104 protein-coding genes and 1 other RNA gene (1 of these 105 running past the window's edge) are annotated in these 115343 nt (G+C 52.8%); 50 read left to right on the top strand and 55 right to left on the bottom strand.

Features of this window, described 5'->3' with window-relative positions; all coding sequences use genetic code 11:
- Positions 1-414, bottom strand: the 5' end (the start) of a protein-coding gene (gene aroC / locus RIC05_RS19710) for a chorismate synthase (protein ID WP_350047110.1). The gene continues 690 nt to the left of window position 1, outside the view; 414 of the gene's 1104 nt are visible here — the first part of the coding sequence; the start codon lies at positions 412-414; the stop codon falls past the left edge of the window.
- Positions 415-512: 98 nt separating this feature from the next.
- Positions 513-1343 (bottom strand): enoyl-ACP reductase FabI, encoded by an 831-nt coding sequence (gene fabI / locus RIC05_RS19705; protein ID WP_350043892.1) that lies wholly within the window; start codon positions 1341-1343, stop codon positions 513-515.
- A 202-nt stretch (positions 1344-1545) separates the two neighbouring features.
- On the opposite strand from fabI, the gene RIC05_RS19700 reads away from it, so the two are divergent.
- A complete protein-coding gene (locus RIC05_RS19700; RefSeq protein WP_350047109.1) occupies positions 1546-2904 on the top strand; it encodes a YihY family inner membrane protein in 1359 nt (452 codons plus the stop codon).
- Between the two features lie 36 nt (positions 2905-2940).
- On the opposite strand, the gene RIC05_RS19695 is transcribed toward RIC05_RS19700, so the two are convergent.
- The 3 genes from RIC05_RS19695 to RIC05_RS19685 form a co-directional block, all read right to left on the bottom strand.
- The gene (locus tag RIC05_RS19695) at positions 2941-4281 is read right to left on the bottom strand and encodes a mechanosensitive ion channel family protein (protein WP_350047108.1); all 1341 of its coding nucleotides are present in this window, start codon (positions 4279-4281) and stop codon (positions 2941-2943) included.
- A gap of 204 nt (positions 4282-4485) precedes the next feature.
- Positions 4486-5412 carry a DnaJ C-terminal domain-containing protein gene (locus RIC05_RS19690; RefSeq protein WP_350047107.1) on the bottom strand — a complete coding sequence of 309 codons (927 nt, stop codon included), beginning with the start codon at positions 5410-5412 and terminating at the stop codon, positions 4486-4488.
- A gap of 195 nt (positions 5413-5607) precedes the next feature.
- Positions 5608-6084: an RT0821/Lpp0805 family surface protein gene (locus RIC05_RS19685; protein ID WP_350043888.1), complete on the bottom strand. Its 477-nt coding sequence runs from the start codon at positions 6082-6084 to the stop codon at positions 5608-5610.
- A 146-nt stretch (positions 6085-6230) separates the two neighbouring features.
- Between RIC05_RS19685 and pdxH the strand changes: the two genes are divergently transcribed.
- A complete protein-coding gene (gene pdxH / locus RIC05_RS19680) occupies positions 6231-6851 on the top strand; it encodes a pyridoxamine 5'-phosphate oxidase (protein ID WP_350047106.1) in 621 nt (206 codons plus the stop codon).
- An 83-nt stretch (positions 6852-6934) separates the two neighbouring features.
- On the opposite strand, the gene RIC05_RS19675 is transcribed toward pdxH, so the two are convergent.
- Complete coding sequence (locus RIC05_RS19675; protein WP_350043930.1) at positions 6935-7243, bottom strand: ArsR/SmtB family transcription factor; 309 nt, start codon at positions 7241-7243, stop codon at positions 6935-6937.
- 340 nt (positions 7244-7583) lie between these two features.
- Here RIC05_RS19675 and RIC05_RS19670 point away from each other — a divergent pair, with 340 nt between their 5' ends.
- Entirely contained in the window at positions 7584-8441 is an 858-nt protein-coding gene (locus RIC05_RS19670; RefSeq protein ID WP_350047105.1) for a universal stress protein, read from the top strand.
- 205 nt (positions 8442-8646) lie between these two features.
- Positions 8647-8832 carry a hypothetical protein gene (locus RIC05_RS19665; RefSeq protein ID WP_350047104.1) on the top strand — a complete coding sequence of 62 codons (186 nt, stop codon included), beginning with the start codon at positions 8647-8649 and terminating at the stop codon, positions 8830-8832.
- Positions 8833-8896: 64 nt separating this feature from the next.
- Here RIC05_RS19665 and RIC05_RS19660 read toward each other — a convergent pair whose 3' ends face one another.
- Positions 8897-9604 carry an SOS response-associated peptidase gene (locus RIC05_RS19660; protein ID WP_350047103.1) on the bottom strand — a complete coding sequence of 236 codons (708 nt, stop codon included), beginning with the start codon at positions 9602-9604 and terminating at the stop codon, positions 8897-8899.
- A 200-nt stretch (positions 9605-9804) separates the two neighbouring features.
- Between RIC05_RS19660 and RIC05_RS19655 the strand changes: the two genes are divergently transcribed.
- Positions 9805-10548 carry an SDR family NAD(P)-dependent oxidoreductase gene (locus RIC05_RS19655; protein WP_350043883.1) on the top strand — a complete coding sequence of 248 codons (744 nt, stop codon included), beginning with the start codon at positions 9805-9807 and terminating at the stop codon, positions 10546-10548.
- An 84-nt stretch (positions 10549-10632) separates the two neighbouring features.
- Here the strand turns inward: RIC05_RS19655 and RIC05_RS19650 are convergent, their stop codons facing one another.
- The 7 genes from RIC05_RS19650 to RIC05_RS19620 form a co-directional block, all read right to left on the bottom strand.
- Entirely contained in the window at positions 10633-11136 is a 504-nt protein-coding gene (locus RIC05_RS19650) for a GNAT family N-acetyltransferase (protein ID WP_350043882.1), read from the bottom strand.
- Between the two features lie 72 nt (positions 11137-11208).
- Positions 11209-11748 carry a hypothetical protein gene (locus tag RIC05_RS19645; protein WP_350047102.1) on the bottom strand — a complete coding sequence of 180 codons (540 nt, stop codon included), beginning with the start codon at positions 11746-11748 and terminating at the stop codon, positions 11209-11211.
- Between the two features lie 234 nt (positions 11749-11982).
- Positions 11983-13200 (bottom strand): 5-aminolevulinate synthase, encoded by a 1218-nt coding sequence (gene hemA, locus RIC05_RS19640; RefSeq protein WP_350043880.1) that lies wholly within the window; start codon positions 13198-13200, stop codon positions 11983-11985.
- Between the two features lie 605 nt (positions 13201-13805).
- Positions 13806-15209, bottom strand: coding sequence for an aspartate aminotransferase family protein (locus RIC05_RS19635; protein WP_350047101.1), 1404 nt, complete (start codon positions 15207-15209; stop codon positions 13806-13808).
- Between the two features lie 224 nt (positions 15210-15433).
- The gene (locus RIC05_RS19630; protein WP_350047100.1) at positions 15434-16276 is read right to left on the bottom strand and encodes a universal stress protein; all 843 of its coding nucleotides are present in this window, start codon (positions 16274-16276) and stop codon (positions 15434-15436) included.
- 159 nt (positions 16277-16435) lie between these two features.
- A complete protein-coding gene (locus tag RIC05_RS19625; protein WP_350047099.1) occupies positions 16436-17014 on the bottom strand; it encodes a hypothetical protein in 579 nt (192 codons plus the stop codon).
- Between the two features lie 190 nt (positions 17015-17204).
- Entirely contained in the window at positions 17205-18074 is an 870-nt protein-coding gene (locus RIC05_RS19620; RefSeq protein ID WP_350047098.1) for a LysR family transcriptional regulator, read from the bottom strand.
- A 113-nt stretch (positions 18075-18187) separates the two neighbouring features.
- Here RIC05_RS19620 and RIC05_RS19615 point away from each other — a divergent pair, with 113 nt between their 5' ends.
- Together RIC05_RS19615 and RIC05_RS19610 are read left to right on the top strand one after the other, a co-directional pair.
- Positions 18188-18559 carry a VOC family protein gene (locus RIC05_RS19615; protein WP_350043875.1) on the top strand — a complete coding sequence of 124 codons (372 nt, stop codon included), beginning with the start codon at positions 18188-18190 and terminating at the stop codon, positions 18557-18559.
- 70 nt (positions 18560-18629) lie between these two features.
- On the top strand, positions 18630-19334 hold the full coding sequence (locus RIC05_RS19610) for a glutathione S-transferase family protein (protein WP_350047097.1): 705 nt from the start codon (positions 18630-18632) through the stop codon (positions 19332-19334).
- Positions 19335-19437: 103 nt separating this feature from the next.
- Here RIC05_RS19610 and RIC05_RS19605 read toward each other — a convergent pair whose 3' ends face one another.
- Positions 19438-20127 carry an orotate phosphoribosyltransferase gene (locus tag RIC05_RS19605; RefSeq protein WP_350043873.1) on the bottom strand — a complete coding sequence of 230 codons (690 nt, stop codon included), beginning with the start codon at positions 20125-20127 and terminating at the stop codon, positions 19438-19440.
- Positions 20128-20384: 257 nt separating this feature from the next.
- Here RIC05_RS19605 and RIC05_RS19600 point away from each other — a divergent pair, with 257 nt between their 5' ends.
- From RIC05_RS19600 to RIC05_RS19590, 3 genes are all read left to right on the top strand, one after another.
- Positions 20385-20672 carry a helix-turn-helix domain-containing protein gene (locus RIC05_RS19600; RefSeq protein WP_350043872.1) on the top strand — a complete coding sequence of 96 codons (288 nt, stop codon included), beginning with the start codon at positions 20385-20387 and terminating at the stop codon, positions 20670-20672.
- Between the two features lie 78 nt (positions 20673-20750).
- Positions 20751-22457, top strand: coding sequence for a SulP family inorganic anion transporter (locus tag RIC05_RS19595; protein ID WP_350047096.1), 1707 nt, complete (start codon positions 20751-20753; stop codon positions 22455-22457).
- 163 nt (positions 22458-22620) lie between these two features.
- Positions 22621-23406, top strand: coding sequence for an enoyl-CoA hydratase/isomerase family protein (locus RIC05_RS19590; protein WP_350047095.1), 786 nt, complete (start codon positions 22621-22623; stop codon positions 23404-23406).
- 33 nt (positions 23407-23439) lie between these two features.
- On the opposite strand, the gene RIC05_RS19585 is transcribed toward RIC05_RS19590, so the two are convergent.
- The 7 genes from RIC05_RS19585 to RIC05_RS19555 all read right to left on the bottom strand — a co-directional run bounded on the left by RIC05_RS19585 (position 23440) and on the right by RIC05_RS19555 (position 32445).
- On the bottom strand, positions 23440-23961 hold the full coding sequence (locus RIC05_RS19585; RefSeq protein WP_350047094.1) for a DinB family protein: 522 nt from the start codon (positions 23959-23961) through the stop codon (positions 23440-23442).
- 31 nt (positions 23962-23992) lie between these two features.
- Entirely contained in the window at positions 23993-25270 is a 1278-nt protein-coding gene (locus RIC05_RS19580; RefSeq protein ID WP_350047093.1) for a multidrug effflux MFS transporter, read from the bottom strand.
- Positions 25271-25629: 359 nt separating this feature from the next.
- Entirely contained in the window at positions 25630-27039 is a 1410-nt protein-coding gene (locus RIC05_RS19575) for a TRAP transporter large permease (protein ID WP_350047092.1), read from the bottom strand.
- A gap of 20 nt (positions 27040-27059) precedes the next feature.
- On the bottom strand, positions 27060-27581 hold the full coding sequence (locus RIC05_RS19570; RefSeq protein WP_350043866.1) for a TRAP transporter small permease: 522 nt from the start codon (positions 27579-27581) through the stop codon (positions 27060-27062).
- Between the two features lie 103 nt (positions 27582-27684).
- Positions 27685-28674, bottom strand: a complete 990-nt coding sequence (locus RIC05_RS19565) for a TRAP transporter substrate-binding protein (RefSeq protein ID WP_350047091.1) — start codon at positions 28672-28674, stop codon at positions 27685-27687.
- A 314-nt stretch (positions 28675-28988) separates the two neighbouring features.
- Positions 28989-30338 carry a sigma-54-dependent transcriptional regulator gene (locus tag RIC05_RS19560; protein ID WP_350047090.1) on the bottom strand — a complete coding sequence of 450 codons (1350 nt, stop codon included), beginning with the start codon at positions 30336-30338 and terminating at the stop codon, positions 28989-28991.
- Between the two features lie 28 nt (positions 30339-30366).
- Positions 30367-32445: a sensor histidine kinase gene (locus RIC05_RS19555; RefSeq protein WP_350047089.1), complete on the bottom strand. Its 2079-nt coding sequence runs from the start codon at positions 32443-32445 to the stop codon at positions 30367-30369.
- A 219-nt stretch (positions 32446-32664) separates the two neighbouring features.
- Here RIC05_RS19555 and RIC05_RS19550 point away from each other — a divergent pair, with 219 nt between their 5' ends.
- Both RIC05_RS19550 and RIC05_RS19545 read left to right on the top strand, forming a co-directional pair.
- Positions 32665-33672 (top strand): mitochondrial fission ELM1 family protein, encoded by a 1008-nt coding sequence (locus tag RIC05_RS19550; protein ID WP_350047088.1) that lies wholly within the window; start codon positions 32665-32667, stop codon positions 33670-33672.
- 65 nt (positions 33673-33737) lie between these two features.
- Complete coding sequence (locus RIC05_RS19545; protein WP_350047087.1) at positions 33738-34688, top strand: EamA family transporter; 951 nt, start codon at positions 33738-33740, stop codon at positions 34686-34688.
- Here the strand turns inward: RIC05_RS19545 and hemN are convergent.
- From hemN to RIC05_RS19525, 4 genes are all read right to left on the bottom strand, one after another.
- Positions 34685-36040, bottom strand: a complete 1356-nt coding sequence (gene hemN / locus RIC05_RS19540; protein ID WP_350047086.1) for an oxygen-independent coproporphyrinogen III oxidase — start codon at positions 36038-36040, stop codon at positions 34685-34687. The two genes, RIC05_RS19545 and hemN, sit on opposite strands and share 4 nt — an antisense overlap.
- A 70-nt stretch (positions 36041-36110) precedes the next feature.
- On the bottom strand, positions 36111-36467 hold the full coding sequence (locus tag RIC05_RS19535) for a DUF3088 domain-containing protein (RefSeq protein WP_350047085.1): 357 nt from the start codon (positions 36465-36467) through the stop codon (positions 36111-36113).
- Between the two features lie 36 nt (positions 36468-36503).
- Positions 36504-36932: an HIT domain-containing protein gene (locus tag RIC05_RS19530; RefSeq protein ID WP_350047084.1), complete on the bottom strand. Its 429-nt coding sequence runs from the start codon at positions 36930-36932 to the stop codon at positions 36504-36506.
- Positions 36933-37098: 166 nt separating this feature from the next.
- The gene (locus tag RIC05_RS19525; protein ID WP_350047083.1) at positions 37099-37788 is read right to left on the bottom strand and encodes an FMN-dependent NADH-azoreductase; all 690 of its coding nucleotides are present in this window, start codon (positions 37786-37788) and stop codon (positions 37099-37101) included.
- 123 nt (positions 37789-37911) lie between these two features.
- On the opposite strand from RIC05_RS19525, the gene gcvA reads away from it, so the two are divergent.
- Positions 37912-38808: a transcriptional regulator GcvA gene (gcvA, locus tag RIC05_RS19520; RefSeq protein ID WP_350047082.1), complete on the top strand. Its 897-nt coding sequence runs from the start codon at positions 37912-37914 to the stop codon at positions 38806-38808.
- Here gcvA and RIC05_RS19515 read toward each other — a convergent pair.
- Positions 38768-39808, bottom strand: a complete 1041-nt coding sequence (locus tag RIC05_RS19515; RefSeq protein ID WP_350047081.1) for an NAD-dependent epimerase/dehydratase family protein — start codon at positions 39806-39808, stop codon at positions 38768-38770. The genes gcvA and RIC05_RS19515 overlap by 41 nt on opposite strands.
- Before the next feature lie 95 nt (positions 39809-39903).
- On the opposite strand from RIC05_RS19515, the gene RIC05_RS19510 reads away from it, so the two are divergent.
- Complete coding sequence (locus RIC05_RS19510) at positions 39904-40821, top strand: LysR family transcriptional regulator (RefSeq protein ID WP_350047080.1); 918 nt, start codon at positions 39904-39906, stop codon at positions 40819-40821.
- Between the two features lie 110 nt (positions 40822-40931).
- The gene (otnI, locus tag RIC05_RS19505; RefSeq protein ID WP_350043853.1) at positions 40932-41723 is read left to right on the top strand and encodes a 2-oxo-tetronate isomerase; all 792 of its coding nucleotides are present in this window, start codon (positions 40932-40934) and stop codon (positions 41721-41723) included.
- Positions 41724-41765: 42 nt separating this feature from the next.
- On the opposite strand, the gene RIC05_RS19500 is transcribed toward otnI, so the two are convergent.
- Positions 41766-43028 carry a glycerate kinase type-2 family protein gene (locus tag RIC05_RS19500; RefSeq protein WP_350047079.1) on the bottom strand — a complete coding sequence of 421 codons (1263 nt, stop codon included), beginning with the start codon at positions 43026-43028 and terminating at the stop codon, positions 41766-41768.
- A gap of 56 nt (positions 43029-43084) precedes the next feature.
- Positions 43085-43834, bottom strand: a complete 750-nt coding sequence (locus tag RIC05_RS19495; protein ID WP_350043851.1) for a FadR/GntR family transcriptional regulator — start codon at positions 43832-43834, stop codon at positions 43085-43087.
- Between the two features lie 245 nt (positions 43835-44079).
- Here RIC05_RS19495 and RIC05_RS19490 point away from each other — a divergent pair, with 245 nt between their 5' ends.
- The 3 genes from RIC05_RS19490 to RIC05_RS19480 all read left to right on the top strand — a co-directional run bounded on the left by RIC05_RS19490 (position 44080) and on the right by RIC05_RS19480 (position 46397).
- Positions 44080-44880 carry an N-formylglutamate amidohydrolase gene (locus tag RIC05_RS19490; RefSeq protein WP_350047078.1) on the top strand — a complete coding sequence of 267 codons (801 nt, stop codon included), beginning with the start codon at positions 44080-44082 and terminating at the stop codon, positions 44878-44880.
- A 1-nt stretch (position 44881) separates the two neighbouring features.
- The gene (locus RIC05_RS19485) at positions 44882-46051 is read left to right on the top strand and encodes a carboxylate-amine ligase (protein WP_350047077.1); all 1170 of its coding nucleotides are present in this window, start codon (positions 44882-44884) and stop codon (positions 46049-46051) included.
- A 100-nt stretch (positions 46052-46151) separates the two neighbouring features.
- Complete coding sequence (locus RIC05_RS19480; protein ID WP_022733469.1) at positions 46152-46397, top strand: DUF2312 domain-containing protein; 246 nt, start codon at positions 46152-46154, stop codon at positions 46395-46397.
- A 68-nt stretch (positions 46398-46465) separates the two neighbouring features.
- On the opposite strand, the gene RIC05_RS19475 is transcribed toward RIC05_RS19480, so the two are convergent.
- The 4 genes from RIC05_RS19475 to RIC05_RS19460 form a co-directional block, all read right to left on the bottom strand.
- Positions 46466-46864, bottom strand: a complete 399-nt coding sequence (locus tag RIC05_RS19475; RefSeq protein WP_350047076.1) for a GtrA family protein — start codon at positions 46862-46864, stop codon at positions 46466-46468.
- The gene (locus RIC05_RS19470; RefSeq protein ID WP_350047075.1) at positions 46861-47859 is read right to left on the bottom strand and encodes a glycosyltransferase; all 999 of its coding nucleotides are present in this window, start codon (positions 47857-47859) and stop codon (positions 46861-46863) included. Before RIC05_RS19470 ends, RIC05_RS19475 begins: the two co-directional genes overlap by 4 nt.
- A gap of 1 nt (position 47860) precedes the next feature.
- The gene (locus tag RIC05_RS19465) at positions 47861-49285 is read right to left on the bottom strand and encodes a hypothetical protein (RefSeq protein WP_350047074.1); all 1425 of its coding nucleotides are present in this window, start codon (positions 49283-49285) and stop codon (positions 47861-47863) included.
- A gap of 219 nt (positions 49286-49504) precedes the next feature.
- Positions 49505-52987: an indolepyruvate ferredoxin oxidoreductase family protein gene (locus tag RIC05_RS19460; RefSeq protein ID WP_350047073.1), complete on the bottom strand. Its 3483-nt coding sequence runs from the start codon at positions 52985-52987 to the stop codon at positions 49505-49507.
- 406 nt (positions 52988-53393) lie between these two features.
- Between RIC05_RS19460 and RIC05_RS19455 the strand changes: the two genes are divergently transcribed.
- The 5 genes from RIC05_RS19455 (at position 53394) to RIC05_RS19435 (ending at position 59365) form a co-directional block, all read left to right on the top strand.
- Positions 53394-53840 carry a VOC family protein gene (locus RIC05_RS19455; RefSeq protein ID WP_350047072.1) on the top strand — a complete coding sequence of 149 codons (447 nt, stop codon included), beginning with the start codon at positions 53394-53396 and terminating at the stop codon, positions 53838-53840.
- Between the two features lie 216 nt (positions 53841-54056).
- Entirely contained in the window at positions 54057-54710 is a 654-nt protein-coding gene (locus RIC05_RS19450) for a Crp/Fnr family transcriptional regulator (protein WP_350047071.1), read from the top strand.
- A gap of 235 nt (positions 54711-54945) precedes the next feature.
- Complete coding sequence (locus RIC05_RS19445) at positions 54946-55830, top strand: MBL fold metallo-hydrolase (RefSeq protein WP_350047070.1); 885 nt, start codon at positions 54946-54948, stop codon at positions 55828-55830.
- Between the two features lie 23 nt (positions 55831-55853).
- Positions 55854-57527 (top strand): bifunctional protein tyrosine phosphatase family protein/NAD(P)/FAD-dependent oxidoreductase, encoded by a 1674-nt coding sequence (locus tag RIC05_RS19440; RefSeq protein ID WP_350047069.1) that lies wholly within the window; start codon positions 55854-55856, stop codon positions 57525-57527.
- A gap of 59 nt (positions 57528-57586) precedes the next feature.
- Entirely contained in the window at positions 57587-59365 is a 1779-nt protein-coding gene (locus tag RIC05_RS19435) for a SulP family inorganic anion transporter (protein WP_350047068.1), read from the top strand.
- Positions 59366-59438: 73 nt separating this feature from the next.
- Here RIC05_RS19435 and RIC05_RS19430 read toward each other — a convergent pair whose 3' ends face one another.
- The 12 genes from RIC05_RS19430 to tkt form a co-directional block, all read right to left on the bottom strand.
- Positions 59439-60614: a benzoate/H(+) symporter BenE family transporter gene (locus RIC05_RS19430; protein ID WP_350047067.1), complete on the bottom strand. Its 1176-nt coding sequence runs from the start codon at positions 60612-60614 to the stop codon at positions 59439-59441.
- Between the two features lie 159 nt (positions 60615-60773).
- Positions 60774-61730: a hypothetical protein gene (locus RIC05_RS19425; RefSeq protein ID WP_350047066.1), complete on the bottom strand. Its 957-nt coding sequence runs from the start codon at positions 61728-61730 to the stop codon at positions 60774-60776.
- Between the two features lie 140 nt (positions 61731-61870).
- A complete protein-coding gene (locus tag RIC05_RS19420) occupies positions 61871-63034 on the bottom strand; it encodes a peptidoglycan -binding protein (RefSeq protein ID WP_350043836.1) in 1164 nt (387 codons plus the stop codon).
- Positions 63035-63038: 4 nt separating this feature from the next.
- Positions 63039-64223, bottom strand: a complete 1185-nt coding sequence (locus tag RIC05_RS19415; protein ID WP_350047065.1) for a flagellar motor protein MotA — start codon at positions 64221-64223, stop codon at positions 63039-63041.
- A 12-nt stretch (positions 64224-64235) separates the two neighbouring features.
- Positions 64236-65480: an OmpA family protein gene (locus RIC05_RS19410; protein ID WP_350047064.1), complete on the bottom strand. Its 1245-nt coding sequence runs from the start codon at positions 65478-65480 to the stop codon at positions 64236-64238.
- 266 nt (positions 65481-65746) lie between these two features.
- Entirely contained in the window at positions 65747-66556 is an 810-nt protein-coding gene (locus RIC05_RS19405; RefSeq protein ID WP_350043833.1) for an inositol monophosphatase family protein, read from the bottom strand.
- Positions 66557-66612: 56 nt separating this feature from the next.
- Positions 66613-67179: an elongation factor P gene (gene efp, locus RIC05_RS19400; protein WP_350043832.1), complete on the bottom strand. Its 567-nt coding sequence runs from the start codon at positions 67177-67179 to the stop codon at positions 66613-66615.
- 205 nt (positions 67180-67384) lie between these two features.
- Positions 67385-68026 carry a thiamine phosphate synthase gene (gene thiE, locus RIC05_RS19395; RefSeq protein ID WP_350047063.1) on the bottom strand — a complete coding sequence of 214 codons (642 nt, stop codon included), beginning with the start codon at positions 68024-68026 and terminating at the stop codon, positions 67385-67387.
- 85 nt (positions 68027-68111) lie between these two features.
- Positions 68112-68564: a hypothetical protein gene (locus tag RIC05_RS19390; RefSeq protein ID WP_350047062.1), complete on the bottom strand. Its 453-nt coding sequence runs from the start codon at positions 68562-68564 to the stop codon at positions 68112-68114.
- 25 nt (positions 68565-68589) lie between these two features.
- Positions 68590-69312, bottom strand: a complete 723-nt coding sequence (locus RIC05_RS19385; RefSeq protein ID WP_350047061.1) for a polyamine aminopropyltransferase — start codon at positions 69310-69312, stop codon at positions 68590-68592.
- Positions 69313-69437: 125 nt separating this feature from the next.
- On the bottom strand, positions 69438-70445 hold the full coding sequence (gene gap / locus RIC05_RS19380) for a type I glyceraldehyde-3-phosphate dehydrogenase (protein ID WP_350047060.1): 1008 nt from the start codon (positions 70443-70445) through the stop codon (positions 69438-69440).
- 112 nt (positions 70446-70557) lie between these two features.
- A complete protein-coding gene (gene tkt, locus RIC05_RS19375; RefSeq protein WP_350047059.1) occupies positions 70558-72540 on the bottom strand; it encodes a transketolase in 1983 nt (660 codons plus the stop codon).
- 410 nt (positions 72541-72950) lie between these two features.
- On the opposite strand from tkt, the gene RIC05_RS19370 reads away from it, so the two are divergent.
- The 4 genes from RIC05_RS19370 to RIC05_RS19355 all read left to right on the top strand — a co-directional run bounded on the left by RIC05_RS19370 (position 72951) and on the right by RIC05_RS19355 (position 74853).
- Positions 72951-73217, top strand: coding sequence for a hypothetical protein (locus tag RIC05_RS19370; protein ID WP_350043826.1), 267 nt, complete (start codon positions 72951-72953; stop codon positions 73215-73217).
- A gap of 3 nt (positions 73218-73220) precedes the next feature.
- Positions 73221-73559: a cell division protein ZapA gene (locus RIC05_RS19365; protein ID WP_350047058.1), complete on the top strand. Its 339-nt coding sequence runs from the start codon at positions 73221-73223 to the stop codon at positions 73557-73559.
- Between the two features lie 171 nt (positions 73560-73730).
- Positions 73731-73891: non-coding RNA, 6S RNA (ssrS, locus tag RIC05_RS19360), on the top strand.
- A gap of 146 nt (positions 73892-74037) precedes the next feature.
- A complete protein-coding gene (locus RIC05_RS19355) occupies positions 74038-74853 on the top strand; it encodes a TIGR00282 family metallophosphoesterase (protein WP_350043824.1) in 816 nt (271 codons plus the stop codon).
- An 81-nt stretch (positions 74854-74934) separates the two neighbouring features.
- Here the strand turns inward: RIC05_RS19355 and RIC05_RS19350 are convergent, their stop codons facing one another.
- Positions 74935-77157 (bottom strand): methyl-accepting chemotaxis protein, encoded by a 2223-nt coding sequence (locus tag RIC05_RS19350; RefSeq protein WP_350047057.1) that lies wholly within the window; start codon positions 77155-77157, stop codon positions 74935-74937.
- Positions 77158-77528: 371 nt separating this feature from the next.
- Positions 77529-79703, bottom strand: coding sequence for a HAMP domain-containing methyl-accepting chemotaxis protein (locus RIC05_RS19345; protein ID WP_350043822.1), 2175 nt, complete (start codon positions 79701-79703; stop codon positions 77529-77531).
- A 488-nt stretch (positions 79704-80191) separates the two neighbouring features.
- Between RIC05_RS19345 and RIC05_RS19340 the strand changes: the two genes are divergently transcribed.
- From RIC05_RS19340 to RIC05_RS19270, 15 genes are all read left to right on the top strand, one after another.
- Positions 80192-80938: a YebC/PmpR family DNA-binding transcriptional regulator gene (locus RIC05_RS19340; protein WP_350043821.1), complete on the top strand. Its 747-nt coding sequence runs from the start codon at positions 80192-80194 to the stop codon at positions 80936-80938.
- A gap of 87 nt (positions 80939-81025) precedes the next feature.
- On the top strand, positions 81026-81556 hold the full coding sequence (gene ruvC / locus RIC05_RS19335; protein ID WP_350043820.1) for a crossover junction endodeoxyribonuclease RuvC: 531 nt from the start codon (positions 81026-81028) through the stop codon (positions 81554-81556).
- Positions 81553-82248, top strand: a complete 696-nt coding sequence (gene ruvA / locus RIC05_RS19330) for a Holliday junction branch migration protein RuvA (RefSeq protein WP_350047056.1) — start codon at positions 81553-81555, stop codon at positions 82246-82248. The genes ruvC and ruvA overlap by 4 nt, the downstream gene beginning before the upstream one ends.
- A complete protein-coding gene (gene ruvB, locus RIC05_RS19325) occupies positions 82245-83318 on the top strand; it encodes a Holliday junction branch migration DNA helicase RuvB (protein ID WP_350043818.1) in 1074 nt (357 codons plus the stop codon). Before ruvA ends, ruvB begins: the two co-directional genes overlap by 4 nt.
- Entirely contained in the window at positions 83318-83779 is a 462-nt protein-coding gene (locus RIC05_RS19320) for a YbgC/FadM family acyl-CoA thioesterase (RefSeq protein WP_350043817.1), read from the top strand. Before ruvB ends, RIC05_RS19320 begins: the two co-directional genes overlap by 1 nt.
- Positions 83780-83786: 7 nt before the next feature.
- Positions 83787-84518 carry a protein TolQ gene (tolQ, locus tag RIC05_RS19315; protein WP_350047055.1) on the top strand — a complete coding sequence of 244 codons (732 nt, stop codon included), beginning with the start codon at positions 83787-83789 and terminating at the stop codon, positions 84516-84518.
- Between the two features lie 2 nt (positions 84519-84520).
- Positions 84521-84976 carry a protein TolR gene (gene tolR / locus RIC05_RS19310; RefSeq protein WP_350043815.1) on the top strand — a complete coding sequence of 152 codons (456 nt, stop codon included), beginning with the start codon at positions 84521-84523 and terminating at the stop codon, positions 84974-84976.
- A gap of 6 nt (positions 84977-84982) precedes the next feature.
- A complete protein-coding gene (gene tolA, locus RIC05_RS19305) occupies positions 84983-85918 on the top strand; it encodes a cell envelope integrity protein TolA (RefSeq protein ID WP_350047054.1) in 936 nt (311 codons plus the stop codon).
- 41 nt (positions 85919-85959) lie between these two features.
- On the top strand, positions 85960-87330 hold the full coding sequence (gene tolB, locus RIC05_RS19300; protein WP_350047053.1) for a Tol-Pal system beta propeller repeat protein TolB: 1371 nt from the start codon (positions 85960-85962) through the stop codon (positions 87328-87330).
- A gap of 130 nt (positions 87331-87460) precedes the next feature.
- Positions 87461-87955 carry a peptidoglycan-associated lipoprotein Pal gene (pal, locus tag RIC05_RS19295; protein WP_350043812.1) on the top strand — a complete coding sequence of 165 codons (495 nt, stop codon included), beginning with the start codon at positions 87461-87463 and terminating at the stop codon, positions 87953-87955.
- A 152-nt stretch (positions 87956-88107) separates the two neighbouring features.
- The gene (ybgF, locus tag RIC05_RS19290) at positions 88108-89247 is read left to right on the top strand and encodes a tol-pal system protein YbgF (RefSeq protein ID WP_350047052.1); all 1140 of its coding nucleotides are present in this window, start codon (positions 88108-88110) and stop codon (positions 89245-89247) included.
- Positions 89248-89268: 21 nt separating this feature from the next.
- Positions 89269-90723: a tRNA lysidine(34) synthetase TilS gene (gene tilS, locus RIC05_RS19285; RefSeq protein ID WP_350047051.1), complete on the top strand. Its 1455-nt coding sequence runs from the start codon at positions 89269-89271 to the stop codon at positions 90721-90723.
- Between the two features lie 85 nt (positions 90724-90808).
- Positions 90809-92749, top strand: a complete 1941-nt coding sequence (gene ftsH, locus RIC05_RS19280; RefSeq protein ID WP_350047050.1) for an ATP-dependent zinc metalloprotease FtsH — start codon at positions 90809-90811, stop codon at positions 92747-92749.
- A 13-nt stretch (positions 92750-92762) separates the two neighbouring features.
- Entirely contained in the window at positions 92763-93878 is a 1116-nt protein-coding gene (gene folP / locus RIC05_RS19275) for a dihydropteroate synthase (protein WP_350043808.1), read from the top strand.
- 534 nt (positions 93879-94412) lie between these two features.
- A complete protein-coding gene (locus tag RIC05_RS19270) occupies positions 94413-95201 on the top strand; it encodes a response regulator transcription factor (RefSeq protein ID WP_350047049.1) in 789 nt (262 codons plus the stop codon).
- Positions 95202-95278: 77 nt separating this feature from the next.
- On the opposite strand, the gene RIC05_RS19265 is transcribed toward RIC05_RS19270, so the two are convergent.
- Entirely contained in the window at positions 95279-97273 is a 1995-nt protein-coding gene (locus RIC05_RS19265; RefSeq protein ID WP_350047048.1) for a sensor histidine kinase, read from the bottom strand.
- Between the two features lie 2 nt (positions 97274-97275).
- Positions 97276-99315: a sensor histidine kinase gene (locus RIC05_RS19260; protein WP_350047047.1), complete on the bottom strand. Its 2040-nt coding sequence runs from the start codon at positions 99313-99315 to the stop codon at positions 97276-97278.
- A 247-nt stretch (positions 99316-99562) separates the two neighbouring features.
- On the opposite strand from RIC05_RS19260, the gene glmM reads away from it, so the two are divergent.
- The 4 genes from glmM to RIC05_RS19240 all read left to right on the top strand — a co-directional run bounded on the left by glmM (position 99563) and on the right by RIC05_RS19240 (position 102737).
- Positions 99563-100912 carry a phosphoglucosamine mutase gene (gene glmM, locus RIC05_RS19255; protein ID WP_350047046.1) on the top strand — a complete coding sequence of 450 codons (1350 nt, stop codon included), beginning with the start codon at positions 99563-99565 and terminating at the stop codon, positions 100910-100912.
- Positions 100913-100977: 65 nt separating this feature from the next.
- Positions 100978-101775, top strand: a complete 798-nt coding sequence (gene thiD / locus RIC05_RS19250) for a bifunctional hydroxymethylpyrimidine kinase/phosphomethylpyrimidine kinase (RefSeq protein WP_350047045.1) — start codon at positions 100978-100980, stop codon at positions 101773-101775.
- A gap of 50 nt (positions 101776-101825) precedes the next feature.
- Positions 101826-102368 (top strand): DinB family protein, encoded by a 543-nt coding sequence (locus RIC05_RS19245; RefSeq protein WP_350047044.1) that lies wholly within the window; start codon positions 101826-101828, stop codon positions 102366-102368.
- Positions 102369-102377: 9 nt separating this feature from the next.
- Positions 102378-102737 (top strand): hypothetical protein, encoded by a 360-nt coding sequence (locus tag RIC05_RS19240; protein ID WP_350047043.1) that lies wholly within the window; start codon positions 102378-102380, stop codon positions 102735-102737.
- Between the two features lie 9 nt (positions 102738-102746).
- On the opposite strand, the gene RIC05_RS19235 is transcribed toward RIC05_RS19240, so the two are convergent.
- Entirely contained in the window at positions 102747-103622 is an 876-nt protein-coding gene (locus RIC05_RS19235) for an AEC family transporter (protein WP_350043800.1), read from the bottom strand.
- A 190-nt stretch (positions 103623-103812) separates the two neighbouring features.
- On the opposite strand from RIC05_RS19235, the gene RIC05_RS19230 reads away from it, so the two are divergent.
- Positions 103813-104454: a D-glycero-alpha-D-manno-heptose-1,7-bisphosphate 7-phosphatase gene (locus RIC05_RS19230; protein ID WP_350047042.1), complete on the top strand. Its 642-nt coding sequence runs from the start codon at positions 103813-103815 to the stop codon at positions 104452-104454.
- A gap of 14 nt (positions 104455-104468) precedes the next feature.
- Here RIC05_RS19230 and RIC05_RS19225 read toward each other — a convergent pair whose 3' ends face one another.
- Entirely contained in the window at positions 104469-106538 is a 2070-nt protein-coding gene (locus tag RIC05_RS19225; RefSeq protein WP_350043798.1) for an O-linked N-acetylglucosamine transferase, SPINDLY family protein, read from the bottom strand.
- A gap of 506 nt (positions 106539-107044) precedes the next feature.
- Between RIC05_RS19225 and ilvD the strand changes: the two genes are divergently transcribed.
- On the top strand, positions 107045-108898 hold the full coding sequence (gene ilvD / locus RIC05_RS19220) for a dihydroxy-acid dehydratase (protein ID WP_350047041.1): 1854 nt from the start codon (positions 107045-107047) through the stop codon (positions 108896-108898).
- A gap of 78 nt (positions 108899-108976) precedes the next feature.
- Here ilvD and ald read toward each other — a convergent pair whose 3' ends face one another.
- The gene (gene ald, locus RIC05_RS19215) at positions 108977-110092 is read right to left on the bottom strand and encodes an alanine dehydrogenase (RefSeq protein ID WP_350047040.1); all 1116 of its coding nucleotides are present in this window, start codon (positions 110090-110092) and stop codon (positions 108977-108979) included.
- 203 nt (positions 110093-110295) lie between these two features.
- Between ald and RIC05_RS19210 the strand changes: the two genes are divergently transcribed.
- Positions 110296-110754, top strand: a complete 459-nt coding sequence (locus tag RIC05_RS19210) for an Lrp/AsnC family transcriptional regulator (RefSeq protein WP_350043795.1) — start codon at positions 110296-110298, stop codon at positions 110752-110754.
- 352 nt (positions 110755-111106) lie between these two features.
- Positions 111107-111823, top strand: a complete 717-nt coding sequence (locus RIC05_RS19205; protein WP_350043794.1) for a TetR/AcrR family transcriptional regulator — start codon at positions 111107-111109, stop codon at positions 111821-111823.
- Between the two features lie 89 nt (positions 111824-111912).
- Here RIC05_RS19205 and RIC05_RS19200 read toward each other — a convergent pair whose 3' ends face one another.
- Genes RIC05_RS19200 through RIC05_RS19190 form a run of 3 tightly spaced genes read right to left on the bottom strand, consistent with a single transcriptional unit; the run spans position 111913 to position 114856 of the window.
- Positions 111913-112752, bottom strand: a complete 840-nt coding sequence (locus tag RIC05_RS19200) for an ABC transporter permease subunit (RefSeq protein ID WP_350043793.1) — start codon at positions 112750-112752, stop codon at positions 111913-111915.
- Positions 112749-113693: an ABC transporter permease subunit gene (locus RIC05_RS19195; RefSeq protein WP_350043792.1), complete on the bottom strand. Its 945-nt coding sequence runs from the start codon at positions 113691-113693 to the stop codon at positions 112749-112751. Before RIC05_RS19195 ends, RIC05_RS19200 begins: the two co-directional genes overlap by 4 nt.
- A complete protein-coding gene (locus tag RIC05_RS19190) occupies positions 113690-114856 on the bottom strand; it encodes an ABC transporter ATP-binding protein (protein WP_350047215.1) in 1167 nt (388 codons plus the stop codon). The genes RIC05_RS19195 and RIC05_RS19190 overlap by 4 nt, the downstream gene beginning before the upstream one ends.
- Positions 114857-115343: the final 487 nt, after the last annotated feature.

Here is a 115343-nt window from a genome sequence, read left to right as displayed (position 1 = left end):
ACCGGCTGCAACCCGCATCGCGGTTTCACGTGCGGATGAACGACCGCCACCGCGATAATCACGAGTGCCGTATTTTTCCCAATAGGTGTAATCGGCATGGCCTGGGCGGAACTGATTTTTAATTTCGCCGTAATCCTTTGACCGCTGATCGACATTTTCAATCAGAAGACCGATGGGAGTGCCGGTGGTTTTGCCTTCGAACACGCCCGAAAGAATTTTGACCTGATCAGGTTCGCGGCGCTGGGTGGTAAAGCGTGACTGACCGGGTTTGCGTTTTTCAAGAAAGCCCTGAATATCGGCTTCAGACAAATCCAGCAGCGGGGGAACCCCGTCAACGACACAGCCGATTGCCGGGCCGTGGCTTTCACCAAAGGTGGTGAAGCGAAAAAGCGTTCCAAAACTGTTGCCAGCCATAACCGATAATCCAGCGTTCGAAGTGTAAAGAGACAAAGTGAAAAGAGACAAAACGGGCCGCCCGTCAGGGCAGCCCGCAAAATCATATCATGCCCAGATCAGGATTTCTGAACATTGATGTCAGGTGCGTCTGCCTGTTTCATGCCAACGGTGTGATAACCGCAATCGACATGATGGGTTTCCCCGGTAACGCCGGTGGACAGGTCAGACAGGAAATACAGGCCCGAACCGCCAACATCATCAAGGGTGACGTTGCGGCGCATTGGCGAGTTGAATTCATTCCATTTCAGGATATAGCGGAAATCGCCAATACCCGAAGCAGCAAGCGTTTTCATCGGACCGGCCGAAATGGCATTCACCCGGATGCGGTCCGGGCCAAGGTCATTGGCAAGGTATTTCACACTGGCTTCAAGGGCTGCTTTGGCAACACCCATCACGTTGTAATGCGGCATGACTTTTTCTGCCCCGTAATAGGACAGGGTCAAAAGCGAACCCCCATCGGTCATCAGCTTTTCCGCGCGCTGTGCAACAGCGGTAAAGGAATAGACCGAGATGTTCATCGACATCGTGAAGTTTTCAAGCGAGGTGTCGACATAGCGACCGCGCAATTCGTTTTTGTCGGAAAAACCGATGGCGTGGACAACAAAGTCCAGCTTGCCCCATTTTTCCTTGAGCGCGTCAAAAACGGAATCGATGCTTGCTGCATTGGTGACGTCACATGGCAGGACGATATCACTGCCAACAGACTCGGCCAATGGGCGGACCCGTTTTTCAAGTGCTTCACCCTGATAGGTAAAGGCAACTTCCGCACCTGCAGCAGCAGCAGCGCGTGCAATACCCCAAGCAATCGACTTGTCGTTGGCGACGCCCATAATCAGGCCACGCTTACCGGCCATCAGGCCCGAAATGTTTTCGGTGGACAGGCTCATATTCCCTCTCGTTCCCACGATCTCTCTCTGGCAGGTAGAGGCATTCACTTAAAGCCGCGACCGGCACAGGAGCTATTAGTCATTGGGCGCATCCTACACAAAGCAAGGCCAACGTCAATCTGGCCTGTTATAACGTGTGCGGGCACGCTATCCTGTTGATCAATTACAGTATAACCGGAAAATGCGCGGGGATAAGCGTTTAATGGTCGAATTTCACAAATTGATCGCGGATCGGACAGCATTCTGGCGCTATGCACTTATGCGTTTTGTTCATGACAAATCCATACAACGTGCGGCTGGACTGTCTTATACGACGCTTTTGGCAATGGTTCCGTTCCTTGCGGTTGCCTTGACGGTGCTGTCGGCATTTCCGGTATTTGATCAGTTCAAAGATCAGATCATGGGTGTTGTTCTGAATAACTTTTTGCCTGAGACCGGCGAACAAGTCACAGAATACCTTGGTGATTTCCTGCAAAACACCGGTCAGATGACGGCGATTGGCACCATTGTTCTCGGCCTGACGGCGGTTATGTTGCTTGGCGCGATTGAAGGGGCGATGAATGACGTCTTTCGCGTTACAAGCCCGCGCAAATTGCTATCCCGGCTTGTGGTGTTCTGGACGCTTCTGACGGTCGGGCCGATGTTGCTGGGGCTTAGCCTGTCGCTGGCATCCTATATCTTTGCCATGCGTCATATGGTCGGTGGGGATGCACTGGGGGAACATATCGGGCAGTTAACGTTCCTTGCGCCGTTCTTGTTATCGGCAGCAGCCTTTTCATTGTTATTCATGGGCATGCCCAACCGATCGGTTGAAATTATTGATGGTTTGGCTGGTGGTCTGGTCGCCGCGATCCTGTTCGAATCCCTGAAAAAGGGATTTGGCTTCTATGTCACAAGCTTCCCGACCTATCAGACGATTTATGGTGCAGTGGCCGTTGTTCCGATCTTCCTGTTGTGGATGTATCTGACCTGGATCGTGATTTTACTTGGCGCACAGGTTGCCGCAGCAAGGTCTGAATGGCGGGCTGCACGTGCTGCGGGACTGATCCCTGATCCACGGGGTGCGGTTCCGGGGCACATGGAACGGATTATCGCGGTTCTTCGGGTTCTGGAATATCTGCAAAACGGTTTCCATGAAGCGGCAAAACCGCCAACCTATCGCCGCATGCTGCGTGATTTGAAACTGGGCGGGCGTGATTTGAACTGGGCCTTGGCCGCCTTGCGCCGGGAAAAGCTGATCGACCGTTCTGAAAGCCATCGCTGGTTGCTGTCGGGCAATCTGTCACGGCTAACCTTGAACGATCTGATGGCGCGGTTGGGGCTGTTTCTGGACTATGATCGGCTTTTGGTTGTTCCGGCGGATGGCGGGTGGCCGGTGCGTATGCGCGACTGCCTGATCGAGCTTGAGAAAACCCGCCATGTCGTTCTGGATATTATCGTTGGCGAATTGCTTGATACGCCAAAACAGGCTGACAAGGTTCCTGAACAGATCAAGGAAGACCCCGATACGCCCAGACCAACCGAGATTGATCAAAACGACATGGCGCAAACCGTCGAATAGGGGCGGGGGCGTGTGTAGTTAACACCACACACTTGCCTATTCGGAAGCAGGTTGCTGGGGTGTGTCCATCTGAACCCGCAAGGTGGCATCGCCACTGCGCAGATGCAGATCGCGTTGCGGGAATGGGATTTCGATATTGTGTTCCTTGAAGGCATCCCAGACATTCAGCAAAATCTCGCTGATGATATTGCCACGTCCATTTTGCGGATCATCAATCCAGAACCTGATTTCAAGATCGACAGAATTGTCGCCAAATCCACGCAGCAATGTGTTGGGGCCGGGGTTTTCGAGCACGCGCGAACATTTCCCCGCCGCCTCGTTACACAGGGTAATGGCGAAATGCGGATCGCAGCTATAGGCAATGCCAACCGGAATTTTCAGACGCAGCTTAACGTCTGAATGGCTCCAGTTTTCAACCTGGGTGGTGATCAGATCTTCATTCGGGATCAGGAATTCTGTCCCGTCACGGGTACGCACCGCGGTGTAGCGTGCGCCAAGCGACTGAATCCAGCCAAACGTATCGCCAATGGCAATGACATCGCCCGGCTTGATCGACCGATCTAAAAGCAGGATCACCCCGCTGATCAGGTTGGCGGCAATGCGCTGCAGACCAAGGCCAAGGCCGACACCAACCGCACCGCCAAAGACCGCAAGGGCGGTCAAATCGACACCAATGGTCGAGAGTGCAAACAGAACCGCAACGGATAGAAGAACAAATTTAAGCAGCTTGGACATCAACACCTGAACCGACGGGGTCAGGCGGTGGGTCTTTTTAATGCGTTGTTCAAACAGGCGCGAGGCAAAGGATGCGACCCAAAGCAATATGGCAAGTGATAGGACGGCTTTCAGGACGCCATAGACCGACACACGGAAATCACCGACCTGCATCGCAAGCCCGTCCAGAATTGCAATGGTGGGCTCAAGCCAGCCGACAATGTTAAGGGCGGCCAACCCCCATGCCAGGGTGGCGATGCTGCGCGACCAAACCGGATCGTTGACCACAGCCGAGGCCAGGCGAATGACGATCCAGGCATTCATCAAGCTTGCGACAAGGCGGACAATGTTATGGCGGTAACCGGCCTGAATGGCGATGGCTTCAATCAACCAGATCAGAACGACAAACAGCAGCGGGAAAGCCAGATCCGGCAAAACATTGGCAAAGCGCCTGAACCCGGCATAGGGCAAAAGCGGTTTCCAGTTTTGCAGACGGGAAAGTAGTGCAGCCAATTTTGAACGGAGTAAATAGGCCGGGATGGTTGCAACAATACAGGCCGCTATCTGGATCAGGATCGGGATCAACAACACATTGGCCGAAAGCCAGTTGATCGCTTGTTCAAGCCATTGCAGATATTGATCCGGATTTGTGAACTGTTCCATCTGGTCCCTGATTGGCTGTTGTGTTTTGCGCGAACAAAACCCTTTGAAACCATATGGTAACACGGATCTGCATTTACAGGCAGTCAGGCGTATCACGGCTGGTTCGGGGGCGTCAGACCCGTGGTTTTTCTAAGGTCGTTCGGGGCAGGGTGGTTCAAACGGGCAAGAAAAAAGCTGGCAGATGCCAGCTTTTAAAATGTCGGATTAACGCGTTTTGTAAGGATGATTTTCGGACCAGGTTTTGATGAATTCGATCAGGTCATCATCGCGTTCTTCGGGAAGCTTGACCGTCAGATGGACATATTGATCACCGCGTTTATCCCCCCGATCATAGGGGGCGCCTTTGCCGCGCAGGCGCAGCTTGGTGCCGCTATTGGCGTTCGCGGGCAGCTTCATATTGACCTTGCCTGCGACAATCGGGACTTCGATGGAGCCACCCAGAATGGCTTCTGACAGGGTGATCGCAAGATCACAATGAATGTCATTGCCTTCGCGGCGGAATGTTTTGTCGGGATGAACATGCAGCTTGATCAGCGCATCGCCCGCCTCACCACCATTCATGCCGGCCATGCCCTGATTCTTCAAGCGCAGCGTTTGTTCATCTTCGCTGCCCGGTGGAATTCGGACTTCAAGGCTTTTGCCGCTGGCAAGGTTGATGCGTTTGGTCGCACCCAGCATGGCTTCGCTAAAATCAAGGCTGAGTTCATAGGAGATGTTCGGGCCTTTGACCTTTTGCGGGCGTCGTTCGCCGCCAAAGCCCTCGAAACCGCCACCACCGCCCCGGCCGCGACCACCTTTGCCGAAAATTTCGTCAAAGATATCTTCTGCATTGGCTCCGGAAAAACCAAATGGATCGTTTGCGCCACCTGAACGGGCACCACCACCACCGCGGCCAAACGGGCCGGTTTCGCGACCATCGGCATCAAGCATGCCATTGTCGAATTTCTTGCGGCGCTCGGCATCGCCCAGAAGGTGATAGGCGCTTGAAACCTTTTTAAACCGTTCTTCGATTTTTGCATCGCCGGGGTTTACGTCGGGATGGAGCTCACGCGCCAGTTTACGATAGGCTTTCTTGATTTCGTCCTGACTGGCGGTTTTGGCAACGCCAAGTATCTTATAGGGATCCTGCATGTACTGACCGGTTGTAAAAACTAAAAGCACGTCGGTTCATTATTAGATCATGAGCAGTCAAATATGAACCTTATTTGCACGGGGTGAACCATGTGATGGTCGATTGGGTGGTCTGTCAGAACAAGAAAAAGGCGGCGCAGTCTCATGGAACGCGCCGCCTGTCTCATTTTGTGCGACACAGGCCGCAAAATTTGATCAGTTCACAACTTGCCAACTGCCATCAGGTTTACGGCACGCGGTGCCATAAGCGGTTTCTTCCTGCCCACCGATGGTGACGGTTTGCTGGTACTCGCGGCAATATTCCTGCGTTTTAGGCGCCTGATAAGTCCGCGTCGGGGTTACCGTGCCCTGAACGCCCGTATCGGGGTTCTGCCAGGTAGAGGTTTGCCCCGTCGGGGTTGCTTCAAGCGTTTTCTGTGTGCTTTGGGCCATGATGGCACGGTCGGCATTGTCAAGCGAACGGCCGACTTCACTGCCGATAAAGGCACCGGCCAGCGTACCAAGGGCGACACCGACAAGCTGCCCGCTGCCCTTACCAAATTGTGCACCGGCAACAGCACCGCCAACAGCACCAAGCAAGGTACCTGCAGTCTGTTTTTGGCCCTGATCCTGGGCGCAACCGGCAATAAAGGCGGTCATCATGACCGGAATTACGATATGACGGAATTTCATGTTTATTTTGCCCATCTTGTCTTTACAGTCCCAACCGATATGCTTTGCGTATATATATGACCTGAACGTAGCGACTGCCACCGATGTTCCGAATTAGTTGATCTGCATGGCAACGAATTCAATCAGCCAAAGGAAATCTTTCCCTAATGGACGAAAAAAATACGCCAAAAATTGGGCACGAACCCCACGACGCCCCGTTTGAGATGTTTGATAGTTGGTTTAGTGAAGCCAAATCAGCAGAAAAGGCCTATCCGGATGCCATGACTTTGGCGACGGCGGATGCGCAAGGGCGCCCGTCGGCACGCATTGTTTTGCTTAAGGAATTCGATCCGCGCGGCTTTGTTTTCTATACCAATTATGAAAGCCGAAAGGGCAGTCAGCTTGCTGAAAACAGTTTTGCGGCATTGTGTTTTCATTGGAAGACACTTGAAAAATGCGTGCGGATTGAAGGCAAGGTTTCCAAGGTTGATGCGCAAGAATCCGATGAATATTTCGCATCGCGTCCACGCGGCAGTCAGCTTGGTGCCTGGGCATCCATTCAGTCCCGCCCGATGAGCGGCCGGTTTGATCTTGAAAAACGGGTAGCGGAATTTACTGCCAAGTTCGGCCTTGGCAAAGTCCCGCGCCCGGATCATTGGGGTGGTTTCCGCCTGATCCCGCATCGGATCGAGTTTTGGGCCGAAGGAAAATTCCGCCTGCATGACCGCAAGCTTTTCACCCGCGATGATCAGGATGCCGGTTGGAACATTGAAAAGCTGTTTCCTTAAGAGCTGCTCGGCCCGTCAGAAACATCAAAACGCACAAGGTCATGTGACTTTGTGCGTTTTTCTTTGGGCCATTGAAAGGTGCCTTAGGCGTCTTGTTCTGGCGGGCAGAATGTTTCCTGCAGGACAGCAATGATTTTCATGATATCGCGATTGGCCAGCGAATAAAAAATCGTCTGGGCATCCCGGCGGGTTTTAACCAGACCTTCGCGGCGAAGACGTGCCAAATGCTGGGACAGGGCCGATTGTTTGATGCCCAGTTCGTTTTCAAGCGTCCCAACGGATTTCTCTGTATCCCCAAGGGAACACAGGATCATCAGACGCCATTCATTGCCCAGTGTTTTAAGAAATTCCGCTGCTTCGCGTGCATTCTCATGGAGCATTTCATAATCCATTTGGCGGAAAACCCATTCCTTGTTCTGCACGCTTAGGGTCCTGACCCTATCTGCCCATATCCTTACAAGCACATGGTTTTCATGGGCGCACTTCATGTTTCGATAGTGAAACCGTAATCCTAATCACAACCATTGATGATACAATCATTTTATATGTTAGGCTCTAGGAAAACCGGGTCAGATTTCGATAGGATGTTGAAACATTAAACGCATTCGGAACGTTTTGATCTTGGACAAAGAAATTCGCGATTAAAGAGCGTAGTCTGTTGCCAAGCTTGCACCAAACGGGGCAGGTGAGAGACAGACGCAGTTATCAAGCTGACATGCGGGAGTGAGTACGATGGCAATACGAACAATTCTGGCGCCGGTGGCAGGAACAGCCATTGATCAACGGGTCTTGCATACGGCCTTTCGAATGGCCAAACGGTTTGATGCCCATCTTGAGGCGTTATTTGTCGCAGCAGAACCCCAGGACGCAATTCCAATTGTTGGCGAAGGCATGTCGGGCCTGATCATTGAAGAAATGATCCGTGCTGCTGAAACGGAAACCGCAAAACGCGAAACCAACGGCAAAGCTTCCTATAAGGCAGCCCTTGAGGCGGCCGGTATTGAAGTTAGTGAAGCTTCCTCGACCGAGAACAAGGCGACCTGCGCATGGCGCAAGGATAACGGGCGCGAAGACGAAACCGTTGCCCGCCGTGGACGGTTGTTTGATCTGGTGGTGATTGGCCGTGATCCCAAGGAGGCATCGGCATCCCTGACTTTTGATGCCGCCCTGATGGAAACGGGCCGTCCCATTCTTGTCGCCCCGGAAAACGCACCGGCAACAGTTGGTGAAAAGGTTATGATTGCGTGGAATGGCGGGGTTGAAGCCGCCCGTGCTGTGACATCTGCCATGCCGCTTTTGCGTACGGCAAAGGAAGTCACAATTGTCAGCATTGGCGATGTGCCCTATGGCCGGGCCAGTGGTACGGCATTGGCCGAACAATTCCGCTGGCACGGAGTCGATGCCAAGGTTGTCGACAATACCGAGTCCGGCCATGTTGCTAGCGCCTTGATTTCAGAAGCAGAAAAATGTGGTGCCGATACCATCGTTCTGGGTGCTTATAGCCATTCCCGGTTCAAGGAAATGATCCTTGGTGGTGTGACGCAGGATATGCTGGCGAAATGTGCCTTACCCCTTTGGATAATGCACTGACCAACCGGTGATTGTAACCATATGATTTCGCAAAACTAAATGATCTGCCAAACAGGGTGGAATTCAAAAGGCGCATTTTGATGCGCCTTTTTTGTTGCATCCGCGAACAAATCGCGAGAGGGTTGCAATAATATTACAAAGACGAAACCCCGAAAAACGAGGCGTTTCGCATCGAGGAAAATAAGCGTCTGACAGGGGAATTCACATGCTATCAATGCGTGATATCATTGATTTTGCGGCCATGTCCGAGGACCTGGTACATGAACTCAATAACCCGAAAACAGGTTTGCCCGATCTTGGCGCAGTTGCTGTGGACCAAGCGGTTGTTGGTGGCGTTTTGCATGAATGCAGTGCAACACCGTGTGCGGCCAATGATGTCGATGGCAAATAAGGTTTGATCGCTGCAAGGTGCGAATGCGCTTGCGGGAAGGATCACTGTTTTCTGTTTTAAGTTTCTATTTCGAGAAAAAATCAATCTGATTGCTGTTCTGATCTGTCTTCTGACCGGTATTGGCCGGGGCAGGCGTTTGTTCCTGCCAGGCCAGGACATGATCGGGAAGCGGACCCAGCACATGACGGATGGTCTGAAATGAACTGTCCGGGTCAAGCCAGTGCGACAGGTGATTGGGGCCGAGCACAACCGGCATGCGGTTGTGAATATGGGCAATCGCACCAGACGGGGCACAGGTGATGATGGTTGCCTCACGCCCGTTTTCCAATCCGGCAAACAGAAACGGTTGATGATCAGGAAGCGTGATCTGGTTTTTATGTTTTGCTGCGCCATCTTTGCGCCATTCATACCAACCCGTCGCCGGGATCAAACAGCGCCGTTCCAGAAGGGGACGGAATGTCGGTTTTGCTTCGAGTGTTTCGGATCGGGCATTGATCATGGGCGCATTCAGGCCCGGAATGCTTAATCCCCAGTTTCGAATGGCGGCTTTGCGATCAGGTAAAATAACGGCAATCGGATCGGTTGGGCGCCGCGTGCCTGTCAGACTTTCAAAGGCCGCTTCAAATTCATCTGACAAATCATCTGCATTACGGGCATTGCGGGCATCTTCAACCCCATCAGGTGTTGCCATGCGGCGAATATCGTCCATATCCAAGCCAAGCTGGACTTGAAACGCCCGAATATCGCTATTGAGATCAAATCGGCTGCACATGTCTTTACCCACCCCCGTCCGAAATTCAGCATACCGGCTTTAGGATGGCTTGCCAAACGCCGTGCGGATGGATTTGGCTGGTTCGGGGATAGAATTATTCCCCAAATCGGGGCTTTTCCTTCAAGGGTTTGGCATGGCAATGCTATAAGAAAGCAGTCAAAGCATGATTGCATATCTAAGTCGCGAAGAGAGCAAAGCCAATGAACAGCAACGCCCCGAAAACAGTCGTCCTGACAGGTGCCAGTCGTGGCATTGGTCATGTCACTGTTGGATATTTTGCCAAACGTGGTTGGCGGGTGATTTGCTGTTCACGCGAAGCCCCGCCGCCATCCTGTCCACGTGATCCGGCACAGGGTATTCATATTCGCGCCGATCTTTCCAAGCCTGAAGAAGTCGAATCCTTTATTGAACAGGCCAATGAGGTGCTTGGCGATGATCCGTTGCATGCGTTGGTCAATAATGCCGGTGTATCGCCCAAAACGCCTTATAAAGAGCGTCTTGGTTGCTTGAATGGGGATATTTCCGCATGGCGCGATGTGTTTGAATTGAATTTCTTCACTCCTCTGACACTGTCACGCGGATTTGCATCGGCCTTGCACCGTGGCAAGGGGGCGATTTGCAACATCACATCGATTGCAGGTCACTATGTTCACCCGTTTGCCGGATCGGCCTATTCAACCTCCAAGGCGGCCCTTTCTGGGCTGACACGTGAAATGGCGGTGGAGTTTGCCGAACTTGGCGTTCGGGTCAATGCGGTGGCCCCGGGCGAAATCAAGACAGACATGATTTCCCCGGAATATGAAGCATTGGTGCCCCGCATCCCGATGAACCGCATGGGCACGCCCGAAGACGTTGCGGCGGCGGTGCATTATCTGGTCGGGGAAGACAGCAGCTATGTCACCGGGACCGAGATTTTTGTCACCGGCGGGCAGCATCTTTATTGAGTTGCCTGCGCTTTGCGGTTTGGCATCCTGAGCTGAGAAAGGCAGTCCATTGTGGCTGCCTTTTGCGTTTGGGTCAGGTTTGCGTCAGGTTGCTTCGATATAAAAGGCCGGATCGTAATCCACCATGCCTGCGGGGATTTCATCGACCAGGGGGCGGGCCATGAAATATTCATCCGGCACGCCGTCAAGTTTAAGATCGGGCAGGGGGGCAAAGCCAAAGCGGCTGTAATATTCAGGTTCACCCAGAACCACACAGCCCCGTGCGTCATCGGTACGCAAATGACGAATACCACTCTGGATCAGTTCGGACCCGATGCCCATGCCTTGGCGGTCCGGGGTGACGGCGACCGGGCCTAGGCCAAACCAGCCACATTCCTTGCCGTTAATCTTGACCGGTGAAAAGGCTATGCAGCCGACAAGTTCGTCAGCTTCTTCTGCAATCAGGGACAAGGTAAGTTTGCCGCTTTGCCGCAGGGCATCGACAATCAGATGTTCTGTCTGCTGGCTGTGTGGTGCTGTTTTAAAAGCACTGGCCAACAGCGCATTTATCGCCGCGAAGTCTTTTTCAGTCTCTTCACGAATATGCATTTTCCGTCCCTGCCTGTGACGTTTGATCTACATCTTGCGGATCGTCAATCACGACTATAACGGGAAAATGCGCTACGCCAACAGGCTTTTAAGCCATTCCAGTTTTTGCTCCAACCGTTTGACTTCCATTTCAAGCCAGCCGGTGAAATTTGCCGCCTCATTGGAATGTTCTTCACGAAGGGCCAGAACCCGTTCCAGATCAAGCTCACAGACATCTTGAAGGATTTCAATCTGTTCGATGCGGATGTCATCATCAAGAAGATGCAGGTAGCGCATTTTAAGCGCCATGATCAGGCGGGACAGCTCACCGGATGTATCGCGCAGGTTGCCCTGCATCAATTCGATGAATTTATCATGACCGGCCTTGGTCAGGCTGAGTTGCGCGTCGGAATAGCCACCTTTGGCGGTGTCTTCCTTGACCAGACCTTCAAGTTTCAGAAGCTGAAGTGAACTTCCCATCATATCAAGCGACGGCCCCATCATATGGGACATGAAATGGCGCACCGAATTGGCCAGATCAGCATAGCTGATCGGTTTATCCGAAAGGGCGAGGGTACCAAGCGCGCAAAGCCGTAGACATTCTTTTGGGAGCAAGGTTCTATCCGAATACATGAGCGGTCCCTGTGTGATGACAGGTCCGACGTTAACGCGAACGGTTCTTAATTGCAAGATGTGATCTGCACCACGCATCGGCGGGTTCAAATCACCGTCCTCAATATAGGCCGTGGTGGGCCGAAAGCAAACAGCGCAAGGTCAATCAGGCAAGGCGCACGGTGTTATGTGCTCAGATCAAGAAAAAGGCCGGGGCATATGCCACCGGCCTTTGAATTTTCATGCATTTCAGGCTCATGCAGCCTTGGAAATGCCCAACTGGCTCCAGACGGTCAGAAGCGAATCGATCAAATGATCGACCAGTTCGTCATTGTGAAGCGGGCCGGGGGTGAAGCGCAGGCGCTCCGTCCCGCGTGGCACGGTCGGGTAATTGATCGGCTGGACATAGATATCATGTTCAAACAACAGACGATCGCTTGCTTCCTTGCACATGGCGGCATCGCCAACCATTAGCGGCACAATGTGGCTTGGCGCATCCATAACCGGAAGCCCAACTGCGCGCAGACGTTCGCGCAGGGTTTCGGCGCGTTCCTTTTGCGCGATGCGTTCGGCATTGCTTTCTTTGAGATGGCGGACAGAGGCCAGCGCACCGGCCGCAATGCTGGGCGGGTGGGAACTGGTAAAGATAAAGCCGTTGCCAAAGCTTCGGACGAAATCAACGATTTCCGGTTTGGCCGCGATATAGCCGCCAATCACCCCGAATGCCTTGGCAAGGGTGCCCTGAATGATGTCAACGCGGTGCATAACGCCATCGCGTTCGGCAACACCGCCACCATGCGGGCCATACATGCCAACCGCATGGACTTCATCAAGATATGAAATCGCGTTGTATTTTTCGCAAAGATCAAGAATCTGACCAATCGGTGCGATATCACCATCCATCGAATAGACCGATTCAAACGCAACGATCTTTGCGCGGTCCGGGCCGATGTCTTTCAGAATGGCTTCAAGATTTTCGACGTCGTTATGTTCCCAGATGCGGCGTTCGGCCTTGGAATGGCGCATGCCTTCGATCATGGAATTGTGGTTCTGCGAATCTGAAATGATGACGCAATCGGGCAATTTCGACCCAAGCGTTGAAAGAGTCGTCCAGTTTGCGACATAACCCGATGTCATCAAAAGGGCGGCTTCCTTGCCATGCAAATCGGCGAGTTCTTTCTCAAGCGCGACATGCAGATGGTTGGAGCCGGAAATATTACGCGTACCACCCGCACCGCCACCCTGACCGGTGATGGCATTTTGCATGGCTTCAAGGACTTTGGGGTGCTGACCCATGCCAAGATAATCGTTTGAACACCAAACGGTAATCTCGCGGGCGGCTTCGCCATTGCCCGGATGGAAAAGGGCCTTGGGGAATTTGCCGACAATACGTTCAAGATTGGCGAATACGCGATAACGGCCTTCTGCCTTAAGGCCGGCCAACGCGTCTTTGAAGAAGGTGTTATAATTCATCTTTGTTTCTTTCGCCTGTCTCTTGGTGCTGGTGCGTCCGTATTGCTACGTGTGCATCGTCACAAAGCTCTGGTCTTGTTCAGATCAAAGTGTGATCTGGACATATCGTCCGGTCTGACCGGGTCTTGATTTTGTCCTTATCCAGCATGGCGACTGATAAGGCATTGACCCTTGTCAAAAATTAAAGCGATTCCAGTTTTCTTTGGAACCGTACGATCAGAGAAGGCGTTCCATCTTTCGTTTGTCGATCTCGCCTCGGGGTGGGTTGATTAGCACGTGCTAGCACACCCCGTCTAAATTCAGTACCCAATTTGGGCCCATTGGCTTCATTTGGCAAGGATTTGAACGCGTTTGCAGGCACAATTATATTGATTTTCACCATAGATAAAATCAATCTATTTTAGGTTTTGTGGTGTGAATGGTCTATTTGTTTGCAAGTCGAAGCGTTCTGAATGGTTGTTTTGCGGGTGAAAAACCCGACGATATTCAAAGTTTTCCGACGTTATCGGGCAGGCTTGCACCCACCATAAATGAAGATCCCGCACAATGGTCAACATCGTGCGGGATCCTGTTTTTAAGACGCCTATGGGGCTTGGGCGCCCGGATTACCGGGCGGCATGCCAATCGGTCAGGGCGGCTTCAACCTTATCAAACATATCGTTGATCTGGGTCTCAGTAATGATCAGCGGCGGGCAGAAGGCCACCGTATCGCCCAATGCACGCAGGATGACACCCTTTTCAAGGCAGGCTTGCGCAACCGCCTTACCCGCAGCGCCATAGGGGTCAAACGGTGTTTTCGCAGATTTATCGGCAACCAGTTCAAAGGCGCCAATAAGTCCGAGCCCACGGGTTTCGCCGACGTGATCGAACTTGTTAAGGTCATTCAGGCGTTTCTGGAACGGCGCCATGACGGCTCGGACATGCGCGATAATGCCATCGTCTTCATAGACTTTCAGGGTCTCAAGCGCGACGGCGGCAGCAACCGGATGCCCGGAATAGGTAAAGCCATGGCCAAAGGTGCCGACTTCGTCTGAGCCCTTTTTGACCGCCTGATAAATCTTGTCATTGATGAACAGGGCCGAAATCGGCTGATAGGCCGAAGAAAGCTGTTTGGCGACCGTGATCATGTCGGGGGTCAGATTAAAGGTCTCGGTGGCAAACATCCGCCCGGTCCGGCCAAACCCGCAGATCACTTCATCGGCGATAAACAGAATGTCATAGCGTTTGAGGACTTCCTGAATTTTCTCAAAATAGGTGCGCGGCGGAACAATCACGCCACCAGCCCCCATGACCGGCTCGGCGATAAACGCACCAACCGTTTCGGGGCCTTCTGCCTGAATAAGATCTTCAAGCTGTTCGGCCAGACGGGTGGCGAAATCTTCTTCTGTCTCGCCGGGTTGGGCTTCGCGCCAGTAATGCGGGGTATCGGTATGAAGAATACGATCAATCGGCAAATCAAACAGTTTGTGATTGCCCGGAAGACCGGTCATCGACGCGGCGGCAACAGTGACGCCGTGATAGCCCTTCTTGCGCGAAATGATCTTCTTCTTTTCCGGCTGTCCAATAGCATTATGATAATACCAAACCATTTTAACAGCAGAATCAGTGGCTTCTGATCCGCTATTGGCAAAGAACACTTTGGACATCGGAACAGGCACGATTTCCAGCAGCTTTTCAGCCAGATCAATTGCCGGGTTTGTGCTTCTGGATGCAAAGGTATGATAATAGGGCAGGATGTTAAGCTGCTTGGTCGCGGCATCAACCAGACGCTTCTCGCTAAAGCCAAGGGATGTGCACCAAAGACCTGCCATGCCTTCGATCAGTTTGTGACCGGAATCATCGGTGACATAAATGCCATCGCCGCCGGTAATGATATGCGGACCGGTTTTTTCATGGGTTGCAAGATTGGTATAGGGATGCAGATAGCTTGCAACATCGCGGCTGGCATCGGAATTACCCGGAACAGTTGGGGCGACGGTCGGATTGACGTTGGTGGCGTCGATGGTCATGGCGAACCTCTTAATTTTGGTGTGGGACCTTAGGATACTGATCCTAAAACCCGTAGGTGTTTGAATTGCACTTTAAGCTTACCGCGATGCGGTGCAACTTTTTCCTGCATGTCCCGTTTCGTTTGCGGGCTGAAACGGATGATGGAATGAAAAAACCGGCCAGAAATTTCTGACCGGTTGTATCGTTTGGCGGAACAGGAACGTCGGGGAAGCGGGGGCTGACCTTAGTGCGACATCAGGACCGGAACGGTCATGTGACGCAAAAGGTGATAGGTGACACCGCCCATCATCAATTCGCGCAGGCGCGGGCGGCCATAGGCACCGCAGACAATCAAATCGATGCTTTCATCGGCCGCACGCGATAACAGAAGATCACCAACACTGATGCCCGATGCATTCATGGTTTCCTTGTGGACCTTGATGCCGTGGCGGCCAAGTCGCTCTGCGATATCGACACCGGGAACCGGAAGGGTATCACGGGCGCCCTTGTTGGGATCCGCACAGAGAACCAGTGCGGATTTCGCATTTTCAAGGAACGACATGCTGTCATTCACCGCACGAACGGCTTCGCGGTACGGTTTCCATGCAACCATGACCCGATCACCGATGGTGTCGAATTTCCCGACATAAGGTACAACCAGAACCGGAGCACCTGATGTCAGAATGACTTTATCGGGCATTTCAGAGGCCGAGCACGGATCGACGCTATCTGGGTTGTACTGCCCCATAACGGTCAGATCATGATGACGGGCATACATCGCAGCCGTTTCGGCAATTTCCGATACCGCGCAGGAAGTTTGGTTCCAACTGAATGCGATGCCTGCTTCCTTGCAGGTGCTTTCGAAATCAGTTCGGGCCGATTGTGCGGTTTCGGCCATGGCTTCGCGTTGCTGTGCCATGACTTCTTCGGTGATCTGGACTTCCATGAAACGCGGAATTTCGGGATAGGGCAAAAGAAACAGGCCGGTCAGGTGGGCGTTTTGGGCCTTGGCAACTTTCAATGCAACCGAAAGACGTTCTTTACATGCGGGGGATGTGTCGATGTGAACAAGAATATCGCGATACATAACCGATCTCCGTTTGGTAAGACGCCTGACGCGGGACCGTGCAGCAAGTGCAAAATATTGTCGGCCACGACGTCAGGAAACAACGATAGATCAGCGGGAGGATGGTTTCTTTGCTCTATCTCAAATTGTGAAGATTATTTGCTCGGCATTGTCTGGGCCCTAGCCATCGGACCCCGGTTGGGTCATCGGAATGAGTTTTTCCATTTCCGGTGTTTCCGTGTTGCCAGCCGGTGCGGGCATGTCGGATTTCATCGGATCATCCATGCCATTGGTCGGCATCGGGGGTGTGTTTGACGGGCTGCTCATCGGGGACATCATGGCATCGCCTGCCACCATTGACAGAGTTTTGTGCAACTGTTGGGAAAGGGTGCTCCAATTGGTTTGAAGCGTATTGCACGCGGCTTCATCGCCGCTTTGAACACAGCGTTGCGCCATACGATCAAGGATGCCAAGCGCAATCCGGGCTTCATCAATCTGCTGTTGCTGCATCTGATCAAGCGCCTTTTGTTTGGGGTCTTCCATCATCACCAGATTGTCGTTCTGTGTGGTGTTGGCGCCCGCAGCTGTTGTGCTTGCGGTTTTCGCCGCAGTGCCATTGGATGGCCCGCCCCACGGGGTGACGATGGTGCTGCCGGAATTGGTTGCTGTAACCGGGGCTTCTTGTTGGACAGCGCAGGCCGAAAGTACGCCCGTCAGTGCAATCATCGCCAGACATTTGGCCGTCTTGTGCATGGACATATGTTGCTCCTTGAACCATTGGGCATCCGCGCCGTGGTCACGTGATCTTGTTGTCCCGGAAACCTGTCATAATCGGTGCTATGACTTTGCTTTTGTTTGCGAACATATTGAACCGACTTATCGTTCCTGTCCAGAAAAGGCAGGATGACAATTACCCGCCCACCATAAATATTGCTGTCGTCGCGTTGAATTACACGGCCTGTGAAAGGCGTGGATCAGATCGAAGCGATTTACTGATCCATCGCATGGACTGTTTAATCCGTTCGATATGGCGAAGATCAGGATGGGTTAAAACCCATAATTTGTTCGACGCAATGTCGTTTAAGGGTGCAAGGAGCTTTAGGCCCGGTATGGCAAGATCGGTTGGCAAGCACGCCAGGCCATTTCCGGCACGTGCCAGATGGGCCATTGCCACCAGATCATCGCACTGATGCTGCTTTGTTTCGCTACACCGCGTTTCAAGCCATTTGAAAACCGGATGGCTGTGTAATGTTCCACAAGCACCAATAAAGGTGCTTGAAAACAAGGTACTTAGATCATCAGTGGCCGCATCACTTTCGGTACCATAGATGCCCCAGCTTAAGGTGCGGACTTCTTGGCCGACCAGATGTTCCGGCGGGTTTTGTGCGACCCGGATGGCAATATCGGCGTAGCGTTGGGTCATGTTGAATTCCTGATTGCTTGTCATGAGTTCAAGCTGAATGTCAGGGTATTCGATATGAAAACGGGCAAAATAGTCGGGTAACAGGAAATATGAAAAACTTGTCGGCGCGGTAATGCGCACCAGCCCGCTCGGCGACTGGTCGCGCCCGGAAACTTTGGCATCAATTGTATCAAAGCTGTTCATGATCTGCCGGGCTGGCGACATCATTTCCACACCGGCATCGGTCAATTGATATTGCCCGCGCACCCGATCAAATAATCGGCTTCCGGTTTCTTTTTCCAATGCATGGATATGCCTGAAAACGGTGGTGGTGCTGATGCGCAATTTTTGTGATGCGCTGTCGAGTGATCCGGTCTCGGCGATTGCGAGAAAGGATTTCACATAATTCCAATCCATTTCAGAGTATTCCAAATTTGCAATCTTATGTTTCAAAGTTGCCTATTCATTGCAAATTTGCAACCCGCTATCTCTGTCTCTTCGAGGTTGGGATTTAGAGATGAGAGGTTTTTATGATTGGTTATACATCGCTTGGAACGAACAATCTGGATCAGTCCGGGGCATTCTATGACGCGCTGTTTGGATGCCTGGGCATCGGACGCGTGATGGAAGTGAAAGACTTTATTGTCTGGGGCAAGGATTTCGCATCGCCCTGTTTTTCCATTCATATCCCGTTTGATGGCAAGGCCGCATCGGTTGGCAATGGCACCATGATTGCGGTGCGCGGGGAATCTCGCCAACAGGTGGATGATGTCTATGACAAGGCGCTTTCGCTTGGCGGATCATCTGAAGGAGCACCCGGACCGCGCAATGATGACGGGTTTTATGCCGCATATTTCCGCGATCTAGATGGCAACAAGCTCAACATTCATTTTATGGGCTGATCGCGTGGTAAAGCACCCGGTTTCAGTGAGGCCGGGCGCTTTTGAATTCCCCAAAGTCAGAGGATGTTTCATGTACCCGCATTTTCGCTTGGTCGGGCATCGCTTGTGCCCCTATGTCCAGCGCGTTTCAATGGTGATGGCAGCACGTTCGATCCCCCATGAACGTGTTGATATTTTGCTAGATCAAAAGCCCGACTGGTTGCTTGAGATAAGTCCGACCGGCAAAGTGCCTGTCTTGGTGGTGGATCATAAAAGGGTTCTGTTTGAGGCTGCGGCGATTTGTGAATATCTCGACGATTTGTCGGGCAAAAACCTTTTCCCGTCCGATCCCTATGCACGGGGAGTGCATCGAAGTCTAATTGCCATTGGCGAGGAGATATTGGCACTGACCGCAAGGTTGATTTATCAGGATATGACAGAAGAACAGGTTGATCTGACGATGCATCAACTGACCGGAAAACTGGAATTGATTGCACGACAACACGAGGCGGGCGCAGCACCGTCCGATGGCCCCTTGATGCTGTTGGATTTTGTCTTTGCCACCATCTTCAGACCGTTTGCATTATTTGCAATCGCCCTTAACCGGGATTTGTTTGCGGGTATGGAGAACCTTCGCGGCTGGTCGGTCAGGCTATCAGAACATGAGGTCGTTCAGAACGCCGTGCCGCGCAGTTATCAGGCTGAAATGCAGAAGTTCATTGCAGACAAAAAGGGATATTTGTCGCATCGGATCGGGATGTTGCCTTCTGTCCATTTGGTGGCATCCGGCAACTGAACTGATGGTAAAATCGGTTTGGTGAAGCCGGACCAGCACGCATAAAAAACGCCCGCTGACTTTTCAGCGGGCGTTTTTATGATCTTTCCAGACTGGCGCAAGATTAGTCGTGCTTGCCGCCATTGGCCTTGGACCATGCAATCGGGTCGTTCAGGAAAGAACGCACACCTTCGATGGCATCCTTGCTGAAATATTCGCCTTCTTCGGCAACGGCCAGAACATCGGCCCAGGTTGCGAGATAATGCATTTCGATATCGTCCTTGCGCAATTCGTCAAGCGCACCTTCGAAGATGTCATAGAAGAAGACAACAAAGGCGTGTTTGCATTCTGCACCGGCTTCGCGGATGGCATTGACGAAATTGACTTTCGATGCGCCATCGGTTGCCAGATCTTCGACCAGAAGAACGCGCTGACCTTCGTGGATGTCGCCTTCGATGCGGGCTTTGCGGCCAAAGCCTTTTGGCTTTTTGCGGACATATTGCATCGGCAGGTCAAGCACATCGGCCAACCATGCGGAATAAGGGATACCGGCCGTTTCACCACCGGCAACCGCATCAAATGCTTCGTACCCGGCGGCGTCAGATACCTGACGGGCGGCAAGTTCGATGACCTTACGACGTGCACGCGGGAATGAAATCAGTTTACGGCAGTCAATATAGACTGGGCTGGCCCAGCCGGATGTCAGAATATAAGCTTCTTCCGGGCGGAAATTAACCGCTCCGATATCGAGCAAAATCTTGGCAACGGTTTTGGCAGCATAAGAACAATGCGCGGTCGGCTTGTCGTTGGTCATGGCGGCTTTACCTTTCCGGATCGAATATTTGCGCACCTCTTAACGCTTTCTGCCCAAAAGCGCAAAGAAAAGCCGCTGACCATTTGGTCAGGTTTGTAGCTGTGGCGTGGCCAAAACGAGAATGAGTAAAGAATGGGAGCAGCGCAAATTGTGAAATGCTGTTTCAAAGCATCACCAATGATATCTGAGGTATCATAATTGCTGTTTCAGATGCGTTTTGGTAGGCTTCTGTTAGGTTCCAATAAAGGGTTCGCTTTATGATTACCGCAGGACAAATGCGCGCGGCGCGTGCATTGCTGGGTATTGATCAGAAAACACTGGCTGAAATGGCCGGGGTTTCGGTGCCGACCATCCAGCGAATGGAGTCCAGCAAGGGCAATGTGCGCGGTGTGGTCGATACGCTGGCCAAAGTGGTTGAGGCACTTGACCGTGCCGGGATCGAGTTGATCGGGGATAACGTGCCAAGCATCGCGACTGGTCGTGGTGTGCGCTTGAAGGAACCAGAAATACGACCCGCCCAAGATACCGGGCCGGGCGAAGAATAAACCGCAACATCATTTGCGACGGAGACCGCCGACGCTTGCCGACGATCCCGCCGCCTTTTCACAAGGCCGCCGGACAGAATGAAAATTGAAACGACCAAAACCAAACCGGTTTCCGATCCCGGATATGTTGATCTTTTTACCCCGAAATTTATCACTGTCCTGCGCGAGGGATATGGGGTTGCGCAATTGCGGGCGGATGCCATTGCCGGACTGACGGTGGCGATTGTCGCCCTGCCGCTTTCCATGGCGATTGCGATTGCATCGGGACTATCCCCGGCGCAGGGCCTTTATACTGCGGTCGTCGGGGGCATTCTGGTGTCGCTGCTTGGCGGCAGCCGGTTTCAGATCGGCGGACCGGCAGGGGCCTTTATCGTTTTGGTGGCTGGTACGGTGCAGATGCACGGCATCGACGGGCTGATTATCGCGACGATTATGTCGGGCTTTATCCTGATGGCAATTGGTGGGCTTAAACTTGGTACGTATATAAAGTTCATTCCCTATCCGGTGACGGTTGGCTTTACCGCAGGCATCGCCGTGATCATTTTTTCCAGTCAGGTCAAAGATCTGTTGGGATTGACCTTGTCTGGTCCTGAACCGGGACCGTTACTGGATAAGCTGCCAATGATTTGGGCTGCTCTTCCCGGTGTCGACCCGGTTACGGTAATGCTTTCGGGCGCGACAATCGTCGTGATTGTCGGGTTGAAACGGCTTAGGCCACATTGGCCCGGTATGTTGATCGCCGTCGCAGGAACTGCGACGGTGACGGCTGTGTTTAGCTTGCCGGTATCAACGATCGGAACTGTGTTTGGCGGTATCCCAAGCGAATTTCCGGTTCCGGTGTTGCCGGCGTTTTCATTGACCAAGGTCCAGGCGGTTATCCCCAATGCGATTGCCTTTGCGTTGCTTGGTGCGATTGAATCGCTGTTGTCTGCTGTCGTGGCCGATGGCATGACCGGACGGCGTCACCGTTCCAACTGCGAGTTGGTGGCACAGGGAGTCGCCAATATCGCATCGGGATTGTTTGGCGGAATGTGTGTTACTGGCACGATTGCGCGAACAGCGACCAATATTCGCGCAGGAGCACATGGACCCGTCGCCGGGATCCTGCATGCATTGTTTTTGCTGATGTTCATTCTCATTGCTGCACCACTGGCAAGTTTCATTCCGCTGGCCTGTCTGGCCGGGGTGCTGGCTGTTGTTGCGTGGAACATGATCGAAAAACATGCCTTTGCCACCCTTTTGCGGGCCTCGCGCGGGGATGCAGCGGTTCTTTTGGTGACGTTCCTTCTGACGATATTCCGTGATCTGATGGAAGCCATCGTGGTTGGTTTTGCGTTGGGCGCGGTGCTGTTTATCCAGCGGATGTCAAAAACCACCGCCATTGCCAGTCATACCCCGTTCGTTGTTGAAGATCAGGCGGACCGGGAGGGCGCAGCGCAAGCATTGTCTGGTATCGGTCCTGTGACAGATCCCGATATTATGGTTTACCGGATTTCGGGCGTGTTCTTTTTCGGGGCGGCAGCGTCGATCAAGTCGGTGCTGGAACAGATTTCGGATACCCATCGTGCTTTGATCATTGATTTTGCAGCGGTGCCGTTTCTTGACTCAACGGCGGCGAACACCTTGGCAAGTCTGGCGCAAAAGTCCAAAGAGCGCGGTGTGCAGGTCATCTTGACCGGAACATCTCATGATGTCCGGCGCGAACTGTTTGTTCACGGTATCAAACCGCCACTGGTGCATTACGAACAAACGATTGAAAAGGCTGTGAGAAGGGTAAGGGCGTGATCTTTTGGGGGCTGCAAGGTGGCGGATTGTTTCCTTGCGGCGATTTGAAAGATGATCCCGGTGTGTCAGGCATTGGCAAAACCGGCATTTGGGTTTATTCGGTATAGCAATACCAAATTAAATGTTGTCCAAAACCACCATTCGAAGCCCCAAAGGAAATGTCATGTCTGAGCAAACCGGATTGAACGTCACTGTGGCTGATCGCATTGCGACAATCACCATTTGTCAGCCAGATCGGAAAAATGCCCTGACGAAACCGATGTGGGGGACGTTGGCAAGCATCGCGCAGAAATTGTCTGATGATATCGATCTGCGCTGTGTGGTCATTCGCGGTGGCGAGGGCGTCGGGTTTGGCGCCGGGGCAGACATCCATGAATTTGTCCGTGAACGTGCCGGATTTGAAAAGGCGCGTGATTACGGGATGCTCCATGCCGAAGCATTGCAAACCATCCAGAACTGTACCCATCCGGTGATTGCAGCGATTGACGGGCCGTGTATGGGGGCGTCTTTTGTCTTGGCATCGGCATGCGATCTGCGCATTGCGGCCGATAACGCCAAATTTGCTGTGCCGCCGATGAAGCTTGGCGCGACGCTTGGCTATCCTGAACTGGAAATCATGCTTGATTTACTGGGCGAGGCGGCTTTGTTTGAAATCTTGCTGGAAGGGCAGGTTTTTGATGCGGAACGCGCACGGGAAATCGGCTTTGTCGCCCGGCATGTGCCGCTGGCTGATTTTGACGCCGAAGTTAGCAAAACCGCAGGCCGGATTGCCGGTGGTGCGCCGATTACGCAGCGCCTGCACAAGAAAATGATCAATCGCCTGCGCCAGGGGGGGGCGATTGATGCGCGTGAGTTTGATGAAGGCTACCGTGCCTTTGACAGTGCCGATTTCAAGGAAGGCTACACCGCGTTCCTTGAAAAACGCAAAGCTGTCTTTGTCGGCAAATAATCCCGCTATTTCGAACCGGGATTAAAGCGGCACTTAGACTTTTAACGGCAATGGCAGATCGGGCGTCAAGGGGACGTCCGTGATGCCGTAATCAAGGCCCATTTTGTGCAATTCACTGGTGATTTGCGATCTGTGATGGGTTTGATGATTAAACAGCTGCATCAGGAACAATTGGCGCGGCAGTTTGCGGATCACGCCATCCAGTCCCTGTAATTCGCGGACTTCATCCTGCCAGCCGTGATCTTTTGCATCTACAAACGCGGCAATTTCATCATCCATTGCGCTGCGGCGGGCTTTCAGGGTTGCGAAATCGTCTGCAACGATGGTGGAGGCGTCATACGCCCCGGCCTGACCGGTTTGCAGAATGCCAAGGATGCGCAGATCAATGTAAAGCAGATGGTTCAGCGTGTTGTGGATGGACCCGAAAAACATATTGCGGTCCAAACGCCGTTCGTCATCGCCAATTTGTTCGCACAGCTCGAACAGAACGCCATTTTGCCAACTGTTATAGGCCGCCATGCAGCGGCCATAATCGTTGAAATTCATCTTTGCCATTTGGGCGATCCTTCCGTTCTGATTTGATATCTTATTTGGTGGCGTGTCGTGCGGTTTGTTCACGGAGTTCCGATGCGATGTCTGTCGGTTTTGCTTCGGCAACGAAGTGCACCATCGCATTGGCAAAAATCCCGAATCCCAGCATCGAAATTGTCACGGGTAGCAAAGTACCATCATGGAAATGGCCAATGACCATCCCGGCAACCGCCCCCGTGGCAAACTGAATGGTGCCCATCAATGCGGTTGCTGTCCCGCCGATATGGGGGAAATACTGCATAAAGGATGCCGTGGCATTGGGTGCTGTCAAGCCAATCATGCCGACTGAAAACATGATCAGCGGTACAACACTATAAAGGCTTGGCTCAAACACATTGATGGCAAGAAACAAACCGATGACAGCGCACAGCTGAATACCCACTCCGATTTTAAGAATCTGGTGCAATTCCATGCGCCGTAACAGCGGGTTGTTCAGGCGATTGCACAAAACAATGATGGCGATATTCGCGCCGAACAAATACGGGAATTGCGACGGTGCGACGCCAAAAAAGTCGATATACATAAACGGGCTGTCGGTCAGAAAACTGAACATCACAGCGCTGGCCCCGGTATGGGTCAGCATAAAGCCAACCGCCTTTCGGGTGCGCAGGACTTCAAGATAGGTCCACCAGACACGTCTGGCCGGTCCGGCATATCTGGGTCGGAGTTTGGTCGTTTCGGGCATCTTGAAGCCGACAATCACCAGCATGACGCTGCCATAAACGACCAGAAGCACAAAGATCGCCTGCCAGTTAAACCAGACCAAAAGAATGGATCCGACCGTGGGGGCGGCAAGCGGGGCGATCATCATGATCACGGCAATAAGCGCGAACATGCGCGCGGCTTCCTTGCCGTCATAAAGATCACGCACCGACGCCCCGACCACAACAAGGGCAAAACCACCGCCAATCGCCTGAATGAACCGCATAACATTGAGTGCGGTTGCACTTTCTACACCGGTAATGATCGCACTTGTGATGATGTAAATGACAAGCCCGACCATGGCGACAGGGCGACGGCCAATGCGATCCGATAGTGGCCCGCCAATCAATTGACCAAAGGCAAAGCCGATCAAAAACGTGCTAATGGAAACTTCGACCGCATGGGTCGGTGTGCCAAAATCGGCGGCCATTGCCGGGATCGCAGGCAGATAGGTGTCAATTGCAAACGGGGCGGTTGCAATCAATGCTGCCAGCAAAATGGCCAGACGTTTTGAATCCGGTGCAGTTTGTGGCCCACTATCTGGCGATGTATTCGGGGTCTTCAAGGCCATAGGTTTGCGTTCCGTTTCATTGGTGGCAGGTGGGGCGCTTATCCAACGATGTTCAGTGCAGAACACGAAACCTGCTTGCCAAAGGGTGGGCGCACATTACCGCATTCGAATTTGAACGGGGAAAACAGCATTGGCAATCATGGCGGCATCGGTCCTGACACCCGGAACGTGCAAACGACGTCGCATCGTGTGGTAGCAACCTGAAACGATTCAAGAAACCCTATTATCCACAAAATTTATGGATCTTCCAATCGTCTAAACAAGATCACGGGTATAGCTGCTATGCAGTCAAAAAGAAAACGGGCGGCATTGTGTGAAATGCCGCCCGCTTCAAAATGTCTTAACCGTGCCAAACCCGATTAGTGGGTCATGATCCGTTCTGGCCCCATCAGGGTTGTCGGAAGCCAGGTCGATATCGCCGGAACATAGGTGACGATAATCAGGAAGCCCAAAAGGATCATGAGCCATGGCAAGGCAGCCTTGACCACCTTGAGCAACGGCATGCCCGTAATCCCGGATGTCACAAACAGGTTCAGTCCGACAGGCGGGGTAATCATGCCGATTTCCATATTGACCACCATGATGATGCCCAGATGGATCGGATCAATGCCCAGCTGCATGGCAATCGGAAACAGGATCGGTGCCATGATCAGAAGGATCGCCGACGGTTCCATGAAGTTACCGGCAATCAACAGAACAATATTGACGACAATCAGGAAACCCCAGACCGGAAGACCCCAGCCAATGATGGTTTCAGCAATGGTATGAGGAATGCGTTCGGAGGTCAGAACATGGGCGAACAACATCGCATTGGCGATGATGAACATCAGCATGATCGTGACTTTGCCCGCTTCAAGAAGGACATGACGCACGTCCTTGTCAAACGGCACCAACGCCAACGCCTTACCCATTTTCGGCACGTTATGCGCAATCAGGCTACCAATGCCTGTATTACCGTTTTCCGGGGCCCAGGATTGTTCCTTGATCGGGCCCATGTCGCGGTAAAACAGCACGGACACAAACATGGCATAGAAGGCCGCAACAGCAGCAGCTTCGGTCGGTGTGAAGACACCGCCATAAATGCCTCCCATGATCAGAACAACCAGCAAAAGCCCGCCGGATGCCGAAAACAGCGCACCACCCCATTCGCCAAGTGTCGGGCGGGGCTGGCTTGGCAGTTTTTTGATGCGTGCGACGATATAGATCGCAATCATCAACATCAGGCCAACCATGATGCCCGGAATGACCCCGGCCAGGAACATGCGGCCAACCGAAACCTCGGTCGCGGCGGCATAGACCACCATCACGATGGATGGCGGGATCAGGATGCCAAGTGTACCGGCATTACAGATCACACCCGCAGCAAAGCTTTGCGGATAGCCCGCACGCACCATACCGGCAATGACGATGGAGCCGATGGCAACCACGGTCGCCGGACTTGACCCGGAAACAGCGGCAAACAGCATACAGGCCAGAACCGATGCCATGGCAAGGCCACCGGGGAACCAGCCAACCGTATCAATGGCAAAGCGGATCAGGCGTCGTGCAACGCCCCCGGTCGACAGGAATGCCGATGCGAGAATGAAGTAAGGAATGGCAAGAAGGGTGTAGTGTTCCATCCCGCCAAAAAGTTTTTCTGCCAAGGTGGCAAGGCTGTCATCGCCAAACATCAAGATGGTGGCCAGTGACGATACACCAAGCGAAATGGCAATCGGTGCGCCCAGTGCCATCATGCCGAACAGCAGGATAAACAGGAATGCGATAGTCATTTATATGTCCCCCGTCCGGCTTATGAATTTGGCTTTGACGTGCTGGCGGAAGTATCGCCATCGGCCGCTGCTGCGGTGCCAGCCTGTTTCAGCTGATCAATCGCTTCGCGGGCTTCGTCTGCCAGATTAAAGCCAACCTGTTGGCCGGTAATGATGCGCCAGCCGACCTGTCCCAGACGAAATGCCAGCAACCCGGCACCGACAGGCATGATCAGATAGACGAACCACAGCATGACCGGGCTGTCTTCGGCTTCCATTTCAAGCATGTGGTTGAAGCTGACCAGTTCCCAGCCGCCAATGATCAACCAGCTTGAATACAGAAGTCCGGCCGCAACAACGAACAGGCCAATGACGCGCTGAACCTTGTCGGGGAACAGTCGGACAAGGGCATCCACCCCGATATGCGATCCAACCTTGACCCCATAGGACATGCCAAACAGGATCAGCCAGGCAAACAGAAATTCAGTCGTTTCCATTGCCCAGGTCAGACCAGAACTGAAAACGTAGCGCATGACGACATTTACAAAGGTAAGCGTGGTCATGGAGGCGAGCAGGAGGGCTATAAAGCCCTCCTCCAGCCGGTTAACGACCGTTGAGATCATTTTGAACGGCCCTTTTCCGATGATGTTGGGAAAAAAGTACGGATCAGTTGCACGCTGCTGCGGCGTCGATGACGTCCTGGCCGATATCGCCAGAAAACTCATCCCAGACCGGCTTCATTGCAGACTGCCATTTGGTGAAATCGCCATCGGCAAGCTGCAGGACTTCGGTTTCGCCCGAATCAATCACGGCCTGACGCTGTTCGGTGGTAAGTTCTGCTGACAGATTGTTGCCGTACTCGGTGGCTTCATTCATTGCCTGGGTCAGACCGGCACGGATTTCAGGATCCAGACCGTCCCACCATTTGGTCGAGGTCACGACCATGTAATCAAGAACACCGTGGTTGGATTCCGTGATGTAGTCCTGAACTTCAAAGAATTTCTTCGAATAGATGTTCGACCAGGTGTTTTCCTGACCATCAACAACGCCGGTCTGAAGGGCCGAATAGGTTTCCGAGAAAGCCATTTTCTGCGGAACCGCATCGATGGCTTCAAACTGGGCTGCGATCACGTCAGATGACTGAATACGGAATTTCTGACCCGCGGCATCTTCAGGTGCGCGCAGCGGCTTGTTTGCCGAAAGCTGTTTCAAGCCATTGTGCCAATACCCAACGCCGGTAAGGCCTTTGGGTGCCATGGCATTGAGCAATTCCTGACCTTTTTCACCATCCTGGAAGCAGCCAACAGCGTCCATGTCCTTGAACAGGAACGGAAGATCATAGACCTGAAGTTTTTTGGTCCATTTGCCGAATTTCGCAAGCGACGGTGCGCCGAACTGAACATCACCACGCAGGATGGCGGCAAGAACCTTGTCGTCATCAAACAGCTGAGAGTTCGGATAGATTTCAACGACAACTTTGTCGCCGAGGATTTCTTCGGCACGTTTTTTAAAATATTCCGCGCCCTGACCCTTTGGGGTGTTCGGTGCGACAACATGTGCAAACTTGATGACTTCCTGCGCGGATGCCGCGTGGGTGCCCATAAGAGCTGCTGCGGCAACGCCTGCTGCGAGGATATGCTTGGTGATAGGACGCATCAAAATGTCTCCCTTTTTGATATCTGCGTTTTCCCGATAGCGCGCCATTTGGTGGCGTCGTTCTAAACGCCGTTTGGCGCTGGGCCTCTATCAGCAAGGCGTGGGCCAGTTTCCTGAATGTGTGAAATATCTTTGTTAATCAGCTAGTTGAGTAGATTTCAGAGGTGCCGCAATGCAGCATAATTTGCTGTTTTGTTGGGCTTTTCACACACAATATTTCGCGCGATGTGTGGTGTTCCGCACAGGGCTTTGGGATAGGTTTTTGATATGGGTAAAGAAAAACCCGCCTAGTTGGCGGGTTCATTCCGGGGTCATCATCTGGACTGGCGAAACTCGGCAGGTGTGATGTCGTATTTGGTCAGCTTGTCGTAAAACGTTTTGCGCGGAACACCCAATGCGCTGACCGTTGCGGTGACATTACCGCCATGTTCGCGCAACGCTTCAATAATCAGGCCTTTTTCAAATGCCTCGACCTGTTGGGGCAGGGATGATGTGCTTTGCCCGGCACTGTCATTTCCGCTTGCCAAGGGGTCAAGGCCAAGGGCACGGCGTTCAGCGGCATTGCGCAATTCACGGACATTTCCCGGCCAGTCATGGGCATTGAACTGCGCCATTTCAGCCGCGGTAACGGGATTTACAGTCCGTTCGAACCGTTTGGCAGCATCGCGGGTGAAATATTCCAGCAAAAGCGGAATGTCATCCTTGCGGTCACGAAGTGGTGGAATGTGAAGCTGCACGACATTCAGGCGATAATACAAATCTTCGCGAAATTCACCGCGCGAAGATGCGTTGCGCAGATCGACCTTGGTGGCGGCAACCACACGCAAATCAATCGGTTGCAACCGGTTGGAGCCCAGCCGTTCAAGGGCACGTTCCTGTAAAACCCGCAAAAGCTTGATCTGCAATGCCAGGGGCATGCTTTCGATTTCATCAAGGAAAATCGTGCCTTTATCGGCAAATTCAAACTTGCCGATGCGTTTATGATCCGCCCCGGTAAAGGCGCCAGCTTCGTGGCCAAACAGTTCGGATTCAATCAGATGTTCGGGCATGCCGCCGCAATTGACCGCAACAAACGGGCCTGCGCGCCCGGACATCGCATGCAGATTGCGCGCAATGACTTCTTTGCCAGATCCGGTTTCGCCGTTGATCAGAACATGCGCATTGGTGCTGGCGATATTGCCAATCAATGTGCGGAGTTTTTCCATCGCCGGGTTACGGCCGATAAAGTCCGATGCGTTTTTGGTATGGCGGGCCAGTTCGATTTTCAGCGTGCGGTTTTCAAGGATAAGCTTGCGGTGGCTCATCGCGCGTTTGGTGATATCGATGAAAAGATCGGGATCGAACGGCTTTTCAATGAAATCAAATGCACCGTCATGCATTGCCTTTACGGCCGTTGCCACATCACCATGGCCGGTGATCATGACCACGGGCATTTCGGCATCGATTTTTCTGACTTCGGTGAGGAATTCCAGCCCGTCCATTTTCGGCATGCGAATGTCCGAAACCACAACACCGGACCATCCTTTGCGCAGGCGGGTCAGGGCCGACGGGGCATCTGCAAAGACTTCGACATGGATATCGGCAAGTTCAAGTGTTTGCTGTGCGGCTTCTCGCACATCTGCATCATCGTCAACAAACAGGACGCAATCGGCACTCATTGACACGGGCTATTCCTTTGACCCTGAAGACGGATCAGGTATGGGGAATTTCGTGCCCGGTCCGATCCGTTATTTCTTCTGCCTTGGCAGGATATTTGTTCCCGGTTTTAGCAGCCTCAACCGTTGCCGTCGAGATGCTGTTTTCCGCAGCCGGTTCATCCATGCCATCATGGCGAAGTTCAACGATAAAAGATGATCCGCGATTTGGGCGGTTTTCCGCACGAATGGTGCCGCCGAAGCTTCGGATAATGCCGTAACAGATCGACAGACCCAAACCCAGCCCATCGCCAAACGGTTTGGTGGTGAAGAACGGATCAAACAGCTTGGGCAGGTTTTCCGGCAGGATGCCATGCCCGTTATCCTTGACCTTCACAAGCAACCTGTCTTCGCGTTCGCTGATCGTGATTTCGATTTTCGCATCGTCAATGTTCTGACAGGCATCTACGGCATTGCTGATCAGGTTGGTAAAGACCTGTATCAGTTGGTTGGCTTCGGCAATGACGGGTTTGATATTGTCATCATGGTTCATGACGATATTGGTGACACCGGCCCGGCCGGTTTCAAGCACCAGATCAATTGCCGTTTGCATTTGCTTGGGCACATCGACCGGTTGGTTATCCTGTTCAGGACGGCGGGAAAATGTTTTCAGATTATTGGTGATCCGCCCCATGCGATCGGTCAGTTCGGAAATGCGCTGTAAATTGCGGTTGGCCGTATCGCTGTTGCCACGTGCAATGAATTTCAGGGCATTTTCAGCATAGCTTCGAATGGCGGTTAGGGGTTGGTTGATCTCATGGGCGATGCCCGCCGACATTTGGCCAAGGGCTGCAAGTTTACTGGTCTGGATCAATTCCGATTGTGCGGTTCGCAAGGCATTTTCGGTACGTGACCGTTCATTGATTTCCTGGGCAAGGCGTAAGTTCGTGCTCATGAGATCAGCCGTGCGCAAGCGGACCTGACGTTCAAGTTCGCGCTGTGACCAGTCGCGGATTTCAAGTTGTTCAAGCATCGCGCGCCGACGCTGCAAAATGATAAAGACCAGTCCGGTGAAAATGATATGCGCCGCACCGCCCATCAGACCGGCACTTAACACCGATTGATCCAGTGTCGACTTGTCGGTCAGCAAAAACATCCGCCATCCTTGGGCGGGAAGGGCGCTGCTGGTGACCAGATAGGTCGACTTGTTGGCTTCTGCCTTGGCCCGTTCTGTGCCATTGGATGTCTGCGGTCGGGCGTTTAAAGGCGTGACATTTCCGTCATCGGCCCGTTCGCTGAGGTTCCGGGACGGAACGCCAAGGGTCAGGGTGCCAAGATCGCCGTCTTCGGGCCAATTGCCTGCCAGCAGCGGCATGGGATCAAGAGGATAATCGCCGTATTTGCGCGATGCGATCAGGCGCGGGCGGTCTTTGGCGGGCAGGCCGCCCAGATCGCGGAAACGCCAGTCCGAGTGGGATGCAATGATAACGATGCCATTTTGATCGGTGACCAGAATGCTTTCGCTGCCACGCGCCCATCGTTGTACCAGTGTTTCAAGATGGGTTTTCACAACCACGGCACCTTGAAATTCGCTGCCATCGGGCCGCACAGGGTGGGAGATGTAATATCCCGGAACGTTCGATGTGATCCCGAAGGCAAAATAATGGCCGGTCTGGCCGGCGCGGGCCTGTTCGAAATAGGGGCGGAAGGAAAAATTACGCCCGATAAAGGATGCCTGACTGTTCCAGTTGCTTGCCGCGATGGTGGTACCGCTTTTATCCATGAAATAGATGTCGGATGCGCCGCTATCGGCAGCAAGTTTTTCCAGATAGATGTTTACCGCCGCCGCATTGGCCGGGTTGGCATAAAGCGCCAGATCAAGGATGCGTTTGTCAGATGCGAGCGTGATTGGCAGATATTCGTGTTCCTTGATCGCACCTTGGAGGTTTGAACGATACAGTTCGAGCTTGTTGCGCCCGTCATCGGTGATCTCGACCAGTTTGGCGTCGCGCCAGAATTCTGTCACCAGCCAGACCGTAACCGGCAAAAGTGCCAGTAATGCACAAAGGACAATCCGAGATGTTCTTTTAACCGAAACCGATGTGCCGAGCATTTTTATCCACGCTTGAAAACCCATTCATACCCACCCTAAAGAATAGGTAATGCGGCGCGATTAAATTACAAATTGGTTTCATTGCCCAGCCCCAATTTCACAACTAAGGTCTGATGCTTGATAAACCCTTATTCAAGCTGTACCTATCAAGGATAAAGACGATTGCTGTTGGCGTGAATTCCGGTCGTGATCAGATGGGATCACCGCCCGGAAACAATAATCAAATCAAGAAAGTTGCCTTGAATGAGCGAGCAAGACACGCATCTGATCTGGGTTCTGGCAGACGACCGCGCCGGGAATATCAATCAGGCAATCGGTGTCGCCGAAGCATTGGCACAACCCTTCAAACGGGTTGATATCGGCTATACAAAATTTGCGCGTCTTCCCAACATCATCCGCAGAGCAACCTTGATTGGCGTTGATATGGCGTCGCGTGCACGCTTGGCCGCACCTTGGCCTGACCTTGTGATTGCTGCAGGCCGCCGAACGGCACCCATTGCCCGATGGATCAAAACGCAAAGCCGCGGTCACACCCGGATTTGTCAAATCATGCGCCCTGACAGTGGTGAGCGCATGTTTGATCTGATCGCGGTTCCCGCTCATGATGGTATGACGCTTCGTGAAAACATCGTTGAAATCCCCGGCGCACCGCATCGGGTGACCGAAACCCGTTTGTTGGTTGAGGCCGATAAATGGCGTCCGCATTTTAAAGGTCTTCCGGGGCCAAGATTTTCCGTGATCATTGGCGGAAGTACCAAAAAAACGACCTTCACAAAGGACATGGCCAAAGAACTGATTGCCAAGGTGATTGACGCTGCGCGTGCGGTTGACGGAAGTCTTCTTGTCACCACCAGCCGCCGGACAGGTGCCGAAAACGAAGAACTGATCGCCGAACAATTGGGCGCATCTGGCGTGCCCTATCATTTGCATGACTGGATGTCGACGGACGAGAACCCTTATTTTGGCTATCTTGCATTGGCCGATATTTTGGTTGTGACCGGGGATTCCGTTTCGATGTGTTGCGAGGCCGCAGCCGCACCGGGGGGTGTCTATATCTATGCGCCAGATGGTCTGGCAAATGATCGCCATAAAAAGCTTCATCAGTCGCTTTATGAAGGCGGATATGCCCGCCCGATGCAGGTCGATAGCGAACTTGTCCCATTCAAGCATCCATCTTTGCAACCTGCGCGCCTTGTTGCGCAGCGGTGTCTTGAATTGCTAAGCGCCCCGGTCCACAGCGACGATGCTTAACTTCTTGTTTTATATTGGCTGTTGAAGTCTATTGGGCCTGCCCCAACTAATCAGGATGAACTTCTGTGTCCGCCACCAAATCACTTCATAGCCAGGTTCTGTCCCCAACAGCACCACCCCTGTTTCCACGCCAGATTGCGGTAATGATCCTGGCCCTTGTTGCCTGCTGTTTTGCGGGAAACCACGTTGCGGCCCGGCTTGCCTTTGAAAACGGGACGGGCTTGTTGTTGGCCGTTTTGTGTCGATCTGGGGTGGCTTTGTTGATTCTGATCTCGATTGTCACGTTACAGCGTCATTCCATACGTTTGCCCAAACGCATAGGGCGGTGGCAATTGCTGCTTGGTTTAATGATCACGATCCAAAGTCTGTGTCTTTATTCCGCTGTTGCGCGCGTTCCCGTGGCATTGGCATTGCTAACGGCCAACACATTTCCAATCATGCTGGCCCTTTTGACATGGGCGCTGGGTGGTCGGCGGCCGACATTGAAATCGTCGGCCTTGATGTTGTTCATCCTGTTTGGCCTTGTTCTGGCGCTTGATTTGCCGGGCATTCTTGGCGGCGAGGTTGCGGTAACTGCGACATGGTGGCTTGGCATTGCCTTTGCCCTGACTGCTGCACTGGCACTTTCGGTTGCGTTCTGGGTGACGGATCACAAACTGGCGGCATTGAACGGATCGGTGCGATCCATGTTCACCATGGTCGTTGTCTTCATTGCCATGGTCATTGCGGGTTTTGGTGATGTTCTGCCCGGCGGGATGGCATTTCCGCAGGCCACGCAAGGCTGGATCGGCCTTGGGGTGCTGGTGGTGCTCTATGGCGGTGCGTTTTCGGTTTTGTTCATCACCGTACCGCGACTTGATATGGCGCGGAATGCGTCGGTGATGAACATGGAACCGATTGCGACCTTGCTGTTTGGCTGGGTCATTCTGGGTCAAATGATCAGCCCGATCCAGATGGTCGGTGGGTTGGTTGTCATCAGCGGGATTGTCATTCTGACCTTGCGCAAGTCGGCCTAAACTGCCTGCGAATGACGCCCGTGTTCCGGGTCAAGATAGGTGTCAAAGGCCGCACAAACAGCCCGGACCAAAGGTCGGCCCAATTCGGTCAGGATAATGTTGTCGCCGTTAACTTTGGCGATGTCATCAACATGCATTGCCCGGATGCGATCAATTTCGGGGGCAAAGCGATCGGCAGATGTTCCGTGCTCCGCACAGATTTTACCAAGATCAACCGCAAGATTGCACATCAGTTCATTGATAATGGAACGGCGCAGAATGTCATCGGATGAAACTGCAACGCCTTTTTCAATCGCGCACGTGCCGGTTTCAACGCTGCGCTGCCAGCGGGCCAACGCCGGATCATTCTGGGCATAGCCCTGCGGCAGGGATGAGATGGCCGATGGGCCGAAACCGATCAGGGCTTCGGCACGGTCGGTGGTGTATCCTTGAAAATTCCGATGCAGCAGCCCGTTTTTAAGGGCGAGTGCCATGCTGTCATCGCGATGGGCAAAATGATCGAGCCCGACGGCGACATATCCCAGTTTGGCAAGGCGGTTCTGGATTTCCTCATATTGTGCCCAGCGTTCTTGCGTGTCGGGCAGGGCTTCGGTCGGGATCAGCTGCTGATGCTTTTTCATCCATGGCACATGGGCATAGCCAAATACCGACAAGCGGTCAGGACACAGGGCGACTGTTTGGTCGACGGTTTTCTGCAGGGTTTCGACAGTTTGAAACGGCAGACCATATATCAGATCAACATTGATGCCACGAATACCGCGATCACGCAGCTTGGCAATAACATCGCGGACCAGATCAAAGCTTTGAATGCGATTAACCGCCGTCTGGACGTTTTCATTGAAGTCCTGAATGCCGATGCTCGCACGGGTAAAACCGCATTCGATCATGGCATCGATCAAGTCATCCGTTGTCGTGCGCGGGTCCATTTCAATGGCAAGTTCAGCATCGTCAAGAATGTCCAGACGCGTGCGAATGGCGGCCATGATTGCGCGCAGATCATCAGGTTTGAGAATGGTCGGGCTGCCGCCGCCAAAATGAATATGGGAAACGCTAAATCGCTTATCGCCCGGTAATTTGCCAAGCGTATTTTCAATCTCGTCCAGCAGGGCTGCGACATAGGTGCTGATTGGTTTGTAATGCTTGGTGATTTTGGTGTTGCATCCGCAGAACCAGCACATTTCTTCGCAATATGGGACATGCAGATATAGCGAAAGTGGCTGCTTTGGATCGAGTTCGCCCAGCCATCCTTCGAACACCTTGCCATCGACCCCGGCGTGAAAATGCGGGGCAGTGGGGTAGCTTGTGTAACGCGGAAGTCGAAGATCGTATTTTTCGTAAAGCGCAAGCTGCATGACGGATATCCCGAATGATTCGTTCTATCCGTCTTTTGCATTATTCCAGTTCGGATCTCCTTGATGTGCGTCAAGGATGCGGAACGGGAAATCCGTGACGGTCACTCAGCGCCTGTAAGATTGCGTCCTTGTCATCGACAAAGGCATGACCGTTTACGATGCCGGTCTGAAGCGGGGATGTTTCACCCGATTTCAGGATCATGACCGGAAGCGATTGATGATCTTCGCCAAGTAATTCGATGATTTCTGTGCGGGGGCGTGGCCAAGTGATATGGCGAATATCCAGTGCGCTCTTAAGATCCGGGAAGGACGCAAGAACCCCGTCAATCAAAGCACAGTGCCAGCAATAAAACCGCTGACCGGGCCATGCGGGATCTTCGAAATCTGGTTTAAGCAAAAAGATCGTATCACGTTCGAAATCGGGCATGGGGCAGTGCCTTTTTCTGGGGACGGGATCTGAAAACTACAGATGCTTAAAGGCCGAAATGAGATCAGCGCGTAAAGTCGCAAGACGATCACGCCCGGCGTCTTCTTCATAAGGCTCAGCCGTGCCAACACCCCAAACCGGGCCGGGCCATGCCGGGTCATCTTTGAACCGGCCAACCACATGGCAATGGAGTTGCGGCACCATATTGCCCAACATCGCGACATTGGTTTTATGGGCATCAAAACGGCGTTTGATGACCTTGGAAACAGCGGCGGTCTCATTGCCAAGGATTGCGCGATCCTCGGTGCTGAGATCGTCGTAATCCACAAGATCGGGCCGTTTTGGCACAAGGATCAACCAAGGATACCGCGCATCATTCATCAGCAACACATGCGAAAGCGGGCCATCAGTGACCAATGTGGTGTCGGCTGCAAGCTGGGGATGAAGGGTAAAGGCGTGGTTCATCTGTATCCTCGTTCGTGATCGCATCGGGATGGACGTTATATCCTGTCGTCCTCCATATGTCTTGCCTTGCCAGCAAAGATATCACCAGATTTCGGACTCGGCGGGAAAGGGCGTGAGCCTTCCCGCCGGATCGACCCGCATGTCGGATAAAATCTGCGGATCTGGCTTACGCCGGGATCAGGGCATTGTGCTTTGCCATGATCTTGTCGACCAGTTCGGAAACCGTTTCTTCGGCATCCCGGATTGACTGGTTCAGGCGATCATCGCCGAACTCGTCATATTCGATGGCGGCAGTGTATTGATCGGTAATCCCGATATAGTGTAGCGGGCTTAAAACGCCACCTTCGACATGGTTCAAATGCGCAACGCGGCCGTTCGGGTCATATCCAAAATCCCCGCGTGCGGAAAGAACGACAACCGATTTGTTGCCTGTTACCAACGGCCAGTACGGGACGTTGCCAAGTGATCGGTCAAAGCCAAAAGTACGTCCGACACGGACGATATTATCAATCCAAGCTTTCATCTGTGCAGGCATTCCGAAATTATACATCGGCACACCGGCAACAATGACATCTGCGCGCAAAAGTTCATCGACCAGCGCATCACTTTCGGCAAGGGCGTCTCGCATCCAGTCTTCGCGCTCTTCGGGTTTGGTGAAGGCTGCATGCACCCATTGCCCGGTAACAGGGGCAGGTGGTGTCAAGCCGACATCACGGTAAATGATCTCGTCATTCGGGCGTTTTGCCCGCCAGAGTTCGATGAATTTTGCGCTGAGCCGCCGGCTGTGGGAACCATGTGCTTGCTGGCCCGATTGCCCGCTTCTGGCGCTGCTGTCGATATGAAGGATGTTGGTCATGATGTGCTCCAATCGATGAATTCAGTTCATCTTTGTGTTTGTGCTATGCCCAACAATTGAAGCATCATATGCTGCATGACAAACGCGAATTCCTCATCATCAAGATGAATCAGGATCATCTACATGTCTTTGCCGCCACTTGCCACACTGCGCGCCTTTGAGGCCGCCGCACGTCATCAGAGTTTTAAAAAGGCGGCAGCGGAAATCGGTGTGACGCCGACCGCGATCAGTCATCAGATGCGGTTGCTTGAAGACACACTTGGCGTACGCCTGTTTGATCGCAAACCCAGACAGGTGATTCTCACACCGGCCGGACAGGAACTGTACCCGGTATTACGCGACGGTTTTGCATCCTTTGCCACGGCAATTGATCGCGTTCAGCAGCGTAAGGTTCGAAAAAGCCTGACTGTATCGGTATTGCCGTCCTTTGCGGGGAAATGGCTGTTGCCCAGACTTGCCGGGTTTCAGGCGATCTATCCCGATATTCATCTGCGTTTGCACACATCAACCGAGATTGTTGATCTTGCCAGCGGCGTTGCGGATGCTGCCATACGCTATGGACGCGGGCATTATCCCGGACTGGAAACACAAACCCTGTTTTGGGAACATTACATCCCGGTATGCAGCCCGACCCTTGGAATTGTGGAGGTTGAAGACCTTCAGGATGCGACATTGCTGCATCTTGAATGGTTGAATGTTGATGAGGTGACCCCGACATGGGAACGTTGGGCAATGGTTGCGGGGGTGCAAAACCTGAACCTGTCGGGCGGGATTAGTTTTACCGATGATACACTTGCCATTCAGGCCGCCATTGCCGGACAGGGCATTGTTCTGGCCAGCCGTGAAATGGTCGTGGCTGAACTCAAAAGCGGGCTTCTGGTTCAGCCATTCGGACCAGAACTTAAAGGGCATGGGTATCATCTTTTGCATGCCGCGCAGGGCAACCATTGGGCTGAAGTCGCGGCATTTGGCAACTGGATCAGGGCAGAGATTGAACAGCTGCCAGCGACGGCACCGTAAATTCCGATCCTGAAACAGCGTTGATGATTGGATCAATACAGCCAAGCCCGGCAAGTGTGGTTTTTACGGCAAGATCCAGATCGGTTTTGGGTTCGACCCCAAGAACCGCAGTCAGTTTCGCGTTATCCATTCTGACCGGTTTCTGCCAAAGATAGCGGACTTCCGATGCTTCGCGGCAAAAGACCGAAACAGGACGCAGCAGGTTAATGATGCCCCATGGGAGTTGTCGGGCTGTAATTTTCGGGTTTCCAACCGCCTTGCGAATGGCCGCAATCATCTGCATCCCGTCATGATCCCAATGCCCGTCCATGTGAAAGCGGGCAAACGGTTCCATGACATCATCATGGTCAAGAAGCCGCACCATTGTTTCAGCGACATCGGGCAGATAGGCCCATTGGTGACCTGTCTTTCTTTTGCCGGGATATGTAATGGCTTTTACCGGTTTGCCGGGTTTAACCAGACATTGCGAAAACCAGTTGTTTCCGGCATTGGCACCAAAATAGTCACCCGCACGGACAATCAATGCTTTTGCCCCCAATCGTGTTGCTTCTTCGATGCGGCTTTCCATTTCCTTGCGGATCGCACCTTTGCGGGTTTCGGGATTTTGCGGGCTGTCTTCTGACGGGGTGTCGAGTACATCCGGCCCGAAATTGTAAATCGTTCCGGGCAATACAATTCGGGCCTTGTTGACGATGGCCGCGCGAATGGTGTTGTCGAGCATCGGCATTGCAAGCTGTTGCCAGTTACGATAGCCCGGCGGATTGACCGCATGGACAATGACGTTTACCCCGCGACTGGCGTTCAAAACATCATTCGATGACATTGCATCGCCCTTACGCCAGTCAATCTGATTGTCGGGGTAAAGGGGATGGTCGGTCGAAATGTTGCGTACCAGTGCGCGCACGTTCCAGCCATGTTTTAGCAGGCTGCTTGTTACTTCACTGCCAATGCCGCCATTTGCGCCGATAACCAATGCGGTTCTGGTTTCTGATCTGGTCATTTGTCAATTCTCCTGTGGTGATGACAGGCGAAGGATAAGCAGCGATAGAGTAAAACAACATTCTATAAAACCGTTTCTATGATATACATAAATGTATGGATAAGAATGAACCGGACTGGAACCTGTATCGCACCTTCATTGCCGTTATGGAAAACGGCACATTGTCGGCGGCTGCGCGTGCGTTGGGATTAACCCAGCCCACGGTCGGGCGTCATATTGACGAATTGCAGGATCAACTGGGGGCTGTGTTGTTTACACGGTCTCAGACGGGGCTGGTGCCAACCGATACAGCGATCTCGTTACATCCGCACGCGATGGCAATTCAGTCCGCCGCACAGGGCCTTCGTCGGGCGGCAAGCGGGAATGGCAAGGGGGTTAATGGAACGGTCCGCATAACGGCAGCAGAAGTCGTCGGGGTCGAGATTTTACCACCGATCCTGACCAGACTGCGCCGCGATCATCCCGATCTTGAAATTGAACTGGTTCTTTCGAACCGGTTGGAAAACCTGTTGCGGCGGGATGCCGATATTGCCGTGCGGATGGTTGCACCGGATCAGGAAGCGCTGATTGCAAAGCATATCGGCAATATCGATCTTGGTTTTCATGCAATGCCGGAATATCTCGACGCTGCAGGGTGGGGGGATCGCGCATCTGAAATCGGTTGGGAACAGCTATCCAAGCTGGATTTGATCGGGTTTGAAACCCGTAGTGTCGATGTGCGTGCAATGGCCGAACGCATGCCCGAAATTGCCAATGCCCATTTTTCCCTGCGCGTTGATAATAACATCGCCCAGCTTGCATTGATGCGTGCCGGATACGGCATTGCGCTTTGTCAGTTGGGGTTGGCCCGACGTACGCCCGGATGCGTGCGGTTGCTGCCTGATTTCTCCTTGGCACTCGATACATGGATTACCATGCATGAAGGGCTGCGGGATCATTTGCGGTGCCGTGTGGTTTTTGATGCGCTGGTAGCGGGCATGAAGGCATACCGGCGCGAAAGCCTGAATTCGTGAATTATTCCCTGTTTAAAGGAACTTGCATCTTCACCATGCGGAATGATGATTGACGCATGGCCGTGCTTGGGAAACCATGGGGTCTTGATTGCAAAGTTTTCAGGTGACCCATGCCCCGTTTTTCCGCCAACCTTTCATTTCTGTTTGCCGATCTTCCGTTCGAAAAGCGTTTTGCTGCGGCGGCAGAAGCAGGCTTTGTCGGTGTGGAATATATCGGCGCATATGACATGCCGCTTGCCACCGTTAAATCGCTTGTGCGCGATAACGGGCTGGAACAAGTGTTGTTTAACCTGCCGCTGGGAAACTGGGAGGCAGGCGACCGTGGTTTGGCTTGCCGACCGGGACGTGAAAATGAATTTCGCGATTCAGTTGCCACGGGGCTTGAATATGCTGCCGCGACGGATTGCAAAATGCTGCATTGCATGGCCGGTGTGATTGGCAAGGGTGAAGATCCAAGCGAACTGGCGCGGCTTTATTGTGATAACTTGCTGTATGCCGCCGATCTTGCTGATCAGGCCGGTATTGATATCCTGCTTGAACCGATCAACCCGATTGATATGCCGGGTTATTTGCTTAATTCGGTTGAACAGGCGGCTGTGATCTTGGATCAGCTTTCCCACCCGCGTTTAAAACTGCAATTTGATATTTATCATGCCCAGATCGTTGGCGGGAATATCGCTGCAAGGCTTGATAAACATATCAATTCAATTGCCCATGTGCAGGTTGCCGGTGCGCCCGGACGTCATGAACCCGATAGCGGGGAACTGAACTATCCGTTCCTGTTTTATATGCTCGACCGCATCGGCTATGACGGCTGGATAGGGTGCGAATATAAACCACATGGCAAAACCGAAGACGGGCTTGGCTGGATCAGGCCATGGATGCCTGTATCTGATGCCTAAGCCCGTCTGTTTATTCGTTCGGTGATGTCCGATTGCGGGGGTTTATTCTATCAGGATGGCCCGGAAATCGTTCACATTGGTCAATGTCGGACCCGTGATCAGCAAACCCTCAATCTTGGCAAAGGCGCTATAGGCATCGTTATTGGCAAGATATTGCCGCAGATCGATGCCCGATTTTTGCGCCTTCTGCCAGCTTGATCCATCCATGATCGCACCGGCATTATCTTCGCTGCCATCAATGCCATCGGTATCAACCGCAAGCGCGCTAAAGCCCGGCTGATCGCGCAATTGAATCAAAAGTGAGAGCAAAAATTCGCTGTTGCGTCCGCCGCGGCCACCTGTACCGCGCACCGTCACGGTGGTTTCGCCACCGGAAAGCAACACACATGGCTTGGCCGCAGGTTGCCCGTGATTGGCAACCTGATGGGCGATGCCGGCATGCATGATGGCAACTTCGCGGGATTCGCCTTCAATCGCATCGCCAAGGATTACGGGGTTCAATCCGAGTTCCCGTGCAACGGTTGCTGCGGCTTCAAGGCTATCTTGCGGGCGGGCCAGCATGATGGTTTCGTGACCGTCAAAGCATGGATCATTTGGTTTGACAGTTTCATCATCCGCACTGCGCAAAAGGTCTTCGGCTGCTTGGGGAATATCGATCTGATAGTGACGAATGATATCAAGGGCATCCTGACCACTTGTCGGATCGGCAACAGTCGGGCCGGATGCGATAATGGCCGGATCATCGCCGGGAACGTCTGAAACAAGATAGGTCACCATGCGTGCCGGTGCTGCGGCCTTGGCCAGACGGCCGCCTTTGATGGCAGACAGATGTTTACGCACACAATTCATTTCTGAAATGGTTGCCCCACTGCGCAGTAATGCCTTGTTGATCGATTGTTTGTCATCAAGTGTCAGTCCCGGACCGGGCAGGGCCAAAAGCGCCGATCCACCCCCCGAAATCATGCAAACAACAAGGTCATCGGGGCCTGCTGTCTGAACGATTTCAAGAATGCGTTTGGCGGCCTGTTCACCGGCTTCATCGGGAACCGGGTGGGATGCTTCGACAATTTCGATTTTATCGCAGGCAACCGCGTGACCATAGCGCGTGACGACCAGACCTTCGATCTCACCCTGCCATGCATCTTCAAACGCGCGGGCCATATTTGCCGATGCCTTGCCCGCCCCGATGACGATGGTTTTGCCCTTTGGCGGTGTCGGCAGGTTCCGGGGGATTTGCACACCCGGATCGGCGGCCTTAAGGGCCGCATTCATCAAGGCCATAAGTTTTTCGCGCGAGGTCGTCATATCGGGTTTCCCTGAATGGAGTGATATTGTTTTCGGCCGTTATGTTTTTCGTGCGATCAGGTCGCTTGTTTGTCGGAGGCCGTTTTAAAAAAGTCGAGGACTGCCTGAAGGTGATTGGACATCGCCTTTTCCGCAGCATCCGGGTCGCGGGCTGCGATGGCTTCGATGATATCGCGGTGGTGATCTTGCACCATGCGATCAAACGATGGGCCGGTCATTGAATTAAACCGGATTTCCATCAAAGCGGCCTGCAACACATCATGCAGCATTTTCATCACGTGATAATAAATGATCGATCCGGTGGCCCGGCCAATCATCATATGCAGGCGATGGTCATCATCCGCACGGTATTTTGCCGCACGCCGTGGGTCATGGGCCTGACGAAATGCCATGCGCAAAACTTTGATGTCTTCGTCACTGGCATTGATCGCAGCACGGCGTGCCGCCCATGTTTCAAGCGTGCAGCGGATTTCCTGAAGATCGCGCAGATTGGTGATCGAATCGCGGACCAGATCGGTCATGGCCGTATCCATATCGATCCCGGTGGATGACAGGATTTCGGTACCGCCGCCCTGAACCGCGCGCAGATACCCACGGGTTTTAAGCTTCTGCAAAGCAGCCCGGACTGAAACGCGGCTGACTTTCATGCTTTCGGCAAGCTGGCGTTCGCCGGGCAGGCGATCCCCTGGCAGGAAAATACCATCTGAAATCTTTTCAAGAATCTGGTCCGAGACCTGATCGGCAATCCGTTTGGGACGTTTAGTGTCCTGAACATCGGTTGCCAGGAATGATTTGCCAGATGGCATGCCGGGTTGTCTCCAATCGCGTTTTTATCACCGATACATTTGTATCTTAAAGCATGTTGCATTTAATGGTCATACCAGTTTAAGGGATGTTTGAAGCGGACGCAAAGCTCGATCCGCAAAGAGTGCGCTTAATGCAGCGCAATCTTGTCTGTACGGCGATAAATTGATAATCCAACAGAAGCCAACTTTATTACTTGGCCGTCACCTATCGTTACCCGCCACCACCGACTTTCAGGAGAATACGCGTGCGTCACCATGCAGGGCCTCTTTTGGGCCAAGATGATCCGGCCCCGTTCGAAGTGTTGAACGAAACCGGCAAGGGCCATTCGCTTTTTGTCTGTGATCATGCATCGCGTGAAATCCCCAAAAATCTCGGGACACTTGGGCTTCCTGAAGAAGAACGAAAACGCCATATCGGCTGGGACATCGGGGCGCGCAAGGTCACCGAAATTCTGGTTGACCGGTTTGATTGCCCGGCAGTGTTGGGCGGGTATTCGCGGCTTGTGATTGATTGTAACCGGCAACTTTGGGACCCGACCGGGATGCCGGAAATTGCCGATCAAACTGTGGTTCCGGGCAATAAAAACATCACGCCAAGCGAACATATGAACCGCATCCGCGAGATTTTCCTGCCCTATCACGGTGCGATTGAAGAACGGATTGCCAATTTTCATGCGCACAAAATTGTTCCGGCCTTGATCGCGATCCACAGCTTCACCCCTGTTTTCCAAGGATTTGAACGCCCGTGGGAAATCGGCATCTTGTGGGATCAGGACGACCGTATTCCGGTTCCGCTACTGGCGAAGTTGCGCGAACAGAACCCTGATCTGACGATCGGGGATAATGAACCCTATTCCGGGCAACATATGGCGGACTACACTATTGATCATCATGGTGAAGCCGGCGGGTTGCCCTGTGTGTCGATTGAAATCCGTCAGGATCTGATTGATACTGATCAGGGCTGCGAGAAATGGGCAAAGATCCTTGGTGATGCCTTTGTCGATATTCTTGCCGACCCGAACCTTTATAAGATCAGGAGAGACTGACTTGGCAGGGTCCAAAGCGCACGAACCGGGTTTTTCCATCGGCATTGAAGAAGAATTCTGGCTTGTCGATCGGGAAAGCCGCGATCTTGCCAATGACCCGCCGCCAGATTTCCTGAAAGATGCCAAGGCCAAGCTGGGTGATCAGGTCTCAAGCGAGTTTATGCGCTGCCAGATCGAAACCGGCACAAAGGTTTGTCACAGTGCGGCCGAGGCCCGCGAACAACTGACCCATATGCGCACGACCTTATCGGAGGTTGCTGCGAAATATGACATGGCGCTTTTGGCGGCATCGACCCATCCATTTGCGCAATGGGACAATCAGAAACATACAGACGGCGAACGCTACAACACGATTGCGCGTGATTTGCGCACGGTTGTTGACCGATTGTTGATATGCGGCATGCATGTCCACATCGGGATCGAAGATGATGATCTCCGGATCGAATTAATGGCGCAGGCCAGCTATTTCCTGCCGCATCTTTTGGCGCTGACCACCAGTTCGCCATTTTGGCGGGGGCGTGATACCGGGCTTCAGACGTTCCGGTTGTCGGTTTTCGATAATCTGCCAAGGACGGGGCTTCCGGAAGTCTTCGGATCGTGGGCGGAATATCGCCGGCATGTCGATATGTTGATTGATGCCGGTGTGATCGAAGACGGCACCAAACTCTGGTGGGATTTGCGGCCCAGTGATCGGTGGCCGACCCTTGAAATGCGCATTGCCGATGTGTGTACCGATCTGGAAGACGCGATTTGCGTTGCCTCTATCACCCGGTGCCTGTTGCGCATGTTGTATCGCCTGCGCCGCAATAATCAACGCTGGCGAATTTATTCGAACATGCTGGTACGTGAAAACCGTTGGCGGGCTTGCCGATATGGCAGTGATGCGGGCGATAAGGCCGGTTTGATTGATTTTGGCCGCGGCGAGATCATGCCCTATGCCGATCTGGTCGAAGAAATTCTTGAATTGATCCAGCCGGATGCAGAGTTTTTTGGCTGTATCGCGGAAGTCGAACATGCCCGCGAAATCGTACGCCGCGGCACAAGTGCGCGTCGCCAACGCGAGATTTTCACTGCAGCAATTGAACAGGGTTCCAGTCCTAATGATGCCCTGCGCGAGGTTGCAGATCGATTGATCGAACGAACATTGCCGGGAACAAGCTTGGCACCTTAACGGTACTTGTCAGCGGGCGGTGCATTGAGTATCGTCGCGCCGCATTAGAAATTTCGCGCACCGGATACCCGCTGTGCAGCCCATCATCGGAGAAGAATTGATGACCGAAGTCGGTGGTATCGCAGCTGATCAGCTTGCGAGTTATGTTGAGCGTATTGAACGCCTTGAAGAAGAAAAAGCCAACTTGATGGCTGACATCAAAGAAGTTTACGGTGAAGCCAAAGCACTTGGCTATGACGTAAAAATCCTGCGTCAGATCATCCGCCTGCGCAAAATCGAAGACCATGAGCGCAGCGAACAGGAACAAATTCTGGAAGTTTATAAGCGCGCGCTTGGGATGAGTTAAAAATCAATGGTTTGGTCAAGCCAACTGTTGCGATGTTAAGTAATCAGGGCTCCATTTTGGGGCCCTGATTACTTTTTTGCGTCTTTAAAGACCCACATATTCATCGTGGTAAAGCTGTAGAACATAGAAATGAGGGCTGCTATGAGCAAGGCTATCAATGGTGCAGCCCAATTAAGCCAGACCAAAGCGCTATAGATGGCGTAGTTCAATCCAAATGAACTAACCTGAACCGTAACATAAGAGCCTAGTTGTCGTTTTCCACGCTTTTCCCTGTTTTTAAAGGTGAAGGTGCTGTTAAGCACCCATGTCACCAGCAAGGCCACGGAGAAAGACACCAGCCGCCCGCTATAGGGATCAAGGCCAGCCTTATGGGTTGTTAGCCACAGCAACCCTGCATCGGTCAAAAAACCGAGTGTTCCAACGACGACAAACTTTGCGCCTTTTTGCATCAGGGCGCGGTTGATCATTTATCAGCCTCTTTCGTGATCTCTGCGCGCAGTACTTCAAGGGGATCAGAATGCAGAAGGTATGCGAGCCTTTTGACTTCCCACTGACCGATACCGGTATTGGACAGGATCGCGCCGGTTACAAAACTCAGAACGGCAGATAGCATAACACCAACAGTTAGAACTGCTGTTGGCAGGCGCTCAACCAAGCCGGTTTCAATATATTCAAAGACCAGTGGCAGTCCGAGCACAACCGACAGAACGGCAAGGAAGGCTGCAATCAAGCCATAGAAGACGAAAGGTTTATGTGTTGCTGTAAATAGCAAAATACGGCTCAGGATACGGGCGCCATCACGATAAGTGCGAAGCTTGCTTTCGGTTCCTTCATGACGCGCCCCATAGGATGTTGGTATTTCAGCAACTGGTGCACGCAACATGATCGCGTGTACGGAAATTTCTGTCTCAATTTCAAACCCGGTGGAAATCGCAGGAAAAGTTTTGACAAATCGCCGGGAGAAAACGCGATACCCTGAAAAAATATCCGTGAAGCGTGCGCCAAAAAGTTTGGCAAAGACTGTGTTGAACAGTCGGTTGCCCATGCGGTGACCACTGCGATAGGCGGCTTCTTCTTTCTCCGCCCTAGTGCCAACGACCATATCCAGACGGTCTAAGATCAGGCGCTTGATCAGTTCTGGTAGTGCGGTGGCGTCATAAGTTCCATCACCATCGGCCATGACATAGATATCGGCTTCTACCTCGGAGAAACCGCGTCGGACGGCATTGCCTTTGCCCGGAAGCGTTTCTCTAATCACCGTCGCACCAGCATTCTTTGCCTTTTCCGCCGTGTCATCCTTTGATGCATTGTCGATGACAATGATCTGGGCAGTCGGGATGACGTTGCGAAAAGACTCAATCACATGCGTGATTGCTTTCCCCTCATTATAACATGGCAGAAGGACTGCAATTCGCGCGTTTTCATAAATTGAGGCCGATGTGGTTCGGGTGCCTTTGGACATTCTAGTTTCCTTCTCCCATCGGCAGATTTTTGCGGTCACGCCAGTTTTGTATTTGGGTTCGAGCCCACATGGCTAAAAAGGCAAACGCGATAGCAAAGCCGGGTAGTGCAGTCATCTGATAACGCGCAACGTTCAGACTAAATGCTGCATAGAACAATAAAGAGAACAAAGATGGCAGCAGGACTGCTATTAAAAGTCCATTCCGTCTGCGCAGCGCAACAGCCAATAACACAATAAATGCGGGGAAGGTGACTGCGGCAAACTCGTCAATCCAAATGCCACGGTAAATCAGCGGCAGAGTGGTTGCGAGATGTTTGATGGGGCGCGAAAGGATAGCATCTTTTAATTCTTGTTCAGCACGGTCATTGGCTTCAGTGTATGACAAGCCCTCAGAATTGATAAGTTGAGTTACCCGCTTGCCAAAGCCCAGTTGCCCTCGAAGATAGTAACCATCCTCTTCGTACCAGCCGAATGGTTTGACAACGTCAGCGGGGAACAGTTTTTCTGCCCAGCCATCACCAGCACCGCGCGTCCAGTATGTGAATGCGGCAAGATAGTCCGTAAGATCCATATCGTTGAAGACAACACGGGTACTTAAGGCAATACCGCCGCGACTATCGGTGAATTGATAGCTGCCTGTGATGTCATTGTTTCTGTCCATCCACAAAGCGATTGGGGTTGCTGCAACGATTGTGAAGACAGCAAGCTTTGCCACAGAAGCGCGCCAGTTGTTTTTGCTCATGAGCACGAACATAAAGCCGACCAAGACGGCAATGGGGAGAAAATAGATATAGATCGCTTTTGTGAAGGCCAACCAGACGAATGTTAACCCGGGGAACACCCAAGTGAGCGGGTTTCTTTGTTTCCAGGCCCATACGATTGCAAAAACCAGCAAACTGGCAAGGAACAATGCAAGCGGATCGGAAATTACATAATCGTGATTCTTATGTGCCTGATGGTTCAACCAAATATGCATGCCGCCCATGATTGCAGCAAATGGACTTCCGGTAATGCCGCGAACGGCAAAGAACATCGCGAACCCTGCTCCTACTATGAGAATCCGGTTGGTCCATTTGGCGAGGGTGTAGGGTTCTGTCCCACAACCGTCTTTGTAAAGGCAGTCTGGCGTGATTTTGTCTATGCTGCCATTTACCCTGAGGACGAAGGACAAGAGGACCGGATAGCCTGGCTCACGACCGATAGCTGGTTTAATGGTTTCTGCTGTGGCGTTTATACTTTCATTAACAGTACCGAATTTTGCAAGATTGACGGCAATCCCAATATATTGACTCGCATCTGCGTAGTCCGGGTGTTTCGTGTCTCTCAGCGTTCCCATCCAAACCAAACAGATAATTGCGCCGATTACGCACCAAAATATCTGTGATTTTCCCAATGGCTTTAATGCTGCAAGGACGCTGCGCATCATGAACTTATTCCCCCAAAATTCTGTGCGCGCAGCATAATGGGATTGAATTTGAAGGTAAATTTTTTAGTGCGAAAATTTGCGCAAATGAGGAAATTAACTTCCATCTGCGAAGGCCTCGACATCACGGGGGCAAAATGGCGGCGGCGAAACCGTGTTTAAGGTCTAGATACGAAAAGGGCCCCGAAGATTTTCCGGGGCCTTTAATGGGTTTGATTGCTATTACTCCGCAGCCTTGAGGTGTTCTGGCGGGTTACGGAATTGTTCGACAAGCTCCACCTCACGCTTTTTGACCTTGGCGATATTGCCGTCTTTGACATGGCCATACCCGCGAATTTGTTCGGGTAAGGCAAGCAAGGCCGTGGCAATACGGATATTGTTGTGGGTCAAACCATCGATGACTTCAGTGACAAGCTTTTCGTAATCGGCAATCAGTTGGCGTTCCATTTTACGTTCATGGGTACGACCAAACGGATCAAGGGCAGTTCCACGCAGGAACTTCATTTTCGCCAGAACGCGGAAAGCATTCATCATCCACGGACCAAAGGATGATTTCTTAAGTTGTCCGCTTTCCGGGTCTTTATCGGCAATCGCCGGTGGTGCCAGATGGAAGTTGATTTTGTAATCACCGGCAAAGTTTTTGGCGACTTTGTTCAAAAATGCCGGATCGGTATAAAGACGGGCAACTTCATACTCGTCCTTATAGGCAAGCAGTTTGAAATAGTATTTCGCAACTGTCCGGGTAAGCTCATCACCCTCATCAAGGCGCTGTTCGGCGACCGCAACTTTATCGACCAATGCACTGAACCGGTCCGCATAAGCAGCGTTTTGATAATCGGTCAGGAAGGCACGACGCTTGGCAACAATGTCAGCAAGCTCGGTTGCAATCGGATGGGCTTCGGTTTCATTCGGGCCAACAACATCCAAAACGCGCTTTGGCTCATGGGCATAAAGACGGCCCCAATAGAAGGACTCCTTGTTCATATCAACAGCAACACCGTTAAGGTCAATCGCCTGCATCAATGCTTCTTCGCTGATCGGGATCAAACCGCGCTGCCAGGCAACGCCAAGCATAAACAGGTTGGTCGCAATCGAATTGCCCATCAATCGGGTTGCGATATCGCTGCCTTCAACGAAGTTCACCGCATCAGCACCGCAGGTATCGGCGATGATTTTCATATGCTCGTTGGTTTTAAGCTGAAAATCAGGATTGCTGGTGAAGGCACCGGTTACGGTTTCATGGGTATTGATCACCGCTTGGGTAAAGTTGCGGCGCATTTTGGCAAGGCCTTCATAGCTTGCCGCAACCAAAAGATCACAGCCCAGAACCACATTGGCTTCGCCGGCCGGAATGCGTGCCGCATGCAGCTTGTTCTGGTCATTGGCAAAGCGGATATGGCTGACAACAGCCCCGCCTTTTTGCGCAAGACCGGCCATATCAAGCCCGACAATGCCTTTGCCTTCAATATGGGCGGCCATGCCAAGCAAGGCACCGATGGTAACTACACCCGTGCCGCCAACGCCCGTGATCAGGATCGACCATGGTTCGTCAATGTCGGGCAAGGCCGGACGCGGCAGGCTGGCAAAGATGGCATCGCCCGTATTGTCGCCTTTGGCAGCAGGTTCGGGTTTGCGCAATTCGCCGCCTTCAATGGTAACAAAGCTTGGGCAGAAACCGTTTAGGCATGAAAAGTCCTTGTTACAGGCCGATTGATCAATCGCCCGTTTGCGGCCGAATTCGGTTTCAACCGGAACCACGGCAAGGCAATTGGATTTTTCACCACAGTCGCCACAACCTTCACAAACCAGATCATTAATGAAAACCCGTTTGGGTGGATCAACCATCAATTTGCGTTTACGACGACGGCGTTTTTCCGCAGCACAGGTCTGATCGAAGACCAGAATTGTCACACCTTCGATCTCACGTAGTTCTTTTTGGGTGTTCTCAAGCTCATCGCGGTGACGGATATCGACACCCGGTGCGAAATCGGCCCCCATCGGATATTTGTCCGGTTCATCGGAAAGAACAATGATGCGTTTGGCACCTTCGTCAAACATCTGACGCGTGATTTGCGGCACGGTCAATGGCCCGTCAACCGGCTGTCCACCGGTCATGGCGACCGCATCGTTAAACAGGATTTTATAGGTGATGTTCACACCCGATGCTACGGCGGCACGCACGGCCAAAGACCCTGAATGGTAATAGGTACCATCGCCCAAATTCTGGAAAACATGCTTTTCATTGGTGAAGGGTGCCTGACCGATCCAGGTTGCGCCTTCGCCGCCCATATGGGTAAAGGTTTCGGTCGAACGGTCCATCCAGTTGACCATGTAATGGCATCCGATACCGGCCATCGCACGGCTGCCATCGGGGACCTTGGTGGAGCTGTTATGCGGGCAACCGGGGCAGAACCATGGAATGCGCGCAACATCGGGGCGCGGTTCGGCGATTTCTTTTTCTTTTTCGGCCAACCAGTCAAGGCGTTCGTGAATGGCGGGACTGTCAAAGAAACGTTTAATCCGTTCGGCCAGAACAACTGCAATGCGGGCCGGGGTCAGTTCGTCCATCGAGGGTAAAATCCACTCGCCTTTTTCATCGAACTTGCCAATCACGGTCGGCCGGACATCTTCGCGCCAGTTATAAAGCTGTTCTTTGACCTGATTTTCCATCACCGCGCGTTTTTCTTCGACGACGATGATTTCTTCTAGCCCCATGGCGAATTCGCGCACGTCATCACGGTTAAGTGGCCAGCTCATGCCGACTTTCAGAACACGGATACCGATTTTTGCCGCGTCTTGTTCGGAAATGCCCAGATCGTCAAAGGCCTGCATGACGTCAAGATAGGCCTTGCCGGTGGTGATAATGCCAAGTCGCGCATTCGGGCTGTCGATCACGGTTTTGTTGAGCTTGTTCGCCCGCGCATATGCCAGTGCGGCATAAAGCTTATATTTCATCAGGCGATGTTCTTGTTCCTTGGGCGTATCGGGCCAGCGGATATGAAGGCCGCCTTCGGGCATGTCGAAATCATCGGGAATGATCGGGATGATACGATCCGGTGCGACATCGGCGGCGGCTGAACTTTCCACCGTCTCGGCAATGGTTTTCATCGCGACCCAGCAACCCGAATAGCGGCTCATGGCCCAGCCATGAATACCGAAATCCAGAATATCCTGAACACCAGACGGGTTCAGAACCGGGATTTGCGCATCGATGAAGGCATATTCGGTTTGGTGGGGCAGGGTGGATGATTTGCAGGAATGGTCGTCGCCTGCCAGAACCAGAACCCCACCATGTTGTGAGGTGCCCGCATGATTGGCATGTTTGAAAACATCGCCGGACCGGTCAACGCCCGGACCTTTGCCATACCACATCCCAAAGACGCCGTCATATTTGGCATCGGGGTACATATTGACCTGCTGACTGCCCCAAACAACCGTGGCAGCAAGGTCTTCGTTTACACCGGGCTGGAATTCGATCTGCTGTTTGGTCAGGAATTTCTTGGCCCGCCAAAGCTGCTGATCCAATCCACCTAGCGGCGACCCGCGATACCCTGAAATACACCCGGCGGTATTAAGCCCTGCGCGCGCATCAAGCTGGCGCTGCATAAGCGGCAGGCGTACAAGCGCTTGAATGCCTGTCAGGTAAACCCGACCTTTTTCAAGGGTGTATTTGTCGTCCAGACGAATTGCCGCCAATTGTGCCATGACCGGTCTCCCTCGGATCTCTCTGATATGCGGGTCAGTTTTGGCCTCATACACTGCTTTTATAGATATGGGTGCGGGGGCAGTGTTTCGGTATGACCTGTATTATGTTGGTGGGTGATTTGCGGGACCACGACACCAACGAGCTTCCAGAATGGTAATGAATACTGACCTTTTTTCAAAACGAACTCGCATCGCACAGTGCAAAACGCCTGATTGTATCGGTTGACGTTAGGTCAACTTAATATTTACTTATTCTGGTACCGATTTACGCGCAATATAATTGCGCCCGTATTGCGATGCGATATTTCGCGAATGATCGAGTCTCTGTTGGGATGGATAAAACACCGTGATACCGTTGATCGGGTTTTGGGTGCGTAAGACCCTAACTTTGGAACAGGAGCATAGCATGGAACAACGTGTTTCGCTGATTACGTTGGGTGTGGCCGACTTGGATCGGTCGCGTCGTTTCTATGAAGATGGCCTTGGCTGGAAAATGACCGAAATGGTCGAAGGGCAGGTTGTTTTCTATCAATTATCCAATGGGCTGGCCTTGGGCCTGTTTGGTCGCGCCGATCTTGTCAAAGACGGACAGTTTGACGATGACACGGGTGCCACCTTTGCCGGTTTGACAGTGGCGTTCAATGCGCGGGACGAAGCCGAAGTCGATGCTGTCATGGCTGAGGCTGAAAATGCCGGGGCCAAAATTCAAAAACCTCCCGAGAAGGTTCTCTGGGGCGGATATTCCGGCTATTTCCGCGATCCGGATGGCCATGCGTGGGAAGTTGCCTTTAACCCGTTCTGGCAACTTGATGATCAGGGAAATTTACACATTCCGCCAATGAAGGTTGAATAACCGAAATTTGCATGCAGCAGATCATCAGGCATCAGGGCAGTATATTGATGCTGCCTTTTTACGACCCGATGCCACCACCATACAGATAACCTGTTAGAACGTAACCCAAAGTACAGTTGCACTTTGGGCTGTATTATTTTACATCAAATGACATGTAATATTTTGGTCTAAGGCTGTCCACATGGGCAACGGGTTGCAAAATAAGGGGATCGGGGTTTGAGCTGGATTGATCAGTTTGCGGGACTGTCGCGTTTGCCCGACGGCATCCGATCCTATCTCCTTGAGGAAAGCAAGATCGTCACGGTGCCTGCCAACACCGTGATCTTCGGGCCGGGAAAATCGCCAGAAAGTCTTTTGTTATTGCTGGACGGGACAGTTCGGGTCCAGCAAACATCTGACGCCGGGCGCGAGATTGTTTTGTATCGCGTTCATGCGGGCGAAAGCTGCGTTTTGACGACAGCCTGTTTACTGGCCTATGAAGATTATTCCGCCGAGGGGATTGCTGAAACCGAGACACGGGCCGTCGCTATTCCGCGCATGGTGTTTGACAAGCTGGTTTCGGATTCCGTCGAATTCCGCCAGTTTGTCTTCACGGCCTATTCCAAACGGATTACCGATCTGTTTTTCGTCATCGAAGAAATTGCATTCCAAAGGATGGACATCCGTCTGGCGCATAAACTGATTGAGCTTGCAGATGGAAAAGACACAATATCCTCCACCCATCAGAAGTTGTCGGTTGAACTCGGAACGGCACGTGAAGTTATTTCTCGGCAACTTTCGGAATTTCAGCGTCGTGGGTGGATTGAACAGTCCCGTGGCACCATCCGCTTGATCAACCCCGACCCGATCGCCAAGCTCGCTCAAAGCTGAAGACAGAGCGGGATTATACCCTCGTATCAGACGTTTCTGGAATTTTAGTATCATTAAATATTAATATTATGATGTTTGGTGACAAGGTCACTGAACTCAATTCACGAACTCCTAGAATGAAAAGCATAGTCAGATGTTTCCAGCCTGTGAAATTACCGGCTGCGGGGCATCGTGAACCTGTCCGCTGCGTGCCAGAAATAAGGCGTTCCGGACCACGCTGTTTAGGAGGATCTCAATGTTTGAATACCCGGTAAACATGTCTGTGAAGCCCGAAGTCACGGCCTTCTTTGATCCAGATACCAACACTATCAGTTATGTGGTCAAGGACCCCGAAAGCAATGCCTGCGCGGTTGTCGATTCCGTCATGGATATTGATTACGCGGCAGGGCGTATCACCTTTGATCATGCGGATCGGGTTATCGAGTTCATCACGAAAAATGACCTGAAACTCGAATGGATCATTGAGACACACGTACATGCCGATCATTTATCCGCAGCGCCCTATATTCAGGAAAGGCTCGGTGGCAAGCTTGGAATAGGCAGCCAAATAACCGTTGTTCAGGACACGTTTGGCAAGGTGTTCAACGAAGGCACCGAATTCCAGCGCGATGGCAGCCAGTTTGATCGCCTGTTCGAAGATGGGGACACCTATCAGGTTGGCGCCATGACCTGCTTTGCTATTTACACCCCGGGCCATACCCCTGCCTGCATGGTTCATGTCATGGGCAATGCCGCCTTTGTTGGCGATACCCTGTTTATGCCCGATGGCGGGTCCGCACGTGCCGATTTCCCGGGCGGGGATGCCGGAACCCTTTATGACAGTATCCAGAAACTTTTGGCCCTGCCGAACGATATGCGTCTGTTCATGTGCCACGACTACGGCCCGAATGGGCGTGATATCCAATGGGAAACCACGGTTGGTGACGAGAAAAAGCACAATATCCACGTTGGCGAAGGCAAAACCCGCGAACAGTTCATCGCATACCGGAACGATCGTGATGCGCAACTTGATATGCCACGTCTGATCATTCCGTCCCTCCAGGTTAATATGCGCGCAGGCCAAGTGCCGACGGACTCCAGCGGTAAGAAAATGCTCAAAGTTCCGGTAAACGGCATTTGATGGCACAAAAGGGAGGAAAACTTATGGAAACGAAAAAAATCAGCAGCGGTTTTTCCGTTAGCACGCAGATTAATCCGGCTGATGTCAAGGAAATCGCCAAACTTGGTTTCCGCGCCATTGTCTGCAACCGGCCGGACGGCGAAGGTGCCGACCAACCGACCTTTGAAGAAATCTCTTCAGCGGCCAAGGAAGCTGGGCTTGAAGTCCGCTACCAGCCGATTGTGTCGGGCAAGGTCAGTGATGACGATGCCAAGGATTTCGGGTGCCTGTTTGATGAATTGCCCAAGCCGGTCTTTGCCTATTGCCGCACGGGAACCCGTTCAACCACCCTTTGGTCGCTTAGTCAGGCTGAACTGCTTGGTACAAGTGAAATTCTACGCGCGACCAAGGCTGCGGGCTATGACATGGGCGGCGTTATTCGCCGGATCGTTAATGGTGGCAGGACGCCAACCGATCAGGGCGATGCAAAATTCGACATCGTCATCATTGGCGGCGGTGCCGCGGGCATTTCCGTGGCATCAAGCTTACTTGCGCGTCGTTCCGGGCTTGAGATTGCGGTCATTGATCCGGCTGATATTCATTATTATCAGCCGGGCTGGACCATGGTTGGCGGCGGCGTCTTTGACGCAAGTTCAACTGCACAGACCATGGGGTCACTGATCCCCAAAGGTGTTCATTGGATCAAGGCGGCCGTCGCGGCGTTTGAGCCAATGGATGACGCGGTCATTCTGGATGGATGCCGGGTGGTCAAATATGGACGCCTGATCGTTTGTCCGGGGCTTAAACTCGACTGGAACCGGATTGATGGTCTGGTGGAAACGCTTGGCCGGAACGGGGTGACATCAAACTATCGTTATGATTTAGCACCCTACACGTGGGATCTGGTGTCTTCCATGCGTGAAGGCAAAGCGATCTTTACCCAGCCCCCCATGCCGATCAAATGCGCCGGTGCGCCGCAAAAGGCGATGTATCTGTCGGGGGATCACTGGTCTCGCAACGGGGTGATCGATAAGATCGACATTGATTTTTGCAATGCCGGTGGCGTGTTGTTTGGAGTGAAGGACTATGTGCCGGCCCTTGAGCGCTATGTGAAGAAGTATGATGCAAAGCTCAATTTCTTCCACAATCTGGTGGCGATTGATGGTGCGGCAAAAAAGGCTTGGTTTGAAGTGACCAAACCAGACGAGAAGGTTGAACGCATCGAAAAGTCCTTTGACATGATCCATGTCTGCCCGCCGCAGATGGCACCCGACTTTATCCGCGTTTCGCCGCTGGCCGATGCGGCTGGTTGGGTCGATGTCGATCAGGCAACTTTGCGTCACAAGTCATTTACTAATGTCTGGTCGCTTGGCGATGTGATGAATGCACCCAATGCCAAAACAGCGGCCGCTGCACGGAAACAGGCACCGGTTGTTGCCGAAAACGTGGCGGCCGATATCGATGGTAAATCCCCCGTTGCCCAGTATGACGGATACGGGTCCTGCCCGCTGACGGTGGAGCGTGGCCGGATCGTGCTGGCGGAATTTGGTTATGGGGGCACATTGCAGCCTTCCTTCCCGAAATGGCTGATCGATGGAACTCAGCCATCGCGTCTGGCCTGGTTGCTTAAGGAAAAAGTTCTGCCACCGGTCTATTGGAAAGCCATGCTGCGCGGCAAGGAATGGCTGGCCAAACCCGAGAAAGTCACAAGCAGCTAAACAGGTTTAGCCAAAGGCGGGATCACTGCCTTTGGCCAACTCAGATCGAAGAGATCAATATGCGCCACAATTTTCTCAGGAAGTATATCCCGATCTTTGATTGGGGTCGGGACTATGACAAGACGGCCTTAGGCAATGACATGATTGCAGCGGTGATTGTAACGATCATGCTTATCCCGCAATCGCTTGCCTATGCGCTGTTGGCGGGATTGCCGCCAGAAGCGGGTCTATATGCCTCCATTGCGCCGATCATTCTTTATGCGATTTTCGGGACCAGTCGTGCGCTTGCGGTCGGGCCGGTTGCGGTGGTGTCGCTGATGACGGCGGCTGCCATTGGCAATCTGGCAGAAACTGGAACCGTGGGCTATGCGCTTGCCGCGCTGACCCTTGCGGCCCTATCCGGTGCGATATTGCTGGCGATGGGGGTGTTCAAGCTGGGGTTTTTAGCCAACTTCCTGTCCCATCCGGTAATTGCCGGTTTTATCACTGCGTCTGGGATGATTATCGCGGCAAGTCAGCTCAAACATATTCTGGGTGTGGATGCCAGCGGTCATAACCTGTGGGAGATTGTCACCTCCCTGATTGCCCATTTGCCTGAAACCAACCAAACGACCCTGATCATTGGCGCTTGTGCCACCGGGTTCTTGTTCTGGGTGCGCAAGGGGCTTAAACCCGCCTTGCGCAAGCTTGGTCTTGGCGCACGTTCTGCCGATGTCATCACCAAGGCCGGGCCGGTCTTTGCGGTGTTTGCGACCACGGCGGCCACTTGGTATCTCGGACTGGCCGACAAGGGGGTTAAAATCGTTGGCAGTGTTCCCCAAAGCCTGCCGCCACTCACCATCCCGGACTTTTCACCAACCTTGATGGCGGACCTTCTGGTGCCCGCGATCCTGATTTCGGTCATTGGATTTGTTGAATCGATTTCGGTTGCGCAAACCCTTGCCGCCAAGCGTCGTCAACGCATCAACCCGGATCAGGAACTGATTGGTCTAGGTGCGGCCAATATCGGGGCGGCCTTTACGGGGGGCTATCCGGTTACCGGTGGTTTTGCCCGCTCGGTCGTCAATTTTGATGCCGGGGCACAAACCCCGGCCGCAGGTGCCTTTACCGCCGTTGGTTTGGCGATTGCCGCCGTGGCGCTGACCCCGCTTGTCTATTTCCTGCCAAAGGCAACGCTTGCCGCGACCATTATTGTTGCCGTGTTATCCCTGGTTGATTTCAGCATCCTGAAAACCAGCTGGCGTTATTCAAAAGCGGACTTTGTTGCGGTCTCGGCAACGGTTCTTTTAACCCTTGGGTTTGGGGTGGAAATTGGTGTGACGTCAGGTGTGGTATTGTCGATTGGGCTGTTCTTATACAGAACATCACGCCCGCATATAGCCGAAGTCGGCCTCGTGCCTGACACGCAGCATTTTCGCAATATCAACCGTCATAAGGTCGTTACAGATCCGAGCGTCCTGACCATCAGAATTGATGAAAGCCTGTATTTCGCAAATGCCCGTTTTCTTGAGGACTTCCTGCTTGATCGGGTGGTTGGCGACAAAAAGCTTAAACACGTCATTCTGATGTGTTCGGCCATCAATGAGATTGATCTGAGTGCGCTGGAATCACTTGAGGCAATCAACCATCGACTAGATGAAATGGGGATCGTCCTTCACCTTTCCGAGGTCAAAGGCCCGGTGATGGACCGATTGAAATGTGCACATTTCCTTGAAGAACTGACAGGGAAGGTTTTCTTGTCGCAGTACGAGGCCATAACAGCACTTGCAAAGGAACCAACGGTGTCGATCCTTAAGCCAAAAACGCCAGAGCCCGATAAAACGGCGCAAAACGGCTAACGACTATTGGCTATCAGCTATCAGCAAACAAGAAGCCCGGCGCATCATGTGTCGGGCTTCTTTGTTCTAATGCCTATCGGTTTCGAAGATGGGTAAGCAGATAAATCAATCCACCTGCCAGCAATCCCCAAAAGGCCCCTGAAACTCCATAAAAAGTCAGGCCAGCAGCGGTGACGATAAAGGTCACAGCTGCCGCTTCGCGGGCGTCTTCATCCTTGAATGCGGCAACGGCTGATCCGGCAAAGGCCCCGATCAGGGCAAGACCGGCGACTGCTTCAATCAAAATGCCCGGCGCAAGGCTGACAAAGGCGGTGACAAGCCCCGCCAGTAATCCGAACACGATATAGAAAACCCCGCCAGCAACCGCTGCCCAATACCGCCTAGCCGGATCAGGATGGGCATCTTTTCCTGCGCAAAGGGCGGCGGTAATGGCCGCAAGGTTCACCGCATGGCCGCCAAACGGCGCGGATAACAACGAAAAGATACCTGTAACGGTGAAAAGCGGTCCGGGGGGCGTGTTATAATCATTGGCCCGCAAGACGGCTGTGCCCGGAATGTTTTGCGATGCCATGGTGACGATGAACAATGGCAAGGCAATACCGACCAATCCGGCCAGTGTGAAGTGCGGCATGACAAATTCGACAGGCGGTGCAATCGAACCGCCTAAATCCGCCAGCGCATTTTCCGGGAAGTCGACGCCAAAGATCATTACGGCAATAAAGGCCAGCAACGCGGCGGGAACGGCAAGCAAACGGTTAAGCCGCCCGACCACAAGCCAGGCTATGGCAATCGGCAGGCCAAGCATCGGATCAAAGGCAACCGCCTTGACCGGGGCCAGACACAGGCCCAGCAACACACCTGCCAACATCGCATTTGCAAGCGGGGCAGGGATGCCCGCAACCGCGCGCCCCAAAGGGCGCCAAACGCCACTGATAATGATCAAAACAGCACAGATGATAAAGGCCCCGACCGCAACGCCAAAGCCGCCCTCAACCGCACCCGAGGTTGCAAGCAATGCGGCACCGGGGGTCGACCATGCAATGCTGATCGGCATGCGGGTTTTAAGCGACAGGACAATGGCGCATAGGCCCATGGCGATGGATAAGGCCATCAGGCCCGATGCTGCCTGTTCGGGCGTTGCACCAACCGCAGTTAGGCCCTGCAACACAACGGCAAACGAACTGGCAGACCCGACAAAGCCTGCCAACAGGCCCATGAAAATACTTTGGGGCGAAATATCACGCAGCATGGGGGCTCCGGCGTATCGAGATTTTGCGAAAATGATCTGGGTGGCGATATTTTCGACCCTACCCGGAAGTCTTTGTTCTCACCAGAAAAAATCAAAGCCCCGCAGGTGATTGCCTGCGGGGCATAGCATTCGCCAAACTCTGGTTTGGGGACGCAAAGATCAGGATTGAAGTTTGAATGACACAGGACGTTTTTTGCTATCTGATCCGCTTGCGATGAAGGGTTGTGTTTCGCGGTTGGTCCAGATGCCATCGGCACTTGATCCATCGTCGCAACTAAGCTTCCACGTTCCGGCAAGATCGGACATGCTTGATGTCACAGCAGTCCCGACACAATCGGCTTTGGTTTCCGGGATCGTGAATGAAAATTCGATCTGTGCAGCACCCTTTTTCCGAACGTCGCCAGACAGGCTTTCGGAAACGCCATCCCAGCTTCCTGTTAAGACGCTAAGTTCTTCTGTTATGCCTGTGCGGGCGGATGCGGGTTCGTTCAGCGTGCCAATTTCGGCGTATGTGACTGCAAGTTTTGCTTCTTCCTCATCCGTCATCAAATCAATGCCCTGCATGATTTCTTCGACCGAGGCGGCAAATTGACTACATCCGGCAAAGCTGACAACCGCATCGGACGCGCCGCGATCATTATCATAAGGTGACAGGCCTTTGAAACGTTTGGCAAAAAGCCCGGCTGAACATTTCCCGTTCGATGCGATCCAGCCTTTGACACGCGGGGAAACCTGATCAACTTGGACAAAGTTCAAATCTGCAATTTGGTAGGCGTTGGCAAGCCGTTTAAACTGTTCGACCTCAAGCATACGGGCCTCGGTACGCGTCGAAAACCAAGCTGTGTTGATATACTGGATGGCGAAGAAATATCGCTCATCTTCCCATTTTACATCTTCATTCCAGCCTTGCCCGTTATCGCGTTCTTCTGATTCCGTTACATATTCACGCGATGGTTTGAGAAATGTAAACGTGTTGAAACGGCTTTCTTGGGGTTGAAAGCTTCCCCGGCTTTCGAGGCTGATCGAACGACCACCGGCATCAGTCGTGCCCTGACCGGTGACGCATCCAGCAAGCGACAAAGTCAGTCCAATTGTTGATAATGCTTTGATAAACATGTCCCACCTTGTTCGGTTCTTTGTTTTCACAAAGTGATTATGTTTCCTGTAGCTATGAATTTCTACCTTAAATAGTGCAGGCGGATGTAAAAACAGCCCCCGAATTCGGAGGCTGTTTTTCGCAAAGGACCTATTTCAGATCAACGTTCCGTGATCTTGAATTCGATACGCCGGTTGCGGCGATAAGCGATTTCATCGTCGCGGTTATCAAGCGGTTGGTATTCACCAAACCCTGCGGCAACCAGACGATTTGGCGGAACGCCGCGGTCGATCAGGAATTTAACCACCGAAATCGCGCGCGCGGCTGAAAGTTCCCAGTTTGACGCGAATTTCAGGTTGCGGATTGGCACCTTGTCGGTATGCCCGTCGACCCGCATTACCCAATCAATATCATCTGGGATTTCAGCCGAAATGGTTTTGAGCGTATCGCCAAGCTTGGCCAACTGTTCCTGACCACCTTCGCCAAGATCGGCTGAGCCCGATCCAAACAGAACTTCGGACTGGAAAACAAAGCGATCCCCGACAACCCGGATATCCTGACGATCACCAAGAACTTCGCGCAGGCGACCAAAGAATTCCGAACGATAGCGCTGCAATTCGGCAACCTTGGTGGCAAGGGCGGCATTCAGGCGGTTGCCAAGATTGACGATCTGGGCAGCCTGATCTTCGTTTTCACGCTCAGACGTTTCAAGCGCGGCCTCAATACGGGCAAGCTGCTGACGCAAGGCAAGCATCTGCTGATTAAGTGCTGCGACCTGTGCCTGTGCTTCAGCACTCAGGTTTTTCTGATCTTCCAATTCTGCCGCACGCGATGCCAAAAGGGCAGATAGCTCCGCAATGCGGGTGTCCTGATCGGCAATTTTGTCTTCGCTGTTATCGCGCAGTTCGGAAAGCTCGGCTTCCTTGTTTTCAAGGGAGGCAAGGGCAGCAAGAAGCTTTTTCTCGATATCGTCGGCAGACAATTGCGCATCGGCAAGCTGGGTCGCAAGGGCGGCTGCACGCGCTTTAAGGTCATCGCGCTGATCACTGGTATTGGAAAGCTCGGTGGTTAACTGGGTCAGTTCCAGTTCCATCCGCTGATTGTTCCCGCGTTCCAGTGACAGAAGGCTGGTCAGTTCATTTACCTGTGCGGTTAAATCACTTAAGGCCTCGTCACGGCCCGAAAGCGCCGCACCCAGATAGACCTGTGCAATGACAAAGATCATCAGAAGAAAGATGATCACCATCAAAAGCGTTGCCAGCGCATCAACAAAGCCCGGCCATGTATTTACATCGCGATTGCGACGGCGCGAAAGCCCGATCATGCGATCAGCCCTCCTCGGCGATGGCGGCGATGGTACGGGCTAGAAGTTTGATTTCGCTTCTGATTTCCTGTGTGGATTGCTGGCGTCCGCTGGTAAGCTCTTCGCCAATACGGCCAAGCTGGTTATCAAGCGAACGGATATGCGCACGGGTGTTATCATCAATCCCGAAGCTGCCCATTTTCATGGAATCCGCCAGCTGATCAAGAACCGGCTTAAGGTGCATCTGGTTTTCGGCCAGTTTCACCATCAATTGTTGTTCGGCCTTCATCTGATCGGTCAGGGTGGACAGCTTATCGGCCAGATCAATCAGGGTGTTGTGCGATTTAATCTGTGAACTTTCAGATCGCTGGATCGAGTTTTGCAACCCTTCCATATTATCGGCCATCTGTTCAATCAGGGCCGAAAGATAGGCCGGAACCGATTGTTCTCCATCGCCAACCGCACTGCCTGAACCCAGACGGGTAAAGCTTGAAAGCCATTCTTCAAGGTCGTTAAAGAACCGGTTTTGCGCCTGACCGGCCTGCATATCAAGCAAACCAAGGGCAAGCGACCCGGCAAGACCAAACAGCGAGGATGAAAACGCCGTCCCCATGCCACCAAGCGGTTCGGCAAGACCGGTTTTAAGTTCCGAGAACCAAAGGTCCATGTTCGATCCGCTGCCGACATTGACGTTGCTGATGACACCGGCGACCGAATTCACGGTCTGCAAAAGTCCCCAGAACGTACCAAGCAGGCCAAGAAACACCAGAAGCCCAACGACATAGCGCGACAATTCGCGGCTTTCATCAAGGCGCGACCGAATTGAATCAAGGATGGTTCGGGTCGACATGGTCGAAAGCTGCGGACGGTCGCGGCGCTGTTCGGCCATCATGCTGGCCATCGGGGCCAGAAGTTTCGGCGGAACCTGTGATGTCAGGCCAGGGCGCGACCGGCGGAAATCTTCGATCCAGGTGACTTCCGGCGACAGGCTTGCCGCCATGCGGAAGGTGTAAATAACCCCGACGACAAAAACGCCAAGGATCAAACCGTTTAGAACAGCATTGGCCATAAAGGCGCCCGATAGGGTCGGGAACAGCAGGGCGCCAACCCCAAAGATAATCACGACGAACACGGCCATCCGTGTCAGATAACTTCCGGGTTTGGTAATAGGCAGGTGTGTGCCTGCGCCATTTGCCGAATGACTGCTCATGACGGATAAATCCTAGCGTTGAACGGTTTTGATATCGACGCGATCTGCCGGGCCGGACGGAACATTCGCGCCCAAGGCACGAACATCAATGCGCGTAGAACGCACACCCTGATCGATCAGATAAGAACGGACCTGAAGCGCACGCGACAAGGACAGACGACGTGCCTTGGACGCATTGGCACCATCACCTTGGGCATAGGCCTGAAGCTGAATGCGAAGACTGTCATCTTTGTTCATGGCCGAAATGACCTGATTAAGCTCGCTCTTTGCCGCATTGCTGAGCTCAAAGCTGTCGGCTGCGAAACCAAGGCTGTATTCATCTGCCCCCAGTGAAGGCATCGGTTCCGGTGCGGTTGCCGCAGGCGGGATGGAGGCTTCTTCAGCAGCAGGTGCAACAGGTTCCGGGGCCGGTGCGGCCTTTGGTTCCGGTGCGGCTTCTGCCATTGATGGCGCGGATTGTGTTGTATCGGGTGCCGGTGTTGGTGCAGGTGCCACTTCATTGGCATTGGTAATCGGTTCAACGATCGGTGCCGCAGGGGCCGCAGGCGCTTTGCTTTCTTCGGACATCAGCGGCGGTGCCTTCGGCGGCTCGACCATTTCAGCCGTTTCTGCTGCCGGGGCTGGTGCTGCAACCGGTTCCGGCGCGGCTTCGGCCATCACAGGTGCGGGTGCTGGCTCAGGTTCTGGTTTGCTCAGCGGTGTCGGCGCGTTTGCCGAACTGCTGGTGCTTGCAGTGCTGGCCGCGACCGCAGGGGCCACTGGTTTGCTGCGGGGTGCGGATGCCGGTTCGGGTTGACGAAGGGCAATGGTCTGGTTCGCACCATCATCCATTGCAACTGCGGCTTCGTAACCACCGCTTGGCGCACCGGACACGCCATAAAATTCTGATTGGGTCGGGAAGGCGCTGCCGCCACTTGCCCCATCAATGACAACGGTTTCAAAGTCACCCTCATATCCGCCAAATGTATTTGCATCGGCGAATTGGTCATTGGCAAGGAAAGTTGATCGCGGCTTTGTTTCGGGGAAGATCAAATCTCCGCCGGGCATCACGATATGTTCGCGTGAAACGTTTGAAGAAAGATATTGCGGAACAGTCGGTTGTCCACCGACACCGTCTGCGACGTCCCAGTTCACCTGAACGCTATTGTCAACTGAAACGGGGGAGTATTGTTGTGCAGACGCATCACTGCCAAAGACCGCAGTGGTTCCCAGTGCAGCTGTCATCGCAAGCACCGAAATCTTGGAATACCCCTTCATCAAATCGCAGGCCCCTTAATACCCTGTGTTTGAAATCGCTTTTACAACGTTTTTCTATTTCACACAGTTTTGTGTCGATCGTTAGGCACTCGCATATTTATCGAATGCCCCCCCTGTAGTCTGCGTGTCCACTCTCGGGCAACGCAGTACCATGCACCATAGCTTAGAGACAGATAATGGACAACCGCTTTGACCGATAAAGCAAAAGGGGCGCTTCGGTAAATTCCGAAGCGCCCCTTTCAAAAAACGGTAACAAAAGCGGGACGTTAGTCCGTGACTGCTTTCTTTAGCGTTTTCGCAAGTACTGGCTGGATGTAGTCGTTGGCTGCAACGACGCTGCCGGTACCAAGCATGTTGGTGCCACCTTTGGCATCGCGGACATAACCGCCTGCTTCGGCAACAATCACAAGACCGGCTGCAATGTCCCACGCATTCAGGTGAGATTCCCAATAACCGTCATAACGGCCCGCTGCGACATAGGCCATATCAAGTGCGGCTGCACCCATACGACGAACGCCTGCACAACGGTCCATGACCGAATGGAGCTGCTTTTCGAAAACAGCATGATCACCATGGGCAAGGTGCGGAACGCCACAGGCCAGAACACATTCGTTCAGACGGCGACGGCCCGAAACACGCAGGCGACGGTTATCAAGAAACGCGCCAACGCCTTTTTCTGCCCAGAAGCATTCATCCTTGGCAACGTCATAGATCATGCCAGCAATGATTTCGTCACCCTTTTGCAGGGCAACGGAAATGGCAAAATGCGGAATGCCGTGCAGGAAGTTGGTGGTGCCATCAAGCGGGTCAATGATCCAGCGATGTTCCGGATCGGTCCCCTTGATCTCGCCGCCTTCTTCCATAAGGAAGCCATACCCTGGACGGGCACGCTCAAGCTCTTCACGCAGGCGTTTTTCGGCACGATGATCCGCCGCAGATACGAAATCTGCCGGGCCTTTCATCGAAACCTGAAGGTTTTCGACTTCACCGAAGTCGCGTTTCAGTCCATAGGCTGCCTTTTCGACAGCCTTGTACATGACGTTGATATTTGCAGAACGACGGGCGGCGCCTCGCACGGCATATCTCCCGGTGTTTGAATTAAAAAAACAAGAACCTGAAGGCAGAAATGCCTTTAGTCCTTGGCACGCTCAAGATAGGTGCCTTCAACAGTATTCACGACGATGCGCGTACCCGATTCAATATGCGGGGGCACCATCACACGAACACCGTTCTCAAGAACAGCAGGTTTGAAAGAAGAAGACTGGGTCTGACCTTTAACCACAGCGTCGGCTTCAACAATGCGGAAGACAACATGCTCGGGCAGGGTCACGGCAAGTGGTTCATCTTCAAAGGATTCGATGGTTACAACCATATTGTCCTGAAGATAAACAGCTGGCTCGCCAACAAGTTCGGCATTAACTGTGATCTGCTCGTACGTTTCGCTGTCCATGAAGGTGATCATGTCACCATCGGCGAACAGGTAGGTGTATTCTTTCTGCTCAAGACGAATCTTTTCGACAGTTTCCGATGCACGGAAACGTTCGTTCAGCTTGGTGCCGTTACGAATGTCTTTAAGTTCAACCTGATTAAAAGCACCGCCTTTACCCGGCTTGACAGCCTGGCATTTTACCGCACGCCACAGGGCACCTTTATGTTCGATAAGGTTACCCGGACGGATTTCGTTGCCGTTGATTTTCATGGCACCAACCGTTCTTTCAGATCACAGATTCACAATGCAATAAGGGGCAGTTGCCCCATTTAAGGAGCGTTAAGTACCAGTTTGCCTGTTTTGCTGCAAGCAGATTGATCAGGGGTATCGCGCATAACACCCCGTCATTCGCGCATGGCTTCGGGCAAATATCTGGGCGGTCAAATGTTTTGCCGATTGATCCAGCCGATATCGATCAGATTTCGGTCGCGGCAATTGCCGCCTTGATCGCCCGCGCGCCTGCATCGGGACCATCCGGGTGATTCCAGACACTGCCGGTAACCGCGATGAAATCGGCACCTGCCAAGACAATCGGGGCAAGGTTTTCGGCCGTAATCCCGCCAATCGCAACGCAAGGAACCGTTGTGAATGTCGTCCAGATTTCCAGGATTTCCGGGGTGACGCTGGTTTTGGCTTCTTTGGTCTGGGTTGGATAGAACGCGCCAAAGGCGACGTAATCGGCACCCTTTTCGCCAAGGATCATGGCCCGGTGGCGGCTGTCATAGCACGATACACCGACAATATGTTCATCGCCCATGATGGCGCGGGCATCGTCATAGCTGGCATCATCTTCGCCAACGTGCACACCGTCGCAGCCGGATTTCTTGGCAATGTCAGGGCGGTCATTCAGGATAAGCGGAATATCGCGATCACTGCACAGCGGCAGGATGGCATCAATCGCCTTGCGGATTTCATCGTCGCTGACGTCTTTAAGGCGCAACTGCAGGCAGTCGACCGCACCTGTATCAAGAACGGACTTAAGCTGTTCGCTGAAAGAAGCGAGTTCGATTTTTGGCGGGGTCAGAAGGTAAAGACCTGCAAGTTCGTCAGCGTTCACAATGATAATTCCTGATGATTTCCTGTCCGTTATGTACCCTTTGCCACGGCATTTGGCAATTGCCGAGGATCATGACGGTCGGCAGCTATGCTTTGTCCAAGCTTGCCAGGTGGATTTGCAGGCGGCGATCCAATTCGGTGTCCGGCAGCATATGATCTGCCATCTCATAGATTTCACCCAAGGCTGAAAGGTCGTCGTAAATAACGCAACCGGATTGACGGCCAAGGTCGGACAGACGGTCTTTCTGATCTTGGTGGTCGGTGGGCAGCGGATCAATGATCACGCCATCAAACCCGTTTTCGATGGCGGCCAATGCGCCAGATAATCTTCCACGGCAATCAAGGATGGTGCGAAACGCCACAGTTGGGAATTCGGCCCTTACCAGTTTGACCAGATCGCCAAACCATTGTGCGCCGTGGGACAGGGCGGCATTTTCAGGGGATAGCAGGATAAAGGGCCGTTTTGCCATAACACGGCAGGCCGATCTGGCACCTTTGATGCCATGAATGCGAATGATCTGATCGGAAAGGTCTGTCATGGCAAAGCCTAAGCCCAAGCCTGCTTTAAGAATGGGTGCGCGCGACATAAACCGTGTTGATGTCTTCGCGGTCAATCAATGGATGCTTAAAGGTAATAACGTCCGCCCGGATGGTGTCAAACGCACTTGCCAGATTTTCTTCAAACCATGGTTCGGGCATTTCGGTCGACCACAGGGCAAAAATCCCGCCCGGTACAAGATGGTTTGCCAGTTTGGCAAGGCCATCCTTGGTGTAAAGGCGCTTGTGATCTTCGTGCAAAACGTTGCCCGGTGAATGATCAACATCGAGCAAGATCGCGTCATGTTTCTTGTCCGGCGCATCAGGGTTCATGCCCGGTACACCGGAAAGTGACGCGCCAAAGAAATCCCCATGCACAAGCGCACAGCGCGGATCGTTTGAAAGTTGTTCGCCAAGCGGAAGCAACCCTTGCTGATGCCATTCAATGACTTCTGGCAGGGTATCAAGCACCGTCAGTTTGCCGGTCTTGGGATTATCAAGGGCCGCCTTGGCGGTATAGCCAAGGCCCAAACCGCCAACAACAACATCAAGGTTTTCACGCTCAAGTTCCGCCAGTCCCAAATCGGCAAGGGCAATCTCGGCATCGGTAAACAGGCTCGACATCAGATATTCTTCATCCAGCTTGATCTCGTAAACATCGATATCAAGGCTAAGCTCACGCCGGCGGCGCAGGCTCAGAACACCCATCGGGGTTGGCCGATAATCAAGTTCCTTGAACAAAAGGCTCACGGCCGGGCTCCTGTGTGTCTGGATTGGGAATGTCGAATGAAACAGTGACCGATTGGTCCGGAAAAGAAAAGTGCCCGAAGCAGGAATACTTCGGGCACTTCGCAAAGATTTGGATCAGCCGAAGCTTAGAGGAACTTCGCCATGGCAACGGCGGTGTCGCTCATACGGTTCGAGAAGCCCCATTCGTTGTCATACCAAGACAGGATACGAACGAAGTTGCCGCCGATAACCTGAGTCTGGGTGACATCAAAGGTCGAGCTGTTCGGGTTGTGATTGAAATCAATCGAAACCAGCGGCTCGTCACAAACGCCAAGAACGCCTTTAAGCGGGCCGTTCGCAGCTTCTTTGATCGCAGCATTGATTTCATCAACCGTGGTGTCACGACCGGCAACAAAGGTCAGATCGATCATGGAGACATTCGGGGTCGGAACACGAACCGAAGTACCGTCAAGTTTACCATTCAGTTCCGGCAGAACAAGACCAACAGCCTTGGCCGCACCGGTCGAGGTCGGGATCATCGAAAGCGATGCCGAACGCGCACGACGCATGTCTTTATGCAGGCTGTCCACGGTGTTCTGATCGCCGGTAAAGGCGTGAACAGTGGTCATGAAGCCCTTGGTGATGCCAACGGTCTTATTCAGAACGTCTGCAACAGGTGCAAGGCAGTTCGTGGTGCAAGATGCGTTTGAAACGATCACGTCAGATGCGCTCAGCGTGTCGCTGTTAACACCGTAAACAACGGTTTTGATATCGCCCTTTGCCGGGGCGGAAATCAGAACGCGTTTGGCACCTGCGGTCAGGTGTTTGCCTGCACCCGCTTCGTCAAGGAAGATCCCGGTGCATTCAAATGCGATGTCAACATTCAGGGCTGCCCACGGCAGGTTCGCCGGGTCACGCTCGGAGCAAACTTTGATCGCTTTGCCGTCAATGACCAGATCGTCGCCGACAGCCTTGACGTCATTAGCAAGAACGCCATGAACGGAATCATATTTGAGAAGATGTGCGTTGGTGTTGACGTCACCCAAATCGTTGATGGCAACAACTTCAACGTCGGTACGACCGCTTTCAACGATAGAACGCAGAACCAGACGGCCGATACGGCCAAAACCATTAATCGCTACGCGAATAGCCATTCATCCCTCCAAAATTATACTGATTGCTACCTGGGGAGTACCAATCACGGCTTAGGGTTCAAACCCATAGAAAAAAGGCCGGATCGGCATGTTACCGATCCGGCCCTGTAAATTAAACCAGTTCCTTGGCTGCTTTAACCAGCGCCTGGGCAGTGATGCCGAAATGCTCGTAAAGAACCGGGGCAGGTGCCGAGGCACCAAAACCATGCATGCCGATAACCTTGCCGTTATCGCCAACGTATTTTTCCCAACCGAAGACCGAAAGTGCTTCGATGGCAACGCGCGGAACACTGCCCAGAACTTCTTTGCGATATTCTGGTGACTGGGCGTCAAACAATTCCCAGCTTGGCAGCGAAACGACAGCAGCATTGATGCCATCAGCTTTCAGCTTGGCCTGCGCGTCAACAGCGATTTCGACTTCGGAACCTGTCGCGATCAGGGTGACCTGACGATCACCGTCACAATCGGAAATCACATAACCGCCGCGTGCGACAAGGTTGTCTTCACGGTATTCGGTACGAAGGGTCGGCAGATTCTGACGGGTAAGGGCCAGAACGGTCGGACCGCTTTCATTGGTGATTGCCATTGCCCATGCTTCGGCGGTTTCAACCGCATCGGCCGGGCGAACCACGGTGACGTTCGGCATGGCGCGAAGGGCTGCGACATGTTCGACCGGCTGGTGGGTCGGGCCATCTTCGCCAAGACCGATCGAATCGTGGGTCATGACGTAAACAACGCGCTGGTTCATCAAAGCAGACAAACGGATCGCAGGGCGGCAGTAATCGGTAAAGACCAGGAAGGTGCCGCCATATGGCAGAACGCCGCCATGCAGGGCCAAACCGTTCATGGCTGCTGCCATGCCGTGTTCACGGATACCGTAATAGATATATGCACCTTCATAGCCGCCATCAGCGGTGATGGGGGCCTGAACGCCGGTCTTGGTGTTGTTCGAACCGGTCAGATCGGCAGAACCACCGATCATTTCCGGGATCGCTTTGGTCAGAACTTCAAGAACGTTCTGCGAAGATTTCCGGGTTGCGACTTTTGGCAGTTCAGCAGTGATCTGCTTTTTATAGTCGTTGAAAACTTCAATCCAGTTTTCCGGAAGTTTGCCTTCAACGCGGCGCTCGAACTCGTCTTTCAGACCAGCTTCAAGACCATCAAACCGTGCGCCCCAAGCTTTGAAGTCTTCGGCACCACGTGCGCCAACCGCATTCCACGCGTCCTGAACGTCAGCGGGAATATCAAACGGCTCGGACGTCCAGCCAAGTTTTTTACGGGCACCGGCAAGTTCTTCGGCACCAAGCGGGGAGCCGTGCGTTGCAGACGTGCCACCTTTGGTCGGTGCGCCAAAACCGATCTCGGTTTTGCATGCAATCATCGACGGGGTGTTGGTGGTTTTTGCTTTGGCAATTGCGGCTTCAATCGCGACCGGATCGTGACCGTCAATTTCCTGAACGTCCCAACCAGCGGCTTCAAAGCGTTTGGTGTGATCTTCGGACGTCGAAAGCGAAGTCGGACCATCAATCGAAATGCCGTTATCGTCAAACAGAACGATCAGTTTCGACAGTTTCATGTGGCCAGCCATCGAAATGGCTTCCTGCGAGATGCCTTCCATCAGGCAACCGTCACCAGCAATCACATAGGTAAAGTGATCAACAACGTCATTGCCGTAACGGGCATTCATGATGCGTTCGCCAAGGGCGAAACCAACAGACGTTGCAATACCCTGACCCAGCGGACCGGTGGTGGTTTCAATACCTTCGCCGTGACCGTATTCCGGGTGACCCGCGGTGCGGAAGCCCATCTGACGGAAATTCTTGATCTGATCAAGATCGAAGTCTTCGTAACCGGTCAGGTGCAGAAGCGAATAAAGAAGCATCGAACCGTGACCTGCGGACAGGATGAAACGGTCGCGGTCCGGCCAGTTCGGGTGCTTCGGATCGAATTTCAAGAATTTGCTGTAAAGAACAGTCGCGACGTCTGCCATGCCCATCGGCATGCCCGGATGTCCGGAATTGGCTTTTTCGACTGCGTCGGCCGAAAGGAAGCGGATGGCATTCGCCATGCGGTTGTGTTCTGTTTGCGTCGTCATTTGATGCGGTTCCTGGGGGTTTCGCGGTCGGGCGATGAAAACACTTTTTTCATATTAACGGAATTCGCGCGGAAGATGCCCTTATGGCGGCCTTACGTCAACCGCTTCTGTCGAAAAACTGCGCCTTTTACTTTAAATCCGGCTAACGGATATATTCAATGTATGTGACTTTTGCGGGGCGTGTTGACGCTGCCTTGTTTGAGGTTCTATGTTTTCATAGCGTTACAGGACTTCTTCGACGCAGTGGCTTTTGGGTTAATCAGGGTAAAACTGTTGTTGATTAGAATGCCCAATGTTAAATCGGCCATTATCATGCCATCATCCATCGGCTTGATGGCCAGTCAGGTGATTCGTCACAGACCAGAATGTTTGTGATCCTCGGATAAACAGCTAAAATCGGGTAGTGATCTATGTCGCGGCTGCAACAAGCAAGTGAACGACTAAAAGCAGCATTGGACCGTCTGGAAACGGTCGCGGAGTCGGCAATCGAACAGAAAAGCCAGTCTCATGTTTCAGATATGGAAGAAGTCGACGCCCTGCGTGGACAGCTTTCTGCGATACGTGCCGACTATGATCGTTTGACCAAAACCACCGAAACCGTTTCGGCCCGCCTTGATGGCGCGGTCGATCAGCTGAAGTTCGTTCTTGCCGAAGAACCCGCAAAGGAACAGGCATAATCCATGGCACAGGTTTCCATTCGCATTAATGGCCGCAGTTACGACATCGCATGTGATGACGGTCAGGAAGAACGCATTCATGCGCTGGCGAGCTATGTCGATGAACGGGTTAGGGAAATCTCCGATTCTGTCGGTCAGATTGGCGAGCAACGCCTTCTGGTTATGACCAGTCTTTTGATCGCCGATGAACTCAGCAATGCCCATGAACAGCTTGCAACGGATCAAAAAACAACGGCTGAACCGGGTAGTCTTTCTGCTGTCGAAAGCGATGCATTGGCCGGAAATATCGAAAACATGGCCGAACGGATCGAAGCCATCGCCGGTAAACTCGCCAAGGATTGAGCGTTCGCGTTGCCAGATCGGGTCTGCCATCACCGTTTTCAGTGACGCGTAGCAGATGTCTATTGCGTCTTGATCCATGCAATCTACTTGAAATTACCGCAATCGAGGACTAAGTTCCGGTCGCTGACAGTTTGCGATGTGCCGTTCGCGGCAATCAAGAACCCAGCACCAAGGGAGCTGCCCTGTTCGTCAGGTTCGCTAATTCCCGGGGCCGATGCTCATTTCTCTAGGGAGCTGTCCCTGTCGAGGCCGTGGTCTCGTTATACGGCGCCCACCTGCACTCGCAGGTCACGAGGAATTACCATATGACCAACGGCAATGGTGGCTCCCGCTTATTCTCTGTCAGAACGATTGGTTCTGGCACTTCTTGACCACATCCCCTTTTCTTATGCGTAATGCAATTTGCGGTGCGTCCTTGAACAGGGTGCGCTCATAAAAGCATGCCTGCATTCAGGTGTGTAAAAACACAGGAATGAATATGCGTTTACTCCATCTTGGCGACGTTCTGGGTCAAACCGGTCGCACGGCTGCACTTGATGCATTGCCAATGCTCCGCGATCGTTTGTCTGTTGATATCGCAGTGGTGAATGTTGAAAACGCAGCCCACGGATTTGGCGTCACCGCCAAAATCTGTCAGGAATTCTATAAGGCGGGTGCGGATGTTCTGACCACGGGCAACCATGTCTGGGATCAACGCGAAATCATTGCCTATATCGACGAGGATGAAAAACTCCTGCGTCCCTGGAACTTTCCCGATGGGACACCGGGCAAGGGCGACTATGTGTTTAAAACCAGGTCGGGCAAAAAGGTCTGTGTGATCAACATGATGGGGCGTCTGTTTATGGACCCGCTGTCATGTCCGTTCCAAGGCGCTGATAAACTGTTCTCCAAGCATAAGCTTGGGAAGAATGTTGATGCGATCATACTTGATTTCCATGCCGAAACCACGTCCGAGAAAATGGCATTTGGCCATCATTGCGACGGGCGGGCATCGCTTGTTCTGGGAACCCACACCCACGTTCCAACCGCTGATGCGCAAATTCTTCCCAATGGCACAGGCTATCAGACCGATGTTGGCATGTGCGGTGATTTTGATTCTGTTATTGGCATGAAAAAAGAAAACTCGGTCCGCAAATTCCTGACCAAGATGCCGGCAGGGCGGTTTGAACCGGCGGATGGTCCGGCAACGGTGTGCGGCGTATTTGTTGAAACCGATGACAAAACCGGTTTGGCAAAACGGATTGAATCGGTTCGTATCGGCGGGCGTCTTAAAGGAAGCTGGCCAAGCGCCTAAACCTTGTCGATCCGTGCTTGAATATAGAAAGGCCCGCCAAACAAATGGCGGGCCTTCTTTGTTGTGATCAAAGTAAGCGTATCAGGCCGCGCGGTCACGGGCCTGTTGGCGAAGATCATCCAGAATGGTCGAAATACGGTTACGCATTTCACTGACTTTCTCGGACGCGGTCCGCGAGGTGGTCAAAACTTCACCGGACAATTGACCGGTTCGGCCTGTCTCATTCGCGACTTCCGTGATCGATGCCGAAACCGCACGGGTGCGATCGGCTGCACCACGGACGTTTCGCGTGATTTCATCGGTTGCCGCACCTTGTTCCTCAACCGCAGCCGAGATGGTGGTGGCAATTTCATTGAGGTTATCAATGATCGATCCGATTTCACCAATTGCCGTCACAGACTCACCGGTTGCCTTCTGAATACCGGAAATCTGGCCCGAGATTTCCTCGGTCGCTTTTTCGGTCTGGTTGGCAAGGTTTTTGACCTCGGCGGCAACAACGGCAAAGCCTTTGCCGGCATCACCAGCACGGGCAGCCTCAATCGTTGCGTTCAGGGCTAAAAGATTGGTCTGTTCGGCAATATCCGTGATCAGGGCGATCACTTCGCCAATGCGGCTTGCCGATTGTGACAGGCTGACAACCAGTTCATTGGTGTGCTGTGCGCGCTGTGCGGCTTCGTTCGAAATCCGCGTGCTTTCGGCCATCTGACGATTGATTTCAGAATTGGATGCCGAAAGTTGTTCGGTCGCTGCTGCCACCGTTTCAACATTGCCCGTTGCTTCATGTGCAGAGGTCGCAACATCTTCGCTTTGGTTTGACACCAGGGCCGCACTTTCGGTCATCTGACCCGAAACCCCCTGAAGCTGTTCGCCAAGGGCGGCGATTTCGTTCACAGCGGTTTCGACTTCACCCTGAAGCGTATCGGCAAGACCCAGAAGTTCATCGCGCAGGGCTTCGTTGCGTTCACGGTTAAGACGTTCTTCTTCGGCCTGCATGTCACGGACCTTGGTGGCATTTGCCTTAAACACGTCAACCGCACGGCCCATGGCGGCGATTTCATCACCGCCCTTGGACGGGACGTCAACGTCAAGGTCGCCTTCTGCCAAGGACACCATGGTTTTCTGCAAACCGGCCAGACGGCGCAACAGATTGCCACGGACATAGACAATATAGATCAAAAGCGGAATGAAAATGGCCGCTGCACCAACACCATACATGGCATAGGTGCTTTGGGTATTGAGCGTATTGGCCGCACCGGCAGAACGATCAACATCGGTTTGCAAGGCTTCGACAAGCGCATCAACACCACTTTCCATGGCTGTCGCGTAATCAGCACTTTCTGCAACGATAGCCGCCTGCGCTTTGATCAATTCAAGTTCGGCCATACGCTGTGTCGGGATGCTTTTGTCACCAACGGCCAGAACTTTGATGTCATTGATCAGGTCGGTGTAGAAGGCCTTCAGTTTCTTGTTCTCAAGACCTTCGATCAGGGTTTCGATCTGCCCGATTGTGCCTCTGACCTGCACGCTTGTGATTTTCAGGCGGGCATCATCGCTACTGGATGCGGCCGATAGAACCGTGTTGGCCAAGTCGCTGCCAAGTTTGGTAAGCTCAAGAATGGGCGCACGGCTTGCAATCGTGTCATCAAGACTGATCAGAAGGTCCTTGCTCTGCGCTAATTGATCATTGGTGAGATACGCACCGGCCTTGCGAAGTTCATCGACCTGGGCACCAATGCTGGCAAGCTGGTTTTCCGACATCGAGGTCAGCGGTTTAAGCATCGATGAAAAACGACCATCAAGCTGTTGGAACTGACCAAGACTTGCTGCGAGTTCATTTGCAGCTTCAAAGCGTTTGATGGTGATGTCATGCAGGGCTTCAAGATTGTCCGCAAGGTTTTTGCCGCTGGTTTCGATATGCGACAGCGATGCAGGTGGAAGCCCCGAATGCGCAAGGTCTTCAAGTTTCTCGCGCAGGCTGTCAAGCAACATATCAAGCTCGATCTTTACAACCTGTTCTTCTTCAAGTGTGGTGGCGGCAATCATCCGCGGCGCAGATGCAACGACCTTTACACTGTCGGTCGAAAGCTGTTGTGCCGTGAACATTGGTGGCAATTGTTCATAGGCAATTTTATCAAGCTGACTGCCGAATTTGGTAAATGAGAAAACCGAAGCCGATGCAGCAAGAATGGCAATCAAGCCGACAAGAAAGAACGCACCAGCAAGTTTTTCGCGCACCCCAAGTCCCGATTTATGTGCCGTGTTGGACGGCGACGCGGGGGTGCCGCGTTTTGATGTAAGTCCCATAGTTCATGATACCCCATAGACGAAGAAGTTGCGCGTCAGCACAGCACTGCGGTGACGCACATTTTACGGGTCTCTCAGATGTAACTTCCCAGGATGTGACACTTTCGATGGGTCCCGATCTGCCTTGGTAAGGTGGGGCAGTGTCGGGAAAAAAGTGCCTTATATGTTATAGTTAATGCCCATATATCATAGTCCATACAAATTTAGCATGCACTTTTATGAGGTTGTATCGCATAGGTTGCATTGCTGGATTTGTCGGTTCTGTTTGTGCGCGAATGGGGTAGGGGGATTTGTCTTCAGCCCACATGTCGGATACGGAAAAAGGCCCGCCAAATTGGCGGGCCTCTAATGTCAGGAGACTAAGGTTTTAATCAGGAAGCAGCGCGATCACGTGCCTGTTGGCGCAGATCTTCGAGAATGCCGTTGATCCGCGACCGCAGATTTTCGACCTTCTCTGATGCATCCTGTGCCGTTGCGAAGACCTGACTGGACAATTCGCCCGTTTTGCCGGTTTCGCTGGCAACTTCCGTGATCGATGCCGATACCGAACGTGTACGATCGGCTGCACCACGGACGTTACGGGTGATCTCGTCGGTTGCTGCACCTTGTTCTTCAACGGCGGCTGAAATGGTGGTGGCAATCTCATTGATGTTTTCAATGATGCGACCAATGTCACCAATGGCACTCACAGACTGACCGGTTGCCTTTTGAATACCGGAAATCTGGCCCGAGATTTCCTCGGTCGCTTTTTCGGTCTGGTTGGCAAGGTTTTTGACTTCGGCGGCAACAACGGCAAAGCCTTTGCCGGCATCGCCAGCACGCGCAGCCTCAATGGTTGCGTTCAGGGCCAGAAGGTTGGTCTGTTCGGCAATATCCGTGATCAATGCAATCACTTCACCGATGCGATCCGCCGACTGCGACAGGCTGACAACCAGTTCGTTGGTTTCCTGTGCACGGGTCGATGCTTCGCCCGAAATCCGGGTGGATTCCGCCATCTGGCGGTTGATTTCCGCATTGGATGCCGAAAGCTGTTCGGTAGCGGCCGCAACCGTTTCAACGTTGCCGGTTGCTTCCTGTGCCGAATTGGCGACTTCTTCGGTCTGACCCGATACCAGTTCCGCACTTGTGGTCATCTGACCCGAAACACCCTGAAGCTGCTGGCCAAGGGCTGCGATTTCGTTCACAGCACTTTCAACCTCGCCCTGAAGCGTGTCGGCAAGACCCAGAAGTTCATCGCGCAATGCTTCGTTACGTTCGCGGTTCAGGCGTTCTTCTTCGGCCTGCATGCCACGGACTTTAAGGGCATTTTCCTTAAAGACTTCAACCGCACGACCCATCGCACTGATCTCGTCATTACCTTTGGCAGGGACGATCACTTCAAGATTGCCATCGGCAAGCTGAACCATGGTTTTCTGCAAAAGACCAAGACGACGCAGAACGTTGCCACGGACATAAAGCACATAGATCAAAAGCGAAATCACGATCGCAGCAGCAGCAACAATTGCCAGGGCGGTCAAGCTTTGCTTCTCAACGACCTTTGCCTGTGCGGCAGCGTCATTAACCTCGACATTCAAACCAGCAACCAGTTCGGCAACGCTGTTGCGCATTGCATTGGCATATTCGCCACTTTGCACGACAAGGGACTGGCTGCTTTCGCTGGCTTCAAGTTCGCGTTTGCGCAGATCAGGCAAGCTGCCATCGCCAATCGACAGAGCCTGCATCTTGTCAATCAGATCAACATAGAATGCTTTGAGACGGTCATTGCCAATCGAGTCCAGTTTGGCCAAGGCATCGGCATATGTGCCACGAATACGCACCGGAATGATCGACAGACGCACGGCCTGTGTTTCCGTGGTGCTGGAAATGATCATGTTTGATGCCGCAGATCCAAGACGCTCGATCTCAAGGATCGGGGTGCGGGTCTCAATCGCGGATGCGTATTTCTTGAATGTTTCGAGAATTTCTTCTTTCTCGGCACTATATTGCCGTGACGGATCTTTTTCGAATGACGCTGCGTATTGACCGCCTTGGGAAATGTCATTCTGGGTATAGGACAGCACCGGCTTTAGGGTGTCTGCATAACGCTTTGCCAGATTCTGGAATTCAGTAAGCTTTTCAGCCTTTTCATTCGTGATCTGGAAACGTTCCTGCGTCACCGCATGAAGCTGTTCAAGATTGTCCTGCAGCAGGGCACGGTTGTTATTGATGCTCGCAATGACTTCGGGCATGAAGCCGGTTGCTTCAATTTTATTGATGTCTTCAACCAGTGCCTGAAGGCGAACAGCAAGTTCGTCATTGATCGCAGTTTCTTCTTCCGAATTGGCCGAGGCAACAATCCGTGGTGCGATTGCGACAATCTCGGCACTGCCGGTTGCCAGGGCTTGCGCCGCAGCGATGGGTGGAAGTTTTTCTTCTGTGATGGTGGTAAGCGCATCACCGAATTTGTTGAAAGATACGGCCCCGACGACAGCGGAAATTACCGCCATGAATCCAACCAAAGCAAACGAAATCAATAGTTTGCTTTGGACCCCGAATTTACTTCCCATTCTATCTAACCTTTTGTTTCCTGACTGTGCCCGATTGGCTTCTATGTCCATACGGGTATTTAAAAGCGCCGCATGTGATGAGCCTGATTTTTGTCCGGCAGCAAGTTTATCCCTGAGAGTCGTACTTCTTTAGTTTAATACATACGTTCAGCAACATTAATGGAAGAATATCATTGCATCTGCAACATCTAACAATGTGCATTGTATAAAATGCCCGAAAATTGCCATTGGGGTTGTGCACGGCATTGGGCGGGGAAGCTGGCACATCGGCGTATCTATTCATAAGGTTCGACCAAGCATGGCTGGACGTTGCAGAGTAAACAGGCTATAGGAGCGGTCGAAATTTTCGTCCGTGTGTTTGCAGATTTCGAAGTTATCGGATTTGTCGACATTCGGGCGGGCTGGTCTGACAGGGAACTCCCGCATGACCGGCGTGGTATCATCCGATACCGTTCCACATCGAGTTCAATGAATACAGGTTTTAGGTTATGGCCGGCCATTCCCAATTTAAGAACATTATGCACCGCAAAGGTGCGCAAGATAAAAAACGCGCCAAGATCTTCACCAAGATTGCCCGCGAAATTACCGTAGCTGCGAAAATCAGCGACGATATCGACAGCAACCCGCGTCTGCGTGCCGCAATTTCCGCAGGCCGGGCTCAGAACATGCCCAAAGACAACATCGAACGCGCCATTAAAAAGGCGACCGGTGCGGGCGAAGGCGATAACTACGAAGAAGTTCGCTACGAAGGATACGGCACCGCTGGTGTTGCTGTTATCGTCGAAGCATTGACCGATAACCGTAACCGTACCGCATCCGAAGTGCGCGCTGCTTTCACCAAAAGCGGTGGCAACCTTGGCGAAACCGGTTCGGTTGGTTTTATGTTCACGCGTGTAGGCGAAATCGTCTATCTGGCGGATAAGGCCGATGCGGACGAGATCTTTGAAGCCGCCCTTGAAGCAGGGGCTGCCAATGCAGAGTCTGATGAAGACAGCCATGTCATCGATACCGAGCTCGAAGACCTCAACGCGGTACGCGAAGCTCTGACCGAAAAATTCGGTGACCCGGAAAGTGCCAAAATGGTCTTCCGTGCCGTGACCGAAGCCGAGATCACAGTCGATCAGGCCCAGAGCATCATGAAACTTGTTGATGTGCTTGAAGATAACGACGACGTTCAGAATGTCTGGACCAACGTTGCCTGGACCGACGAAATCGTCGCGGGTCTGGAAAACTAATTCGTCCAATTAATGTTGCCAACACCCGCCTTTCGCTTTTGAATGGCGGGTGTTTTGTATCTGCTTCATGGAAATTAGGGTGACACTGTGGTCAGAGTACTCGGGATTGATCCCGGTCTTCAACGTACGGGCTGGGGGGTCATTGACCTTCAAGATAACCGTATGCGTCATGTCGCCAACGGGGTCGTGACATCGACCCAATCGCTTTCACTGGCCGAACGCCTTGATCAGCTTCATACAGGCTTGATCGAAGTGATTGAAATCTGGAAGCCGGACGAAGCCGCGGTCGAAGAAACCTTCGTAAATAAAAATCCCGTATCGACCCTGAAACTTGGTCAGGCACGTGGTGTGGCGCTGCTTGCCCCGGCACGCAGTGGCATTCCGGTAACGGAATATACACCCAATGCCGTCAAAAAGACTGTGGTAGGTGCAGGTCATGCTGCCAAGCAACAGGTGGAAATGATGGTTTCGACCCTGCTTCCGGGATGTGAAATTGCCGGGGCCGATGCCGCAGACGCCCTTGCAGTTGCCATCTGTCATGCGCAACATGCCGGGAACCGGGCGCTGGCGGCAAGTATGGCGGCCAAGCCAACAGGAAACGGGAGAAGATACAGGTGATCGCGAAACTGCGTGGAATTATCGATTTCATTGGCGAAGACAATGTCATCATTGATGTGAATGGTGTTGGCTATCTTGTTTTTGCATCGCGCCGGACATTATCAATGCTGCCTGCCAAGGGCGGCGATGCCGGATTAATGATCGAAACCCATGTACGTGAAGATCATATTCATCTCTATGGCTTTGCCGACAATGCCGAAAAACAGTGGTTTTCACTTCTGACCACCGTACAGGGTGTTGGCGCAAAGGTTGCCTTGGCCTTGCTGTCGGTTTTAACCCCGACGGATCTTCTGCGCGCCTTGGCCGCACAGGACACAACCGCACTGTGTCGCGCGCCGGGCATTGGGCCAAAGGTCGCCACCCGTATTGTTGGGGAACTTAAAGACAAGGCCGCCAAACTTAACCTTGGCCCGGTTGCTGCACCGACAGTCCCGGCGCCTGAGGCCGATAAATCCGCCTCAAAATCAAAAAAATCATCGAAATCGGGCACGGATGTAAATGTTGCTGCCGCCCCGGCAGAACCGGTCATTGATGACAGCGTTGTTTTGTCCGATGCGGTTTCTGCACTGGTTAATCTGGGTTATGGCCGCTCCGAAGCATTCGGGGCGGTGGGCAAAGCCGCCCAGCAGGCAGGGGATGACAAGTCGATTGATACGCTGATCCGCTTGGGACTAAAGGAGCTTAGCGCGTGAGCGAAGAAGAAGACCGTTTGCTCAGTGGTGAGCGTCGCGAAGAAGACCATCAGGATGGATCGCTGCGTCCGCGCCGGCTGGATGATTTCACCGGCCAGAAAGAAGTGCGCGAGAACCTTGATGTCTTTATTCAGGCTGCGCGGTCCCGTGAAGAGGCGATGGATCATGTGTTGTTCTTTGGCCCCCCGGGACTTGGCAAAACAACATTATCGCAGATCGTTGCCAGCGAACTCGGTGTTGGTTTTCGCGCAACTTCCGGCCCGGTAATAGCCAAGGCCGGTGATCTTGCCGCCCTTTTAACCAATCTTCAGCCGCGCGACGTTTTGTTCATCGATGAAATTCACCGTCTGAACCCGGCGGTCGAAGAAATTCTGTATCCGGCGATGGAAGACTTCCAGCTGGATCTGATCATTGGCGAAGGTCCGGCTGCACGATCTGTCCGGATTGATCTGCCGCCCTTTACCCTTGTTGGGGCCACAACCCGTTCGGGCCTTTTAACCACACCACTCCGCGATCGGTTCGGCATTCCGCTGCGTCTACGGTTCTATGAACCTGAAGAACTGGTCAGCATCGTTGCGCGTGGCGCGCGGCTTTTGCATTTCGAATTGACCGAAGAAGGGGCGATGGAAATTGCCCGTCGGTCACGCGGAACACCACGTATTGCCGGGCGTTTATTGCGACGTGTGCGTGATTTTGCTTCTGTTGCGGAAAAATCGCCGGTCGATAAATTTATTGCCGATGCGGCACTGACCCGGCTTGAAGTCGATAATCTTGGTCTGGACAGTCAGGACCGTCGTTATCTTAATTGTATCGCCGGGAATTATGGTGGCGGGCCGGTGGGCGTTGATACCCTGGCCGCAGCCCTTTCCGAAGAACGCGACACAATTGAAGATGTGATTGAACCCTATTTGCTGCAGCAGGGCCTGATCCAGCGGACACCGCGTGGACGTATGTTGGGGATCAAAGGGTACAAGCATCTTGGTCTGATCCCGCCGCGTGAAGCGGGCGGGGTGCCGTTGGCGGATCTGTTTGATCGTCAGGGGGATGGATCAAACGGGGACGATTCCTGATGACACAAAACGATCATGAAGCGTTGCTCGGCTATTTGGACGGTAAGCGGCATGTTTATCCTTTAGTCGTATTTTATGAGGATACGGATGCTGGCGGGATCGTCTATCACGCGAACTATCTGGCTTTTGCCGAACGTGCGCGTTCAGCGATGCTTAACCAGTTGGGCTTTACCAATCGAAATGTTGCAGAACGCCACAAAGTTGCCATAGCCGTTAGACACTGTACCGTCGATTTTCGTCGGGCGGCTCAGTTGGAAGACCGCCTTACGGTTGAAAGCCGGGTGATTAAGCTTGGGGGCGCATCACTTGGGTTTGAACAAAAAGTAATGCGCGACGGCGAGGAACTGGTGGTGATCGAGATTTATCTCGCCTGCATGTCGCTTGAAGAACTTCGGGCCCAAAGACTGCCCGAAGAACTAAGAACGGCATTTAGTCGCTATCTGGATGTGAACAAGGACTAAAGAGAATATGGAAAATCAAGTGGTCGACGCGGTAACGCTGGGGCAGTCGGTCATGGCACATGACATGTCTCTGTGGGGACTATTCATGCAGGCTGGGCTGGTCGTCAAAACGGTGATGATCGGACTGTTAATGGCATCGGTCTGGGTCTGGGCTATTGTCATCGAAAAATTGCTGCGCCTTCGCAAGTTGCGCGCGCAGGCAACGACCTTTGAAGAAGCCTTCTGGTCGGGTGGGTCGCTTGAAGATCTTTATGATCGTATTGCCGACAAGCCGCGCGATCCGATGGCGGCGATCTTTGTCTCGGCGATGCGCGAATGGCGCCGTTCAAACGCCCGTGGGGTCACAGGTGACACCATGCGTGCGCGGATGCAGCAGCGCCTTGAAAAATCCATGGAAGTCACCCTTGGTCGCGAGATGGACCGGGTTGAACGCTATATGACCTTCCTGGCATCGGTTGGTTCAACCGCACCGTTTGTCGGTCTGTTCGGGACCGTTTGGGGCATCATGGTATCGTTCCAGGCGATTGCAGCGTCAAAAAATACCTCGCTTGCGGTTGTCGCACCGGGGATCGCAGAGGCGCTTTTGGCAACTGCCATGGGCCTTGTTGCTGCAATCCCGGCTGTTGTTGCCTATAACAAGATTTCCAGCGACCTGAACCGGTATAACAACCGTCTCGAAGCATTCGTGGACGAGTTTACCTCGATCCTGTCGCGTCAACTTGACGACACGAAAGACTGATCATGGGTGCACAGCTTTCATCCCGATCAGGTGGTGGCGGACGTCGTGGACGCCGCAATAACCGCCGTGCCGCGATGAGCGACATTAACGTCACACCGATGGTCGATGTGATGTTGGTGTTGCTTGTGATCTTCATGGTTGCAGCACCGTTGATGACGGTCGGTGTTGAAGTTGATCTGCCAGAAACAAGTGCTGCGCCGATGACCGGGCAGGATGAACCGCTGGTGGTCTCGGTCTCGGCCGAAGGCACGATCTATATTATGGATAGTGAAATCGCCCAGGACACGCTGAGCGAAAAGCTCTCTGCGATCACGGACAACAAAGCGGAAACCCGTATTTTTGTTCGGGGCGACAAGTCGATTGATTATGGCCGCGTGATGGAAGTTATGGGCCTGATCAAGAATGCCGGTTTTACGAAGGTCGCGCTGATCGCCGAACTGCCGGAAAAGGGTTCGTAACAGAATATGCTACGTTACGCTCTCATATCGTTTGGCCTACATGCTGTGCTGTTTTTGGTCGCATGGCTGGGCTTGCCGGACCTGTTCGAAGAAACACCGATAGAACTTCAATCGATTTCGGTTGAAGTTGTGGATGTGGCGGAGTTTTCTGCGGCACCGACCAAGGCGTTGCCAAAGCCGGAGCCGAAAGAAGAAGCCAAACCAAAGCCGGTGCCAAAACCAGAGCCGAAGCCGGTCCCGAAGCCAGAACCGAAACCTGTACCAAAACCGGAACCCAAGCCTGAGCCAAAACCAGAGCCGAAGCCGGAACCGAAACCAGAACCAAAGCCCGAGCCAAAGCCGGAACCCAAACCAGAACCGGTTCCTGTGCCAGAAGTGAAAAAAGAACCTGAACCAAAGCCGGAGCCAAAGCCAAAGCCGCCTGAGCCAAAACCGACACCGCCGAAACCGGAACCGGTCAAAAAGCCGGAGCCGAAAAAGGAAGAGCCGAAAAAACGCGATTTGATGAGCGTTCTTAAGGATGTCAGCAAGCTCAAGGAAACAGCGGAAGCAACGCCTGATACGCAGCCAGACGAGGCGCCACAGGAAAACGCCAGCGAGGTTGTCGCAACCAGACTGGATGCCAACCTGACCATGAGCGAGCTTGATGCGGTCAAACGTCAGATCGAAAGATGCTGGAGTCCACCGGCAGGGGCGAAGGAAGCGGGTAGCTTTGCGGTAGAAATACATGTCAGTGCAAACCCGGACGGGACTGTAAGACAGGCACGAATTAGCAACCTGAACGACATTCAGGGGGATGTGTCGCGCCGTACGATTGCGGAAAGTGCCCTTAGAGCTGTGCTAAATCCGCAATGCAGCCCTCTGAAACTGCCGCTGGATAAATATGAAATGTGGCGCACATTCACGTTCAATTTTGACATGCGTGAAATGCTGGGCCTTTAATAGATAAGTTCTTGAACACGCGTGGAAAATAGCGAGGCAGGATGACGATCGAGACCAACGCAATAAAACGATTTTGGGTAAAAAGCAGCATTCCGATGCTGTGTGCCCTTGCCGTTGTCGCTGGCCTGAATGTCGGGTTTGTGTCGTCGGCACAGGCTGAACTTCGGATTGATATTACCCGGGGTGAACTTAAACCGATGCCAATCGCCGTAACCCGGTTCCCGGGTGACGGGGTTGCGGAGACCGAAGTTGGCCAGAACCTGACCCAGGTGATTGCTGCCGACCTCGAACGTTCGGGATTGTTTTCACCGATCAGTGAGAAGGCATTTATTCAGAGCGCCTCTTCCCTGGCGGTGAACCCGAATTTTGCCGAATGGCGTGCCATCAATGCGCAGGCATTGGTTAATGGTCGCGTTGTTACCGAACCAAATGGAATGCTTCGCGTCGAATTCCGTCTTTGGGATGTGTTGGCTGAAACCCAGATGTCTGGTGTTGCCTACCGTACACAACCCAATAACTGGCGCCGTATTGCGCATAAGATCGCTGATGAGATCTATAAGCGCATCACAGGCGAAAGCGGATATTTCGATACGCGGATTGTATATGTTTCTGAAACTGGTCCGGCCGACAACCGCAACAAGCGATTGGCGATCATGGATCAGGACGGTGCAAATCATCGGTTCTTGTCCGATGGTCGGTTCCTTGTGCTGAACCCGCGGTTCTCGCCGACGGCACAGGAAGTGGTCTATATGTCGTACTTTAACGACAAGCCACGTGTCTATGTTTTGGATATCGATACTGGCGAGTTGGAATTGCTGGGTGATTTTCCGGGGATGACGTTCGCCCCCCGATTCGCACCAGACGGGAACTCGGTTGTCATGTCGCAAGCGCTTGACGGGAACAGTGAAATTTATGAACTGGACCTGCGCACGCGTGAAAAGCAACAGCTTACGCGTCATGCTGCCGTGGATACCTCGCCTTCCTATTCGCCTGATGGGTCGCGCATTGCGTTCAACTCCGATCGCAGTGGTTCGCAACAGATTTACGTGATGAATGCCGATGGTGGCGGCGTGCAACGTGTCAGTTTTGGCGGTGGTCTCTATGCCACACCAGTCTGGTCGCCACGCGGAGACCTGGTCGCATTCACCAAATCGCAAGGAGGTCGGTTCTATATCGGCGTCATGAGGCCAGACGGTAGTGGAGAAAGACTGCTGGCCGAAGGGTACCTCGTAGAGGGACCAACATGGGCGCCGAACGGAAGAGTTTTGATGTATCACCGCCAACATCCGTCTAAAGATGGAACCAAGGATCGCTATCGTTTGTATTCGATTGATCTCACAGGTTATAACGAGCGAGAGATCGTTACACCTGCGGATGGGTCGGATCCTGCATGGTCACCCTTGATTCCCTGATATCTCAAGAGTATAGTCATCGCGAAGCACTGAATGCGATTCGCTTAAATCGCGGGCATTTTCGGTGTCGCGAGACATGGAAAACACCAACCTCGGGCGAATGCGTCCGGTGTTAAGGGGAAAAACTTAAATGAAACTTCGTATTCTCAGCGTTTTCGCAGCTGTCGCACTTTTGGCCGCTTGTGAAACTGCACCTGATAGTTCTGCTACCACTGGTGGCGAAGGTGTATCGACTGTAAACCAGCCGTCCACCACCACGTCACTGTCGGAAAGCAGCCCTGAGTGGTTCGCTGTAAACGTTGGTGACCGCGTCTTCTTTGGCTTCGACAAATATGACCTGGCCGGTGAAGCACGTCGCACCCTCGAACTGCAGTCCGCTTGGCTGAAAAAATACCCGCAGTACAAAGTTGTTGTTGAAGGTCATGCCGACGAGCGCGGCACCCGTGAATACAACCTTGCACTCGGCGAACGTCGTGCGAACTCGGTTAAAGATTACCTGATTGCTTTGGGTATCGATCCGTCGCGCGTCGAAACCATCTCTTATGGCAAAGAGCGTCCAGTTGCTCTTGGTCATGACGACGAAAGCTGGGCGAAAAACCGCCGCGCTGTATCGGTTATCCGTTAAGCGCGTGCAGGTGAAAGCCTGACTTGAATATCAAGGCGCCTGTCCCGTTTGGGGCAGGCGCCTTATTTTTGCCGCCTGAAAATGTTTGAAAGTGTCATTGTATCTTTCATAGTGACATGAAGAAGACAGCATTGACGACAAAGGACCCGACAATGATCCGAGTTCGATCCACCACTGAAACGCAAAACCGTTCCTGTGCGCCCAACCAAGTCAAATTGATTGGCACAGCAGTTTGCCGCGCAAAAGTGGTCTCATCCGCGCGCAAAGGCCCGTCTCTTTTGATGGCACTTGCCATCGGGGCTGTTGTCGGGATGACGTCGCTTGGATCTTTGCCTGTTTATGCGCAGGACGCCAATATGTCGCGGCAGGTCGATCAGTTGCGCAAAGACCTTGATCTGCTTCAGCGTTATGTTTACCGCGAAGGAACCGGTGCTGCCGGTTCTGCTGCGTCATCTGCGCTAAGTTCCGGTGTCGATCCGTCAACACCGGCTGCGGCACGCCAGCAAGTTCAGATCAACGAGATTCAGCGCAGTGCAACCCAGTTAACCGGGCAGATTGAACAGTTTGATTTTCGGATTCGCAAGATCGAAGACCGGCTTGAACGGTTGGTTTCCGATATTGATTTTCGCCTTAGCCAGCTTGAAGGTGGTGCTGTTTCCGGCAATGGCGCGAACGGTGCCGTCGCACCCTTGGCGGCAGGACAACCAAATAACACAGCCCCGACCGGTAATGGCGTTGCCTCAAGTGAACTTGGCGGGGCCGCAAGCGGCGAAGCGATTAATGAACGTGGCACCAAACTGTTTGGTGTGATCGAAAATGAAGGCCAGCCGCCGCAAATTCCATCCGGTCCGACTGGAACCATCGCGTCCGCGTCGCAAACCCAATCAGCGGCTTTGTCGACCGGAACGCCAGAAGAACAATATCGCGAGGCCTTTGGCCTGCTGCGCAAACAGGATTTCCCGGCCGCCGAAGCTGCCCTTAGCAGTTTCGTTTCCAGCCATCCGAATGATCCACTGGCAGGCAACGCACAATATTGGCTTGGCGAGACCTTCTATGTGCGTGGCGAGTTTGAAAATGCCGCCATTGCCTTTACCGAAGGTTTCCAGACCTATCCCGATAGCACCAAGGCACCGGACAATCTTTTGAAACTGGGGATGTCTTTGGCCAACCTTGGCAAGAATGAAGATGCCTGCACGGCATTTGGTCATTTGATTGATAACTTCCCGAATGCATCCAACGTTGTTTTGGACCGTGCGCGTCAGGAACGTAAAAATCGCGGATGCGCGCAATAAGGGAACGACAACAGGCCTGTCATGACCGACCGCGTCCGATCACAACAATCCCATTCTGCGGCGTCCAGTGGAACTCCATTGGACGCCGTTGTCTTTGAACGGCTTATGACGCCGTTCTTGCCGTTTGAAAAGAACCCGAAACTTGCCGTCGGGGTTTCTGGTGGGGCTGATAGCATGGCACTCACCCTGCTTGCCCATGACTGGTGCCGCAAACGGGGCGGGGCATTGTTGGCGGTGACGGTTGATCATGGTTTGCGAGATGATTCGGCAGCCGAGGCACAAAAGGTCGGCGATCAGCTTGCCAAACGCGGCATCGATCATGTGATTGCACCGTGGGTTGGCGATAAACCAACCGGTGCCATTCAGGAACAGGCAAGGATTGCCCGTTATCACATCCTTGATAACGTCTTACGCGATCACGGCATCTTCCATCTATTGATCGCCCATCACGCCGATGATCAGGCCGAAACCATTGCCATGCGTGATGCGCACGGGACAAAGGCCTTGGGGCTTTCAGGGATGACTGCGCGCAGGTTTCTTCGGCACGGGCGCATGTTGCGGCCTTTGTTGCCGGTTAGCAAAGCTGATCTAATGGCAACGTTGGCGACCTTTGATCAGGAATGGATCGAAGACCCGTCAAATACCAATGAGAAGTTCGAGCGTGTGCGCGTGCGCAACGATTTGTCACGTGCCGCAGGTGAGGGACGGCGAGATCAAAGTACATCCGATCACCGCATCGCGCTTGAAACCAGCATCGGTGACATCTTGGCGTCATCCGTGACCCTCCATGGCAGTGGCATTGCCATGATCGACCAAGATGCCTTTTTCACATGCGCCAATAATAATGGTGCGGATATCTATGCACTGGGGCAGGTGGTGCGCACGGTTGGCGGGGCGGCATATATGCCGGGGTTTGACGCCCTGCGTGACGCACTTGCGCAATTTAGCCGGGACAAGGTCGCCCGGATCAGCCTTGGTGGCTGTATGTTACATGGGCGTAAGGGGCAGATTTACATTTACCGGGAGTTAGGCCGGATGTATCGGGTTGCGGTTCCTGTTTCATTTGAAAACCTGGGGTTTCAGGACGGTTTTCGCTGGGATAACCGGTTTGATTTAATGCCGGATGATCCTGAAAATTTGCCTGAGGCAGGGCTTATGATCGGGCCGATTGACCTTTGTGATGTGTTTCACACAAAGGCATTTCGCAGTGCATTACGCGAAATAGTGCCATTTATTGGTAATTTACCACGCGCAGCCCTTGCATCCATGCCCGCACTCTACGATAAAGAAGGCTTGCGATCCGTTGGCGGGCTTGAGGTTTCAGAGCTTTCCGACGTATTATCCGCCGCCGACTGCGAACGGCCTCTGGGCAGAGGCGAATTTGCATTTGGCGGGCGATGGCGGTTTGCACCCCGAGTACCTTTGTGGGAAAGTGGTTTTAAATCGTCGCCGAAACCCGACAACCTACTTGCGTAAGCGGGGCTTGTGACTATCTGATGGTCAAGCCTTGCGCGGGAAGTTTTGCGTCACGGCACACATATATTGCGACCAGTAGCTTGGAATGAATATGGGAAAAAATCTTGCACTGTGGGTTATCATTGCCATCCTTTTGGTGGCCTTGTTTAACCTGTTTCAGTCGCCCTCCGGACAGTCCGGCCAGTCGTCGCTGGCGTTTTCGGACTTCCTAGCAGAAGTCGAAAGCGGCCAGATTTCAGAAGTCACTATTCAAGGTGACACGCTAATTGCAAAAACGCGCGACAATCGCACGGTTAATGTATACACCCCCGCTTATCCGAACCTTGTTGAAAAACTGAACGACAAGGGTGTTCGGATCATCGCAAAACCGGAAGAAAGCCTGTCGCCGCTGATGAGTGCGCTGATCAGCTGGTTGCCGATGCTGCTGATCATCGGGGTGTGGATTTTCTTCATGCGTCAGATGCAGGGCGGCGGTGGCAAAGCCATGGGCTTTGGCAAATCCAAAGCCAAAATGCTGACGGAAAAATCCGGTCGCGTAACGTTTGAAGACGTTGCAGGCATTGAAGAAGCCAAGGCTGAACTTGAAGAAGTCGTCGACTTCCTGCGCGATCCGCAGAAGTTCCAGCGTCTTGGCGGTAAAATCCCCAAAGGCATGTTGCTTGTCGGTCCTCCGGGTACCGGTAAAACGCTTTTGGCCCGTGCGATTGCGGGTGAAGCCAACGTACCGTTCTTTACGATTTCGGGTTCTGACTTTGTTGAAATGTTCGTTGGTGTCGGTGCATCGCGTGTACGTGACATGTTCGAACAGGGCAAAAAGAATGCGCCATGCATCATCTTTATCGATGAGATCGACGCAGTTGGCCGTCATCGTGGTGCCGGTCTTGGCGGTGGGAACGATGAACGCGAACAAACGCTTAACCAGCTTTTGGTCGAGATGGATGGTTTCGAAGCCAACGAAGGCGTGATCCTTGTTGCCGCAACCAACCGTCCGGACGTTCTGGATCCTGCATTGCTGCGTCCGGGTCGTTTTGACCGTCAGGTTGTGGTTCCGAACCCTGATCTTGAAGGCCGCGAACGCATTCTTGGTGTTCATGCCCGCAAGGTTCCATTGGGGCCGGATGTTGATCTGCGTACGGTTGCACGTGGTACACCGGGTTTCTCGGGTGCTGATCTTGCCAACCTTGTCAACGAAGCAGCCCTTCTTGCTGCCCGTCTTGGCAAGCGCGTTGTCACCATGGCTGATTTCGAAAATGCCAAGGACAAAGTCATGATGGGGGCAGAACGTCGCTCCATGATCATGACCGATGACGAGAAAAAGCTGACGGCATATCACGAAGGCGGTCACGCATTGGTTGCCCTTCATACCCCGGCATCTGATCCGATCCATAAGGCCACCATCATTCCGCGCGGTCGTGCGTTGGGGATGGTGATGCGTCTTCCGGAACGTGATCAGGTTTCCAAATCCTATGAACAGCTGATTTCTGATCTGGCTGTTGCCATGGGGGGGCGCGTTGCCGAAGAGCTTATCTTTGGCAAGGACAAGGTCACGACGGGGGCATCTTCCGACATCAACATGGTGACGCAATATGCGCGCAAGATGGTGACGGAGTGGGGATTCTCGGATGTTCTTGGGAACGTGAAATATGTCGATAACCAGGAAGAGGTTTTCCTGGGGCATAGCGTTGCCCAGCATAAGAATGTTTCGGAAAAAACCGCCCAGATGATTGATGAGGAAGTACGTCGTTACTCTGACGAGGCCTATGAATTCGCCAAGCGGGTTCTGACCGAATATCTTGATGACCTGCATATTTTGGCCAAAGGACTTCTGGAATACGAAACCCTGTCGGGCAAGGAAATCGATGCGCTGTTGCGTGGCGAGTCAATTGACCGTCCGGGTCATTCAAGCGGCAGCGGCAAGGATGCTGGTGGACGTCGTTCGACGGTCCCGAGCTCCGGCGGTGCACGTAAGGAAAACCCGGATGAAGGTGGCGGGGATCTGTCCCCGGAACCGCAGCCGGGAAGCTAACTGAAAGAGACTGATGGACGAGATCAAAAGATCGGTCCTGCGAAGCCCCGCCGATGTGCGGGGCTTTGCTGATTTTGACGGACCGTTATATTACGCACCTACCGGGTTCATCGATCATGCCGATGATCCCAATACATTGCCGCTTGCCGGATCACGGCGCGGGTTTTCTGCACTTGAAATCATCCGGCGCCGCGAAGAAGGCGGTGCCGAAAGCATGATCTTGCCGCTGCTGGCCCTTGAAGGCTGGGTTCAAAACAGCGGGCGGGTTGATGAAATCAACAATGTGCTTGATCGTTTGATGACCAAACGCCCGGATTTTGCCGGGTTGGATATGGCGTCCTGCCATGTGATGGGGGTCGTCAATGTCACCCCGGACAGCTTTTCTGACGGTGGGGATTACAACACCACCGATCAGGCAGTTGCCCGTGGTCGCGAATTGATCGAACAGGGTGCCTCCATCCTTGATATCGGGGGCGAATCCACCCGTCCGGGGGCCGCGGATGTGTCCGAGGCCGAAGAAATTGCCCGCGTGGTGCCGGTCATTCGTGAACTTGCCACCGACGGTCATGTCATTTCGATCGATACGCGCCATGCCGGTGTCATGGAAGCTGCGATTGAGGCTGGTGCAAGCATCATTAATGACGTTACCGGGCTTGAAGGCGATGAACGGTCCATGGAAGTGGCCGCCACGTCAGGCAAGCCTGTGATGCTGATGCATATGCAGGGCGAACCGGGCACCATGCAGGCCGACCCGCAATATGATTGCGCGGTGCTTGATATTTATGACTATCTGCTCGACCGAATTGAAAGCTGTGAACGTGCGGGGATTGCGCGGGACCGGATTTGTATTGATCCGGGCATCGGGTTTGGTAAATCGCTGTCGCATAATCTGGAACTGCTGTCGCGCTTGGCCATCTTCCACGGATTGGGTTGCCCGATCTTGCTTGGAACATCGCGCAAATCGTTTATCGGCAAGATCGATCCAAAGGCCGATCCCAAGCAAAGACTGGGTGGATCGATTGCATCTGCGGTCAATGGATGGCGTCATGGGGCGCAAATGATCCGGGTACATGATGTTCAGGAAACCGTTCAGGCGATTTCAATCATGAGTTCTACATCCATCGTATAGTACAATATTGGCGATACATACGATCTGTATAGCTTGTCATTTTTGCTGCAAGGCTTAGAAACAGGGCGGGGTGGTTCGTTGAAATGTGCAATTTCAACGCATTTATCCGCCCTGCTTTTTTTTAAGCATATTGCATTTAATCTACCTCATTTTGCCGGAGGCAGCCTTCTGTCCGGCAAGGAAAGAACCGCAGGGCGTAGCGGGGCTACGCTCAAGGTTCTTGACGCTGTGGGGCGGAAGGCTGTCCCGGCCCGAAGGGTTTGATTTTGGCGGCGTTTGACGACGTTACACCGTTTGCCCGATGCGCTGCATCGCCCTGCACGCTGTGCCTTGCCAAACGACACGCCAAAAACAAACAAAATGCGGCAGATTAAATGCAAAATGCTTTAGTCCGGATTCTGGCATTTTCTGACCTTGTGCGGTTGAGGCTTGCAGTCTTGTGAACATCGGCACATACAAAGTATTGAAAGAATACAAGTGGCGCAAAAGTCACACTCTTTGGTTGGGTAACAGAGCAAACGCGAAGGTCTTTGTATGAACGGAATTGGCGGCCTGACGCAGCCGGATTTTGGCGGCGTGGCAACGGGCCGGGATGTTATGGCACATTGTGTTTTTGTCGTTGAAGACAACACCGATCTGAACAAGGATCTGTGTGAGTATCTTGAAATGTGCGGGTTCGAGGTTGTCGGTTGTGAAACCGGTGCCGCGTTTTACCGTGCGCTCAAGACACAACAACCCGCTGCCGTCATCCTTGATATTATGCTGCCCGATGCAGATGGTTATGAGCTTGCACAATATGTTCGCAAGAACATTGATTGCGGGATCATGATGCTGACATCGCTGTCGGGGATGGATCATCATCTTACCGGGTATAAATCCGGTGCGGATGTCTACCTGACCAAGGATAGTCCGCTTTCGGTTATCGAAGCCGCCCTGCAGCCGCTTTTGCGGCGCTCGCACCGCACCGAAGGTCCTGAGCCGCAGGAACAGGAAATCCCCGCAGACAGTTGGGTTCTTGATATGCTCAACTGGACTTTGCGCAATCCGGCTGGCGATGAAGCATCGCTTACTGCGACCGAACGCACCATCATCAGACTTCTGATCGAGGCCAATGGTGCCTGGCTAACCCGGCCGGAAATTGTTGTGGCGTTGGGCAAGGCAGACACGGCTGAGAACTGCCGCAATCTTGATACGGCCATTCGACGTGTACGTCAGAAGGTCATGAAAGAAGTTGGCGGAGAATTGCCGGTCCGCACCGCGTATGGTCGGGGGTATGCCTTCACCTCACCAGCCGTCGTTTTTGGCGCTGCTGAAGTTTCCTGACATCTTCCGCCCAAGATCAGTGCCGTGATCACTTCTCCCTTTAAGAGATGATGGGATCGGAGAACGGGCAAGTGGCTTTAGGCTTTGCTTCCTTCGATTTCTTCACAGGGCATTAACAGGCAAAGCTCGATGCCGTCATTGCCCCGGTCTCGCAGTTTGATCGTGCCGCCATGGGCGTCAATGATCCGCTGTGAAATGTGCAGCCCCAACGCGCTGCGAAGTTCCTTGGTTTCCATTTCACGTCTGAATATTGCATCGCCGATCAATCTGATTTCATCATCATCAAGACCTTCTCCTTTACACGGGATGGCAATTTCAACCAGCAAACTGGAATTGCGATAGAGTTCGATCTGAATGGGCTGTCCGTGGGCAAAACGCCGGGCCGTTTCAATCAGGTTGGTGAGCGCCAAGCCGATAAGCGTCTCGTCAATAAACACCTCAAGGTTTTGGGTGTTATGTTCATTGACAAGAATTTCGGCATCTTCGCGTGACGTATTGGCGATGAATTCCTGCATGAAACGACTAAGCGACGTTAATTCACGGGCAAGAGAAAAATCATGCTGCTCAATGCCATCCTTACTGAGGAAAATATCAACAAGCCGGGCAAGCTTTCTCGCCTGCAACTGGATACGTTGCAGGCGGTTCAATACATCCCCTTTACGTCCCTGAAGCCGCAGCATCAGCATTTCAGATGACCGCTGAATAACCGCAAGCGGGGTGCGGAATTCATGCGACAGCATGGAAATCAGGTTGCGCTGTTCTTCAACCAGTGTGGTGGTTTCTTCAGCCTTCAGCGATATGGAAATCCGTTCGCGATCCATATGGGCCAGCCGGACAGCCATCAGAATGCCCATGGCGATCATATGGAACAAGGCTGAGAACTGATGAAGTTCAAGCCGCATTGGCGTTGCTTCGATCAAACCGGCAAGGGCAAGCTGAAGCATAACAGCAGGGCCAGTCGGAAGGGCGAGAATGAACAAATAGGACCAGGTTAGCCAATTGCGCACATCATCAAACAGTTTCCTGACCAGATACAGGCTCATGATGATCATAAATATCGAATGGCTTGGGATGATGTAGTTGCCAACTATCGTGTAAAGGTCACCGGCACCTCCGACCAGAAAAGACAATATAAACAGCGCATACGCACAGCAAATTTTGTAAATTAGGGGATGGCGTTTTCGGATGTCGACGATGTAAAGCCACAGAAATGCAGTGACGGCGTGCGATATGATATTGATCTCGCCCAACAGGAAATCATTCAACCAGGTGATCTCGGGTTTGACTTCACTCAGCACAATCCCGGCAACAATCGCCACAACTGATCCAACGGTAAACACCCACACACCGTAAAGGATTACCGCCGAATCTTTGGCGACAATGCCCAGCGTCAGATAGGCAAGGCCAAGGGTAACCACCAGTCCAAAGAACACATTGACCGCCAGACTGCGCACCGTCAGGGCCGTGATCAAATCTGTCTGTGGCCAAAGTTTGACGCGCATGAAACTGGCACTGTTGCTTTGTACCCGGATAAACATCCGGTAGTCTCCGGCATCAAGTAAGGGCAAGGCCGTGACATGGGCAGGCCCCCCATAGGGGCGCAGGCTTGCCGGGGTGTTATCCCCCATACTTGATCGCCAGAACGGCTCGTTATGGCCTTTGCCGATCAGGGCGACATCAATGAAGTTCAGATAACTCGGTTGCAGTTCAAGATAAGATCGCTCTGTCATCTTTTCCTGCACGGAAAAGTCGAGCCGATACCAGATAACATCGCGTGTATAGCCAAAGGATGGAATTGCCATATCCTTGGCAAAAGCATCATCGGGCAGGGCAACGACATCGCTCAGGACTTGTTTGCGGGTTTTATCGACGTGCCATGACAATAGCCCGGTCAGGGTAACCGGACTGTCAAGCGTACCGGCCAACTGAAGGTGTGGCGTTTCCTGTGCCGGGGGGCTTGTGGGCTGTGCAGAACCACTTGCGGCTGACAGGGCCAATACCATCAGCGCCATTAGTGCCATCATCGCAAGACGGACAAATCTTATCGGTTCGGATCGGAAATAATGTGCCATGATCAACGTCCCTTGCCGTTTGGTGACGGGCGGGCTGTGTCCATAACACCAAACAACGTCTCGTTGGTTCTGGTGGCTGTGGCATCATAGTTGTAAGGAAGTTTCAGCAAAATCGTTGTGCCGCCCTTTTCACCGACACTGATCGACATCGTGCCGTCATGGGCCTCGATGATGCGATTGGTAATATGCAGCCCCAACCCGACACCTTGGGTGGTTGCGGCATGTCGTCCGCGGAAAAAGGCATTCAGTACTTTGTTCAGATCGTCGGGTGGAATGCCCGGTCCTTCGTCAACAACACGAATATAAACATAACCGTTCGCAGACCGGTTACACGCAATCCATACGGCGGCACCCGGCGCATATTTTCGGGCATTTTCAATCAGGTTGACCACGGCGCGTTCCAGAAGCATGCGGTCAATATCGACAATCGCAAATTCCGAATTGATCAATGTGACATTGTGTTCCTGTACTTCGCGACGACGTCTGGCGATCAGATCGCTTAGAAACTGGTCAATCGCGATCAGCTCACGCGAGGTGGTGAAGGTCGCGCTATCAAGTGTTTCTTTGGTCAGGAACGCATCAACAAGGGCGGATAACTGCCCGGCATTGGTTCGGATCGTGGAAAGACGGCTGTGGATTGCTTCTTTTTCGTCACGCAGATGAAGGCTTAGAATTTCGGCTGACCGCTGAATGATGGCAAGCGGTGTTCGGAACTCATGCGACAACATGGTGATGAATGTTCGTTGTTCACCGGCCAGTTGATCGGCCCGTGCGCTGGTGTGGAATGCATCGGCCCGCTTGTTGGCAAGTTTATAGATGCGCAAGCCCATCGCAACCGCGATCATGATCAGATGTATGGTCGAACTGGCCTGATAGGCATTGGCGGTAAAACTGTTGATCGGTAAACCGCCCAACAAGGTGAGCAAATGAACGATCCCGGCCACTGTCGGGATGCCCAACGCAAACATATAGAACAAATAGACAACAGGACTGTAAAGCCGATAGCCGGTCAAAATCATATAGCCCAGAAGGGTTGTCAGCAGAAAAATGTCAGGAATGAAGAACAGTTGTGCATAGATGATGTAGTAATCCGACATCGCGGTAACCTGGCCAGCAATGGCAAGGAACGCAAAGCTCATCATAATGCGAAACAGGATCGGATTTTGACGGTCCAGATGGATGATATATGACCACATGGCGACCGCTGATCCGAGTGACAAAGCCGTCCCGGACCCGGTTACCAAATCACTGGCAAAGGGCCACATCCCTTTGAACAACAGATGCGCATAGCCGCTGGTGCCAAGATTAAGCAGGAACAGCCCCAAAATGTAGACCGCATACCAGATAATGGCGCGGTCCCGCGATAGCAGACCAAATGTCAGATACAGCCCGAAAATGACGATCAAAACACCCAGATAACTGCCGTTGCGATAGCTGTCACTGCCGGTACCGGCAAAGACTGTTGCCTCGGTTTGCAGGTGGGCCTCAAACACATGCGCACTGTTGGTCTGAACCCGGATCGTCAACCAGTAATGACCGGGCGCAAGGTGGGGCCATTTCGCGATGTGCTTAAGGCTTGCCGGGCGGTCTGGCGGGCTTGGAATCCTGTCGCCAACCTGATCTGACCAGACTGTCTCGCCTGTTTCCGATGACAGAATGGTCAGTCGTATATCGTTCAGATAGGCCGCCTTTATTTCAATAAACGCTGATTGACCAACGTCATTGATGGTGCTTTCAACCGTGAAGGGGGCACGATACCAGACAGGTCGTTTTGTGTATCCGGCAGTCGGGGTATTAAAAACCGTGATGAATTCAGTTTCAGGGACATTTACCAGATCCATCGGCATCGTTACCTGACGATCTGTTGTCAGACGCGACAGAAACCGGCTCAGATCAATGTCGCTTTGCGGACCATTGCTGCCGACAACAAAATGCGGACCATCAAGATGGGCACTGGCATTGGACGGGAACATGGCAAGCAGACCGGTGGCGATCACTGCCAGCACCGCAATCAGTGCCATATTTGGGCGGCTGTCGCGCAAAGTTCCCCCGGTTTCAAAGCTTTAATTCATGATTGTTTCTGATAGCGTCTTTTCGCCAACAGGTCATTGCTTTTATAGGGGCATATCCTTACAGGCAGGCATGTGACCGTGTTAACGGATTACTCGCCAACTTGCCGTTAAAATGTCTTACTTGCCGGTAGCATTGCGACGTCACTTTGATATAACCGGCAATCAGAATTCATGAAGCAGACAAACATGTCTGTGAAGCACAACAGAGATAAAAAGCATGAGCCGCAAATATTTTGGGACCGATGGCATTCGCGGAACGGCCAACTCAGCGCCGATGACCGCCGAAGTCGCACTTAAGGTCGGTATGGCCGCAGGACATTATTTCACCCGCGGCAATCATCGTCACAAGGTCGTCATTGGCAAAGACACCCGACTTTCCGGTTACATGCTTGAACCGGCACTGGTGGCTGGTTTTACCTCTATGGGAATGGATGTGATGCTGGTTGGTCCGATGCCAACCCCGGCCGTTGCCATGCTGACCAAATCAATGCGCGCTGATATCGGTGTCATGATCTCGGCCTCACATAATCCGTTTCAGGATAACGGGATCAAGCTTTTTGGCCCGGACGGTTTTAAACTGTCTGACGAGGTCGAACTTGAAATTGAAAGCCTGATGGAAAGCGATCTTTCCCACAAACTGGTGCCGGCCAATGCCCTTGGCCGCGCGCAACGTATTGATGACGCGCCGGGTCGCTATATCGAAGCTGTGAAATCATCGCTTCCGGGTTCTGTAACCCTTGAAGGCTTGCGCATCGTCCTTGATTGCGCCCATGGGGCTGGCTATTCGGTCGCCCCCAAAGTTCTGCGGGAACTAGGCGCGGATGTGATCGCAATCGGCACCAGCCCGAACGGCATGAACATCAATGATCAGTGCGGATCAACCTATACCAAAACCATGTGTGATCGTGTTCTGGCCGAAAAGGCCGATGTCGGGATTGCCTTGGACGGGGATGCGGACCGCGTTCAGATGTGTGATGAAAAAGGCCAGCTGATCGATGGCGATCAATTGATGGGCCTTGTCACCACCCATTGGAAACGCACAGGCCAATTGCGCGGCAATGCACTGGTTGCGACCGTGATGTCCAACCTTGGGCTTGAACGCTATCTTGAAAAAAACGATATCCGCCTGATCCGGACCAAGGTTGGCGATCGCTATGTTGTTGAACAGATGCGCGCCCTTGATTGCAATGTCGGCGGTGAACAATCAGGCCATATCGTTTTGTCTGACTTCGCATCAACCGGTGATGGCCTTTTGGCGGCTTTGCAGGTTCTTGCCGTTCTGTCCAGCCGCGAAGGCCGGGTTTCAGAAATGAGCCGCGTGTTTGAACCGCTGCCGCAGATTTTGAAAAATGTCCGTTATGCGGCGGGCTCTGATCCCTTGTCGCAAAACAGCGTGATTGACGCCATTTCAAGTGCTGAGAAGGCCTTTAATGGTGATGGCCGTGTTTTGATCCGTAAATCGGGAACCGAACCATTGATCCGTGTCATGGCCGAAGGCGATGATGCGATCAAGGTTGAACAGATTGTCGATAGCATCGTCGCTGAAATCGTCGCTGTTGCGGGCTGACCGGCTGATCAGTGAACTGGTCGGCGGAAAATAACGAAATTGTACGAGTATGAAGGAAGTCGATCATGAAGGGGCGTGTCTTGATTATTGCCGGGTCCGATTGTTCGGGCGGGGCGGGTATTCAGGCCGATATTAAATCGGTTACGGCCCTTGGCGGATATGCTGCAACTGCGATCACGGCCTTGACGGTGCAAAATACCACCGGAGTCTTTGACGTTTTGGGCATTTCCCCGGAAATGATCGTCCATCAGGCGACGGTAACAATTGATGATATTGGTGCAGACGCGATTAAAACCGGCATGCTGCACAGCGTGCCGGTGATTAACGCGGTGGCGGAATTCATCAAGACAAAAGCAGCAGGTATTCCAATTGTTGTCGATCCTGTGATGGTATCGCAAAGCGGTTCACGGTTGCTGCAGGAAGACGCAGTTCAGGCTCTGATCGACAACATGATCCCGCTTGCAACGGTCCTGACACCAAATATTCCCGAGGCCGAAGTACTATCAGGTATGAAAATCACCGACGAAGGTGATATGATTGCTGCAGCGCACAAAATTGGCGAGCTCGGTGCAAAAGCTGTCCTGATAAAAGGTGGTCACGCCGAGGGTGCCAAAATCGTCGATATCTTGTGGCGTCGGGATGGCGATGTTGAGGGCTTTGAAGGATCTCGCATTCCGTCTGAAAATAATCATGGTACGGGCTGCTCGCTTGCAAGCTCGATTGCAACCGGGCTGGCACAGGGCATGGAGTTAAGTGATTCTGTTGCACGGGCGCGGGCATATGTCCGCGAAGCCATCCGAACCGCACCAAATTACGGCAAAGGAAACGGTCCGCTAAATCATGCGCATCCTGTAACCGGTTGAAAACCTTCGACGGAATGTGACAGGGCGCTAAACGTTGGGACAATTGCGGCATGCCGGGAACTTCGTTCTTCCATCAGGCCCGTAACAATGCCTGGTCAAATCACCGTCTGTTTGATGTTTGTCAGAAACTGACCAAACACGAGCTCAGCACCAAACGGACAGCGTTTTCTCCGACACTCCTTGAATCCTTGAACCACGCCTTGACCGTTGATTGGTATTATCTTGATGCGTTGGTCAATGGCAGACGAGGACAAGACTGCTTTGCCAATGAAATGCCCTATATCGACATCGCCAAACTGGCAGCAGCCCAGCGCGATGCCGATTTTAAATTGATGGCATTTTGTGACCAGCTTAATGACAAGGATGCCGTTCGCGAAGTTGAACTCAAACGGGCGGATGGCACGGTTGGCTATGAGGCCGTTGCAGACATCCTGTCGCATCTTTTTGTCTATCAAACCCACCATCGCGGGCAGGTTCATGTCATGCTGGGCAACACAGCCCAGTCACCGCCGCCACTTGAAGAATATCATCTTGAATTTGATGCACCTTTTCGCAATTTTGATTTTTCAGGACTTGGCGGAAAAGGGATCTAAAGGAATAAAATGAACAAACGAATGTGGCGCCGTGCCATTCTTGCGACCGGGATTGCGGTTCTGGCAGCGGTCAGTTATGGCAACCCGGAACGCTATATTGCCGATCTGATTTGGACAGATGATGCGGCTCCTTGGGAAAAGGTCACTGCGGTCTATACCCCAGATGCAACCAAACCCAATGATCTTGAAATTTCAGAAGCAGAATTTTCAGATATTTCTGCCTGTCGGGCATATGTGCATGAACGCGCAACCGAAAACGGTGACCCCGATCTTGAAAAGGGGAGCTTTGAATGCGCAATCGGCTTTTACCCGACAAAGGGGCCCGATAATGCCCCGGATGGCGGGGCATATCGTCTGATTTTGAAATAAGTCTGATGCCTAAAGCACATACCAAAGAAGTGCGGGCAGGGCGATGGCGGCAAGGAAGCTTGAACTGATCACGACACCTGCCACTTCTTCGGGTTCGCGATTGTAAAGCTGTGCGAACAAATAGCAGAACACCGCAACCGGCATCGAACACTGCAAAATCACCACACCGCGTTCAACCCCGGTCAGGCCAAGAACCTCGGACAGGCCAAGACCAACGCCAAAGCCCATGGCAAGACGCAGAACGCTTAACGCCGTGCTGCGTGCAAGGCTTACCGGGCGCAGTTTCGCCAAGGACACGCCAAGGGTGAACAGCATCAATGGAATGGTCAACTGACCAATCAGGTTGGTGGTGTTGTAAAGCCAGGCCGGAACTGCCGTATCGGTTGCCAAAAAGGCAATGGCGATCAGGGTTGCTGGAATGATCGGCATTTTCGCCAACGATTTAAGCGAAAAACTGCCAGAGACAAAGGCAACACCGACGGTCAACTGTATGACAACATATGCCGCAAAGAACGCAACCGAAAGAGCCAACCCTTCCTGCCCATAGGCCAGCATGCAAAGTGGCAAGCCGACATTGCCGACATTTGGCCAGGTCAGCGATTGCAAATACGTGCGGGGCGACAGGTTAAACACCTTTAATATCGGCCAGCCGATCAGGGCAAAGATGATATTCGCTGCAATCGCTGCTGTGCCCATCAATATCAGGGTGTCACCGCCAAGCTTAACCGTGGCAAGCGCTGCAAAGGTCAGGCATGGGGTCGCAAAATACGTGACAATCGAGGTGACAAGATTGGTATCGAAATGTTTGCCGGCACGCGACCAGAAATAGCCCAGTCCCGTTGTGACGAAAACCGGTGCCAGAATTGCAAAAATATCGGCAAACATTGATTACGTATTCCTCAATCAGGTGCTTTTAACCCGAAAATGTCACGGCGGGCACTTCTCCTGCAAGCGAATAATGGTAATACCAATTTGTTTTCCGCAGTGCGGAATGGCAATGTGTATGTCAGATCATCTTGTCATCTTGGGCAGGCATCGGCATTGTTGCACAAATTGAATTGAACAAAGGTCAGTGATGAGCGGACACGCAAAAGAAACCGTCAGACGTCATTTGATTGATCCGGCCCCGCGTTTTCGGGACCGCCGCAATCTGCTGCCGGCGGTTTTTCTCGACCGCGACGGTGTGATCAATCAAGAAGTCCACTATCTGTCGCGTGTAGAAGAACTGAAACTGATCGACGGGGCTGCATCCGCCATTCGACGTCTGAATGACGCGGACATTCCCGTCATTATCGTGACCAACCAGTCCGGTGTCGCGCGCGGGTATCTAAACGAAGATCAGTTGCTTGAAATTCATCAGGCCTTGGTTGCCATGCTGGCGCAGGAAAAGGCATCTGTGCAGGGCATTTATTATTCGCCCTTCCATATGAAGGGCGAGGGCGAATATCGCCGCGAAAGCGACTGTCGTAAGCCCGGATCAGGAATGCTTGTTGCTGCCGCGTCCGAATTTGCAATTTCATTGACTGAAAGTGTTTTGGTCGGGGACCGGATCAATGACGTCCGTGCAGCACATGGCGTTCAAGCCCGTGCCATCATGGTTAGAACCGGCCACGGGGCCAAGGAAACCCAATTGCCTGAGGCATCCGAGGCGGATTTCATTGCCGATGATTTGGCATCGGCCGTTGACCATATCCTAGGCACCTTGATCACACGCTAGAAACGTTTCGGCGCCTATTTCCGAAGGCACCAGTTCTGCCACATCTCACGACAGGATTCCTCGAATTCGCGTGCGACGGCGGGCGCATGGAATGCTTTGGCGTTGCGTATGCGGTCGCGCATGTTTTCGCGAATACTGGCCAATGCTTTAAGATCCGTGCTCAGCATGATGCATTTATCGACATAGCCCTTTTCGGTATGGGCACATAATGCCTCAAGTCCAATATCGGCCAAAATTGCTAGGCCCAATCGTGATCCGGGTAAATCACTGGCAAGCGACACAAATGGCACACCCGACCACAGCATTTCAAAATGGTTTTCAAGACAAATGGCCGGAAACGGTGCCAGCCCGATATCGATCTGGGCGAAAAGGGCGGGGCGGTCTTCAGCCGCAACGGTTCCTGCAAGATCAAGTCGGTCGCGATTGATCCCGGCCTGTCGGGTGCGATCAAGGAACGTTTTCGCCGCATACGAATCCTCAAGAACATCATCTTGAATGACAATGCGACTGTTCGTGATCTTGTTAAGAATCCGGGCAAAACACATAAGCGTTTCATCACTGATATTGGCCAGCTTATCAATGCAGCCAAACCGAATGATATCATCGTTAAAGGCGGCCGGAAGTGGACTGACCGGAAATGTATCGTCAAGTTCACCGGGCAGATAAGGACCAAGTTCAAGTTTCTGCGGATGCTCGGAAAGGCCTTTGTTATTGGCAAGCTTCCCGCTGAAAACTTCCTTATGACCGATCAGATAATCGATCTGTGTCATGCCGGTCGTCGTGGGCGAAAGGCTTGCCTGAACCGGGGCCGCGTGAAGGGCGAACACTTCAATCGGTTGGGTCGGATGGGCGCCACAAAGATCAATCAGGATATCGATCTTGTCCTTGCGGATGCGATCAGCGATCTGCATCGGGTCCTGCCCGAAAACTTCCCGCCAGCCATCGGCCATAACCTGCCAGGATCTTGTCACGTCATCCGGGCGCGGTGTTGCGGAATACAGGAACAGTTCAACTTCATGCCGGTTCAGATTGCGGGCAAGCGACCCCAGAAGTTTAAAGGACGGATGTTCACAGAAAAACGGCGATATCCAGCCGATCCGCAATCGCTTGTCCGATTGCCGCGTATTGGCAAATACCGGCTTTGCGGCGATCGGCATGTGATGCTTTGCCCAGTTCTTGGCTTCTTTGGCAAATTCCGTCCCGTCGCCCGATGCCAGTTTCGCCTTGCTGCGCAACAACAGGGCATCGGCCATCGCATTGTCCGGGTTTGCTTTCAGAACTGCTTCAAGGATCTCGATGGTGCCAAAAACGTCCCCGCATTTAAGCGTGATATCGGCCAGAACAAGATCAATGTCATCGGTGTCTTTGGCAAGTTGTCGGGCGGTCTTAAGCAACGCAATCGCCTTGGCATACTGACCTTGATGGGCAAGAGATTGGCCAAGTCCGCGCAGGCCCGGAACAAATTTGGCATCAATGCTGAGCGCACGTTGATAAAGTCCCTGTGCCGGCCCGGGATAGCCAAGACGCAGATGTGCCGTTGCAACCCGGCAAATCATGTCCGGGGTAATGCCTGCGGCCTCGGCGGCATGATCAAGAGACATCAGGGCGGCTTTTTCCTGCCCCAAGGCATGAAGCGCATTGCCAAACAGCAACAGGCCCTCAAAATGATCCGGTTTCAGTCCAAGAAGCCGACCCAGAAGATCAACTGCTTGCCCCAAATGCCCGCGCGGTATTTCAAGTCGGGCAAGGTGATAAAGCGCGGTCGGAAAATCCCCATGGTAACTAATCGCTTGTTTAAACTGATCAATTGCCTTTTCAATCTGGCCCGAACTTTCAAGGGCAATGGCATAATTACACCGCGCTGCCGGATTGGCTCCGACACTTGAAAGGCAGCTTTCAAACAGATCAATGGCTTCGCCATTGCGGCCCTGACCGGTTAAAAGCGTTGCCAGAAGATGTTCGGCCTCGGCATTGGCCGGGGAAATATCAAGGATTTGACGATAGATCTTTTCGGCTTCCTCCGGGCGATTGCCCTCATGCGCACTCAACCCGCGTCGCAACAGTGTCTTGAGTTGGTCGGACATGTGGGTGCGTGTCTCCGCCTAGGATGTGCTGTTCAGATAACCGTTTGAAGACATTAAAGGGTTCTGGCTGCGCTTTAAAGCATACAGTTGTGCAAGGCGCATTTTGGGTCGGGTATTCAAGCGAAAAAAAACCCCGAACCTTTCCGGGTCCGGGGCGAGAATGGGAGTGGGAGAATCGCCTGGCGGCGATAATCACCTACTAAGATATGGCCAGTTTGGTCGAAGATCGCCTATCCAAGGGGATAGTGTTTTGTGGTATTTGGGATAGGTTTTCAAAAGGCTGCCAGACAGCCTGTGAACTGGGTCACAAATTCCCGGTCATGCGTAAAAGACGCTAATATTAGGTCGTCTGATCCAGGCACAAGTTTGCCGTCGCGTAGCAATCATACCATATGATGGAATAACGCGAAATTTTCGGGCAAAAAACTGTCAAAACGCGCGAAGACTGTGCTAGAACCGCAGATATATAAAGAAACTCACCCCGCGAAGTAAGAGAGGTTCCTTCCATGCCGGAATATCGGTCCCGTACAACAACCCATGGCCGCAATATGGCTGGTGCGCGCGGCCTTTGGCGCGCCACTGGTATGACAGATGAAGACTTCGACAAGCCGATCATTGCGGTCGTAAACAGCTTCACCCAGTTTGTGCCCGGTCACGTGCATCTCAAAGACCTTGGTCAGTTGGTTGCCCGTGAAATCGAGGCCGCAGGTGGTGTCGCAAAAGAATTCAATACCATTGCGGTCGATGATGGCATCGCGATGGGCCATGACGGCATGCTCTATAGCTTGCCATCCCGTGAAATCATTGCTGATTCCGTTGAATATATGGTCAATGCCCATTGCGCCGATGCGATGGTGTGCATTTCCAACTGTGACAAAATCACCCCCGGTATGCTGATGGCTGCAATGCGCCTCAATGTCCCAGCCGTGTTTGTGTCCGGTGGCCCGATGGAAGCTGGCAAAATCACCATCGAAGGCAAAGAACATCACCTTGATCTGGTTGATGCCATGGTTCAGGCAGCTGATCCTAACATCTCTGATGAACAGGTCAAAGCAGTCGAACGCTCTGCATGTCCGACCTGTGGGTCATGCTCTGGCATGTTTACGGCCAACTCGATGAACTGTCTGGCTGAGGCACTTGGTCTGGCACTTCCGGGCAATGGCTCGGTCCTGGCGACCCACGGTGCACGTAAGGAGCTTTTCCTTGAAGCTGCCCGTACTTCGGTCAAGCTGGCACGTCGTTATTACGAAGAAGAAGACATTGGCGCGACCCCGCGTGGTATCGCAACGTTCGAGGCGTTTGAAAACGCCATGGCGCTTGATATTGCCATGGGCGGCTCGACCAACACGGTTCTGCATTTGCTCGCCATCGCCAAGGAAGCCGAAGTCGATTTCACCATGGCCGACATGGATCGCCTGTCGCGCAAGGTCCCGTATCTTTCCAAAGTCGCACCAAACCATCCGATGTTCCACATGGAAGACGTCCATCGTGCCGGTGGCATCATGCGTATCCTTGGCGAACTGGAACGCGGCGGCTTGCTGCACACGGATGTTTCGACCGTGCATGCCAAAACCATGGCCGATGCCCTTGAAAAATGGGATATCAAACGCACAACCAACGAAGCCGTGCATAAATTCTTCCGTGCCATGCCCGGTGGTGTGCCGACCCAAACCGCGTTCAGTCAGGAACGCTATTGGGATGACCTTGATCTTGACGAAAAAGAAGGCTGCATTCGTGACATCGAAAATGCCTATAGCAAGGATGGCGGGCTCGCCGTTCTGTTCGGCAATTTGGCGGTAAATGGATGTGTGGTTAAGACCGGTGGTGTTGACAAAAGCATTCTGAAATTCACCGGCCCGGCTGTGGTCTGTGAAAGTCAGGACGAAGCCGTCGCCAAGGTTCTTGGTGGTGAAGTCAAGGAAGGCGACGTTGTCGTCATTCGCTATGAAGGTCCCAAAGGTGGTCCGGGCATGCAGGAAATGCTCTATCCGACCAGCTATCTGAAATCGATGGGGCTTGGTAAAGCCTGCGCATTGATCACGGATGGCCGTTTCTCAGGCGGGACGTCTGGTCTTTCCATCGGTCACGTGTCACCCGAAGCTGCGGCTGGTGGGGATATCGCACTGGTTGAGCCGGGCGATACCATCGAGATCGACATTCCCAACCGCACGATCAAAATCGCGGTGGATGATGCAGTGCTGAGCGCACGTCGCAAGGCGATGGAGGCCAAAGGACCCGAAGCATGGCGTCCGGCCAAGCCACGCAAACGCAAAGTCACAACCGCCCTTCGCGCCTATGCCGCCATGGCAACCAGTGCCGATCAGGGTGCTGTTCGTGATGTGACACAGGTCGAATTCTGATTTTATCTGATTTGATATCTCGCAAAAAGGGGCACCGGATGGTGCCCCTTTTTTTGATCTTGGCCTGACAAGGATGGGTTACGACAAAGCCTGTTCGATCGAAAGGCTGTCATAGCCCAAGGCGTCAGCAACGGCTTTATAAGTGATCTTGCCCTGATGCACGTTAAGGCCTGCGGCAAGATGCGCATCATCTTTGCAAGCCTGCTTCCAACCTTTGTTGGCCAAGGCCAAGGCAAAGGGCAGGGTGGCATTGTTGAGGGCAAAGGTTGATGTGCGGGCAACAGCACCGGGCATATTGGCCACACAATAATGCACAACATCATCAACGATATAGGTCGGATCTGCATGCGTGGTGGCTTTGGATGTTTCAAAGCACCCGCCCTGATCAATCGCAACGTCAACAATGACCGATCCGGGCTTCATTTTTGAAAGCTGATCTTTCTTGATCAGTTTTGGCGCCGCCGCACCGGGGATCAGAACCGCACCGACAACCATATCGGCCTCATAAACCAGTGCTTCGGTGTCATCAATCGTGGCGTATTGCGTTTTGATCCGCGGGCCAAACACATCATCAAGATAAGTCAGGCGTTTGACATTCTTGTCAAGAATGGTGACATCGGCCCCCATGCCCGCTGCAATGCGTGCGGCATTGGTGCCAACAACACCGCCGCCAATCACAATGACCTTGGCCGGGGCAACGCCCGGAACACCGCCCAGCAACATGCCGCGTCCGCCATTGGCTTTTTGCAGGGCCGCGGCCCCGACCTGTGGGGCCATGCGTCCGGCAACTTCGGACATCGGGGCCAAAAGCGGTAATCCGCCATTACGATCCGTAACAGTTTCATAGGCAATTGCCGTGACGCCGGATTTGATCAAGCCCGCCGTCTGATCCGGATCCGGAGCAAGGTGCAAATAGGTAAACAGCAACTGGCCTTCGCGCAGTTGTTCATATTCAACGCGTTGCGGTTCCTTGACCTTTATGACCATTTCAGCGGTGGCAAAAATGTCAGAAGCGGTTTGGGTGATTTCGGCACCTGCAGCGATGTAATCTTCATCTGTGCAGCCAATGCCGGCCCCGGCCATGGTTTCGATTTTAACTTTGTGGCCGTGGGTAACAAGTTCTCGGACTGAGCTTGGGGTCAGTCCGACACGATACTCGTTGTTTTTGATTTCCTTTGGAACACCTATCAGCATTTCGTTTTCTCCCGACGAAAATGGTGGCAATCGGGCTCTCTCTCGGTCTGTGCCGGGATGCCCGGGCATTTTATGCCAGTCTTTTTATTGTGTGTGCATGATACCCTAAAAATTGGGCAATTATCCTTCAATTCAAGAGGTGTTTAGTGCTATCATTGCTAGATAATTTAAAAGAAACACCGTGATCTCGGAGGAATATTCGAATGCAGATGGACGAACGTGATCGGATGATACTGCGTTTACTGCAGAAAGATGGCCGTATCAGCAATGCGGAACTGGCCGATAAGGTCAACCTGTCAGCATCAGCTTGCCTGCGTCGTGTCCGCTTGCTCGAAGAAGCGGGCTTTATTGACCATTATACCATGCTGCTAAATCCGGTACGGATTGGCAAGCCGGGCAATGCATTTGTCAATATTGCCATTAACCGTCAGACCCGTGAAGCTTTGGAGACTTTCGAGAAGGAAGTTCAAAAGGTTCCCGAAGTTGTCGAATGCTACCTTCTTGCCGGACAAAGCGACTATCTGGTGCATGTCGTCTATAGCGACACCGCCGATTACGAACGCATTCACAGCGAAGTCCTGACCCAGCTTCCCGGTGTCGAACGTGTGCAGACTGTCATTACATTGCGCGAAGTCAAGCGAACGACGGAACTTCCGGTTTAAGCAAAAAGAATAAGCTGCAAACGGTCGGTGCAACTCATCTAGGTTTAGCGCAGGGGCGCTTTTTATCTGCTTGTCAGGGCTGAAACCTGATGGGTTGCTAACCCCGCGAGAAAACCCGAATCCGACTCGACGAAAAAACTGTACTGATTCGCGATATATGTTCGGAATCACATTGTATGGTTGAAGCTATGTGACCGCAATTCATCTAATGAAGGTGCGTTCTGACAAGAGAAATACCTGTTTTTTCAGTGTTTCATAAATTTTGTCTATTTATTGGCCGACTGCGATTTGACTTTGAAGTGAATTAACATGCAATAATATGTTCAGGGGAAAATGTTGGGGGAAGTACTACATGGAACAAGAAAATCTTGTTCGTGCGAGAAGCCACGAGCAAAAACTAAAGCGCCGTGCCGATATTCTTGATGCAGCACGCGAACTTTATCTCGAAGGCGATGGCACATTGCCGTCTGCTGCGGAAGTGGCGCGAAAGGCCAATTTGGCCAAGGGCACGCTTTATCTTTATTTCTCAAGCAAGGAAGCTTTGTTTCTTGAAGTGCTGCGGCATTTCCAGAAAGGCTGGTTTGAGAACAATCTTGATGTGATCGATGAAGAGGCACTGCGTCGACCCGAAGAACGGGATTCAACCCGTGTCGCGCGCCAGTTCGTTCAGTATCTCGTAAAGAACGAAAAATTCCTGTATCTGGCGTCCTTGGCGCAGGGTGTGCTCGAATCTGGTTCTGACGATGAAATGGTCGTTGGCCAACGTCGTTTTCTGGCCTCGATGGTCAAACGAACCGCCGATGCCTTGGCCGAGCTTTATGAAATCACACCCGATGAAGCCAGCAAGCTTATGCGGTCATCCTATGCGCTGGTGATCGGTTTGTGGCAAATGTCGCAATTGCCCGACCGGGTCAAAAAGCTGATGGAACAAAACGCGCTGACCAATCTGATTGTTGATTTTGATGAAGCAGCAGAAGAAGCCGTCGTGTCCTATTGGCGTGTGCTTGCACCGGGCATGAAATGCCGTGAAATGATGCGCCGTGCGGCTGAGGGCAGTTGTGCCGACTGATTGGTTACCTTAAATGGCCTAAACGAAAAGCAGCGCCGGAAGATATTCCGGCGCTGCTTTTTTATGTTCAGATTATGCAATCGGCGGGGTCAGGGCTGAATTTCAGCACTCGCCGAAGACCGGCTGCGGTTGCGTTCAGAACGCAGGATCAGCAGGCTGGAAATCAGGATCATGACCGACACCGACACAATGATCAGTGTGGCAAGGGCGTTGATTTCCGGCGACACCCCAAGACGGACGGATGAAAATACCTTCATCGGAAGCGTGGTTGATCCCGGACCGGCGACAAAGCTTGCAATCACAAGATCATCAAGCGACAGGGTGAAGGACAAAAGCCATCCGGCCAAAAGGGCCGGCAGTATCATTGGAAGCGTAATGACAAAGAAAATCTTTGCCGGTTTCGCGCCCAAATCCATTGCGGCTTCTTCAACCGAAATATCCATGCCCGACAGCCTTGATTGAATGACAACGGCAACATAGGCCGCACAGAATGTCGTATGCGCAATCGTGATCGTTGCTACGCCACGCCCTGCAGGCCAACCGATCAATTGTTCAAGGGTCACGAACAACAGCAACAGCGAAAGCCCGGTAATGACTTCCGGCATCACCAACGGGGCGGCAATCATCCCTGAAAACAGGGTGCGTCCCTTAAACCGGCCAAAGCGCGACATAACAAGCCCGGCAGGTGTACCAAGTGCCAAGGCAAGGGTTGCCGACATCACGCCAATCCTCAGGCTGTTCCATGCCGCGTCAATCATGCCGTCATTGCTAAACAGCGAGACATACCATTTGGTCGAAAAGCCCGTCCAGACGGTGACAAGCTTGCCCTCGTTAAACGAGTAGATCATGACAAGCAGGATCGGCACATAAAGAAAGGCAAAGCCAAACACCAGTGCCGAAATCAGGAAGGTGGATCTTTTACCGCTCATGACTGTCCTTCCTCCTGCTTGGACTGGATATGCTGGAACCACATGATCGGAATAACCAGGAACATCAGCATGGCGATGGCAACCGCAGATGCAATCGGCCAGTCACGGTTGGCAAAGAACTCGTTCCAGAGTGTGCGCCCGATCATCAAGGTGTTCGGACCGCCCAGCAGTTCCGGAATGACAAATTCACCAACAGCCGGAATAAACACAAGAAGAGATCCCGCCAAAATGCCCGGAAGCGACAGGGGCAGGGTGACTTTCGCAAATGCCTGCCAAGGCTTGCAGCCAAGATCAAGGGCGGCCTCAATCAAACTGCCATCCATTTTCTCAAGCGTGGAATAAAGCGGCAGGATCATGAAGGGCAAATAGGTATAAACAATCCCGACATAAACCGCGAATTCGGTCTGGCGCATGATCAGCGGTTCGGAAATGATCCCGGTCCAAAGCAAAAATGCATTGATCAGACCTTCACGATCCAGAATGCCGATCCATGCATAAACGCGGATCAGGAAACTGGTCCAGAACGGCAGGATCACCATCATCAAAAGAATGCTGCGCAAAGACCCGTGGGCACGGGCGATGCCATACGCCATCGGATAGCCGATCAGAAGGGTGATGATGGTCGATATCGCGGCGATCCGGATGGAATTAAGATAGGCCGTGGCATAAAGGCTGTCAGACAGCAGAAACAGATAGTTCCCGAAATTCAGAGTGATCGTGATGCCTTCGTCGATCCATTCAAACAAAGAGGTGTATGGCGGCTGGGCATATTCGGCCATGGAAAAACTGATCTTGAGAACGATCAGGAATGGCACAAGGAAGAACAGGAAAAGCCAGAGATACGGGATGCCAATGACCAATACCCGGCCATGCTTGATCATCCATCGATCAAATCTTTGCTTTATGCTCAAAGCAGGAAGTTCTTGTTTGTCACTGCTCATTTGTTCAGAACCGAAGCAGCCCCGGCCTCCCACGACACCCAAACAGTGTCTTCCCACGTATAACGTGGTTCGATTTGGCGGGTGGAATTCGGTTCGGTCACCTTGATGCGTTTGCCGCTTTTAAGGCGCACGTGATAGGTCGAAATACCGCCCAGATAGCCGATCTCCTCGACCTTCCCCGATACGCAGTTATATTTGGTATCTTCGGGGGCTTCTTTGGTCAGAAGCAAACGTTCAGGGCGAAGGGCAGCCCAGAATGTCATGCCTTCATGCCCCTGAACGGCGTGATCGATATAAATCTCGCAACCGGCTTCATCCGATTTGATGACCGCGTATTTTTCATCGTCATCAATCAGAACGCCTTCGATCAGATTGACCTGACCAAGGAAGTTCGCGGTGTAGCGGCTGTTGGGATATTCATAAAGCTCAAACGGGGTACCGGTCTGGTTGATCACCCCTTCATTCATCACGGCAATGCGTGAAGCCATGGTCATGGCTTCTTCCTGATCATGGGTGACCATGACAAAGGTCGTGCCGATTTTTTCCTGAATATTGACCAGTTCGAACTGGGTCTGTTCGCGCAATTTCTTATCAAGCGCGCCCAGTGGTTCGTCAAGCAACAGCACTTTGGGGTTTTTCACAAGCGAGCGGGCCAATGCCACACGCTGGCGTTGCCCGCCTGAAAGCTGATGAGGTTTGCGTTTGGCAAACTTGGTCATCTGCACAAGGGCAAGCATGTCCGAAACAAGGGTCCGGATTTCCGATTTTGGCAAACCGTCCTGATGCAGGCCAAAGGCAACGTTTTGTTCCACATTCATATGCGGGAACAGGGCATAGGACTGGAACATCATATTGGTCGGGCGCTCATAGGCCGGAACACCGGCCATATCGACGCCATCGATGTAAATTTTGCCTGATGTTGGTTCTTCAAACCCGGCCAGCATGCGCAGCAAGGTTGTCTTCCCACAGCCCGAACCGCCCAAAAGCGCGAAAAGTTCGTGGCGATAAATATCAAGGGAGACATCATCAACGGCGTAGAAGTCACCGAACTTCTTGGTCACATTCTCAAAGCGGATATAGGGAACCGCGTCTGGATTGTTCCAAGGTTGCGTCTTGTGCACGTCTTCATGCGCACGATCCAAAACCGCCTCTGGCACCAGCATTCTCCCCTTGATCAATGTCACGATGAACCGATTTCATTGGGCGACAGTCCCTGATGACCTGCTGCGCACTCATTGAGTGTTGCGCCTGCGCCAAGATGTCGGTTCGTTCTGATAACAGGATGAAGCAATTCTTCAATCTGTAAAGAGGGGTGTGCGATATTTTGAACAACGATCGGTTTATGCCGCTATAAACGGCAGGAAATGGCCTTCGGGTGTTCAGAAAATGTGCATTATTCGATTATGGCTGCGATGTGTGACTTCGGGAATTAAGGGCAAAATTGATGGCGTGATCACGAGTCCGCGTTACCACGGTTGAGGCAGGGAGCCAATGTGATGCTGTGTGCCATCCTAAAATAAGTTGACGATTTTTCATGGAGCCAGCGGAATATATCTGCTGGCTTTTTGATGCACTTGATCTGGCGTTTGCATAGCCAGAGCGAGGTGCGGTCTCATTGTATTATAATTCTGCACAGCTTCCTTGACCAGT

Origin of the sequence: Thalassospira sp. (genome assembly GCF_040218635.1) — a bacterium.
In the GTDB taxonomy this organism is placed as follows: domain Bacteria; phylum Pseudomonadota; class Alphaproteobacteria; order Rhodospirillales; family Thalassospiraceae; genus Thalassospira.
The sequence above is the reverse complement of the archived record's forward strand: the minus strand, read 5'-3'. Positions and strand labels throughout refer to the sequence as shown.

Excerpts from the sequence above, each read along its gene's own strand:
- fabI (WP_350043892.1), bottom strand. The coding sequence starts at position 1,343 with ATGAGCCTGTCCACCGAAAACATTTCGGGCCTGATGGCCGGTAAGCGT.
- RIC05_RS19700 (WP_350047109.1), top strand. The coding sequence starts at position 1,546 with ATGGTCGAATTTCACAAATTGATCGCGGATCGGACAGCATTCTGGCGC.
- RIC05_RS19695 (WP_350047108.1), bottom strand. The coding sequence starts at position 4,281 with ATGGAACAGTTCACAAATCCGGATCAATATCTGCAATGGCTTGAACAA.
- RIC05_RS19690 (WP_350047107.1), bottom strand. The coding sequence starts at position 5,412 with ATGCAGGATCCCTATAAGATACTTGGCGTTGCCAAAACCGCCAGTCAG.
- RIC05_RS19685 (WP_350043888.1), bottom strand. The coding sequence starts at position 6,084 with ATGAAATTCCGTCATATCGTAATTCCGGTCATGATGACCGCCTTTATT.
- pdxH (WP_350047106.1), top strand. The coding sequence starts at position 6,231 with ATGGACGAAAAAAATACGCCAAAAATTGGGCACGAACCCCACGACGCC.
- RIC05_RS19675 (WP_350043930.1), bottom strand. The coding sequence starts at position 7,243 with ATGGATTATGAAATGCTCCATGAGAATGCACGCGAAGCAGCGGAATTT.
- RIC05_RS19670 (WP_350047105.1), top strand. The coding sequence starts at position 7,584 with ATGGCAATACGAACAATTCTGGCGCCGGTGGCAGGAACAGCCATTGAT.
- RIC05_RS19665 (WP_350047104.1), top strand. The coding sequence starts at position 8,647 with ATGCTATCAATGCGTGATATCATTGATTTTGCGGCCATGTCCGAGGAC.
- RIC05_RS19660 (WP_350047103.1), bottom strand. The coding sequence starts at position 9,604 with ATGTGCAGCCGATTTGATCTCAATAGCGATATTCGGGCGTTTCAAGTC.
- RIC05_RS19655 (WP_350043883.1), top strand. The coding sequence starts at position 9,805 with ATGAACAGCAACGCCCCGAAAACAGTCGTCCTGACAGGTGCCAGTCGT.
- RIC05_RS19650 (WP_350043882.1), bottom strand. The coding sequence starts at position 11,136 with ATGCATATTCGTGAAGAGACTGAAAAAGACTTCGCGGCGATAAATGCG.
- RIC05_RS19645 (WP_350047102.1), bottom strand. The coding sequence starts at position 11,748 with ATGTATTCGGATAGAACCTTGCTCCCAAAAGAATGTCTACGGCTTTGC.
- hemA (WP_350043880.1), bottom strand. The coding sequence starts at position 13,200 with ATGAATTATAACACCTTCTTCAAAGACGCGTTGGCCGGCCTTAAGGCA.
- RIC05_RS19635 (WP_350047101.1), bottom strand. The coding sequence starts at position 15,209 with ATGACCATCGACGCCACCAACGTCAATCCGACCGTCGCCCCAACTGTT.
- RIC05_RS19630 (WP_350047100.1), bottom strand. The coding sequence starts at position 16,276 with ATGTATCGCGATATTCTTGTTCACATCGACACATCCCCCGCATGTAAA.
- RIC05_RS19625 (WP_350047099.1), bottom strand. The coding sequence starts at position 17,014 with ATGTCCATGCACAAGACGGCCAAATGTCTGGCGATGATTGCACTGACG.
- RIC05_RS19620 (WP_350047098.1), bottom strand. The coding sequence starts at position 18,074 with ATGGATTGGAATTATGTGAAATCCTTTCTCGCAATCGCCGAGACCGGA.
- RIC05_RS19615 (WP_350043875.1), top strand. The coding sequence starts at position 18,188 with ATGATTGGTTATACATCGCTTGGAACGAACAATCTGGATCAGTCCGGG.
- RIC05_RS19610 (WP_350047097.1), top strand. The coding sequence starts at position 18,630 with ATGTACCCGCATTTTCGCTTGGTCGGGCATCGCTTGTGCCCCTATGTC.
- RIC05_RS19605 (WP_350043873.1), bottom strand. The coding sequence starts at position 20,127 with ATGACCAACGACAAGCCGACCGCGCATTGTTCTTATGCTGCCAAAACC.
- RIC05_RS19600 (WP_350043872.1), top strand. The coding sequence starts at position 20,385 with ATGATTACCGCAGGACAAATGCGCGCGGCGCGTGCATTGCTGGGTATT.
- RIC05_RS19595 (WP_350047096.1), top strand. The coding sequence starts at position 20,751 with ATGAAAATTGAAACGACCAAAACCAAACCGGTTTCCGATCCCGGATAT.
- RIC05_RS19590 (WP_350047095.1), top strand. The coding sequence starts at position 22,621 with ATGTCTGAGCAAACCGGATTGAACGTCACTGTGGCTGATCGCATTGCG.
- RIC05_RS19585 (WP_350047094.1), bottom strand. The coding sequence starts at position 23,961 with ATGGCAAAGATGAATTTCAACGATTATGGCCGCTGCATGGCGGCCTAT.
- RIC05_RS19580 (WP_350047093.1), bottom strand. The coding sequence starts at position 25,270 with ATGGCCTTGAAGACCCCGAATACATCGCCAGATAGTGGGCCACAAACT.
- RIC05_RS19575 (WP_350047092.1), bottom strand. The coding sequence starts at position 27,039 with ATGACTATCGCATTCCTGTTTATCCTGCTGTTCGGCATGATGGCACTG.
- RIC05_RS19570 (WP_350043866.1), bottom strand. The coding sequence starts at position 27,581 with ATGACCACGCTTACCTTTGTAAATGTCGTCATGCGCTACGTTTTCAGT.
- RIC05_RS19565 (WP_350047091.1), bottom strand. The coding sequence starts at position 28,674 with ATGCGTCCTATCACCAAGCATATCCTCGCAGCAGGCGTTGCCGCAGCA.
- RIC05_RS19555 (WP_350047089.1), bottom strand. The coding sequence starts at position 32,445 with ATGGGTTTTCAAGCGTGGATAAAAATGCTCGGCACATCGGTTTCGGTT.
- RIC05_RS19550 (WP_350047088.1), top strand. The coding sequence starts at position 32,665 with ATGAGCGAGCAAGACACGCATCTGATCTGGGTTCTGGCAGACGACCGC.
- hemN (WP_350047086.1), bottom strand. The coding sequence starts at position 36,040 with ATGCAGCTTGCGCTTTACGAAAAATACGATCTTCGACTTCCGCGTTAC.
- RIC05_RS19535 (WP_350047085.1), bottom strand. The coding sequence starts at position 36,467 with ATGCCCGATTTCGAACGTGATACGATCTTTTTGCTTAAACCAGATTTC.
- RIC05_RS19530 (WP_350047084.1), bottom strand. The coding sequence starts at position 36,932 with ATGAACCACGCCTTTACCCTTCATCCCCAGCTTGCAGCCGACACCACA.
- RIC05_RS19525 (WP_350047083.1), bottom strand. The coding sequence starts at position 37,788 with ATGACCAACATCCTTCATATCGACAGCAGCGCCAGAAGCGGGCAATCG.
- gcvA (WP_350047082.1), top strand. The coding sequence starts at position 37,912 with ATGTCTTTGCCGCCACTTGCCACACTGCGCGCCTTTGAGGCCGCCGCA.
- RIC05_RS19515 (WP_350047081.1), bottom strand. The coding sequence starts at position 39,808 with ATGACCAGATCAGAAACCAGAACCGCATTGGTTATCGGCGCAAATGGC.
- RIC05_RS19510 (WP_350047080.1), top strand. The coding sequence starts at position 39,904 with ATGGATAAGAATGAACCGGACTGGAACCTGTATCGCACCTTCATTGCC.
- otnI (WP_350043853.1), top strand. The coding sequence starts at position 40,932 with ATGCCCCGTTTTTCCGCCAACCTTTCATTTCTGTTTGCCGATCTTCCG.
- RIC05_RS19500 (WP_350047079.1), bottom strand. The coding sequence starts at position 43,028 with ATGACGACCTCGCGCGAAAAACTTATGGCCTTGATGAATGCGGCCCTT.
- RIC05_RS19495 (WP_350043851.1), bottom strand. The coding sequence starts at position 43,834 with ATGCCATCTGGCAAATCATTCCTGGCAACCGATGTTCAGGACACTAAA.
- RIC05_RS19480 (WP_022733469.1), top strand. The coding sequence starts at position 46,152 with ATGACCGAAGTCGGTGGTATCGCAGCTGATCAGCTTGCGAGTTATGTT.
- RIC05_RS19475 (WP_350047076.1), bottom strand. The coding sequence starts at position 46,864 with ATGATCAACCGCGCCCTGATGCAAAAAGGCGCAAAGTTTGTCGTCGTT.
- RIC05_RS19470 (WP_350047075.1), bottom strand. The coding sequence starts at position 47,859 with ATGTCCAAAGGCACCCGAACCACATCGGCCTCAATTTATGAAAACGCG.
- RIC05_RS19465 (WP_350047074.1), bottom strand. The coding sequence starts at position 49,285 with ATGATGCGCAGCGTCCTTGCAGCATTAAAGCCATTGGGAAAATCACAG.
- RIC05_RS19460 (WP_350047073.1), bottom strand. The coding sequence starts at position 52,987 with ATGGCACAATTGGCGGCAATTCGTCTGGACGACAAATACACCCTTGAA.
- RIC05_RS19455 (WP_350047072.1), top strand. The coding sequence starts at position 53,394 with ATGGAACAACGTGTTTCGCTGATTACGTTGGGTGTGGCCGACTTGGAT.
- RIC05_RS19445 (WP_350047070.1), top strand. The coding sequence starts at position 54,946 with ATGTTTGAATACCCGGTAAACATGTCTGTGAAGCCCGAAGTCACGGCC.
- RIC05_RS19440 (WP_350047069.1), top strand. The coding sequence starts at position 55,854 with ATGGAAACGAAAAAAATCAGCAGCGGTTTTTCCGTTAGCACGCAGATT.
- RIC05_RS19435 (WP_350047068.1), top strand. The coding sequence starts at position 57,587 with ATGCGCCACAATTTTCTCAGGAAGTATATCCCGATCTTTGATTGGGGT.
- RIC05_RS19430 (WP_350047067.1), bottom strand. The coding sequence starts at position 60,614 with ATGCTGCGTGATATTTCGCCCCAAAGTATTTTCATGGGCCTGTTGGCA.
- RIC05_RS19425 (WP_350047066.1), bottom strand. The coding sequence starts at position 61,730 with ATGTTTATCAAAGCATTATCAACAATTGGACTGACTTTGTCGCTTGCT.
- RIC05_RS19420 (WP_350043836.1), bottom strand. The coding sequence starts at position 63,034 with ATGATCGGGCTTTCGCGCCGTCGCAATCGCGATGTAAATACATGGCCG.
- RIC05_RS19415 (WP_350047065.1), bottom strand. The coding sequence starts at position 64,223 with ATGAGCAGTCATTCGGCAAATGGCGCAGGCACACACCTGCCTATTACC.
- RIC05_RS19410 (WP_350047064.1), bottom strand. The coding sequence starts at position 65,480 with ATGAAGGGGTATTCCAAGATTTCGGTGCTTGCGATGACAGCTGCACTG.
- efp (WP_350043832.1), bottom strand. The coding sequence starts at position 67,179 with ATGAAAATCAACGGCAACGAAATCCGTCCGGGTAACCTTATCGAACAT.
- RIC05_RS19390 (WP_350047062.1), bottom strand. The coding sequence starts at position 68,564 with ATGACAGACCTTTCCGATCAGATCATTCGCATTCATGGCATCAAAGGT.
- gap (WP_350047060.1), bottom strand. The coding sequence starts at position 70,445 with ATGGCTATTCGCGTAGCGATTAATGGTTTTGGCCGTATCGGCCGTCTG.
- tkt (WP_350047059.1), bottom strand. The coding sequence starts at position 72,540 with ATGACGACGCAAACAGAACACAACCGCATGGCGAATGCCATCCGCTTC.
- RIC05_RS19370 (WP_350043826.1), top strand. The coding sequence starts at position 72,951 with ATGTCGCGGCTGCAACAAGCAAGTGAACGACTAAAAGCAGCATTGGAC.
- RIC05_RS19365 (WP_350047058.1), top strand. The coding sequence starts at position 73,221 with ATGGCACAGGTTTCCATTCGCATTAATGGCCGCAGTTACGACATCGCA.
- RIC05_RS19355 (WP_350043824.1), top strand. The coding sequence starts at position 74,038 with ATGCGTTTACTCCATCTTGGCGACGTTCTGGGTCAAACCGGTCGCACG.
- RIC05_RS19350 (WP_350047057.1), bottom strand. The coding sequence starts at position 77,157 with ATGGGACTTACATCAAAACGCGGCACCCCCGCGTCGCCGTCCAACACG.
- RIC05_RS19345 (WP_350043822.1), bottom strand. The coding sequence starts at position 79,703 with ATGGGAAGTAAATTCGGGGTCCAAAGCAAACTATTGATTTCGTTTGCT.
- RIC05_RS19340 (WP_350043821.1), top strand. The coding sequence starts at position 80,192 with ATGGCCGGCCATTCCCAATTTAAGAACATTATGCACCGCAAAGGTGCG.
- RIC05_RS19320 (WP_350043817.1), top strand. The coding sequence starts at position 83,318 with ATGACACAAAACGATCATGAAGCGTTGCTCGGCTATTTGGACGGTAAG.
- tolQ (WP_350047055.1), top strand. The coding sequence starts at position 83,787 with ATGGAAAATCAAGTGGTCGACGCGGTAACGCTGGGGCAGTCGGTCATG.
- tolR (WP_350043815.1), top strand. The coding sequence starts at position 84,521 with ATGGGTGCACAGCTTTCATCCCGATCAGGTGGTGGCGGACGTCGTGGA.
- tolA (WP_350047054.1), top strand. The coding sequence starts at position 84,983 with ATGCTACGTTACGCTCTCATATCGTTTGGCCTACATGCTGTGCTGTTT.
- tolB (WP_350047053.1), top strand. The coding sequence starts at position 85,960 with ATGACGATCGAGACCAACGCAATAAAACGATTTTGGGTAAAAAGCAGC.
- pal (WP_350043812.1), top strand. The coding sequence starts at position 87,461 with ATGAAACTTCGTATTCTCAGCGTTTTCGCAGCTGTCGCACTTTTGGCC.
- ybgF (WP_350047052.1), top strand. The coding sequence starts at position 88,108 with ATGATCCGAGTTCGATCCACCACTGAAACGCAAAACCGTTCCTGTGCG.
- tilS (WP_350047051.1), top strand. The coding sequence starts at position 89,269 with ATGACCGACCGCGTCCGATCACAACAATCCCATTCTGCGGCGTCCAGT.
- ftsH (WP_350047050.1), top strand. The coding sequence starts at position 90,809 with ATGAATATGGGAAAAAATCTTGCACTGTGGGTTATCATTGCCATCCTT.
- folP (WP_350043808.1), top strand. The coding sequence starts at position 92,763 with ATGGACGAGATCAAAAGATCGGTCCTGCGAAGCCCCGCCGATGTGCGG.
- RIC05_RS19270 (WP_350047049.1), top strand. The coding sequence starts at position 94,413 with ATGAACGGAATTGGCGGCCTGACGCAGCCGGATTTTGGCGGCGTGGCA.
- RIC05_RS19265 (WP_350047048.1), bottom strand. The coding sequence starts at position 97,273 with ATGGCACATTATTTCCGATCCGAACCGATAAGATTTGTCCGTCTTGCG.
- glmM (WP_350047046.1), top strand. The coding sequence starts at position 99,563 with ATGAGCCGCAAATATTTTGGGACCGATGGCATTCGCGGAACGGCCAAC.
- thiD (WP_350047045.1), top strand. The coding sequence starts at position 100,978 with ATGAAGGGGCGTGTCTTGATTATTGCCGGGTCCGATTGTTCGGGCGGG.
- RIC05_RS19245 (WP_350047044.1), top strand. The coding sequence starts at position 101,826 with ATGCCGGGAACTTCGTTCTTCCATCAGGCCCGTAACAATGCCTGGTCA.
- RIC05_RS19240 (WP_350047043.1), top strand. The coding sequence starts at position 102,378 with ATGAACAAACGAATGTGGCGCCGTGCCATTCTTGCGACCGGGATTGCG.
- RIC05_RS19235 (WP_350043800.1), bottom strand. The coding sequence starts at position 103,622 with ATGTTTGCCGATATTTTTGCAATTCTGGCACCGGTTTTCGTCACAACG.
- RIC05_RS19230 (WP_350047042.1), top strand. The coding sequence starts at position 103,813 with ATGAGCGGACACGCAAAAGAAACCGTCAGACGTCATTTGATTGATCCG.
- RIC05_RS19225 (WP_350043798.1), bottom strand. The coding sequence starts at position 106,538 with ATGTCCGACCAACTCAAGACACTGTTGCGACGCGGGTTGAGTGCGCAT.
- ilvD (WP_350047041.1), top strand. The coding sequence starts at position 107,045 with ATGCCGGAATATCGGTCCCGTACAACAACCCATGGCCGCAATATGGCT.
- ald (WP_350047040.1), bottom strand. The coding sequence starts at position 110,092 with ATGCTGATAGGTGTTCCAAAGGAAATCAAAAACAACGAGTATCGTGTC.
- RIC05_RS19210 (WP_350043795.1), top strand. The coding sequence starts at position 110,296 with ATGCAGATGGACGAACGTGATCGGATGATACTGCGTTTACTGCAGAAA.
- RIC05_RS19205 (WP_350043794.1), top strand. The coding sequence starts at position 111,107 with ATGGAACAAGAAAATCTTGTTCGTGCGAGAAGCCACGAGCAAAAACTA.
- RIC05_RS19200 (WP_350043793.1), bottom strand. The coding sequence starts at position 112,752 with ATGAGCGGTAAAAGATCCACCTTCCTGATTTCGGCACTGGTGTTTGGC.
- RIC05_RS19195 (WP_350043792.1), bottom strand. The coding sequence starts at position 113,693 with ATGAGCAGTGACAAACAAGAACTTCCTGCTTTGAGCATAAAGCAAAGA.
- RIC05_RS19190 (WP_350047215.1), bottom strand. The coding sequence starts at position 114,856 with ATGCTGGTGCCAGAGGCGGTTTTGGATCGTGCGCATGAAGACGTGCAC.